The organism is Chryseobacterium gilvum, from assembly GCF_025628965.1.
Lineage (GTDB): Bacteria > Bacteroidota > Bacteroidia > Flavobacteriales > Weeksellaceae > Chryseobacterium > Chryseobacterium gilvum.
The window spans coordinates 1-115,343 of record NZ_JAOTEN010000004.1; the positions used below are offsets into that span (position 1 = coordinate 1).

Here is a 115,343-nt window from a genome sequence, read left to right on the forward strand (position 1 = left end):
AAATCCTTAAACCTTACAATCATTACCCACTCCTGCGCCCCGTTTTACCGGACTGCAAAGATACAAACCTTTTTATCAATACCAAATTTTTTAACCAAAAATTAAATATCTATTTTAAATCCGTATCCCATTATATCACTATAATAAAGCTCCCCTAATCCTTACAGCCCCGAAAGGCCTCTCCTTCGCTTCCTCCAAACTTCTCAGTTTTTCAGTGGGGCAAAGATACGGCAGGCCTCTACACAAAGCAAGGGTTTGGGAATCTAATATTTTGATTGTGGAAAATTATAAAGTTAAAACACTGATGGAATATTTGTTACCCGCTGCATTATAGTTATCCACAATGTACAATGATTGAACATCAACAGCAAATTCATCTCATATAGCTTATATATTCCGCTCATAAGTACATTATAATATATTGTAAATAGTTATTGATGTATATATTTCAATAATAAAATTAGCCATACTTATTTTAAAAATTCATGAGTATTGTTATTATCTAGCCCCGATAGAAACGGCATCCTTTTTTGCGGGGGACGGAGCGAAGCGCAGATCCCCCGCAAAAAAGATACAGTGGAAAGCGGGAAAAAGCTCCCGGAAAAATAGGATTATAAATAAAAAATGTCCCTGAAATCAGAAACATAATTTATATAAGATAAAATTGAATTAAAATTCCGCATTTTTCGGAGTCCTTGGGAAAGGAATCACGTCACGAATGTTGGTCATACCTGTTACAAAAAGGACTAATCTTTCCAGACCTAAACCAAAACCAGCATGAGGAACCGATCCGAATTTTCTCGTGTCAAGATACCACCAAAGCTCATGCTCGTCAACATGCATCTCCTTCATTTTATTTTTTAATACCTCTAATCTTGCTTCTCTTTCTGATCCGCCAATGATTTCGCCAATTCCCGGGAAAAGCACATCCATCGCGGCAACGGTTTTGTTGTCATCGTTCAGCTTCATGTAGAACGCTTTGATTTCTTTTGGATAATCAAAAAGAACGACCGGACATTCAAAATGTTTTTCAACTAAGAATCTTTCGTGCTCAGACTGAAGATCTGCTCCCCACTCTTCAATAGGATAAACAAACTTTCCTTTTTTATTTTCTTTTGAATTTAATAAAATCTCAATCGCTTCTGTATAGCTTACTCTTTTGAAACGTTTTGCAATTACATTTTCTAACTTTTCAATCAAGCCTTCTTTGGCTCTTTCTTTTTCCGGTTTTGTTTTCTGTTCTTCTTCAAAGCGTTTGTCTAAAAACTCGAGGTCATCTTTACAGTTATTTAAAACATACTGAATCACATATTTCAGAAAATCTTCTGCCAAATCAATATTATCTTCAAGATTATTGAAGGCAACTTCCGGCTCGATCATCCAGAATTCTGCCAAATGACGGGTTGTGTTGGAATTTTCTGCGCGGAAAGTTGGACCGAACGTGTAGATTCTTCCTAATCCCATTGCTGCGGTTTCGCCTTCCAACTGTCCCGAAACTGTCAAATTGGTTTTTTTTCCAAAGAAATCCTGAGCAAAATCGATATCACCCTGCTCATCTCTCGGAATATTGTTCAGATCAAAATTGGTAACGCCAAACATTTCTCCCGCCCCTTCTGCATCTGCACCTGTAACAATGGGTGTATTAATATAGAAAAACTGATTTTTATTAAAGAATGAATGAATAGCAAAGCTTACCGCATGACGTACTCTGAAGACTGCCCCAAATAGATTGGTTCTGAATCTTAAATGCGCCTGTTCTCTTAACACTTCCAATGAGTGTTTTTTTGGCTGAAGAATCGTTTTATCTCTTTCTTCGGTAAAGTTATCTCCTAAAATGATGATTTTTTTAGCAATAATCTCTACGGTTTGACCGGCTCCCTGGCTTTCTACCACCTCACCTGTTACTTTTAAGGAAGATGCAGTACTTATTTTACTGATTATATCTGCATCAAAATTTTCGAAATCAACAACAATCTGCAAATTATTAATCGTAGAACCATCATTAAGCGCAATAAAGCGATTTGAACGGAAGGCTCTCACCCAACCGTACACGGTAATGTCATGATGTAATACTTTTTTGTAATCCTGTAGAACTTCTTTAATCGTCTGCTTTTTCATTTGTTGATTGATAAATTTTATATAAAAAATTAATGTGTGCAAATTTACAAAAAACGTGGGAACTTTTAGTTTTATTTACACTGACAGATTTTGATTACGTTCATTTAATTAATAAATCTTTTTAGAATAAAATTTTTGTAAATTTGGTAATAAGTAAATTAAACTATGAATATTACATTAGAACAGGCTCTGCAAGCCATCAAAGCGGCCCTTGAAAAATCAAGTGAAATGAACGTGAAAATGAATATTGCTGTAATGGACAGCGGCGCTAATCTGGTCGCTTTCGCCAAAATGGATGATGCGTGGATCGGCTCCATAGATATTGCGCAGAAAAAAGCAAAAACAGCACGATACTTTAATATGAATACGGGTGAAATCGGAAAACTTTCACAGCCGGGTCAGCCTTTATATAATATTGAACATTCCAATAATGGGTTGATCTCATTTCCGGGAGGGGTTTTGATTAAAGATCCTTCAGGTAATATTATTGGCTCTATCGGTGTGAGCGGAAGTTCGGTTGAAGATGATCATGAAGTTGCTTTAGCGGGAGCTGCTGCCGTAATATAAAATCTGAATAGATTGTAAAAGTAAAAGTTGGTTTTCTTGAAGACCAGCTTTTTTTATTTTAATAAACTGTTATTCGTCTTTTTTGGAAGGAACCAAGAAAACGTCAATTAAACCTTCCGGAAGCTGCATCTTGATGAATCGTTCTTCACGGTCAACTTCAAGAATCCAGTCTTTAATGATGGGGATAACCACTTCTTTTCCGTCTAAATTGGTCACAAAATAATTCTGAGCAGTCTGATCATTAACAGAACGGATCACACCACAATTATTATTATCCTGATCAAGAATTTCGAAGCCGATAATTTCGTGGTAATAAAATTGTTTCCCTGAAAGTTTCGGTAAAGTAGTCAGCGGTAAATACACATTTTTACCCAGAGACTGATCTACCAATGCTTCAGAGGAGTTTCTAAAAGCAATATTAAGAGCATCCAGTTTGCTCCAAGATGATTTTTCAATAAAAAAAGGAACCAATAATCCGTTGATTTCAACGAATATTGATTCCAATTTATTATAAAGCTCGGGTTGGTCAGTATCCAGTTTCAGGATAACATTTCCCGCAAGTCCATGTCTGCGTGTGATTTTTCCTAAAAAATAGCAATCTTCTTTACGCATGCAGGGAGTTTTTTAAGCTTCAGTGTTTTCTTCTGTTTCAGCAGCAGGAGCTTCTCCTTCTGTAGCAGCTTCAGTTTCAGCAGCAACTTCTTCTTCAGCAGGTGCGTTTGCAGCTTCTTCAGCAGCTTTGGCATCTGCTTCTACTTGTGCAGCAGCAGCAATTCTTGCTTCGTTTACTTTAGTTTCAGCATCAAAAGCAGCTTTTTTAGCATCAGCCTGCGCTTTAGATAATCCTTCTACTTTACCTAATACTTTTTGTTCTTTAGATTCTAACCAAGCTGCAAATCTTTTTTCAGCTTCAGCCTCATCAAAAGCACCTTTAGCAACACCACCTTGTAAGTGTTTTTTGTAAAGTACTCCTTTATAAGAAAGAATAGCTCTTGCAGTATCAGTAGGCTGTGCACCGTTATTTAACCACTTTACAGCAGAATCTACATTAAGATCGATTGTTGCAGGGTTTGTAATTGGGTTGTAAGTACCTAGTTTCTCGATGAATCTACCATCTCTTCTTGCTCTAGCATCTGCAACCACGATGTGGAAAAAAGGCTTACCTTTTTTACCGTGTCTTTGTAATCTGATTTTTACTGACATAATGTTTGAATTTTAAGGGAGCTCGTCCCGATTAAATATTTAAGTCTGCAAAGATAATCAAAATATCGGAAGTTCAAAGCGTATAAATGATGTTTTATAAAAGAAACAGGATTAATCTTTATAATCGCTTAATCCTTTCTTATAGGTTTCCAGCGCACGGTTTCTGGCAAAGGTATGTTCTACCATTCTCTTTTCCGGGGTAGAATTTTCATACCCGGGATTCCATTTTTTAATGTATTTAAAATCTTTATCAAACTTTTTGGTCTGCTCATCCGGATTAAAAACCCTGAAATAAGGTGCGGCATCGCATCCACAACCTGCAGCCCACTGCCAGTTTCCATTGTTGGCAGAAAGATCATAATCCAGAAGTTTCTTCGCAAAGTATGCCTCTCCCCAACGCCAGTCGATCAAAAGGTGCTTAGTAAGAAAACTAGCCACTACCATCCTGATTCTGTTGTGCATTCTTCCTGTTTGATTCAGCTGTCTCATTCCTGCATCTACAATAGGATATCCTGTTTCGCCGATGCACCATTTTTTGAATTCTTCTTCATTATTCCGCCACGGAATATGTTCATATTTTTCTTTAAAACATTTTTTAACCACTTTTGGGAAGTGAAATAAAATCTGCATAAAAAATTCTCTCCAGATCAGCTCACTCAGCCAGGTTTGGTTGTGTTGTAAGGCAAATTTTACACATTTTCTTACAGAAATGGTTCCGAAACGAAGGGCAATTCCTAAATGAGTCGTGCCGTTCAGAGCCGGAAAATCCCTTGTTTTGTCGTAATGATCAATTATTTCTGATTCCAGTTCAGGTTTTTTAAATTCGATATCGGTTTTTTCAAACCCTATTTTTTGTAAGCTCAGAATATTTTTAAACGCAAGTTTCTGAAAATTTTTATGATTAATCTTTACGGATTTTACATGATCTTCATTAAGCTTTTGCTTCCATTTTTTAGAATAAGGCGTATAAACGGTATACGGTTCACCATTATCTTTTGTGATCTCATTTTTCTCAAAAATGACCTGATCTTTATAATCACAGAATTCAATATTGTCAGCATTGAGAAATTCTTTTATTTCAAGATCTCTTTTGATTGCAGCCGGCTCGTAATCTCTGTTGCAGAAAACCGACCGTATATTGAATTCTTGTTGTAATTTTTTAAAAACATCCAATGGTTTACCATGATAAATTTGAAGACAGCTTTCGAATTTTTTCAGTTCAGCATTGATATTTTCTAAAGCCTGGTGAATGTAATCTACTCTTCTGTCACTTTTATCTTCCAGCTGATTTAGAATTTCGGTATCAAAAATAAAAACCGGAACCACACTGTTTCCCGATTGTAATGCTTCAGACAAACCTACATTGTCTTCCAGGCGTAAGTCTCTGCGGAACCAGAAAATTGAAGTTTCTTCTTTCATACGTAAATATACTGTTACTCAATATTTCCCATGTAAAAAAGGCCGAGACATTTTTGGTTTTCTTCAATCTGCAATGTATTTTTAAGATGATCCACCAATTTTGGAGAACTCCAGTAACAGCCGATTTTATTTGCGGTACAGGTAAGATACATGTTCTGGACAGCCATTGAAACCGCCGCAATTTCTTCCCACTCAGGAACTAAGCTGCTAAAATTAACGACAATAGACATTATCGTATCGGCTTTATTGATCTTGAACCCGATATCCTGATATTTTTTCTCTAAAAAAACCTGCGGAGCCTGGGTTGATTGATAAATCTCCTGCATTTCCAAGGCGAGTTTTGCTTTTTCGTCGCCTCTGAAAATTTTAAAGCGCCATGGTTTTGTACGTTTATGATTGGGCGCAAAGGTTGCCGAATTTAAAATTTCATCAATAATCTCCTGTGAAATCCCGGTTTCGGTATAGTCTTTTGGAAAGATGCTTCTTCGCTGTTCTATAATTTCTTTTAAAACTTCTGCTGTATTCATAGATACAAAATTACGCAAAAAAGAGAAAAGTCAGGAGCCACAAATCCTATAAAACCTCAACAATCTGCTGATGGATTTTGTTGAGCGTAAATTCTTCGCCCGGTTTCATTCCCATCATTTTTTTTGCCATCGGGCTTTCAGGGGATATCGCATAAAACCGGTCACCCTCAAAAAAAAACTCACCCAGAGAAACAGAAATATAAAAACGTGCTTTATTAGTAATAACCAAAGATCCTAACTGTACCCTTGTCGTTGCAGCGGGAAGAACTTTTGCCATATTTTGTTTCAGCTCATTGAGCGCGGCAAACTGTTTCTGCATCTGGTAAATCTCTTCCTGCATTTCTTCGCGCATACTGTCATACTTCGGGGTCTTTTTGATATCGCGGCTTGCTTCTAATGTAAATTCTATAAAGTTTTTCAGTTTTTCAATTTTCTCTAAAATTACGGTCTTAACGTAATTTCTGATATTATTCTTTTCAAATACAGTCTTCTCCATACTTCGTTAACTTTACATAAAGATAATATTTTTAAAATAAATTTTACTTTTGCAGTTCAAAAAAATTAAACCATGTTTCAAAACGTATTTTCAAATTCAGGAAGAATCACAAGAACTGAATTTGCACTAACTTATGTAATTTATATCGCTGCTTTATTCTTTACTATTATTTTAGCAGCCATTACCCGATTTTCATTATTTTATCTGATCACTATGTTTGTATGGTTTGCAGGGCAAGTTTTTAGAATTATACAGGGTGCAAAAAGGTGCCATGATTTAGGCAATAGTGGCTGGTTTCAGTTTATTCCATTTTATATTATCATAATGGCTTTTGTAGACGGTGATCCTGGAAGAAACAGATACGGAGACAACCCCAAAGGCAATAAAAATTACTATACAATTGACGAAATCGGTAAAAGAGAATATTAATAAAAAGAGCCTTGAAAATTTCAAGGCTCTTTTTATTATTGCTCAATGAGTTTTTTAAGATTCTCAAGACCTTCTCCGTAAGATTTACCCATTTGGTAATCCATTACCGGCCGCATAATTTTCATCATCGCGTCCTGTTCGGTATCCATCGTCCAGATGACTTTTGTCCCATTTCCTTCGGAAGCAAGCCTGATATCTGATGTAGCATCCCCTGCAAAAGGTTTGAAAAAAGTCATTTGCGTTTTTTGCTTTTCATTCATGATCAGTTCTTTAATTTCCTGACATCCTTTCCCGGCTGAATCATTTTTGCTGTCCCAACAGTATTTATCTCCAACTTCCCCTGAAGTTCCTGTATAGGCAATTTTCATGTTTTTATCTAATTTCATCCAGGGATTCCACTGATTGAATGCTTTCATAGAACTTACCTGCTGCCACACTTTTTCTTTTGGAGCATTAATCACCATTGATTTTTCAAAATGATAATTTTTACTGAAAGCCAACATCGCAATAACTGCATATGCAATAAAGATCAGAATAATTATCCCCAGAAATTTTAAGATTTTTTTCATAGTTGTTGTTTACTAAGTTATAAAATTGATATTATTTATGTTAATTTTTTTCAAAAATAGTTAATCTATCTAAAAGTTTTCTTTCCATATGACAAGATTATCTGTAAAAAAGTATTTTTGTTATGCTCTATGCACAACATTGCTATTAAACACCAGATTGCTTAGGCAAAATTAATATAACACATCATGAATATTTTAACGGAAAATTTTACTCCTCCATATCAGTCAGCTCCTTTCAATGAAATTAATAATGAAGATTATTTCCCTGCGTTTGAAAAATTAATCCGGGAATCTGAAGATGAGATTGATTCTATTGTTAAAAATCCTTCAGAACCTGATTTTGAAAATGTGATTGAAGCTTTGGCGTATTCGGGTGAAAAACTGGATCGGGTATCCAACATATTTTTCAATTTAAATTCAGCTGAAACCAGTGATGAGCTGCAGCATATCGCTCAGGAAGTGTCGCCGATCCTAACTGAATATTCATCAAAAATTTCTCAAAACGAAGCTTTATTCCGTAAAATCAAAATTGTTTACGACCAAAAGGATCATTATAATCTGAATGAGGAACAGCAAATGCTTTTAAATGAAACCTACAAAGGTTTTGTGAGAAGTGGTGCCTTACTAAATGAGGTGGATAAAGAAAAGCTGAAGAAAATCAATATGGATTTATCTTTAAAATCACTTCAGTTCGGGCAAAATGTCCTGGCTTCTACCAATAATTATTTTAAACATATTACCCGCAAATCAGATTTAGCTGGAATTCCTGAAACCATCATCGAGCAATATGCCGAAGAGGCAAAAGAAAGAAACCTTGAAGGATGGGTGGTGACACTGCAATATCCAAGCTACATTCCGCTAATGACCTACGCCGAAAACCGTGGACTGAGAAAGGAACTTGCCTTGGCAAACGGTAAAAAATCATTCGATGGCGGTGAGTTTGACAATCAGGATTTAATTAAAGACCTTCTGCAGTTGAAACAGCAAAAAGCAGAATTGTTAGGATATGAAAATTATGCAGAATATGTTTTAGAAGAAAGGATGGCAAAATCTCCTGCAAAAGTTCTGGATTTTTTAAATGAACTGCTGACCAAGGCGAAGCCTTATGCTGAAAAAGAAATTGAAGAATTAAAATCTCTTGCAAAAACAGATGGAATTGATGAAATACAGGGATATGACCACGCGTACTACGCCGAAAAGCTCCGTAAAGCAAAATATGACCTGAATGATGAAGAATTAAGACCTTATTTTCCGTTAAATCACGTCCAGGACGCTGTTTTTGGCTTAGCAAATACTTTATTCGGTCTTACTTTCAAAGAAAGAAATGATATTCCTAAATATCATGACGATGTCAAAGTATATGAAGTAAAAGAAAACGACGAATATAAAGCGCTTCTTTATGTAGATTATTTTCCGAGAAAAGGAAAAAGAGCCGGAGCCTGGATGACGAGCTACAAAAATCAGTACAGAAAAAATGGCGAAAATTCACGTCCCCATATTTCTATCGTCTGCAATTTTACCAAACCTACAAAAGACACCCCGAGTTTACTGACGTTTCAGGAAGTGACCACATTATTCCATGAATTTGGCCACGCTCTTCACGGAATATTAGCCGATACACAATATCCTACCCTCTCCGGAACTTCTGTAAAATGGGATTTTGTGGAACTGCCTTCTCAGTTCCTGGAAAATTTTTGCTATGAACCCGAGTTTTTAAAAACTTTTGCAAAACATTATCAAACCGGTGAAGTTCTCCCGAATGAAAAAATTGAAAAGATCGAACAGTCTAAAAACTTTATGGAAGGATATCAAACCATGAGACAGCTCGGTTTCGGAATCTTAGATATGAATTATCATACGAAAGTGGGTGAATTGGCAACGATGAGTATAAAAGATTTTGAAGACAAATACACAAAAGCGATACAATTATACCCGTCAAATCCTGAAACTGCTATGAGCCCAAGTTTTTCACATATTTTCCAGGGCGGTTATTCTGCAGGATATTATTCTTATAAATGGGCAGAAGTTTTGGATGCCGATGCATTTCATTATTTTAAAGAAAACGGAATCTTCAACCCCAAAATTGCCGCAAAATATAAAATTCTTCTTTCATCCGGCGGTACAAAAGATCCTATGGAACTGTATAAAAACTTCAGAGGAAGCGAGCCGAAAGTAGAGAGTTTGCTAAAAAGAGCATTTGGTTAAAATGCCTGCAGATTAATTTAAAAAACAGTGGTGGTGGAATAGAAACTTAATTAAGAAGCGCTGTCGTCAGAAGATGAAAACCTTCCATCTATATTTCTTACAGTACTAAAAAGTAAAAATCTATTTACACAACCGGATTTTCAGCTACTTTCGTTCTTGCTTTTGCCAAAATAGGAATTGAAAGCAAACCGGTTATCAGCATGATTATAATCTGTAGTGGTAAAGAAATAAAGGAATAGGTAAGCCCGATCTCGCCGCCAAATTCTGCACTTTTACCCATCGAAAGAAACAGGGCCATAAAACCGAATTTCATGGCAAGATTAAATGCGCCGATTCCGCCACTTGCCGGAACAATCATGCCTAAAGTTCCTACTACAATAATGAAAAAACCGTCTGCGATGGTGAAATCTGATGTTTCAGGCAGTGCAAAACAAACGAGATAAGTTGCCATATAATAGCAAACCCAGATTCCGATGGTATAGAGAATGAATTTTCCCTTTTTTTGCAGTTTTGAAATTGAAGCAATTCCCTCCCAAATTCCTTTTCCGAAGTTAATAAGCTGAGCCTTTTTAAATTTAATTAAATAGAAAATTACACCTGCAATTAAAAGTAAAATACAGACCTTAACTATCAGATAAAAAGAATCAAAATCATTAATTCCTAATGACAGTAAAAATTTTTCAAAACCATTAGGAATATGCTTTTCTGTACTTATCTTCTTTTTTTCAGTGACGTAATCGTAAAATGAAACGATAGCATCAAATTTAAAAATAACCGTTAGTATAAGAAAACCCATCATACATACAAGATCAATCACTCGTTCTAAAATAATGGTACCAACCGATTTACTGACAGGCACTTTTTCTACACCATACAAAGCTGTAGCTCTGGCTACTTCCCCACTTCTCGGAATCGTTAAATTCATTAGATATCCGAAAGAGATGGTCCAAAATGCATTAGAGGTTGAAATATGGTATCCCATCGGTTCCAACAGAAGATTCCATCTAACCGCTCTGAACCAATAAGCGAGAACACCAAAAACGGCTGCGAATACAACCCAGAGATAATTCGCTTTTACTAAAGATTTCTGAATCTTGGGAAAATCAAAACCTCGTAATGCTAACCACAGAAAAAATCCTGCAAAAGCGAGAGAAATAATAATGGTAAGAACTGATTTTACAGGACTAGTCGATTTTTTTTCCATACATCAGGTAAGAAGGTTGGTTTTCTCATCCGGGAAAACAATTTTTGGCTGGAAATCTCTTGCCTCTTCCGGCGACATCTGTGCATACGCAATGATGATAATTATATCATCTCGCTGTACTTTTCTGGCAGCGGGGCCGTTTAAGCAAACTTCCCCCGATTTTCTTTTTCCTTTAATCACGTAGGTGTCAAAACGTTCACCGTTATTTACATTAACGATATATACTCTTTCGCCCACCACCAAACCTGCAGCATCGATAAGATCTTCATCAATGGTAATACTTCCTATATAATTGAGGTCTGAAGCGGTGACTCTGACCCGATGAATTTTAGATTTAAATACTTCTATAAACATAATGCAAATTTATTAATAATATTTAATAAAATCATTCTTAAAAACTATTCAGAAATACTATTAAAACAGAAGATGAATTCAATATAAAGTAAAGATTTTTAATATGATGTAATAAGTTGATAACAATAGGAGAAAAATCATTAATATTTAATATCGCATTTTGGAATCAATAAAAATAAAAATAAATTGTCCTTTTTTAATAAAGCCAATATACATAAGCAGTTGGCATGATTTTAGTTCCGTGAAACCTTGATTTTTGGTCAAGATATAAATTATCAAATTTTGATTGTTTTTTAGAAAAAATAAAAATATTTACAAGTTTTTAGAAAAAATTTGCACAATTTGAAAATTGTTTTATATTTGCTACAATAACTAACTTTTAATATAAAAATTATGAACAAGTCTGAATTAATCGACGCAATTGCTAAAGATGCCGGAATTACTAAAGTTGCAGCGAAAGCTGCATTAGAATCATTTATGTCTAATGTAACCAACACTTTAAAAACAAAAGAAGGTAAAGTATCTCTTGTAGGATTCGGTACTTTCTCAGTTTCTGAAAGAGCTGCAAGACAAGGGATCAATCCTGCAACTAAAAAGCCAATTAACATTGCTGCTAAAACCGTTGCTAAATTTAAAGCAGGTGCAGATTTATCAAATGCTGTTTCTACTGCGATGACACCGGCTGCAGGGGGAAAAAAGAAGAAATAAAATTTCTTAATAAAAAAACAAGGCTGATCTTTTTTAGGAACAGCCTTTTTTTATGTCAATTTATGGAGCAAGCCGGGAAATTTCCCAGTCAACATCTTTTAATGTATACAAAATCCTGTCATGCAATCGATTGGGCCTTCCCTGCCAGAATTCTATCTCATACGGTTTTGCAATATATCCTCCCCAGTTTTCAGGTCTGGGAACTTCAGCGTTTTCAAATTCAAGTTCCATTTTTTTCAGCTTTTCTTCTAAAAAAGCCCTGTCGGGAATGATCTGGCTTTGCGGCGAAACCGCTGCACCGAGCTGGCTTCCTTTGGGTCTGGAATGGAAATATCCGTCACTCATATTTTCAGCGATTTTTTCCAGATCTGCTTTGATAATAATTTGCCTCTCTAATCCCGGCCAGAAAAAATGAAGACATGCTTTATGGTTTTTCTCAATCGACCTTCCCTTCCTGCTTTCATAATTGGTATAAAAAACAAAACCCTCATACGTATATTCTTTAAGTAAAACCATTCTTGTGCGCGGACAGCCGTCTTCCTCAACCGTAGCAACAGACATCGCATTTGCTTCAGAAATCGACGGATTTTCTGACGCTTCTGAAAACCAGTCTCTGAACTGCTCAATAGGATTCTGTTTGATCTCACTTTCAATAAGTTGGGATTTTTCGTAAATTTTTCTTTTATCGTGAAGGTTTTCCATAAATAATTTTTATTAAATTTGAGTATGAATTACTCATACAAAGGTAAAATATTAATTTCCACACCGGATATCTCGGGTGATATTTTTTCCAGATCGGTAGTGCTCATTATTAACCATGACGAAAATGGTGCGTTCGGATTGATCCTCAATAAGAAAAATGCCAAAGTAAGTGATAAGTTTAATAATTTTTTTGACTTCAAGATAGAAGTATACGACGGCGGTCCGGTAGAAAATGATAAAGTCCTGATGCTGATCAAAGGAAAAAAAATTACAGAAGAGTTTACCGAAATTAACGATGAGTTTTATCTTACCGAAGATATCGAAAAAGTAATAACGGCTGTTTTAAATAGTGAGATCGCTATTGAAGATGTAAAAATATTTTCAGGCTATTCCGGTTGGTCTGCATCACAGCTTGAAAGTGAAGTTTTGCGCAAATTATGGACGGTTGTAGAAGTGTACAATTTGGATTATACACTTCCGAATGACCAGACTTTATGGAAGTCAATCATGCAGAACCTGGGTGGCGAATTTCTGTTATGGGCCAATGCTCCGGAGGATATTTCACTCAACTGATTTTTATTACAACAATATTAACATTCTTTTAGGATATATTAGACAATTTTACCTGACACCGCGCGTTGTTTAATAATAAGCATTTCACTATGAACCTTAAAAAACTACTTTTTGTACCGCTTTTTGCAGCTGCTTTTTTTTCCTTTAAGCCTGTTGACAAACCGGTTATTGTTATCGATGCAGGACATGGCGGAAATGATATGGGAGCTGTTTACGAAACGATATCTGAAAAGCAAATCACGTTAAAAGTGGCTTCTCTCATCAAAGAGATGAGTACTTCTCAGGATAAATACGAGATTATGCTTACAAGAGGCGATGATTCTGACGTAAGCCTTGCAGAAAGAATTGAAAAAATAAACCGCCTGAATCCTAAAATGGTCGTTTCTCTGCATCTCAACAGCAGTCCGGAAAAAGAATCGACAAAACAAGGACACGAAATTTATATTCAGAATTCCGATTCATCAAAAAAAATTGCTCAGAAAGTTTCTGAAAAGTTAGGTCAGTGCCCTGTTCAGACAAAAGATCTTAAAATCCTGAAAGAATCTAAATCTCCTGCTGTACTGGTAGAAATGGGATTTATAAACAGCACTAAAGACAGAGACTATCTGAACAGCGATCTGGGACAGAAAGAAACGGCACAAAAATTTATTGAAATTTTTAACGAACAGTAATCGTTTATAAATACAATATTCTGATCATTTCAGAATAAAACCCGATAAAGGACTTATCTTATAGGTTGTTTACCGGGTTTGTCAATTTTGGGAAGGTTTAAAAACTGTTTTTCCAGCTTTCTACCAGTTCTGAAAAACGGGATGTTTCAAAAACTTTATTCCTAATTTTTTTTACCGAAAATATCCCTTTTTCGTCGGAGATTAATAGAATTTCTTCTGCTTTCTGAGATTCAAAAGCAATCAATTCATGTTCCTGAATATCTGCAAGATTATTTTTATGAAGAAAAGTAACAAAATTTTCCATTAAAGGCGATATATACGCTCCTTCAGACTGTTTGGCAACTTTAATGATATTCCCTTCCATAAAAAGCAGATTCCCGGAAGCAGCACGTGCTATTCTTTTATTTGGATTCAGGAGAATGACATCATCAAGATCGTTTTCCTGTGCATAAATTCCTGCATAGATGTTTTCCGGAGAGTGTACTCTGATATTGCTCAGAAGGTTATTGTTAACATTAATTTCTTTTATTAAATCCAATTCTAAAGCTTTGGAATGAATTTCTAAGACATCATGCATCTCAGTCACTTCAAAATAATACGCCACCGAAGATTTCGCCAGTGAAGACCCATCTGAATTTCTGAATACCAGAAAATGAATGATCCCGTTTTTTATATTTCTCTGCTGAATAATATTCTCATTAAATAGAGCCTGAAAAAACTCTAATGTATAGGTGAGCGGAATATTCATACGCATTTTTCTCATGGAGGCCATCAGGAAAAAATAGCATTCTTCATCCATAATCAACATAGAATTTCTTATAAAAAAAGAAACCCGTACTGCATCTCCCGAAAGAAAAGCCCTGTTTTTCAATTCTATATCTTCCGAAGTAAAATATGTGTTTTCCAATGTATGATGATTTTATAAAAAAATAATGAACGATAAATCGTCCATCAGTTTTTGTGTTTATAATCCTGCAGCTTTATTAAGCAGCACCTAATTTTATTCTAAGATTTTCGATAAGATTTTCCCAATACAACGCATTTTCTTCCTCATCTCCTTCTTCACAGAAATCGGTAATATTCAGAGCCAGATCTTCAGTAATATCATCAATGGTGATGGTCATTTCAAAGAAATTTTTCGTCCCTTCATCTTCTTCCCATCTGAAACGCACGAAACCTTCGGGCTTATATCTTATTAAAGTTGCCTTTTCTTCAGAACCTCCACCCCAACTAAAATAGAAATCGTCACCTTTCTCTACTACATCATCTGCAAACCACTCCGATAAACCTTCCGCACTCGCAAGATATTCATACAATATCTCTGATAGACAGTGCATTGGAAATTCGTAATGGACTTTATGTTTCGCCATATAACTTATTTTTAACGTCACGCAATATATAAATTAATTTTTTTATTACACAAAAATGTATTTATTTTTTTATATAATAAGGATGATATTTATCAGAAGCTTTTGAGCTGAGGTTTTGGTGAGCAGATTATGATTTTTCTTAGAAATAATTCATCAGATTTCATTCAAAACATTTAGAATAATCTGACATCCTTCCGCAATTTCATTTTCAGAAATTGTCAAAGGCGGAGAAATTCTCAGATATTCATTTCTGTACAGCTGCCAGAAAACAATCAGCCCTTTATCCATGCATCTTTTTGCCACCTCTAAAGTAAATTCCGGCGAGCCTAAATTCACGGCAAGCATCAAACCTTTGCCGTTGATATTTTTAATTTTGGGATGTATCAGAAGTTTTCGGTAAAGCTGCTCTTTACGGTCGATATCATTCATCAGACCGCTGTCTAAAACCTCTTTTAATGTCGCATGAGAAGCCGCCGCAATTAACGGATTGCCGCCAAAAGTAGTGATATGACCCAACTTCGGAGAATGAGAAAGCGTTTCCATGATTTTTCTTGAACTCATAAATGCGCCTACCGGAACACCACCTCCCATTCCTTTTCCCATCACCAGAATATCCGGAACGATACCGAAGTGTTCAAATGAAAACAGTTTTCCTGTTCTTCCGAATCCGGGCTGGATCTCATCAAGAATCAACAAGGCCCCTACTTCTTCACATCTGGCTTTTAGTTTTATCAAATAATTACCATTAGGAACTAAAAAACCTGCCGCACCCTGAATGGTTTCTAAAATAACACAGGCTGTTTTTTCGGTAATTTGATCAAAATCATTTTCATTATTGAATTCAATAAAAGATACCATCGGAAGCAACGGCCGGAATTCTCTTTTGTGGTATTCATTTCCTGAAACACTTAAGGCTCCGTGTGTATTGCCATGATATGAGTTTTTGAAAGAAATGATTTCTTCTCTTCCGGTATATCTTTTGGCGAGTTTCAGGCTTCCGTCAATAGCTTCTGCACCACTATTGACCAAATAGGTAATTTCTAAAGGATCCGGAGTAGATTCTGCTAGCAACCTGCATAATTCAACAGGTTTTTCCTGTGCATATTCTCCATACACCATCACGTGGAGATATTGGTCTGCCTGTTTTTTGATGGCATCTATAATTTTAGGATGCGAATGCCCTAAAGTATTGGCAGAAACGCCCGCTACGAAATCAAGATATTTTTTTCCGTTTTTCCCGAAAATATAGCTTCCTTCTGCTTTTTCAACTTCAAAACCTGCTGCAAATGGCGTAGTCTGCGCCTGATACGTGAAAAAATCTTTTTTGATTTCCATGATATGAAAAATTTCAGCAAAGCTAAAAAACATTCATCAGATGCCGAAATGAATCGTCCATAAAAAAGACCAGCTTTACACTGATCTTTTTATTATTTTCTGACTCTTTTCGGCTTTTTGGCTTCTTCTGCCGCTTTTTGTTTATTAATGGCTTCCTGAGCCTGATCGTAGAGTGAATTTTCGGATTCGTATTTTATTTCCTCATAATTGGGCGTATCTACGAGAATATCCTGCCATTTCCTGATCCGGTCGCGGGTGTTCCAGTTGAAATCCGGGAATTTTTGTTTTTCAGGTTCTATTTTACTCATCGGAAATGTGGAGGATAAAGCGCCGATGCTGCATGAGATAATTTGCAATTTCTGCTCTTCAAACAAGGCACCGATAATTCCGCAGGATGAAAGAGTGACGCCGATCCTTTCGTTCTGTTTTGTTTTTTCATTAAAATCATCTGCATAGGTAATCGCCTGTGCATTTCCGATTACTCTTACATCTTTGATCTGTTTGCCTTCGTAATACACCGTCATGAGTTTTCCTTTCACCTGGTTAAACTCGTCTTTCATATTAAGCGAATCTGCTTTGCTGATCGCAAAACCGTTTCCGATCACTTTCAGGGAGTCTATATTTTCGGTTTCCGTATTAAAATAGGCTTCAACTTTATCTCCCGTCACTTGTTTTTGTCCACTCCACAAGATGGGTTTGGTATACATATGCATAATCCCGTCGGTTTCATTAAAAGCGATGGAGTCTGCTCTTCCCTGTGCATTTGATTTGTATATCCTGGCTTTTTTAAACGCTCTCAGATAGCTTTTTTTAACGTTTGCAGCATCCAGTTTTTGGTAGGAGAGAATTTTTTCGGCAGCAAAATAAATAGAGTCTTTCTCGAGAATTTTTACGGCATAAGGATTTTTAGTCATCATCGCAGAATCTTTCTTTTCAAAGATTTCTCCGTACCCACCTTTCAGGTATCTTTTTTCGTAAGGATCATCTAAAGTAACATTCCCTGTAGCGGTCCCGAAACCGGTGAGTTGATTGTAATACATCTCATCTCCGGTAAGGATTTTATCATTGTAATAAATCCGTGAATTTTTAGTAAGAAACGATTCTTTTGTATTGAGATTGTGAGTCCCTTTATCGGTAATAATCCTGTTCTTTGGATTTTTATTATTGGTAATAACCGTATATCCGTTGATGGTAACAATATTGGTATTCTGATTCTGAACCACATTATTTCCTTCCAGTGTATATTCCCGGTCTACAATTTTAACGGTTCCTGTAAGATCAACCGTTCTGGTCGTTAAAAAATAAGTCGCTGATTTTGAATAGGTAGTGCTTTTTCCGTCATTAATGGTTCCTCCTGTATTATAATACGCCTGGTTTGAAACCCGGTCATAATACATGATATCGGTTTTGATAATCGTACCTTTAGGATCAGTAAGAACTACATCTTTTCTGGCCACTCCTTTTTGAGTATCTGCATCATATTCCATTTCACCGGCAGTAATAACAGATCCATCAGAATTTTGCAGTTTTGTATTACCGATTGCTCTCACAAAGTTTTCTTTATCATACACAACCAGTTCATCAGCATATAATATTGAGCCCTGATGTTCTATCTGTACATTTCCCACAAAATATCTGTTCCCATCATACTTTGTATCTTTTTTAATTTCATCAGCATGAATTATCCTCACTTTATCTCCCGGTTTTGCCAACTGTGGTTTGGCAGTAGCGGGTTTTTGCAAATAAGGATCCCGCTGCGCAGGTTTTGGAGTGACCTGTGCAAATGTGATTGCAGATAAAAAAGTAAACAGAAAAAGAATCAGTCTCATTGATCAGTCATTCTTGGTGCCATAAAAATACAGCGAATGAGAATTAATTTTAACATTGAATGCTTCTTCAATAGCTTCTTTAATCCCCTGAATTCTGGGATCGCAAAATTCTATAATCTCCTGAATTTCTTTATCAGAATCTTTCTTATAAATCACCAGGTGATCGTGCTGCTTATCAAAATACGATTTTTCATATGATGATGAAGTCAGTGTTTTTTCACCAAACTGGTGTTTACGGATCAGCCCTGCATCCAGGAAAATTTCAATCGTATTGTAAATTGTCGCTTTAGAGACATGGTATTTTTTCTGCATCATTAAAAGATACAGATCATCTACATTAAAATGATGATCCATATTATAGATTTCTTCTAAAATAGTGTACCGTTCCGGAGTGTTTCGAAATCCTTTTTCTAAAAGATAATTTCTTAAAACGTCTTTTATTAAGGTTATATTTTTTTCTTTTTGTAAAGTATCCATTAAAAAATTTATACTACAAATTTATCGATTTTTATTTAAATAAAAACGGCCAGGATTTTATATCCCATTAACTGTTGTGACGCAAAAATTCTGCCTGTTCAATTTTTTTGTCATAGACGGTAAGTTCTGTGATAGGTGCAGATTCTACCACTACGTTGTGCGAAGTGACTCCCCAAGACTTAAAGTCATCACTTCCTATGTATTTTACGAAATTGTAAATGTTAAGCGTTATTTTTTGTTTTACAGTCAATAAAATATCATTAATATATGTATTATCAATCACAACGTATTTAAGATCCGGCGGAATATTATGGGCCCGTAAAGAAGGATGGCTGCTTCTGGAAGGAATTACTCCATCTGCCATTAAATCTTTTAAAACGATATTAAAATAATCATTGATTCTACGGTCTATTTTAAATCCTAAGAGGAAATTGATTTTATACACCGTTCCCGGTAGAATTTCATCAACCGTATATTTAAAAGTATACGGATCTTCCTGATTTACAATACTTAAAATAAAATAATGATCTGCTCTTTTAGGCTGCTTTTTAATGATGGAATAGATGATTTTTGATTCTACTTCATCATGTCTCTTCGCTCTGCTCAGATATGCAAGATTGGTAGCGTATTTAGGAATTGTTTCGTCTAATTTCATATCCTTAATAATGGATACATAACTGTCGATTTTTACAAAATTGATGAATTTGGTTTTGATAAGCCTTCCGTTGTACCATGCGTACATGCATACTCCGATAAATCCTCCTAAGATAACGGTAATCCAACCTCCTTCAAAGAATTTGATAATATTGGCACTGAAGAATCCTAATTCGATCGCCATATATACCAATGCAAAAACCAAAATCAACAGTTTATTTACTCTGCGCTTGAGAAGCCAGAACACAAGCAGCATCGTAGTCATCAACATGGTTACGGTAATGGAAAGTCCGTATGCGGCTTCCATTTTTCCTGATTCTTTAAAATGAAGCACCACAATAATACATAAAATCAAAAGCCCCCAGTTGATTCTCGGAATGTACATCTGGCCTTTTACCCCTGAAGGATAGTCGATTTTCTGGTTTGGCCATAAATTAAGAGACATTGCTTCTGAAAATATGGTGAAAGAACCTGTTATCAATGCCTGACTTGCAATAATTGCCGCTGCCGTTGCTAAAATAACGCCCGGTAAAATCATCCAGCTTTCCATAATACCAAAAAATGGATTGATGGTGGATAATCCCGCTTTTCCGTAATTGCTTAAAAGCCAGGAACCTTGCCCTAAGTAATTTAGAATCAGCATTAATTTCACAAATGCCCAACTTACTCTGATGTTTTTTGCCCCGCAATGTCCCAAATCTGAATATAATGCTTCAGCTCCTGTCGTACAAAGAAAAACCGCACCCAAAATAACAATGGCACTTGGTGAATGGGCAATTAGTTTATACGCGTAATAAGGATTGAATGATCTTAGAATTTCAAAATTTTCGCTTAAATGAGAGATTCCCAAACCTCCTAAAATAAGAAACCAAATCACCATAACAGGTCCGAAAAATTTACCGATAAAACTGGTTCCGAATTGCTGTACTACAAATATGACAATCAGTATCCCTATCGTAATCGGAACAACCGGGGTATGCGGATTATAAATTTCAAGACCTTCAATCGCAGACATTACCGTAAGAGACGGTGTAATAACTCCGTCAGCAATCAATGCAGCTGCACCCACAATAGCAATGAGATAAAGCCAGCGTTTCTTAAGGTTTTTAACCAGAGAAAACAATGCTAAAATACCACCTTCTCCTTTATTATCGGCTCTTAAGGCAATAATAACATACTTTATCGTCGTCTGGAGAGTCAGTGTCCAGATAATACAGGAAAGCGCCCCCTCAATATATTCATTAAAAGGCATCGTACTACCTGCCTCTCTTGCATTTACGATTGCTTTCATTACATAAAGGGGTGACGTACCAATATCTCCGAAAACGATTCCCAAAGAAACCAATACCCCTACTAATGAAAGTTTTTTAAGATCCAGGTGGTGACCTCCTTCCGTTACTTCTGCCATGTCAGCTAATTATTTTTGAAAGCGCAAATGTATACTAAATTTATGACGCGAAGCTCAATTAGTTATGCATAATATAAATGAAAAAGCTTCCTTTCGGAAGCTTTTTTCTATGATTTAATATACATTGCTTTTTTAATCTCCTCTTTCACCTTTTCAAGCTTCGGGAACCATTCTGCAAACAATGCTGCAGAATACGGTGCAGGAGCATCAGGAGTGGTAATTCTTTTGATTGGCGCATCTAAATAATCAAACGCTTTTTGCTGTACCATATATGTGATTTCTGAAGATACTGAACCAAAAGGCCATGCTTCTTCTAAAATCACCAATCTGTTTGTTTTCTTTACTGAAGTTAAAACCGTATCAAAATCTAAAGGACGAACCGTTCTCAGATCAATCACCTCGACAGAAATTCCCTCTTTAGCCATATCTTCAGCTGCCTGAATGGCTAATTTCATAATTTTTCCGAAAGAAACCAATGTTACATCAGTCCCTTCACTTTTGATCTCGGCTTTTCCGATCGGGATATAATATTCTTCTTCAGGAATTTCCATTTTATCTCCGTACATCTGTTCAGATTCCATGAAAATTACAGGATCATTATCCTGGATAGCCGTTTTTAAAAGGCCTTTTGCATCATAAGGATTGGAAGGAACGACTACTTTAAGACCCGGAACATTGGCAAACCAGTTTTCGAAAGCCTGTGAGTGCGTTGCTCCCAACTGTCCTGCAGAAGCAGTAGGACCACGGAACACAATCGGACAGCTCCACTGACCGCCGCTCATCTGGCGGATTTTTGCAGCATTATTGATGATCTGATCAATCCCTACAAGCGCAAAATTGAAGGTCATATATTCTACAATCGGTCTGTTTCCATTCATTGCAGCTCCTACGGCAATACCGGTAAAGCCAAGCTCTGCGATGGGAGTATCGATAATTCTTTTAGCACCAAACTCGTCCAGCATTCCTTTTGAAGCTTTGTATGCACCATTATATTCCGCTACTTCTTCTCCCATTAAAAAAATGGATTCGTCTTTACGCATTTCCTCGCTCATTGCCTGTGCAATTACCTCACGAAAAGTATATTCTGCCATATTTATTTGAAAAATTTAGACTACAAAAATAGTGATTTTATTACAACGCAACAAAAAAGACATCTCTGATGAGATGCCTTTTTTTAAATTATATAAGATTTTTTAATTTACTTTCTGCCAAACCTGTGTTCTTCCTAAGATAGAAACTCCCATATATCCTCTTACATTCAGCTTATCACCGATTCTTGTAATGGTACATTTGTATGTTTTACCGGTTTTAGGGTCAGTAATAGTACCGTCTGTAAATTCAGCGCCATCTTTTTCTAATCCTCTGATAATTTCCATTCCAAGGATTGGTTTTCCTTTACGGTCGTCTTTACAGCCTACACAATTAGGATTTGCGGGTTTAATCAGAAGCTGGGAAACTTTTCCGTAATATTTTCCATCCGATTTTTTAAAGATCTCTACGATCGATTTTGCCTGTTTTGTTTCGTCATCTATGGTTTTCCATTTTCCTTCGATCTGGGCAAAAGACATGACGCTGCAAAAAGAAAGCATCAGTACTGCTAGTAATTTTTTCATATTTCTTTAGTTTAATTTTAGATATAGATACAATATCTGTTCGATAGTTAAAAATATAAATAAATTTTAAACAAACCACTATTTTTTACTATCCAAAGCATATATCATAGAGTTTTCGGCAATTCAAAAATTAAACAGTATTAAAATCAGTTCAGTTTTCTGTTCATCACGCGGTCCATATAATCCTGATACCAGGCTTTTGCAACCTGCTTTCCTTTTTCTGCTTCAGAAGTTTTAAGCTGGTCATTCAGGTTTTTTTCAAATCCAAGATCGTTTTTATCATAAATTCCGATGATGCTTTTACCGTCAAAACGGTAGATATAATTCCCGATGATAAACTGTTCTGAAGTACCGTCTGAATTGACAATCAAAGAAGGATATTTTTTATCACTCACTAGACTTGTTCCCCAGCTTCTGATTTTCTTATTATATCCTATTAAATCTGCTAATGTCGGATAAATATCAATCTGCTGTGCCCATTGATTATTGATGCCCTTTAAATTATACTGAGAATTGGGTGAATAAAAAATCAGCGGAACTGCAAAACGGTTCATTGCTTTTTCATATTCCGGATAAAAAATTTCATTGGTATGGTCTCCCGTGAAAATAAAAATCGTATTGTTGAACCAGGGTTGTTTTTTAGCCGTTTCAAAGTATTTTTTAATGGCATAATCGGTGTATTGAATCGGTTCATGCATTTCAATTTTGCCTTTTTTGAATTTCCCGTTGTATTTTTCAGGAATCTTAAAAGGGTGATGTGATGAAGCGGTAAAAACTGTTGCCATAAAAGGCTGTTTCTTTCCTACATTTTTAGCGAAATACTGCAGAAACGGCTCGTCCCAAATCGCCCACATTCCGTCGAAATCTTGATCATTTTGATATTCATCTTTTCCGAAATAATGTTTAAACCCTAAAATATTTCCAAATCCTAAAAAACCCATCGAACCGTTGGGAGCGCCATGATAAAATGAAGTATCATATCCCATCTCGTTACATACCGAAACAATAGACTGTATTTTCTGATTGGAATATGGTGAACTGGTAAATGCATCTGTCAAGCTCGGAATTCCCGCCAAAATACTGCTCATCCCATGAATCGACTGTCTTCCGTTGGCAAACGTATTCGGGAAAATCAGGCTTTCGCTGGCCAAACTGTCAATAAAAGGAGTGTATGAAACATAATCTTTAATATTTTTATCTTTATTAAAAGCTCCGGAATATTCTCTTCCGAACGATTCTACAATAAAAATAACGATATTGGGTTTGCTCTGAACCTGCCGCTCATAGATTTTATATGGTTGAATATTATCCTCGATAAATTTTTCGTCCACGAAATGAACTTCCTTAAAATTGTTGGTTCCCAAAGTCCGGAAAAATGAAAATGTGCTGTTTAAAACCACATTTCCCTGCAAAGGCGTTTTTACAAACTTATTGGCATCGACCAGATTGATCGGTCTTGTACTATGCTTAAAATCCCCGCGAATACCGCCTACCGCCAAAACTGCGGTTATACAAAGAACTATGACAGACAAAACAAAATACGGCAACAGTTTTACCGGCTTTCTTTCCGTTACTTTTATTTTTTTATAAAGATACACCCAGAAAAACATTAGAACAACAAACCAAATAATGACAAAAGGATGTTCTTTGACAGAAACCATAAACACTTTGAAAATATTGGATTCATGCTGCGCTACCTGAAACGCGGCAGAAGTAAGTCTTGACTGCGAAAATCTGTAATAAATAAAATCACCGAAATTCATCGCATACGCAATTCCGTTGGTGATAAAATACAGCCAGAAAAGCATTTTCTGATATATTATTTTGGTATTGATTACAATAGGAATAAGACTGAGGAGAATAAATAAAGAATTGACATACAGAATCGCCGTTGTATCAAACGCAATCCCATGGTACGCGAGACTGGAATAATCTCCCAAACTGTCAATTTTTATAACATCTTTATTAAAAAACCAAAACAGGAATCTTGCTGCCTGATAAAAAACGAAAGCCAAAAAAATCCTGTAGCCTAAAACCAGGATTTCTTGTTTTCTCAATTCTTTAAAAAAAACCATGCGCAAATTTACGGCAAATTCGCAATAGGATGATTTTTAGTTCGGAAATTTTTGACATAAAATTGTGAAAAGCTGTACTTTTGTCTTATGAGTTTCATTAAAAATAATCTGGCCAATGCCATTACACTGGGGAATTTATTTTCAGGATGCATCGGGGCTATTCATCTTATCCTAGGAGATTACCAAACTACCGCGATCTGCATTATTTGTTCTCTGATATTAGATTTTTTTGACGGTTTCGTAGCAAGAGCCTTAAAATCCAATTCTAATTTAGGGACGCAGCTTGATTCTTTGGCAGATATGGTAAGCTTTGGTTTGATTCCGGGATTGGCCATATTTATGATGCTTGAGCCTTTCGGAAATGAAATTTCAGGACTGCATCTTCCTTTTCAGATCAAATATTTTGGATTACTCATCACTCTTTCCTCCTGTCTGAGACTGGCAATTTTTAACCTGGATGAAGACCAGAAGTATTATTTTAAAGGATTGAATACACCTTCCAATACCATTTTAATCTTTGGATTACTTTATGCTTTTAAGGAAACGCAAAGCTTTGGCTTTCTATTCAAAAATGAGGCTTTATTATTGGTTCTAACCATTACTTCTTCCTGGCTTCTAATCAGTCCGATCAAGATGATTGCAATGAAATTCAAATCGATGAAGCTGCAGGATAATTATCCGAAGCTGGCTTTAGTAATCGGTGCGATTCTGATTTTGATTATATTTCAATTTGTCGGAATTCCGCTTGTGATTCTCTATTATATCTTTATTTCACTTCTATTCCAGAAACAGCTTAAATAGGAAGATTTTGAGTTCAATTATAATTCATAATCTCTAATTTTCAATACACTTCTTACAATGAATTTAAAACTTTATAAACCACTCTGCATATTTGACCTTGAAACAACGGGAACCAATGTCGGAAGAGACAGAATCGTTGAAATCTGTATCTTAAAAGTTAACCCAGATTCTTCCAGAGAAAGTAAAACATGGCGCATCAATCCTGAGATTCCTATTCCCAAAGAATGCAGCGAAATTCACGGGATTTATGATCAGGATGTTAAAGATGCTCCTACATTCCGGGAAATTGCTCCAAAAGTAGTGGAAATGATTACCGGTGCAGATTTGGGAGGCTTCAATTCAAACAGATTTGACGTTCCTTTACTTGCGGAAGAATTGCTGCGTGCCGATTTCGATTTTGATCTGAATAAATTTAAACTTGTTGATGCACAGACAATTTATCACAAAATGGAACCCAGAAACCTGGGTGCGGCATACCAGTTTTACTGTGGCAAAACTCTGGAAAATGCCCATTCTGCGGAAGCGGATGTTTTGGCAACCTTTGAAGTTCTGGATGCACAGGTCGGAAAATATGAATCGGTTCCTAAGGAGATCAACGCATTAAGTGAATTTAGTTTTCACAATAAAAATGCAGATTTAGCAGGAATGATCCATTTTAATGATAAAAATGAGGAAATTTTTGCTTTCGGAAAATATAAAGGACAAGTAGTAAAAGAGATTTTTAAAAAAGATCTCGGCTATTACGGATGGCTTCAAAATGCTGATTTCCCGCTGTATACTAAAAAGATTTTTACAAAAATTCAACTTTCCAGTAAATTTTAGTCTATGAATGATTTAGTTAAATTTAAATTCTACGAAAACGCCATTGAAGCCAATCGCGATAAGCAGATCTTAGCCGAAAATAATATCCAGAGCTTTATTGCCAATGAACAGACGATACAGTCTGACTGGCTCCTGTCTCAGGCTTTAGGCGGAATTCAGCTGCAGGTTTTCGAAAACGATTTTGAAAATGCCGGAAAAATATTACAAGAGTATAATGAAAATGATAAAACCGCACTCGAAGTAGAACATACTGTTGAAGATCCGAAATTTGATTTTGTATGCCCGAAATGCGGTTCCAATCACATTTACAGGGACGACAGCGCAACGAGCTTCTTCGGTATCTCTCTGATTACCAGTCATAAATTTATCTGCTACTACTGTGAGAATGAGTTTATGCATAATTAATGTGCAATTATCTAAAAAATGTAGTAAGTAACCCTTAACATACAACCCTTCCAGCGTTCTAAACGCTGGAAGGGTTTAAAAATTTAAAATGATTAAAAAATAATACGGTATGAAAATAATCTGCATAGGAAGAAATTACAGCGAACACGCAAAGGAACTAGGAAATGCCGTTCCGGATAAACCGGTTATCTTTATGAAGCCTGATACGGCAGTTTTAAAAGGAAATGATTTTTATATTCCTGAGTTTTCAAACGATGTACATTATGAGCTTGAAGTGGTGGTGAAAATTTCTAAAGGCGGAAAATACATCCAAAAAGAAACCGCTCATAAACATTATGAAGAGATCGGTTTAGGAATTGATTTTACGGCAAGGGATCTTCAGAGTGACCTGAAATCTAAAGGTTTGCCGTGGGAACTGGCAAAAGGTTTTGACGGCTCTGCGGTAGTTGGAAATTTCTTTAAAAAAGAAGAATATAATCTGGAAAACCTTCAGTTCTCCCTGTTAAAAAATAAAGAGCAGGTACAGCTCGGAAATACCAAAGATATGATCTTTAAAATAGATGATATTATTGCATTTGTCTCCCAATATTTTACTTTGAGAGTGGGAGATCTTATCTTCACAGGTACTCCGGAAGGGGTGGGAAAAGTATCTGAAAATGACGTTCTGGAGGCTTATCTGGAGGAAGAAAAAACTTTGGATCTTAGAATATTCTAATTTTTACCTTCCTTTTCTTAATTTTTCTTATCTTTAAAAGACCAATAAAATGAAAGATATGATCAATATAATATTACCGGTAGATTTTGGCGAAAAAACAGATCGCCTTGTAGAAGCTGCTGTTCAGTTTGCCAAGCAGGTAAACGGAAAACTGAATCTGATACACGTTGCACCTACCGATATTGGCTTCGCCATAGGAGATATGGGATATCAGTATTTCCCGGAAGTGGAAGAAAACGAAATAAGACAAGAGCTTATTCTTCTTAATAAAATCAACCAGAATATTCTTGCGCAGGATATCGACTGTGAGCATCTTTTGAAACAGGGCAATGCGGTAGATGTTATTTTAGATTATGCCCAAACCAAAAATGCCGATTTCATTGTAATGGGTTCTCACGGGAGAAGCGGAATATATGATGTTTTTGTAGGAAGTCTTACGAAAGGCCTTACAAAAAAATCTACTATTCCTGTACTGGTAATTCCTATTCACGATTAAAAAATGTTAATTGTTAGATACCAAAAAAATCCGATCAAATTTAATTTTGATCGGATTTTCACTATATAACCAATTAATTAACCTTCTTTTTTATAGATCTTCGGATCGTAGTACGGGTTTTTACCTTCCGTAGGAGAAAAATATTCTTTGTCTTTGTCTCCGCCTAATTTTACTGCCAGTACATAGCACCAGTATGTAAAAAGTACGCAGCAAACTACAAATAGAATCCAGTTTAAAACATTTCCAAAAATTTCGTAAAAACCGAAAGACCATTTGAAAACTTTGCTTAAGAACAGAAAGAAAGACGTCATTTTTTCCTTTTTTAAATTAACTTTGCACAAATTTATAAAAAATGTTTAAATTACTTTCAAAAGAAAGCAATATTTTTTCAATTCCTGTTTATATTGGTTTTCTTCTTTTAGTAGTAATCATCTTTAATATACTGAATTTCAACACTTATGAAGCTGTTATCGCAGGCATTACATTTTTAGGAATTGCACTGGGATATTTCTGCTTTAATACAATTGCTCTGAATTACCATACTCATTTACCGTTATTCCTGTATACATTTTTTATTTTCGGGCTTTATCCGGGGAGATTAGACATCGGCATCGCCGTTGCACTGCTTACCAACTCCTTTCTTATTTTGCTCCTTACAAGTACCAACGAAGACATCCGGAAAAAATCTTACGTTCTTGTAGGATCTATTGTTGCACTCAACTTTATTTTTCTCCCTGCGACATGGCCGATGGCTTTTTTTGTGCTGATCCATTTAATCGCAACTTCAGAAAGAATAGGACTGAATATTTTCAGGTTTATTCTGGGCAATATCCTGATTGCTTTCAGTTATTTTTCAGTAATGCTTTTTTTGGGGTATAATTCCTGGGATACTTCCTATTTACCTTTCGGGAAAATGGAATGGGTTACCGATTATAAAGAACTGTATCCTCTCATTCCGATCTTTCTCATGCTTGTTTACGCCATTTATGACCACTTCCGCCATTATAATAAGAAAAGCTTAACAAGCAGATATAAGTATACTTTTTTGCTGGTTTTTTCGTTTGCACAGATGGTCACTATTATTCTTTACATGAATACCAGTTATGAGTATCTTTTACTTCTTGCTCTTCCTGCCACGATTATTATAAGCAGGATGCTGAAATTTTTACCCAAATTCTGGATGCGCGAAGTCAGTATGTGGCTTATTATTATCAGCTTAATCATGTTTAAAGCCGGTACTTTTTTAAATTTATTTTAAATTATGATTCAAATAGACGATAAATTAATTTCTGAAGATATTTTCTCCGAAGAATTTGTTTGCAACCTTACCAAATGTAAAGGCGCATGTTGTGTAGAAGGTGATGTAGGTGCTCCGTTAGATAAAGATGAGCTGATTATTTTAGACAATATTTTTGATAAAATAAAACCCTATCTTACCCAGGACGGCATCAAAGCATTGGAAGAGCAGGGAACCTGGACAACAGATCCTGTTGACGGTATGTATGTAACTCCCATGATTGAAGATGCAGAATGTGCATATGTCACTTTTGATGAGCGTGGAACCACAAAATGCGGAATTGAAAAAGCGTATGAAGATGGGGCAATCGACTGGCAAAAGCCAATTTCCTGTCACCTCTATCCTATCCGGATTACTGAATATTCCAGTTTTACTGCTTTAAATTATCATGAATGGCCTATTTGCAATGATGCCTGCGTTTTAGGAAAAGAATTGAAAGTTCCGGTATATAAATTTCTTAAAACACCTCTTACTAGAAAGTACGGTGAAGATTTTTACAATACACTCAGCAGTGTGGCGGAAGAGTGGAAAAAAGAATATGGAAGTTAAGATTTCAGAAGAAGCTGAACTACAATATAAAAAAAGACCGGAATGTGTATTCCGGTCTTCGTTATTTAGAGTGTATTTATTTATTGAAAATCGGCATCGCTCACACCGGAATTGATCACTACTTTGGTTGTTTTGATCACCACCTGCTGTCCGCCGCCTTCTGCAGCAATTTCTGCAGGGAATTTAATTCCATCTACCGTCATATAGCTTTTTACAACAGCTGTTCCTTCATTGGAAATTGATTTTGACAATAATCCTGTAGAAGCATCAAAATAGAATTTTCCTTTTTTGGAAGACAGAACATTGTAGTCTTTTCCGTCAATCTTTTCAACTTCTACGGTAGAGAAAGTGGCAGGATCATACGCAAGCGCATCAATTGGCCTTCCTTTTTTAAGATCTTCGATTTTATCTGCAGGAATATCGTTTTTCTTTCCCATCTGGTCAAAATATCCTTTTTCCCCGTCGAAAAGCTGGGTCATCTGTTGTCCCATCACGGTTTGTACAGATTTAAATTTATTTCCCATCTTTTTGGTAGACATGGTAATTTCCATCCCCTGTACAGCAATCGTGTTTTCTGTAACGGTCGATTTTACAGCTTCTAATTTTGCCTTACCGCCAAGTGCTGTAAGATAGTTATCAATCACCTGTTTTGGAGTGATTTGTGAGGTAGAAGCCGCCGTTTTTACAGTAGCCGTAGATGTTTTTTGAGCCATTGCAGGAGTAGAAAAAACCACTGCGCAGAAAAACGGAAGAATTATCTTTTTCATATTTAAAATTTTCTTTTTTGAAGCTGTAAATATAAGGATATTGTCTAAGATGGAATTATTTTGTTCTATATAATATAAAAAAGTTATTGTATTGTTATTCTTTAATAAATCTTGCAATACTCGTATTTCCGTTTTTATCAATCATCTGCAGTATATAATTACCTTTTGCTAAATTGGATACATTCAGCTGCGGTTTTTCTGAATTATTCTTTTGAGAATATATTTTCTGGCCTACCATATTAAATACATGAAATTCTGCAATATCTTTTGCTGATTTCACATACAGATTATCTTTTACAGGATTGGGGTATACCGATACGCTTTCATCGAGTTCTACAGATCTTACGCCCAGATTATTTACGGAATTGATTTTAACAAAAGAAAAATTCGCCTGCGTCACGCTTCCTGTACCTTTCCAGCATGCCGTAAATAAGCTTCCGTATCCGGATGCACTTGTAAGGGCAGAATGTGTGGAGACGCTTGATACATTATTTCCCGTATGTCGGATTTCGATCACAAGATTATTTCCTCCGGTATAGAGATAAGGCGTATTAAATGTAATATCATACGTAAACGCATTAGGATCAGAACCCGCTGTAAGTACACCGGCGGGAACCAGCATACTTCCGGATCTTACCTGAGTCTGGGTACCTACTACATTGGCGGCAAAATCAAGCTGTCTGTTTACCGGATCTACTCCGTTGCTAAGGAAAATTTCATAGCTCGGAAATGTAGCATCTGAAGCGGGCCATGCAGCAGTAGCACTACCCGGAAGTCTGAATGAAATTGAAGTAAGATATTTCCCGGCTAGCGTAGTGAGCTGAGAATCATCAATAATCATCTGATAGGTTCTGGCTGAATTTACAAAAGGTCCTAAAAAAGTTCCGCTCGTATTGTTTTCAGGGATTACTTTTGAAACTTGCGCTCTTAATGTATTAGTACTGAAATACATTAAAACCAAACCGAATAAAACAGCAAGTGCTCTGCTTTTATTTATTCTGGACCAGATGCTGATTTTCACATTCTCCGGTTTCATAAAAAATTGATTTGCTTTCATATAGTAAAATTTTGATTATCATAAAGATATAAAAATATTTAACTTCATAAAACTTCAATTCTACATCATTTGGAATACTATTGTATATAAAAAAAACCACCAGAATCTGGTGGTTTTTTTATCTATTGTAAACTTAATTACTTTTTAAGCTCCTCTAAAAACTCATCGTGAGAGATAGCCGTTTCTTTTTTGGTTGCTTTTTCAAGAATCACATCTTTCAGTTTTGCCATGGCTACTTCTGAAGATATTTGTCTTACCTGCTCCTGGTCTTTCAGCATTTCAACGGCATATTTCTGGATTTCTTCATCTCCTAAATGGTGAATTCCGTAGATTGCCAATTGATTTCTTACCAATTGCTCAGCCTGCGCCAAAACATCAGCATATTCTAACTGGATATTGTTATCATTCATCAATTTACCCTCGATGATCTGATATTTTAACTGGTTTTTTTCAGCTTCAAGAATTTCTTTTGCCTGCTCTTCCGTCTGAATGTTCTGATTAGAGAATACCAACCATTTTGTAAGGAAAGATTCGGGAAGCTTCACTTCTTCTTTCTCAGTGATCTGCTCCAATACTTTATTTACAAAATGTACATCTGCATTCTGCTGGAAATATTCGTCTAATTCAGTTTTTACCTTTGCTTTCAGCTCGTCCTCAGATTTTACATTTCCTTCACCGTATACTTTATTGAAAAGGTCTTCATTGAGCTCAGCCAGATTTAAGCTGTAGAAATCTTTTACCTTTACTTCTACTTCGTTGTGGTGCAGATGCTCTACTTCTTCTTTGGTAAATCCTAATTCTTTAGCCAGATTCTCATCAGAAGCAAGCGTTTCTTTAGAAACTTTTACAGAATCATCCATCTTCAAAGATTTTACCAATTTGAATGCTTCTTTATTTTCAGCAGTAATGGTCGCATTCTTTGGCTGATGGTGGTGCTCTCCTTCGGCATCGTCTTCCACTACCTGAGAAATTTCTACATTGATATAAGAATCTTTAGAGATTTTGTCTTGCGGAACCTGCTCTGCAAAACGCTTCTGCATATTCTCAATGCTTTTATTGATTTCTTTTTCAGAAGCTTCTACTTTGTAATGTGCCGCTTCATATTTAGCCAAATCTATCGTGAATTCTGGTTCGAAACCAACTTCAAAAGCAACTTCCAGCTGCTCTGCATTATGATTAAAATCATTCACTGGCTGCGGAACTGGCTGACCAACTAATCTTAGTTTGTTTTCGTTGATATAGTTATTCAAAGCATCAGAAACTTGTTTATTGATCTCTTCGAATGCAATCCCTGCTTCATATTGCTTTCTAACCATACTCAAAGGCACTTTTCCTTTTCTGAAGCCAGGAACCTGTGCGTTTTTAGCATAATTAATCAATTGCTTTTCTACTTTTTCCTTGTAGTCAGATTTCTCCAATGTTACTGTAAGCAATGCACTTACATCATCATGGTTTTTTGCGGTAACCTTCATTATTGATTAAAATTTTAGGTTGCAAAAATATGAATTTTTTATTAAAACAAACCATGAAAGATAAATTCTTCGTCATCAAATCTTTAGACGCAAAAGCCACTGAAAATTTCAATGGCATATTAATCGGAAAGTCTTTTATCAATTTGTAAGATAAAAAGTAGCTTCAGCATCGGTTTCTCCTCCTGTTACACTTCCCCATGCAGTTCCTGATTTTGCTTCGTTTACACTTTGAGGAGAATGGATCAGATCTAGTTTTAAAAATGGGGACGGAGAGTCTACTCCATTTACAACTTCCCATTTTGTTTTTAACCCTACTCTTTTCCCGTCATTTCTAAGATCGTTCCCGTCTAATCTGGTGATATTAATGGTAGATTTCGGGAAATCAAAAATAAGAAAGTGCTCATCTTTAGCATCAATAATTTCATTTGTAGCGTCCTCATTTCCGTTTCTGAATTTTGCGTCAACGATATAAGATTTCCCGTTGGTAAGAGTAATTGTAGGTATTCCGCCTGCGCCAATGCTGTAATTATACTCTATGGTAACTGCTCCCGGAACATCCTCTTTTACCAATAATATAATATTCGTGAGTTCTTCCTGCGGAAGATCATCTTCCTCTGCCGAGCCGTTTCTCTGGCAAGAGACCACAGCAATTGTAATGAGTAAAACCGTTAATAATCTGATAATATTTTTTGTATTGAATAATGTGTTCATTTTAGTAAATTTAAGATTGATAATTTTATTGAATAATTTTTAAAGCCTTAGAATCTGTATCTAAAGTTTAAAATAATATTTCTTCCTGCCTCATCTGCGAAGAATCTCAAACGATTCAGATAATCTCTGTACGAAGTATTAAATAGGTTATTTACGGTAAGACCCGCAGAAAGATTTTTACTGATATTAATCCCTGTCTGAATATTCCAGAGCGAATATCCATTGGGAGGTGTATTGAAATCGACTGTTTTGCTGACCAGTTCTCCGTTTTCATATATTTCTAATTCGGCATTTCTGACCGGAAACCTGGTTTGCTTTAAAAACGTTTGATTTTCTAGTGTAAAATAGAAATAATTCCATTTTTCTTTTTTAAACTGCAATGCATTTGAAAAATTCGGGGGCATCATTAAAATTAAGGGTTCATTGTTGGTTTCGTCCTGCCCGTAAACATAGCTTCCTTTTCCAACATAGGTAAGATCATTAGTGATTTTAAAATTAATATCCAGATCCAAACCATACATTTTGGCATCAATCTGTTGATATGCCCATTCGGGAAAAACCCCTCTTATTGTACCTTTGATCCCGACCGGAACTTCATTAATGAAATTTTTAGTCATAAAAAAATAAGGGTTTACAGAAAGATTCAACCCTTTCAAAATATTCAATTTTGAATCTGCCGTCAGATTAAACTGATGTCCCTGCTCGTTTTTCAACCGCATATCTCCGGTTTCAATAATTCCTGCGGAATGATGCAACCCGTCAGAAAACAGTTCTGCAACATTCGGAGACCTTCCTACTTTCGCATAATTGAATTTCAGATTAAAAACAGGACTCGGGTGATATTCCAGACCTGCATTGAAGGAAACATTATTATAATTGAATTTGGGACGTGTTAAAACCCTGTTTTGGTCAGTTTTTACATAAAATTCCGGAAAAACGTCTGCATATTTTCCTTCCCAATCACTTTTGTCATACCATTTGGTCACATCATACCGGGTAAAGTCGTATCTCGCTCCCGTTTCAAAATTAAAATCACCGGAAATTTTATATTTAAAAACCGAATAAAACCCTGCAGCATATTTATCATAATTCGGGATCAGACGTCTGGCTTTTGTCGCAGGATCAGAATAATTATTTTGAAAGCTCCCGTCAATACCGGTTTCCAGAGACCATTTTTCTCTTTCCAGCAAATCATTCAGGTTAAACTGATGCGTCATCAATTCCAGATCCAGAGACGGGATTTCCTTGAGCTCTCCCCTTCGGATGTCATATTCCTCTCTGTGATTGTATTGATAACTGTATGTTGCAGATATCTTTCCTATATTTTCGAATCTTTTAAAGGCAGAAACTTTGGCAATATGATGTGCAACTACCTGTCTCGGATTATCAATATCATAACTGAAACTGCCCGAATATATCGGTGAAACAGCTGTCATCGCTCTGTTATAATCACCTGTTGTAGAAACATGAGAATCTCTCAAAATCCCGATGTTCTGATTCGTAAGATAATAATCAAACGAAATTCCTTTATCATACGCATTATTCTGAACTGTAAAATTAAAGGCAGAAAAATCCATCCCTGTATTTTTAAGGTTATAATCCGGTGCGCTCTGATCACCTGATTTTTTTATACTTCCGCCAGATTTTACAGCCCAGCCGTTTTTCCAGATTTTGGCGACATCGGCGTCCAATCCCATACCTCTTCCGTTTGAGATGGCAGATAGATTCACAGAACCTTTTATCGTATCTTTTTTAGGAAAAATTTCAGGTTCCATAACGACAACCCCTCCGATCGCGTCGCTTCCGTATTTCAATGCAGAAGCTCCTTTGATCACGTCAATATGCTGAAAATTATTAATATCCACATTCGGTGCATGTTCTACTCCCCATTCCTGTTCGGCAAGTTTTACCCCGTTATTCAAAATAGAAATTCTGCTTCCGTACAACCCGTGAATAATTGGTTTTGAAATATTATTCCCCGTTTTCAAAGTAGAAACTCCCGAAATTTTTGACAATACATTTCCAAGATTTTCAGTAGAATTTCTCTCTATTTCCGATTTGTCGAGTGTTTTTACAATTAAAGAGCCATTGCTTTTGTGATTTCCGTGAATGGTCACCGTTTCAATATCCTGAATATGATGTTCCAACATGATCGACAGGTGAACATTTTGTGTAATATCAATATTTTTGATGTAATCATTACAGTCAGGATGTTTTGCGATGAGCATATAATTCCCGGGAGGAATTTTATTAAATAAAAAATTTCCTTTTTGATCTGTTTTTACGGTAAAATCTCCGATTTTTACGACTGCGTTTTCAAGCATGGTTTTGTCGTGAAAATCCTGAACGGTACCCTGAACCACAAATGTTTTTTGTGCACTTGTCATTGCCAATCCACAGAGGATGAGCAATATACTATATATCAGTTTCATTATAAATAGATTGAATTGACTTTATTAAGCTTGCAATAGGCAACCCCTGTAAAGTTTGTTTGTTTAAAAAAAATGATTGGATTTTAAATGTAAAATATCAGCCTTGATGATGAATTTTAATCATTAAGATTTGTTTTAAGAATTTAGAATCATAGTAAAATCTCCTTGATATTTTTAATGAAGCTTAATTCTAAATTCACCTTAATGGTTCATAACATCATGTTGATTGATTAAATTACCTCATGCATTTGAGTATATTTAAATTCTAAAAAATTTAAATAAAAATCCGTTAAATAAATCTATAAATTATGAAATTGTAGGAGGACCCCGAAGCTGAAATGTAAATTTTGTCTGGGACCAGATTTTTTCCTGAACAGCAAGAATTTGCTCTGCTTCATGAGTATGATTCTCAAAGTGAAAGCTGAATTCTTCAGGAACTAAGGTATTTCCGTTTGCCAAGAAATGACAGGCCAAACAATCGGCGGCTTTTTCTTTTGCTATATTTTTGCCGACTGTATTTTCTGATTTTTTGAAATTGAAATTTTTAAAAACTTCTTCAGAACTGTGATTGTGAAAATTTTGAGAAAACAGCGCAATGAAGTAGATCCCAAACAAAAGTTTGGAGATCAAGTTCTTCAGATTTCTGCTTTCTTTAAAAATCATCATTCAAAAATAAGAATAAAAATTGAAATCTTATACGGAATAATACGTGTTGTTTTTAGATGATGTTGGATTTTCGTTTATGAAAAACCCCTCCAGCGTTTAAAACGCTGGAAGGGTTAATGTATTGATAGATTACCTTCTTGTAATTTACTCCAATTGGGTACCCAAATATTCCCATTCTTGTAAGGCAACATCCAGTTCTTCTTTGGTTTTGTTGTATTTTTCCAGCGTTTCGTCAGAAGGATTTTCTGTGGTGAAAGAGGCTTCCATCTTTTCAATGGCGGTTTCCAGTTCGGAAATTTTTTCTTCCACTTTTTTTAATTTGTTCTGTATATTTTTCTGTTCTTTGCTTACGATCTGAGTCTGAGATTGTAGTTTCGGCTCTGGTTTTACTTCTACTTTTACTTCTTCATCATGAAGCTTTGCTTTTTCGGCGGAAATTTCTCTGATGGATTCTTTCTGTCTGAATTCCAGATATTCATTTACACTTCCCAAGAATTCTTTCATTCTTCCGTCCCGGAATTCATAGATTTTATCACACAGTCCCTGTAAAAATTCCCTGTCGTGGGAAATTACGATTAAAGTTCCTTCAAACTTCTGCAAAGCCAGCTTGATGATCTCTTTAGACTGAATATCAAGGTGATTGGTAGGCTCATCCATGATCAGGGTATTGAACGGACGAAGCAACAGCTTACACAGTGCCAAACGGTTTCGTTCTCCTCCGGAAAGTACTTTAGTCTTTTTATTGACCGCTTCACCCTGAAAGAGGAACGATCCTAATAAATCTCTTACTCTGGGTCTCGTTTCTTCGGTTGCAGAATCTTCAGCTTCTTCCAGAACGGTTTTATTGGGTGTTAAAACCTCTTCCTGATTCTGGGCAAAATATCCTATATTTACGTTATGGCCTAAATTCCATGTTCCTGAATAATCTTTGATATCGCCGGCAAGAATTTTGGCTAAAGTAGTCTTTCCCTGCCCGTTTTGTCCCAGAAGCGCAATTCTGTCTCCCCGCTGAACGATGAAATCTACATGATCGAAAATCTGTTTTTTGCCGTAGGCTTTTCCTAAATTTTCCGCTTCGAAAATAACTTTTCCCGGAACGACAGACTGTACAAAACGGATATTGAATTTAGAAACGTCTTCATTATCTACTTCAATACGGTCGATTTTGTCTAATTTTTTTATCAATGACTGTGCAAAAGATGCTTTGGTCGCACTTGCACGGAATTTATTGATATTGTCTTCCATCTGCTTGATCTCTGCATCCTGATTTTTTTTAGCCTGAATCAATTTTTCACGGCGCTCTTCACGCATCACGAGATATTTTGAATAATTGGCCTTATAATCATCTACTTTTCTGTTATTGACATCAAAAGTACGGTTGCAGACTGCTGTCATAAACTGTTTATCGTGACTTACCAATACGATCGCTCCGGGATAATCTTTTAAAAAGTCTTCCAGCCAGATAATAGATTCCATATCGAGGTGATTGGTGGGCTCATCCAGAAGCATCAGATCGTTTTTCTGGAGCAGCAGTTTTGCCAGTTCGATCCTCATTCTCCATCCTCCGGAAAACTCATCGGTAATTTTATGAAAATCATCTGCTTTAAAGCCTAACCCGAACAATACTTTCTCCACATCTCCTTCCAGATTATAAGCATCATGATGCATAAGAAGATCATTCAGCTCAGTCATTTTATTAATGATATCGGTGTAGGCATCACTTTCGTAGTCGGTTCTGGTGGTGAGCTGATTATTCACTTCTTCCAGTTCGTTTTTCCAGGCATTGATCTGCTCAAAAGCCTGCATGGTTTCGTTCCAGACTGTTCTTCCTTTTACAAAATCAAGATCCTGTTTCAGAAATCCGATGGTAATATTTCCTTCCGGAACCACCACCCCTTCAAAGAAAGTGATTTCTTTGGAAAGCATTTTGAGTAAAGTGGATTTTCCGGCACCGTTTTTACCTACCAATCCGATTTTATCATCTTTTTTGATGGTAAAATTGACATTCTGAAATAAATAAGTACCTGAATGATGTAATCCTAAACCTTGAACCGAAAGCATCTCTTAAATGAAATTAAAATGAATATTGAGTAGTGAATCTTTTTCGGGTGCAAAAATACATAAAAAGAAATGAATGCGCCATAAATAAAATGAGCCGGAAAAATGACCAATCCTGTTTTCAGTTAATATAATTTCTTCTACATTTATAATCCTTCCAACGGATAAATATGATTGATTATTGCATAAATAACAATTCCCACTGTATTTTTGGCACCTATCTTTTCTACAATTCTCTGACGGTGGCTTTCTACAGTTCTCGGGCTGATAAATAACTTTTCGGCAATTTCATTATTGGTGAATTCTTTGCAAATGAGCTTTACCACGTCTTTTTCCCGCTCCGAGAGATCATCATCCATATCAAATAGTGATTTTTTCTTTGTAGAACTGTTCATATACGAAAACAGCATTTTGTGATCTTCTGCAGTGAAGAACACGCCGTTTTTATCAACCATTGTAATGGCTTCGATAAAGGTTTTTTTATCAGAATTCTTCGGAAGAAAAGCTGAAACACCCAGTTTTACCATATAGCCCAGAATGGTCGTTTTATAATGGGAAGAAAGGATAATAATTTTAAGATCCGGGTATTTTTCTTTAAGAATTGCTACCACTTCAAAGCCGTTCATGGGTTTCATCTGCACATCGATAAGCGCAATGTGCGGGAAATCTTCCTGTGACAGTTTGCCGAGCGATTCGATAAAATCCGGGCCATTATTTGCCGTCAACATAACCGATAATTCTTTTTCACCTGACAACAATAGTTTTACGCCTTCAAGAATCAGCTGCTCATCATCCAGCAATGCGAGTTTAATTTTAGTTTCCATTTTCTTCAGGAATTATAATGATTAATCTGCTTCCTTTCTGGGTTGCACTTTTCCATTTATACTGGGCATTAATTGATTTTATGCGGGATTCTATATTTTTTATACCCATTCCTTTTTTTACGGTTTGATACTCAAAACCCTGTCCGTTATCTGAAATAATCAGCACAAGATGATGAGAATACTCTTTGATATAGATTCCTATTTTTGTAGCTTCAGAATGCTTGATAACATTGGTGGTGAATTCCTGGATAATCCTGTACAGCTGAACTTCCGTAAAAATATCTTTCTTTTTGTACTTTGGGCTTACCTGTAACGAAATCGCAATTCTCTGGGATAAATTGATCACCAGTTCTTCTATATACAAAACCAAACCTACCGATTCGAGATTGACGGGATATAATGAATGCGAAATATTTCTCGCAGAGTCGATCAAAGCCGACATCTGATCTGAGATGTTTTTCCTGATCGCTTCATCACCTTCAGTATTGAGATTATTCAGCCATAAAGAAAGGATATTAAGCCTGTTTCCGATGTCATCATGTACCAAAATAGCAATTTTTTTCCGTTCTTCTTCCTGCGCTTTTGTATTTTCCAGAGCCAATTGCTTCTGATGAAAAACTTCTGCTTCATGCTGCGCATTTTGCTCTTTTATTATTCTTGTAATAAATGTTTTATACGCTAAAAGAATAAAAAATACGATAATTGCTATGGTAACAATTATAAGGATAAGAAAACTGATATTTAGCGTTATTTCTTTAATGTGACGAAGGTATATAAAAATGAACCATATAAAATACTCGACAGGATATTATTGGTGCCTAAAATCATATAATAATTGTCTTCCGTAAGCGATGCAATCTGATGCTGAATGATGAAAATAAATACCGATACCGAATAATAAAAAAAAATACAGGCATCCGGAAATGTAAACCGGTTTACCGTTTTGCCGTTTTTAATCTGCTGTAATAATAAATACCCTGCAAAAGAAATAATAATGATATTGGAAATCACTTTGGCAATATCATTATTAAATGTATCAAAAACCTGATCCCCCCCTAAAAAAATTAAAGAAAGGACTAAAACAGGAAGCATCCAGTATTTTGAAAGATGAAGTTTTCTCATTAATAAAGTGGTTAGCAAGAAAAACTCTCCCGCGATATAAACCGGATATAAAAATGAAGTATTCTTGTAATGAAAAACGCTCGTTAAAACATTTGTTATTGCTTCAATAAGGAATAAAAAACCCAGATAATAAACATATTGCCTTTCTTCGCTTTTTAAAAACGGAAATTTTATACTTCCCGCCAAAGAAGCGATAAGCAGCAGAATGTTGGTAATTCCCCAGGTAATTATAAAATAGCTGTGCATTTCTTTTAAAGCTCACAAATAGGAGGACACGGTCTCGACCAGTCGTAGGTATTTGAAATAAATGAGTTGCTGGTAACATCATTTCCCAGATTATTGTAAAACGAAATAAAAATCATGCTTACCAACATCCTTTGATACACATCAGAATATTTCATCGCAAAAGTACATACAATTGCATTCAGGCCTTCCTGTGGAAAAGTAAGATCTTCTGCCGGAACATAAAACCTTTCAAAAATCCTGCTTCCGTTAAAAGGGGCATTGCATTCTACCAAAAACCAGTTTTTTCCTTCGCTTCTCCAGGATTCTATCGCAGTCAAAGCTTTATCCTGTTCCATTACAGGCTGATTGGCAAAAGGGAAAGCAATATCAGAATTGCTGTTTGTCTGCATTAATTCTTTAGAAAGTACCGACGTTTTCACAACTGTATATTGCTGTTTTTCAAAAAGCTGAAGGTCTTTATCAAGTACCGTGAGAATCACATAAGGATAGTCTTCCAAAACTATTTTCTGCCCGGATTTATCAAGCGGACAAAGGATCATAATCACCTGATTGTTATATACACCGATATCACTGCAAAATTCTTTGTATTCGTTTTTACTCTGAAGCCAGCTGATTTCATCAAAATTTAAAATGAAAACCTGATTGGGGGATATCATGCTTTTGATCGCAGAATAATCAGATAAAGAATCTTTCCAGGCATTCGTTGCGATTCTGCATTCTGCAATGTTTAATTTTCTCATAGTATATAAGGTTATTTAGTTTCTTAAAATTATACAAACTAAACATGCTACGCAAATATTTCGCAGGTATATAAACGCTTAATAATTTTTAACAGTCACATGATAGCAGCTTTGCTGTTTTTCTTTAATATAAAATATTCTCCCATTATCGGCATAGTATTTTAAAACTTTTTCAAGAGCAATTTCCAGCTTAGAATCAGGTCTTAAAATATCGTTAAATCTTACATAAGAGATATCGAAAGAATTGCCGTAATTATGAGAACTTATTCCAAGAGAAGCATTTGAGTTTACCTTTCTCAGTCTGCACTGGTCTTCCAATGTTCTGGTTATGGATGATATTGTCAGTGTACTTCCTTTAGTTTCTTTGCTGAATTTTGAACTTATTTTTTCTAGGGTTGATTTTGCCTTGGAAAGTAAATACGGCCTGCTGTAATCCAGTTTCTGAACACGGTAGCCTTTCCCTGATTTTTTGATTTTATGAAATTTTCCGTTGTTAATGTATTTCTGTACCGTAGAGGTTTTTTCAAGAAGTTTTAATCCGAAACCTTTTGACGCATCCAGATGCATTTTATAAAGCGGAGTGGGCTCTACTTTTAAGACTTCTGCAAGATCATAACAAGGCAATGTATTCTTTGCGGCCTGACTTATATAAAACTGGTAAAAAAACAGAGGAATTAAGTACAAAAACTTCTTCATTCAAGGCAATTTTAAAATTTTACTTTAAAAAAGTGATTAATGAACGTCAAAGATATTAATTTTAAGTATTGACATAATATTTTATGAATAAAAAATAACTCATAAAAAGCGTTAATATTATTATTAATATACAAATAAAATAATCAAAACTATTATAATCATCATATTTTTAGATATAATTATGAATAATTAATTTTTGTACATTCGCCGTTAAATTAAAAACATAACAAGATGATTACAAAAACTTCAAAATTTATAGCAGAAATGTTCGGTACTATGGTACTTATTCTTATGGGATGCGGAAGCGCGATTATTGCAGGAGCAGACGGAACTACAGGAGTCGGCCTTTTAGGAATCTCATTTGCTTTCGGCTTAAGCGTTGTGGCAATGGCGTACGCAATCGGGCATATTTCCGGATGTCACATCAATCCCGCGATTTCCATTGCAATGGTTGCCGCCGGAAGAATGAAAATGGATGAGGCGGTGCGGTATGTTATTGCACAGATTATCGGAGCGATTATCGGAGCCGGAATTCTCTATGTGATTTTTATGAATCATCCCGGCGCGGAGATGAAACCATGGGCTTTAGGTTCTAACGGTTGGGGAACGGGATATTTGGACGAGTACAATACCACTGCGGCTTTTGTAGCAGAATTTGTATTTACCTTTATCTTTCTGATGGTGATTTTAGGCGCTACTTCGACAAAAAACATCAACGGCGGATTTGCCGGTTTGGCGATCGGTTTTTCCCTGGTTTTGATCCATATTGTAGGAATTAAAATAACAGGAGTTTCTGTAAATCCCGCCAGAAGTATAGGCCCTGCTATTTTTGCAGGAGGTGAAGCGCTGTCTCAATTATGGCTATTTGCAGTAGCGCCCATTCTCGGAGGAGTTGCTGCTGCGCTTACTTATAATGTATTGATTGAGAGACCTGAACAGATAAAATAACATTAAAAAATAAATCCTGTCATTTGGCAGGATTTATTTTTTCTTTTTTATTTCAAACGGATTTTTGAAAATAAGCTCTTCGTGCCTTCCTTTGATTTCCATTTTACGCTGAAGAAGATTCAGGGCCATTTTTCTGATGAATATATCTTTATCATTGAGTTTCCAATATGAATCATTATGTACTTTTTTGGGTGGACGGATGACATAGAATTCGGTATTCCAGTTATCGGCATTGTGATAAAATTCTATAATTCCACAATGTTCCGGAATCACAGAATGATCGATCATTCCCATCGGAAGCAAAAAGCTGAACGCATTGCATACATAATCGCCACAGCAGATTTTATCGTGTTTCAGAAACTTTTCGCCTGTTTTGGAGTTGACATATGATTTTTTAAAATCATTTTTGAAATCACTTTTAGAAAGTTTAATTTCAATTTCGTGACTGAAGCCATCCCGGTCAATCAAAAGGATATCGGCTTCCCAATCGGAATGAAAATGATTGGAAAGAATAATTTCTTTTTCAAAATCGCAATGCGTGTGAATGAATGCGTGAACTAATTCTTCTATTTTAAGCACATTTTAAGTTTTTATTTAAACGCAAAGTTCGTTAAGATCTTTTTTATTATTGTGTATATTTTTTCGTTTGCAAAGGCGTTCCACTCAGCAAAGAACCCAAACCCTGAACTCTACAACTTTCAAACTAATTAACTAACCAACAGGCTGCATCCCCGAATATCCGAATGATCAATTCTGCCTAAAACCTCAAATTGTTTTTCATTTTCTGATGATATTCTGCCTAAATCCTGTGTTGCGATGAATGCGCACGAATGAATGTTGGCGAGATCTATGATATTAATTGCCCCGGTTCTTCCGGCTATTTCATAACTGAACGGATCTTCTGCATTTCTTACCAGAACCCTCATCCATTTCGGGCATTCATATATATTTTGACCTAAAGAATACGCTTGCGACAGCAATTCTGTCATTGAATATTCTGAGTATATTTTTTCTGTTTTAAAACCGTTCTGTAGAATTTTCAGCAGCTCGGCTTTTGTCATCTCTTCTTTTCTGCCTTTCATTCCGCCGGTTTCGATGACCATTAAATTTTGAGATCCTTCAACAGGAATATCAAGTGATTTACAGGCATCCAAAAAGTCCAGAAGCGCAAATGAAACTCCGAAAAGAACCACTTTCTTATCTTTTAAAATCTTTAAAAGGGCATGTAATTCCTGATGATTGTATAAATAATAGCCGTTTTCAGGTTTGTCTGATCTTTGCATCAGAAAATTGACCATATAAATCAGAGACGAATTTTGTTTCTCAAGATAACTCGGAAGCAGTCCTAAAAAGATAAATTCTTCGGGGTTCCCGATAAACTGTTGAAAACTCTTCTCAATGCTTTCCTGATAGATCTTTTCATCGGCAATATAATGGGTGGAAAGATTCATCTGCGTTGTTCCTGAACTTTGAAAAAAAAGCTTTGGCAAAGCGTTTCCCTCTACGACCTGATGATTTTTAAACATTTCGATCGGCAGAAAAGGGATCTTTTCCAGCGTTTTCACTTGATCAACATCAATATTCAGGAAATCTACAAATTTCCTGTAGACCTCAACATTTTTATATTGATACCGAAAAGTGGTTAATGCCACATCCAGAAATTCTTTTTCTGTCTGTATGTCAAATATATTTTTTAGCATTTTTTCTATTAATAGTAACAATTACAAGAATATTGTTTTCTTAGAAATTATTCGGTTTTTTCGAAAGCCTTCAACTCAAATTCTTCCTGAAAAACTCCGTAGGTATAATAAGAAATCCAGTCGCCCAGGTTGATATATTTTGCCTTCTCGCTAAGATTCAAAACCATTGGAAGGTGACGGTGCCCGTAAATAAAGTAATCGATGTCTTCCGTTTCAAGCTTCTTTTTAGAATAAATAATCAGAAATTCTTTATCTTCTCCTAAAAACGACTTGTCTTCTTCTCCTGAAATCATTTTGTTTTTTAGTGAAAAATATAATGCAACCTTCATTGCCAAATCCGGGTGCAGCCATTTAAAAGCCCATTTTGCAAGCGGATTGGTAAATAGCTTCTTCATTCTTTTGTAGCCTTTATCTCCGGGTCCTAAGCCATCACCATGCGCGAGTAAAAACTGCTTACCGGAAATTTCAAAGTATTGCTTTTTGTAGAAAACAGTACAGCCAATCTCTTCTTCCAGATAATTCTTCATCCACAGATCATGGTTTCCGACAAAAAAATAAAGATCAATACCGCGGTCTTTCAGCTCTGCAATCTTTCCTAAAACCCGAACATATCCTTTAGGGATTACGTATTGCCATTCGTGCCAGAAATCAAAAAGGTCACCCATCAGAAAAAGTACCTGCGCATCATCTTTTATTTCATCCATCCATCGGATGAATTTTTCTTCTCGTATTTTACTTTCCTTCGGATTGGGCGCACCAAAATGCTGATCTGAAGCAAAATATATTTTTTTTCCGGGTTGTAAATCAATGATTGTTTTTGACACTTTATTCTAATTTATATAACTCCCCTTAATTATCTTCTGCAAACCATTCTCCATAAGAGTTTTCGGTCTCGTGAAGCTTGAGGTAAGCGAGAGAAACTTCGGCCGGAAGCTTCGATTTTATTTTGGCAGCAATAGCGTAGAGCATATTTTCACAGGTAGGCTGAAAGGTGCAGTAGATCACTTTCTGCCCTCTTTTTTCAAGATCTTCCCCTAATTCTTTGTGGGGTGAAAGACCATTGATCAAGACCGCATGATCCCAAACATCAACAATTTCAGATTTTACAATGGTTTTAATATCTCCAAAATCCACCACCATACCATTTTTAGGATTTTCCAGATCATTGATGGGTTTCCCTTTCACTGTGACATACAATTTATAGGAATGGCCATGCATATTTTTACATTTTCCATCATAATTATACAGCACATGTGCCGTCTCGAATGTGAAAATTTTCGTAATCCGTATCATGGTGCAAAGATAGCGAAATTGGCTATAAAACAGGAATGTAAATCTTCTGTGTTTGCGGCAAAGATTTTTTTTACTAAATTCACAGGTAAACACGTATGATGATTTTAGATATCTTATTCCCGAACCGCTGTATCAGCTGTAACCGTATTACAGACGCCGATTTAATTATCTGCAATCTTTGCTTTGAACAGATTCATTTTACCCATTTCGAATACTGTGGTGAAAACATCCTTAAAGAAAAATGCAAATTACTTTTCCCTGTTGAAAACGCCTTCGCTTTAATGCAGTTTGAACAGGAAAATCTCAGCAGAAAAATCATTCACGAGCTGAAATACAGAGGCAGAGAAAAAACCGGAAAAGTAGTAGCAGACTGGGTGACAGAATCTTTAGACTTTAAGGAGGGTAAACCTGACTTATTGGTAACCGTGCCTTTACATCCTAAAAAGCAAAGGGAAAGAGGATACAATCAGCTTCATCTGTTTACCAATACCTTGTCTGAGTTTTATCAGATTCCGTATGATCATGGTTTACTGAAAAGAAATTCTTACTCTAAAGCACAGGCTTTAAAGGATAAAAAACACCGCCTGGAAAATCAAAATACATTTTCTCTGGATAAAAATATTTCAAACCAACATATCCTGCTTATTGATGATGTTTTTACAACCGGAAATACATTAGCTTCAATAACCTGGGAAATTTTGAAAGAGGAAAACAACACCGTCAGTGTTTTGGTCATGGCGATGGATGAATAATTAATTTTTAATTTTTAATTTTTTTAAGTATTTTTCTTACTTTTCCGTCAAACGATCACCCATGAAAAATCTGATTTTACTCCACGGCGCTTTAGGCCATACTGATGTTTTTCAACCTTATTTCGAGAAACTTTCCGGAAGGTTCAACATTCATACGCTGCTGTTTTCCGGACATGGAAGTGCAAAGATTCCCGAAAACGGAATTACGATAGAAAAATATACCCAAGAATTGACTGACTATATTGAAAAGAAAAATTTACAAGAAGTGCATGTTTTCGGACACAGCATGGGTGGTTACGTGGCGCTTTGTTATGCATTACGACATCCTGAAGCTGTACATTCAGTCATGACTTTGGGGACAAAATTTGACTGGACGGAACAACAGGCACTACAAGAAAGCAAAATGCTGAATCCCGATGTGATCGCAGAAAAAGTTCCGAAATATGCCGCACTATTAGAATCTCAACACGGGTTAAAATGGAAACAGCTGCTTCCTGCCATTGCTGAAATGATGATCTCCTTAGGAAAAAATCCGCCATTGAAAGATCATGTTTTGAACAGCATGCAAGTTCCCGTTCAGATCATGGTCGGAGATCAGGATCAAATGGTAACGCTTGAGGAAAGCATTGCCGTGTACAGGAATATTCCCAATGCGCGGTTTGCCGTACTTCCCGACACCAAACATCCTATGGAAAAAGTACGTCCTGATTTATTATTAAATATAATGAAAGATTTCTGGGATTTTAATTGATTATCGCTGAAGCTTTTCACCATAGCTCAGATCTCCTGCGTCTCCCAATCCGGGTGTAATATATCCTTTGGTCGTTAAATTTTCATCCAGTGCTCCGATCCAGATCTTTGCTTCCGGATATGCATTTGCGATGGTTTCAACGCCCTGTTTCGAGGCTATTGCCGCAACAATATGCAGCTGAGAAGGATTTCCGTTGGTTAAAAGATCTTTTAAAGCTTCAATTAAAGAAGCTCCCGTCGCCAACATCGGGTCTGCAACAATTAAAGGCCTGGCTTCAATATTCGGACAGGTCAAATAATCCTGCTTGATGGAAAAATAATCGTTGGCATCATGTTTTCTGTACGCTGCGACGAAACCGCAGTCTGCTTTATCAAAATAATTTAAAATGCCTTCAAACAGAGGAACTCCGGCTCTGAGAATCGTTGTTATCACCGGCTGAACTGCAATTTCCTGAACTTTTATCGTGTCTAAAGGTGTCTGTATTTCAGTTTCTTAGGTTTCAAGGTCTTTACTGATTTCAAAAGCAGCGATCTCGCCGATTCTTTCCATATTTCTACGGAATCTCATTCGGTCCTGCTGAATATCTATATTTCTAAGCTCATTGATCCATGAATTGACAAGTGAAAAATTGTCTGATAAAACGGTTACCATCTATTGATACATTATTTTTGTAAAGTTCGTAAATTTCATTTTAATAAAAAACCCTTTCAGAATGAAATCCAAAAGGGCTGTTATTTTATTTTTGTCTGAAGTATACTTCAATAGGAACTCCGGTAAACCCGAATTCTTTTCTCAGCTGGTTCTCCGTAAACCTTTTGTAAGCTTCTTTTACATACTGTGGCAGATTACAGAAGAAAACAAACTGCGGTGACGGGGTTGGAAGCTGTACGCAATATTTGATTTTAATATATTTCCCTTTATTGGCAGGAGGCGGAGTACGTTCAAAAATAGGAAGCATCACTTCATTTAATTTTGATGTTTTTATTTTTTTCTTACGGTCTTCATACACGAGCATTGCCATTTCTACCGCCTTTAAAATTCTCTGTTTCGTTAAGGCAGAAATAAATAAAATAGGAATATCACTGAACTGGCCGATCTTATCTTTAATTGATTTTTCAAAATCCCTGATCGTATTGGTATGTTTATCTTCCACCAAATCCCATTTATTGACAACGATCACAATCCCTTTTCTGTTTTTCTGCGCCAATCCGAAAATATTCATATCCTGAGATTCCCAGCCAAGTGTGGCATCTACCATGATGATAACCACATCAGAATATTCGATGGAACGAATGGATCTCATTACCGAATAAAATTCCAGGTCTTCATTCACTTTAGCCTTACGACGCATTCCTGCAGTATCTACCAACACAAACTCATACCCGAATTTATTATATAAGGTCTGAATACTGTCTCGTGTAGTTCCTGCAACATCGGTCACAATATTTCTTTCAGCATCAAGCAAAGCATTGGTAAGTGTAGATTTTCCTACATTCGGGCGTCCTGCAATGGTAATTTTCGGCAAACCTTCGAAAGGATCTTTATAATCTGTCGTAGGGAAATCCCTCACGATATCATCTAAGATCTCTCCTGTTCCCGAACCTGTAGCAGAAGACAGAGTATAGTATTTTTCAATACCTAACTGGTAAAATTCTGTTGCCGCTACTTCTTCTTTGGCAGAATCTACTTTATTGATAACAATATATACCGGCTTATTTGATCTTCTTAACATCTCATGAATCTCGTAATCGGTATCGGTAAGGCCCTCTTCTACATTCAGCATAAAAATAATTGAAGTCGCTTCATCAATGGCCAACTGTACCTGTTTTGAAATTTCTTCCTGGAAAACATCATCATTATTTACTTCGTAACCACCGGTATCAATTACGGTGAAGTCTACCCCATTCCAGTCAGATTTTCCGTAATGGCGGTCTCTTGTAACTCCGGCTGTAGAATCTACAATAGCTTCTCTTCTTTCCAGAAAACGATTAAAAAGGGTGGATTTTCCTACGTTGGGACGCCCAACGATTGCAACAATATTTGACATAAAAAATGTTTAATAATCCTTGAGCTCTACTCAGGATCAGATTATCAATGGGTTACTCCAACGATTGGAGCCCAATTTTTTGCAAAGATACTGTTTTATTATTTAGAAACAATAAGCCTCTCATTACAAGCTGTTTAATTACCTGATAGAAGAAATATTTTCCGTATCTTTATACTATCTGCCGATCTATTTTTCTTGGAACAATATTTGTGAAATAATTTTTAATTCAATTTAAATTAATGAAAAAAGTACTGGTTATTCTGTTAGTTGCATTTATTATTATTCAGTTTTTTCCGATTGATAAAACCAATCCTGCCGTTAATCCTGGAATGGATTTTTTAAAAATTAAAAATATTCCCCCGCAAACTGCAAAAATGATCAGCACTTCCTGCTATGACTGCCATTCTAATGAAACAAAATATCCTTGGTATTCGAACTTTGCACCATTCTCCTGGATTTTGAAACATCATATTGATGATGGAAGAAAGCACCTTAATTTTTCTATTTTCGCTACTTATGAACCCGAAAGACAGATTCATAAAATGGAAGAATGTGTAGAAATGCTCGAGAAAGGAGAAATGCCTTTAGAATCGTACTTTGTGGGACATCAGAATGCAAAACTAACTGATGTGCAAAGAAAACAGCTTATTCAATATTTCAAAAGAGAAATTGAAGAAACCAAAATTAAAATGCAATAATTATAAAGTAGAATCATGCAGGAAAACTGGAAAAATAAACATATTGTATTTTTTGACGGCGAATGCGGCGTCTGCAATTTCTGGGTACAGTGGATTTTGAAACGAGATAAAAATGACCAATTCATGTTTGCCTCACTTCAATCTGATTTCGGACAAAAATTTTTATCCGAAAGAAATCTGGAAACCAAACAGTTTAACACGATGTATCTCTGGAAACCTGAAGAATATTATTTGATCAAATCACGTGCAGTTTTAAAAATTGCACGTTTATTAGGCGGAATTTACCAGGTTTCTGCGATCGGAAGTATTATTCCCGCTTTTCTGAGTGATCAAGTTTATGATATCATTTCAAAAAACAGAATGAAAATGGCTAACCAGAAATGCTATCTTCCAACCCCTCATCAAAGAAAAAAATTTATTGAAGTTTAATAAAAAAATAAAGAGTGTTCCGATTTGAAACACTCTTTTTTTCAATTTTATTGATTTAATGACCAAACAGAGTAGCTTTTTGGGGCACACTGTATTTTCACCCATTTGTCACCTTGGGTTGTAGGATGCCATGATGAACTGCCTGTAAAATCTTTAATCTGCTGATTGCTCCAGTTGGTCTGGATCCATCTCTCCTGCCAGTTTGAGGAACTGTTAATATAAACGACCAATCCCGGATTTCCGTTGTACCCGTTTCTTCTGGCAATATATTCATCGTTATCGGTGTACAGAATGGAAGTGGTCCCGGTTGCTTTATTGTTGTGAATCCAGATCAGATTATTTAACCTTTCTTTATTGAGCCATTCTTCATAATCTCTGTAGAAGATAGTAGGATATCCTTCATGCGTCAAAATATAAGCATAAGCCGGCATTTTATTATAAATCACATCAGTATCATGGTTTGCAACAAAGGTTACTGCTTTGTACGGGTTCCTTTTCCACATCATGTCATCATTCAAAGCATTTAAGTTTCCGTTGTCAAAAGCCTCATCCATTTTGTAATAGGCTGCAAAATCAAAGACCGAACTGTTGGCGTTATTGGCCCACCATTCAAGCGTATTTACATTAGAATCCCATAATTCACCCACAGAAAACCCACCGATATTTGAATTCCAAGTATTGACCACCCACGGTCCGAAGCCTTTCACATAATCAAATCTCCATCCGTCAAATTTCATGACGTTTTTATAGTATTTTCCTACAGAATCTTCACGCTCCCAAAGCCAGCTTTTCACGTATGGATTGGCATGGCAAAGATCCGGAAAACCGCCGAAGGCCCCTTCATCATTGTTTCCGTAAGAATTTTTGTAAAAATCGTTGTATGTTCTCTGAAACTTGCCAGAAGCCACTCCGGAAAAATCTGTCCAGGTATTTGTGCCCGTAAAAGGATTTGCCTGTGACTGCCCTCCACTGTTATGATTAATGACAATATCGGCATAAACCTGCATATTTTCAGCATGCGCTTTGGTAATTAATGCTTCTAGTTCGGCTTTTGATCCGAAACGGGTTTCTACACTGCCATTTTGATTGTAATTTCCAAAATCATAATAATCTGTAGGATCATATCCCATTGAATAGGCACCATTCTGTGCTTTAGAAGCCGGAGGGAGCCATACTGCGCTTATTCCTGCATTGGACCAATCGGTTAATTTACTATTCACGGTATTCCACCAGTTTCCGCCTGCCGGAACATCCCAGTAAAAGCCCTGCATCATCACGCCACCACCCGGTCCTGAAACAAATTTTCCGTTCACAGAAGTGCTGTTTCCGGTACTGAACGGTCTGCCGTCGTGGGTAACATTTACAATTTTATCATGCACTTCCAATTGTTTTGCGGAAGCATCCATGATTTCGTCATTATTCTGACAGGAACCTACAAACGCTAAAGCCAAAAGAGAAGCCCATAAACGTGTTTTTTTCATATAAAATGTTTTTAATTATTAAACCAGCAACTAAATTACATATTTTACGGAATAAATTTCATCTTTTTAAAAAATATTTTATCAAATGATTTGAAAATGGTCTGAAAATTGACAATATTAATTTTTATAATAAAAAATTATAAAGTTTTAAGATTTTCGGAGCAATTTTTCTATTAATCCATATATTTGCATACTATGGAATATAATACCCAAAAAACCCAGCTTAATATGCCGGAATACGGCAGAATCATCCAACAGCTGGTTGAGCGTTGCAAAGAGCTTTCCACCAAGGAGGAAAGAAACGAAATGGCTGTGGCAATCATCGATTTTATGGGACAGAGAAACCCGCAGCTCCGTGATGAAGAAAATTATAAACATAAACTTTGGGACCACTTATATATATTAGCGAATCATGATCTGGATATAGATCCGGTATATCCTTTCCCTACCAAAGAAGAGCTTGAAGAAAAACCGAAAAGAATGGAATACCCGAAACTTCAGGGGGAATTTAAGTTTTACGGAAAAAGTATCCTTCAACTCATTGAAAAAGCAATAGAGCTGGAACCCGGAGATGAAAAAGAGGCACTGATAGAGGTTATCGCCAATAATATGAAAAAATCTTACAATGTTTATAATAAAGAACATGTAACCGATGATGTCATCTTCCGCCATTTAAAGGAATTATCCGAAAACAGACTGGATCTGACCGGAATTGAATCTCTGGAAAAAAGCAAAATCTATTATGCTACTGCCAACCGAAATAATAACAGTAGTAACCGTAATGTAAACAACAAAAACCAAACGAACAAAAGAAGATTCAACAATAACAACAATAATAAGAACAGAAGATAATGAGTGGGACATTTCAAATAAGAGGAGGGAAAAGACTGCAAGGTGAAATTACTCCACAAGGAGCAAAGAATGAAGCTCTTCAAATTTTGTGTGCTGTTTTGCTGACCGATGAGGAAGTAAGAATCAATAATATTCCAGACATTCATGATGTCAACAGACTGATTGAGATCTTGGGTGATTTTGGTGTACAAGTGACCAAAAACGGACATGGTGACTTTACCTTCAAAGCCAATAATGTCAACTTCGATTATATCAAATCCAACGAATTTAAAAAAGACGGTGCAAAGCTGAGAGGATCCATCATGTTGATGGGCCCCATGTTGGCGCGTTACGGGGAAGCTTATATGCCGACTCCGGGTGGTGACAAAATCGGAAGAAGAAGATTAGATACTCATTTCCAGGGATTGGTAGAGCTTGGTGCAGAATTTCATTATGATGAAGAAGAATGTTTTTATTCATTAAAAGCAAAAGAACTGAACGGAAAATTTATCCTTTTGGAAGAAGCTTCCGTAACGGGAACAGCCAATATCGTCATGGCAGCTGCTCTGGCCAAAGGAAAAACAAGAATTTACAATGCCGCCTGCGAACCTTATCTTCAGCAGCTCTGCAAAATGCTGAACAGAATGGGTGCCAATATTTCAGGAATCGGCTCTAATTTACTGACCATTGACGGAGTTTCTTCTTTAAATGGAACAACGCACACGATGCTTCCCGATATGGTGGAAATCGGCTCCTGGATTGGTCTTGCCGCAATGACCAAATCTGAAATTACCATTAAAAATGTCAACTGGAACCATCTTGGTGTTATCCCCAATACCTTCAGAAAATTAGGCATTCAGCTTGAGCAAAGTGGTGACGATATTTATATCCCTTCCCAGGAACATTATAAAATCCAGAAATTTATTGACGGATCTATCCTTACGGTTTCAGATGCACCGTGGCCGGGCTTTACACCCGATTTGCTTTCTATTATTCTGGTGGTGGCTACACAGGCAAAAGGAAGCCTTCTGATTCATCAGAAAATGTTTGAATCCCGATTGTTTTTTGTCGATAAACTGATTGACATGGGTGCACAGATTATTTTGTGTGATCCGCACAGAGCAACCGTGATCGGAATGAACCAGGAAACGCCGCTTCGCGGGACCACTATGATTTCACCCGATATCAGAGCCGGAAATGCGCTCTTAATCGCCGCACTTTCCGCCGAAGGAAAATCAATTATTCATAATATTGAGCAGATTGACCGGGGTTATGAAAATATTGACGGCAGATTAAAAGCGATTGGCGCAGACATAGAAAGAATTTAACCTATTTAAAAATAAAAAAAGCGTTCAGAAATTACTCTGAACGCTTTTTAATTATGGGTTTTCTGAGTACGGGTTACCAACCGCCGCCACCACCGCCACCGCCGCCACCGCCGGAGAATCCGCCGCCGCCGGAACCACTGCTTGAGCTTGAAGGTTGTGTAGCTGCAGATTTAATAGAATTGGTAAGACTTGAGTTTAGTGTATTTCCAAAACTTAATTGATTGATAGAGCTTCCCATATACCATGAATGGACATACGGTGTTCTGTCTGCCATATTTTTCATCATCGTTTCAAATTTCTCTCCCCAAATCTGATCGACTCCTAAAACCATTGCATAAGGTAGCAGAGTTTCGAAAACCTGTGGCGTCATCTGAGGAGGATTGTGAAATTTCAACTGCTCGTTTTCAGCAGCACCCATGTACATCCTGAAGCCTTCGATTAGAGATTTTTTCCTTAATTTTTCTTCTGACGGTCTTCTGATTAAATATTGATACATCATTAAAGAAGTAAATGCTAAAATGATAAAGAAATAACAAACACTAAAATTAATGAGCTCACCTCCACTATTTCCGACCTTGATGAATCCTATCAATCCAATAATAACAAAAATAGGAACAGGAATTAAAAATTTCCATGAAACCCGGTTTGACAAAAATGATATTACAAAAAATAATACTAAAGAAATCACATATATCGCAATTCCGCCAATCATTTTTTCCGGTTCTGGATCTATTTTATAGCCTATAAATAAGCCTAAAGCATATATAACCGTTATGATTAAAATCGGCACAACAACTTTTGAGAAATTATTTCCTTCATTTAAAAATTTATCATGCTGAAATTGCAGTGCTCCTTTAAAACTACTGACTACCGTTTCGATTTTTGAATTATATTTCCCATCGAATTTTATACTGTCATTATCTGTAAAAAGCGTATTCATTACATTGATCTCCTCCTTTGGTAAAGACTCATCCGGATCTTTCAATTTATGTAACGTAAATGTTTTTGTATTGAAAAAACCTAAAATCCCGGAATCTTCGCCTTCAATTATTTTTAAAAAACCTTTTACCGCAAGATTAACAATAGCAGCCGTTAGAAATTTATTTTTAAAATTTTCATTCTGCAAATATCCTAATGAAGCCGGCGAAAGATTTTCAGGAACGTTGAATTGAGGATAAACTGTCGGCTTTTCTGGATCTACACCATATTTTCTCCAGGTTAAATAATAGTAAAGGATTAACCCTAAAAATATAAAAATCGCCGTGATAAGAATTCCAAATTTTTCAAGAAAACCGGGTGGCGGTGGCGGAATCATGATCCCCTTCTGAAATCCTGCGGCAATGGTTAATCCTTCTCCTGCAGCTAAATCTTTAGCGCTCCACTCCATCGAATTATCAGACAAGATTTTAACATTGCATTTTTGAGAATTATTTCCATAAGAACCTGTATAACAGGAATTTTGCAGAATTTTTGTTCCTTGAGGAAGCATAACTTTCGCTGAGATACTATCTATCGCAAAATCCCAGACTGTTCCATTGACATTCCAATAGATTTCATCATATCTATTAAAGAATCCAATTTGATTTTCCGTTTTATATGTTATTTCATACTGATAATTACCCGGACTTAAGATGATATCTTTGTTTCCCACATATATTTTCAGATAGCCTTCTTCATTTTCTTCATGGTAATCTTCTTCTACACCGTCTTTTTTTACGGAGATGATATCATATTTTACTTTCTGGGTTTTATTATTTAAATTTCTTGATAAAGGAAGGGCGCGATAAATCCCTCTTTTAATATTGATACCGAGGCTATGAACATTGATGTGTTCCGTAACAGTCAGCGCAGATTTATTATCAACATTCATATCAGAATGAAAAGACGTTATCCGTTCAACTCCCGCTTTAGGATCTTCTATACTATCATTCTCCTGTGAAAAAATCAATGTAAAAAAGAGCAGATAAAAAAGCAATAAAAATCTTTTCATTCCTTAAAATTTTACAGTGGGAACCTCTCTTTCTGCCATATTTTCAAGCTCAAAGAATGTAGATTTTTCAAATTTGAACATATTGGCGACTATATTGCTTGGGAAAGATTCCACCAGCGTATTATTTTCACGAACGGTGCCGTTATAATATCTTCTTGACTTTTCGATATCTCCTTCAATTGAAGTCAATTCAGACTGCAGCTGCTGAAAATTGGTATTTGCTTTAAGATCAGGATATTGCTCTGCAACAGCAAATAAATTGACCATTGCCTGATTCAGATTTTTTTCTGCCGTTTCTTTTGCTTCCAGAGAATCTGCTCCTACCGCAAGATTCCGTGCTCTGGTAACATTTTCCAACGTTTCACGCTCATGGGTTGCATATCCTTTTACAGTTTCTACCAGATTCGGGATCAGATCATGGCGTTTTTTGAGCATCACATCAATACTGCTCCACGCTTCCTGTACGAGGTTTTTGAGTTTTACAAGGCGGTTATATATTGAAACTGCGAAGAGAATCGCCAATACCAGAATTCCGAGAATAATAAGTGCAATCATAATTTTGTAATTTAATTTTGCTTAAAAATAATCTTTTTAAGGCAGATATTACACAAAAAGCGCTCATTAAATGAGCGCTCTTCAACTATATGGACAAATAACTATGAATATTTTCTGCAGACATATTCTACAGTGGTATTCAACAGTTTATGGGTATTCAGAAAAAACTCAAGCTCTTGAGATTCTTCGTGAGTGGCATTGATGTACAATTGAAATGATCCGAAATTGTTCCCGTTTACATACTCCACATTTGCGCTTAACACTCTGTAACAGATTCCCATCTGCTGATAGATGACATGTAGAAGATGATCAAATTTCACTTTTCCATTCAATTCTACTTCTAAGATCAGTTCTTTTTTAATAGGGTTTCCGCTTTTGGGTACAACCTGCAAATTTGGCGTCGTCATCATAACAATTTTTTGATTAAACAATTACATATTTGAAATGTTTGATAATTAATTCCTGACAAAAGTATAAAAAAATATTAGTCTACCAAATTAGTAGGATAATAATTTAGATGTAGAGATAAAAAAAAGAGAAGCATATGACTTCCCTTTTTTTATTTTAAAGTTCTTTTATACGATCCAGTTTTTCTGAAGCAGCCAATCCATTGGGATTACAGCCTGGCTCTCCTTCCGGAACCTTGAGATTTTTCTTTTGGTAAAACGCTGCCCAAAATTCATTGGTTTTCCCGGTTTCGGGATCAATAAAAGTCATAGGCTGTAAAGTAAAAATATGATCTTTTCTGAATGCTCTTTCGACAAAATCTGAGCAATAATAAGAATTTTCGTCTAAGATATAGTTAAAATTATACGGTTTACCCAACATGGCATTGGCCTTTTCAACAGCGTAAGGTATTGATGCCCGGAAAGGAGCTTTCAATCTGTAAACAACTACTTTTTGACCGTCATTTGACTGATCTTTCAAAAAATCCTGGAGATCCTGTTTCTGAGAACCGCCTTTTGGCGCTGCATGCAGAACAAAAGTCCCGTTTGTATCTTTCTGCAGAATTCCGATATGGTCAAAAGAAGCGTTTTTCTGTTTTTGGGTTACGTTGTTGATAGCTCCCGAAAGCCCTGTTTCTTTTGCGGTTACAAAGAGTAAATCTCCGTTTTTCAATCCGGATATTGCTGAGTTTTTACAGCTTAGCATAAGAATAAAAGCCAAAAAATAAGCGATAAGTCTGAGAGAAAAATTATTTTTTAAAATTGCTTTCATAGGTGGTAATCCATTCTTGTACAGTCATTTTTTTACTCAGTTCGGCAATCAGGTCAAAAGGGATGTCATCTGCTTTTTTGAAGCGGACGCAGGATTTTCCCATATCCAGCTTTCTTTTAGAGTGCTTTGGATATTCTGCCACAAACCACTCAAGAAGTTCTGGACTAGCGTACATTCCCATATGATATAAGGCAATAAAATTTTTCTGTGAAGCTATAGACATGAAAGGAAGCGGTGATCCCGGTGTACAATGATATCCTGCAGGATATGTTTTCAGCGGAACTCCCCAACCTACCATTCCGTAGCTTACGTTTCCTGTAAAACCTTCAGGCAAATTATCATTCACAGTATCAAACAGCTTTTTAAAAGCTTCCTGTCTTTCTTCAGGGATTTTTGAGATATAATCTTCAATGGATATTGCCGGAATCTGCATAAGAATTGTTTAAAGTTTCAAAAATAACAAATTTAAATATAAAAAATCGGCTATACCAAAAAGGTATAGCCGCAAAAAAATAATTCAAATAAAATAGTTTATTTCTTAATTGCTTTGGTAACAGATTCTGAACCGTCTTTAAAGCTTACTTTAATCATGTACATTCCTTGTTTCAATTCACTGAGATGAATTTCTTTAGAAGCATTCTCAATCGTTTTTACGACACGTCCTGCTACATCATATACGGTAACAGATTTGATATCTTTCGATTCTGAGATATAAATAACATCACTGAAAGGATTCGGATATATTTTGATTTCTTTGTTCTTTGCAGATTGTTCTGAAGTTCCCAAAATATCGGTAACCTGGAAATTAAAATCAAGATATTCACCTCTAGTCGTCGGTCCGCATGGGTTACTAGGCGCAGAATTATTAAAATCACACATCGCTCTCATTCTGTAAGTTCCAGCCGGTGTACCTGCCGGAATTGCAATGCTTGCCGTAGAAGGCGTAGTGGTTACATAACCGGTTGTAGCATACACTCTTTCGGTTGTACTGAAAACCAAATCATTGTTCCAGTCAACCCAGATGCCAATACCGCAAGTAGGGCCACCTGCTGTTAAAGAAATTGAAAATGAAGTTCCTGCAGGATTAGAAATTGTATTGGCGCTTGCCGTTAAGTTCTGATAACCTCCGGTTCCGGAAACAGCTGCTGCTGAAGCATATGCCATATTGGTAACCGCACCTGTTGAGCTGAATGCAGAAATCCAAGAGCTCTGATTGGTAGATGATGGTTTGCAATATCCTGTATATCCACTTACTGAACCTAACCAAATACTCTGATCTGTAGCAGTACAATGCGATCTTACCCAAAAATAATAGGTAGTTTCCGGCATCAAACCGCCCACTGTTGCAGTGCCAGAAGAAGAGGTAACAGAATTCGAAGCATTGAGTACTGTAGTTGAAATAGGCGGAATATTGACAGTGCTGTAATATATATCATAATTATTAACAGGAACGGTTGCATTATCTGTCCACGATAAGCTTACTGAAGTCATCGTTTGTCCTGTCATCATCAGCGAAATAGGCTCTACACAAGAAGGAATTGCTTCTACTGTTATATTGTCTAAATAAATCCCTCTGTTGGTACCTCCTAAATTATGTCTGAATGCCAAATAAGCACCTCCACCGGATGGAATATTCACGGTATATGGGCTTTGCGTAGTCGTTAAAGTAGTGGTATTGAATGAAACAAAAGTAGAGGGGTCTGCAGGGTTGGTTAAAGTCCCCACTTGTACCGTGTATCCTGCCGTTGAACTTTTTGCGTAAAATTTAACTCTTTTTGTGCCGTCTGATAAAGCCGTAGTTTGTGGAGAAACCAACAACTGATTTCCAGACGTTGCTGAAGAGTTGTATAAATAATAGCTGTTTGCAGCAGAAAATGCATTACTGTTGGTAATATAACCATATCCTGTAAAACCTGTAGCTTCAAGATAAGACCAGCAAAGCGGTGCATTTGTATTGGTTGTAGAACCAGTAGGAGTCGAATCAAAATTTTCAGAATAAGGAACAGGGAAGGTAGAGCATGGTGTTATGAAACTTGTTCCGTACGCCCATTCTCCTGGTACTCCTCCACATTTTGATCTTATCCAGACATGGTATCTTGTCGTTGCCAATAATCCACTCATAGCTGCCGTATTGCCGGTAACACCCGTCATAGAAGGTGTAGTACTGCTATTGGGAGCATATGTAGATGAGGTATAATAGATATCATAGCTTCCCGGAACAGTTGCAGGTGGAGTCCAGCTTAAAGTTCCCGAATTTACTGTAATGGCAGAAGCCGTTACAGCAGTTGGCGCTAAACAGATGGTATATTTATCTGCAGAAACCGCAAAAATATTAATAAATCCTGTTCCCGAAGTTTTAGTAAACGCAACGTTCTGAATGGTTTTAGATTGATTGGAAGCCGTTATTGCTAATGGTATCTGATAAATTCTCGGGTTGATCCCTCCACCGTCTTCAAATGCATTTGTGGTAATCTTGATTCTTCCGATACCCTGGATTGCAAAATTCGGCTGATCATACCAATCTCCCACATTTAAACCAGTAAATGACTGTGAAGTTCCATCTGTAAAATTTACAACCGCGCTTAATACTCCCGAACCGCTTCCGCCGGTTGCTAAAAAATATAAATTATAGGCAGCGGTAGGCGTACCGAAAGCAAGCGTTCCTGTGTCTGCAGCAGCACTTAGTTTTAATGCATTGCTGCCACTGTAAGAAGCTAACTGATACGTAAGACCCGCCGTAGTAGTAACAGCTGTCATAAACTGGCCCGTTACGGGAAGTCCGTAGGGAAGCGCGGGATTTCCCGCAACTGCCTGAAAATCTTTGGATACATATGCATAATCTACAGCATCTACGGAAGTCGTAGTACTTGCACTTGCATTTCCTACGCCATTGGCAATAACATCCTGTGTAAAACCGCTCACCGTAACCGGATAATAATACTGTGCGGTGACCGCCTGAGCGCAGAAAACAGCAAACAAATTAATAATTCCAAAAAATAGTTTATTTTTCATATATCTTATTTTAACGGCTCTAATTTAAATAAAAAACAATATAAAACAATTTAAATTACATAATCAATGTTAAATTAATTGTAATTAACAGATTTAGCATAATTAAAAAAAGTTTATAATATTTACACATATATTACCTAAACTAAATTACAATAGAATAAACATATCGATATTGTTAAATTTTTAAATAAAATTAAATAATTTACAAAATACCACATTACACCTGAAGTATTTCACCGATTGAGAATTTAATCCTATTTTTGTCATACAAATTTTTAGAATAATGCCCAATATATCAAACAGAGCACAACAGATGCCCCCATCGCCGGTAAGAAAGCTGGTTCCTTTTGCCCTCAAAGCAAAACAGAACGGACTGAAAGTATATCACCTCAACATCGGGCAACCCGACATTGAAACTCCGGAAACAGCATTGAATGCTTTAAAGAACATTGATTTAAAAGTATTGGAATATGCTCTTTCTGAAGGAAATATCGAATACAGAAAAGCACTTACAGATTATTATCATTCTTTAGATTTTACAGATCTCACCCCTGACCATTTTATTGTTACCAACGGAGGTTCGGAAGCATTGAATTTTGCAATTTCCACTCTTTGCGATGACGGAGACGAAGTCATCATCCCGGAACCTTATTACGCAAACTACAATGGTTTTACAAGCACATTCAACGTTAATGTAGTGGCAATTCCATCAACCATTGATACAGGGTTTGCACTTCCTCCGATTGAAGAATTTGAGAAAAAGATTACTGCAAAAACCAGAGCCATTATTATCTGCAACCCCGGAAATCCTACCGGATATCTTTACACGCGTGAAGAATTGAAACAGCTTGCAGATATTGCCTTGAAATATGACATCGTGATTATTTCTGACGAAGTATACCGTGAATATGTATATGACGGGAAACAGCAGGTTTCTATGCTGGCTTTTCCGGAACTGGGCGAAAACTGCATCATCATTGATTCAGAATCGAAGCGTTATTCAATGTGCGGCGTAAGAATAGGATGTTTGATCACGCGCTCAAAAAAAATCCGGGATGCCGCGATGCTTTTTGCACAGGCAAGATTGAGCCCGGTTCTTCTGGGACAGATTGCAGCAACGGCAGCACATCAAAATGACGGCGCCTACATCAGGGCCGTAAGAGAAGAATATACCCACAGAAGAAATATTCTCGTAGATTTATTAAACGCTATTCCCGGAGTAATCTGCCCAAAACCTAAAGGCGCTTTCTACTGCGTAGCCGAGCTTCCTGTAGACGATACCGAAAAATTTGCACAATGGCTTCTTGAAAAGTATTCTTTCAATAACGAAACCATTATGGTTGCTCCTGCAGGAGGATTTTACAGCAATCCGGAATTAGGAAAAAAACAGGTAAGAATAGCCTATGTTCTGAAAGAAGCAGATCTTATCAAAAGTGCCGAAATACTAAAGAACGCCCTCGAAAAATATAAATTAGAATTTAATCTCTAATCCCTTATGATATCAGCAATAAAAAGGTACGGTCAGAAATTATCTTTTCCGGTATTTTTATTGCTGATGTTTTTTTCCTGCAGCCCGTCAGAAAAAGAAAAAAAAGTTCTCGAAACCGGCAACAGCATTACACAGGTCAATTTATCTTATATCGGCGGAAGCGCAGGTGATTATAAGATCATTAAAATCACTAAAGATTCCATTCATTCTGAGAAAGGCACTACCCTAAATAAAACGCATAAAGAATGGCATGCTGCAATCAGCAAAGAAACCTGGAAAAAGCTTATCGCTCTTATTGATATCAAAACACTTGACGATATTAAAAGCTCACCGAGCGCCCAGTTTGTAGACGGAGTGGATGAAACCTTTCAGATTAAAACACCTAAAAAATCACACGTGTATGTAAATGCCTATAAAGATACGGCCAACTACAGACCGCTGTACCATTTTAAAACCCAACTCAAAAAAATCCTTCCTAAAGAATATAAATAAACCGATGCAAGAACATTTTTCCCTAAAACCTTACAATACATTCGGTGTAGAAGCAAAATCCCGATATTTTACAGAAGTCTATGATCTGGAAGCACTGAAAGACGCTATTAGTTTTTCAAAATCCCGACATCTTAACATGCTCTTTCTGGGAGGCGGAAGCAACATCTTATTAACTCAGGATTTTGACGGATTGGCTATTAAGCTTAACCTGAAAGGCATTTCGGAAGAAATTTTAAATGAGAATGAAATTTTGGTTACCGCAAAAGCGGGGGAAAACTGGCACGAATTGGTTTTGCACTGTTTAGGAAAAAATTACGGCGGGCTAGAAAACCTTTCACTAATACCGGGTAACGTAGGAACCTCACCTATGCAGAATATCGGAGCGTACGGAACAGAAATTAAAGATATTTTTGTAGAATGTAAAGTTCTCAATCTCGAAACCCTGGATATTGAAACCTTTGATCTTGAAAAATGCAGATTCGGGTACAGAGATTCTATTTTTAAGCAGGAAGGAAAAAGAAAATACATTATCTTGGAAGTGACTTTCAGGCTTACCAGAAAAGATCACCTCATCAAAACAGAATATGGCGCCATTAAAAACGAGCTTGAACAGCTGGGAATACAACATCCCACCATTCAGGATATTTCCAAAGCGGTGATCAACATCCGTAAAAGCAAATTGCCCGATCCGAAAATTATTGGAAACGCCGGAAGCTTTTTTAAAAACCCTACCATTCCTTTGATACAGTTTGAAAGGTTACAGCAGAAATTTGAAAACATTCAGGGATATCCGAACGGAAATTCTGTAAAAGTTCCTGCAGGCTGGCTGATTGAGCAATGCGGCTGGAAAGGAAAACAGATCGGAAATGCAGCTTCCCACCAGTTACAGGCTCTCGTTATCGTCAACGCCACCGGAAATGCCACCGGAAAAGAGATTTTTGATTTTTCTGCGATGATCATTGATTCTGTGAAAGAAAAATTCGGGATTGAACTGGAAAGGGAGGTGAATGTGGTGTAATCAGTTTAATTATATTGTTAGCTAAAAAAGCCTCCGAAGAGGCTTTATATTATCACTTTGTCAAAATTATAAATGAAAAATGGTTTTGAAAAAGGATGAATTCTATACTTCAAATTGTTGTTTTATTTGATAACGGTAATATCAAGTCCTGCAGAATTTGTGATCAATTCACAGACATGATAAAAACTACTTTTATAATCTTTATCAATAACTTGGGAATAATGTTTTATAATCACACTTCCTTTTCTATATTCAATTATATTAGAACCTCCGTCTGTATAAACCATTGTTGAATCTTTATCTTTTTCTTTGATTTTTAAAACTAAATTGATAATATTTTGATATTCCTCTTCGCTAATAGGTTTTCTCATATATGATTTACCATGATATGTCAATCTACAATTCTTTGTTGCGTTTTTTCTGAGAAGGAAGAATTCTAACTAAGATTTTATCGCTTATTTTTCTTATTGAACATTCATGCTCAAACTCTACATATTCGATTTCATTTTTTTGAGATGCACAAGAAGATACTATAAATAAAATGGATAAGCAAAAAAGTCGAATATTCATATCATTGTTTTACCAGAGTCATTTTCTGAATAGGCAGTAACGGAACAAACGTACTATAGTTAGGACATTTAGCAGGATTTAACAATCCATCCCTGTCCTGATAATAAGATAACAGCATCTCATTAGGATTATTGGGTTTTATTTCTACTGATACATTTCCAGATTCTAAACAATCATAGTTGCCTACGAAATGCATTTGGTATACTCTTCCTCGAAAATTATAACCCCAAAAATGGGTATCATTATCGGACTTGTTCATAGAATTATAAATAATATTTCCCGAACTATTTTTTATCAATATTCTTCCTCGTATCATATCCCATGCAAGCTCATCTGAAGGTTTATCTTTATAATTGACTTTTTTTTCTAGTCTTATTTCGTATTGTTTTCCTCCGTAATTTCCTTTCCAAATCCCCACAAACTGATCAAGCCTGTTATTGGTATCTTTTACATAGGTGATGTTTTCCAGATCAGGGCAGCCTTCTGCATTATGATTAGGACGCATAGAACATTCCTCAAACTGTTCTAAAGTGCCTATGACCTGAGCTTTACACGATAACATTGTAAAAAGTAAGGTGGTGATTAAAATTATATTTTTCATCACTGTTAGTAAATAGAATATCTTCTTTAGGGAAATTAATAGGTAAGCTTCCACCATTCTTGATGAGGTTAGCATATTGACAGTCTTCTTTTAACAAACTTGGTTCAAAACGAAACTTCATGAGCATTTGGGTTTTTTTGCAGTTAAACTATATCATATACGTTTACACTATTCGGAAAATAAAAGATAACAATTATCAATATCTTTTTTACCGGAAACTATTTTTGCATTGCTATAAGAAAGGTTAAAGTAAGTATAATTGGAGTCTTGTTTTCTTAACTTATTAAATTTCCTTTTACTTATGCTTTTTCCATTAAAATAATAATAATCCGGATAAACTGGTATCAGTGGCTCACCATAAAATTTAAGATCAATAATATATTCTTTATTAATAACAGCTTCTTTATTAGAAAATATTACGTAACGATATCCATACTCATCTGCAAATAATGGTCTATCTAATTCTAATACTCTCTTCTGAGGCTGCTTTGGCATATTATTTACTTTGTCAAAATTAAAATACAGAAGGTTATAATTTTTTATATATTGTTGCGGAACCTCCAATTCAAAATATCCGTTTTCGTCAGTTACTGTTTTTATGTATTTTTCTTTACTTATAAAAAAGATATCTGCATTTGCTATAAATATTTTATTGTATTTTGAAAAAAGCTTGCCTGATATTTTGACGGGTACTATATTGTTTTGAACCTGTGCTATTACAGATATCGTAAAAAATAAAAATAATATTAAAAATATGTTTTTCATCACTGTTTTATAAATATAATATCCTCTTTCGGCCAATTAATAGGTAAGCTTCCACCACTTTTAATAAGATTAGCATATTGACAGTCTTCTTTTAACAAACTTGGTTCAAAACGAAACTTCATGAGCATTTGGGTTTTCTGCACATTGAGAAATTTTACATCCAGATTTGCGTATTTATTGCAAAAATTTTTAGGAAAGAAAGTAATAGTTTCATATTCTGGCGATAATAAGCTTTTAGAGATTCCCCAAAATTCTGCATTAATGTTATCAAAATTCGTTATTCTGTCTATTTCTACTACTCCATTGGCATTGATAATTTTCCGCTCTCCCAAAATTCTATCACTGTAATAATAAAAAGAACTCATTAAGGAAGTTGACTTTCTCTTTATTTTTCTAAAATCTAAGTAGACCGTTTTTCCGTTCCAGTTGGCTTTCCATAAACCAATATATGGGTTGAGTTCGTTATTAATGTCTTTTATATAAGACCCGCTGGGAACATCTCCCGGAGAAGTATCAAGAGGATAAATTTGTGCTTTACAAGACATTGTAAACATTAAAATTGCTATTAGTATTATATTTTTCATAATCTTTTTTAAATTGATTAAGGACAAGGATATTCTTTTCTTATGTTGTTTTCAAGCCGTAACTCGGTACGTTCATTATCATTGATTCTGAAAACTTTTAATCCATTCATTTTAAGATTTTTATTGATGAACTTTAAAAATTCTCCTTCTACTTTTACTGTATTATAGGTATAATTACCGTTTGAATCTGTACCTGTTACTCCTTTATTTATAAATTCAATATAGTCCTTGATTAAATCATCAATTTGAGTTTGTGTAATAGCCGGGAATATATTAAAATCTGTAGCCCCGTCAAAGGTAAGCATATAACTTCCCTGCGAAGTGACTACTGTATAAGAAATGTTAGTTGCATTTGGTAATGGGATATTGTCCGGATTCGGAACTGCATTGTTACTATTGACCCAATTCACCCATTCGTTAAAACGAATCACATCTTCAGGTGAAAAAATAGGATACATCTTATCAATATGAGAATGTATAAAAGTTTGTGAAGTGATATAAGCATTAAAATTAATAAAAACATCATTCGGATATAAATCTAATGTTCTATATTCTCCTCCAATTCCACCATAAGGAAGCTCATAGCTAAAACCATATTCATGATCTTCATGAGTTTTTGTGGCTAATGTATCTTTTTTAACCTTAAATTTTAAATTATTTGTTGTGGCTTTTACCTTTTCACAGGTAGTAATATCTTCATTTGATATAATAATCACTCCTGCTCCTTCTCCGTTACAATCAGGCGACAAGTTAGGGATCTCTCCTGTTGTCGTTGTTTTATGAACATTAGGATTGGGATAATAGTTATTGTTACAGTGGTCATACCAACCTTGTGTATTGCCGTGGCTGTCCAGGATAATGTCAGTACAGTCTCCGGGAACATTACTGAAAGGGACGGTGTTATTGTTACTTCCGCCTTCTTCCCAGTTATACCATCCTCCGTTTGGTGGAGGAAGATCAATAGGATTAATTCCGCCTCCTTCTGAAGTATTGTTCCCACCGGGAACTCCTGTTGCAGGAGAACAATTTCCTAAACCGTCATTATAATTCACCGTAGAAATTGCTTTTCCGTCTAAACCGTATGAACTGATGCTTCCCGTAAAATGCTGGAAATCTACGGTAGTTCCGTCCTGTGGATCGTATTCAATAATTTCCGCTGTTACCGGGATTCCGTCCGCTTGCTTTACTTCCAGATTGTACACCGCGTCTCCGGAATTCAGGTTCTCTATTTTGAAGACGTAATATGTTTCACCTTCATTCACTGTTTCTACAATAGTGGAAATCTCTATAACACCTACGGTAAGATCTTTCCCGGTAAGGGAAGCTTCACTCAGAGGCACCTGAAGATCTGCTCTTCCGGATTGCTGATGGATGAATTGTTCAACATTCGGGATGTCTTTCAGCTTGACCATCCTGAATCTGGAAGCGTTGGGATTTTGCAGATTGTTATTTTCAGGAAGAAGGTCGTTCCTGCAGGAAAATAGTGACAGCATCACTGCCATCATCAGGCAAAGCCTGAGTATTAATTTTTTGATCATTTGTGTTGTTTAAAAAGTTAAAGATATTATTTTTTCAACAATATCTGTTACATGGGTTAATATTTTTCAAAACTAAAACCTATTTATGAGTCTACCAACAACCAACAGTTATAAAACCAACAACCTTTGGTTGTCAATTTTAAAAACAGTACTTTAGCTGTAAAAATTCGGTATTGTATGAGTTTATCAGAGAAAATTTTAAAATTAAGAACCCAGAAAGGATGGTCTCAGATGGATGTAGCCCATCAGCTGGATATTTCACAATCTGCCTATAACAAATGGGAAGCGGGACAGGCAAAACCTACCCTCCCTAATCTTCAGAAATTAGCTGAGATATATGAGATTGATTTTTTAGACTTGGTACAAGCACAAATTCCTAATGTAGATTTGTCTAATGCAAAATTTGAAAATTCTTCTTGTCTGGCTTTTGACTCTACAATTAATTTTCAATCTCAGGCACTCATCGATAAGATTTTAGACAATCAGCAGCAAATGGCAAAGCTCATAGAAAACCAAAGCAAGCTGATCGAGAGCCTATTAAAAAAATAGCCTGCCTGAAATACTTGGGCTAAAGTAAACCTAACGGGTTTTAAAAACCCGTTAGGTTTCACAATCTACTATAAAAAACACAACATAAATGAAAATTGCCATCATCGGAGCCGGAAACATGGGCTTATCTTTCTCAAAATCTTTTCTGAAATACGAATTGATACAGCCGGAAAACCTGCATCTTATTACCAGAAACCAGTCTAAGATTTCTAAAATTTCAGAAGCGTTTCCAAAATCCAGAATTTCAGTCTTTGAAGAGCTGAATGAACTGGAAGCAGATCTCATCATCATCGCCGTCAAGCCTCAGGATTTTAATAAAGTGGCCGAAAATATTCATTTTAAGCTCAAAGAAAACCAGATGGTTTTATCCATTATGGCAGGAATCAAGATCGGAAAGATTCAAACCATGCTCAATCATCCATTAATTGTACGTGCGATGCCCAATTCCCCTACTCTTTTAGGCATGGGAATTACCGGATATACTGCCGCCGAAGGAATTTCTTTCAGCCAGTTAATGAATATAGAACGTCTTCTCAACAGCACCGGAAGATCTGTCTATCTGGAAAATGAAGATTTGCTGGATGGTGTTACTGCCCTTTCCGGAAGCGGGCCGGCCTATTTTTATTACATCGTAGATGCGATGATCAAAGCAGGAACAGAGATGGGAATTGATGAAAATTTATCCAAATTATTTGTAAAGCAAACCATGTTAGGAGCGTATCATCTGATTAATAATTCCGAGAAAAACCTTGAAGAATTGATCAAAGACGTCGCTTCAAAAGGGGGAACTACGGAAGCCGCGTTAAAAACATTTGAAGACAGCAATCTTAAAGAAATTATACAGAAAGGCATTTTAAGCGCCGAGAAACGGGCTAAAGAGCTGAACGGCTGATCCGTTTTTCGATACCGCGGCAGAGCAGCCATCCCAGATAGACTCCCAAAGTATTCAGTAAAATATCATCCACTTCAAAGATTCCCATTCTGGTAAAATACTGCAGCCCTTCCACAATGGTAATAGCTGAAACAAAGGTGTACATCAGATTTTTAAGGTCTTTCAGCGAAGGAAAACACCACCCCAAAAACCCGAAAGGCATAAACATGATGATATTTCCTATGACAATTTTCACAATATCTGTCCACAGGATGGTTTCCTCTATAAACCATAAGGTGGAAAGGATCGGTTTTAATCTCACTGCATTATCTTCCATCATGGATCTGCCCATTCCTAAAAACATAAGGTAAAGCAGAAATAACGTATACGGAAGAATTAAAATTTTGTATAATTTCTTTATCATGATTTGCAAAGTTATTCATTTCAAAAACATTAAATTTGTATGTCAAATTAATGTAATGAAATACATCCTGCTTACGCTTATTTCGGCAATGCTGCTTTCGGTTTCCTGGCCGACTTACGGTATCCCGTTTTTTATATTTATCGCCCTTGTTCCTCTACTGATGATGGAGCACAGCGTATCCAAATTTTCAAAATTCAAAAGAAAAAGCTGGGTGGTTTTCGGGCTCTCCTATCTCTGCTTTATCATCTGGAATATCGTTACCACAGGCTGGCTCTACGGTTCAAAAAACCCGGACGGAAGCCATTCTCTGCTTGCTGTTGTGTTTCCGGTCCTGGTGAATTCTTTTTTGTATTCTCTGGTTTTTCAATGCTATCACTGGTATAAAAATGCACAGGGAAGCTATTGGGGATTGGCATTTTTAGTCGCTATATGGATGAGTTTTGAGAAGTTTCACATGAATTGGGAGCTGACCTGGCCCTGGCTGAATTTGGGAAATGTATTCTCAGAATATCCTAAACTGATTCAGTGGTATGACACATTAGGCGCAACTGGGGGAAGTTTCTGGATTTTACTGATCAATGTCCTGATATTTTATACGATAAGAACGTGGGAAGCCGGACGAAAGAGAAAAGATCTTATCAGAAATGTATCTATCGTCTCGGTACTCGTTATTGTTCCGATGGTGATATCCATGGTAAAATACCATACTTTTGATGAAAAACCGACAGGACAGGTAAATGTGCTGCTGCTTCAGCCTGCACTTGATCCTTACGCTGAAAAATATTCTAAAGACAGTATTACGATTGTAAACGACCTTTTGACACTCGCCGAGCAAAATTCAAATGTAAAAATCGATTATTATATTGCTCCGGAAACGGCAATTCCCGGGAGAGGTTCTATCTCGGAAACCGCATTTGAGAAGAACGGATTATTAAATCATGTCAAAGGTTTTTTAACACAGCATCCCGGATCGGTATTTGCGACAGGAATTTCGTCACACCGATATTATTACAGCAAAGAAAATCTTCCGAAAGAGGCTTATCAGCTGAATCCGGGACTTTGGGTAGAAAGTTACAATTCTGCGATACAGCTCGTTTCCAACCAGAAAGTTGAGGTGTACCATAAAGGAAAACTCGTTCCCGGTGTTGAAATTTTTCCGTATATGAGTGTTTTAAAACCGCTTTTAGGGGACGCCATGCTTAATATGGGCGGAACGATCGCTTCTTTGGGAACAGATCAGGAAAGAGTCGCTTTTTCAAATCCTTACAATAAAGGGAAAATTGCTCCTATTATCTGTTATGAAAGTATTTACGGGGAATTTGTAACGGATTATGTAAAAAAAGGGGCAAATTTTCTGGCCATCATGACCAATGATTCCTGGTGGGGAGTTACAGAGGGTCACAAACAGCTTTTATCCTATGCAAAATTAAGAGCTATCGAAACCCGAAGAGAAATCGCACGTTCTGCCAACAGCGGGATTTCTGCGCACATTGATGCCAAAGGCGAAATTGCAGAAGATACTTTTTATGGGGATAAAACAGCATTATTTGCCAAGATCAATCTGTATGAAAAAGAAACGTTTTATGTAAAATCGGGTGATTTGCTTACGCGGTTTTCTATATTTTCTTTAGGCTTCCTGCTTTTCTATTATTTGATTAATTGGTTTCAAAATAAAATACAGAAAAAGAAGGCCTAAATAAAAAAACTATGATTTTACAAGCTGTATCAGAGTTAAAAGATTTTTAAATTCAAATTAACCCATGGTTTTTATAAAATATTTTAAAGAAAATATAATTAAAAACTTGTCTGTCTAAAAAATTATCCGTTATTTTGCAACCTCAAATATTATACAAATAAGAACATCGAGATATGTCAAGAATTTGCCAGATAACAGGAAAGCGTGCAATGGTTGGTAACAACGTTTCTCACGCTAATAACAAAACGAAGCGTCGTTTTGAAATTAACTTATTGGAGAAGAAATTTTACCTTCCAGAGCAGGATAAGCACGTTACGTTAAAAGTTTCAGCTCATGGATTGAGAGTAATTAACAAGATTGGAATCGAAGAAGCTATCGAAAGAGCGACTAGAAACGGATTGATTAAAAAGAACTAAATCATGGCAAAAAAAGGAAACAGAGTTCAAGTAATTCTTGAATGTACAGAGCACAAAGAAAGCGGTATGCCGGGAATGTCGAGATACATTTCTACCAAAAACAAAAAGAACACGACAGAAAGATTGGAATTGAAAAAATACAATCCTGTTCTTAAGAGATCTACCCTTCACAAAGAAATCAAGTAATTTATAAATATAATTTACCATGGCAAAGAAAGTAGTAGCAACCCTACAAAGCGGACAGTCAAAAAAAATGACTAAAGTTGTGAAAATGGTGAAGTCATCTAAATCAGATGCTTACGTTTTCGAAGAAAAAGTAATGAATGCAGACGAAGTGGATGCTTATTTGAAAAAATAATCTTTTACTTTATTTACAATATAAAAAACTACTCATATTTTGGGTAGTTTTTTTGTTATCTTTGCTTTAATAAGCTGATTACGAATTAGGAATTACCAATTACATACAAGATACTTGAATGTTTTTTAGTCCTATTCGTAATGTATAATTTGTAATTCATAAAAATGAGTTGGTTTAAAAATATTTTCAAAAAAGAAGAAAAGGAAACCTTAGACAAGGGATTAGAAAAATCAAGCCAGGGTTTCTTTGAAAAAATGACAAAAGCCGTAGTCGGCAAAAGCAAAGTAGATGATGAAGTACTTGATAATTTAGAGGAAATTCTTATTGCTTCTGATGTAGGTGCCTCTACGACCATCAAAATTATTGAAAGAATTGAAGAACGGGTTGCAAGGGACAAATATGTAAGCGTAAGCGAGCTGGATGGCATTCTGCGTGAAGAGATTTCAGGCTTATTATTAGAAAACCCTCATGCGTCTACCGGAAATATCGATACTTCAAAAAAGCCATACGTGATTATGGTTGTCGGTGTCAACGGAGTAGGAAAAACCACGACTATCGGAAAACTGGCCCATCAGTTTAAATCCGAAGGTAAAAGTGTTGTTTTGGGAGCAGGAGATACTTTCAGAGCTGCAGCAGTAGATCAGCTTACGATCTGGAGCGAAAGAGTGGGCGTTCCTATTGTAAAACAGGAAATGGGATCTGATCCCGCTTCGGTTGCTTTTGATACGGTACAAAGTGCGGTTGCGCAAAATGCTGATGTCGTAATTATCGATACAGCAGGAAGGCTTCACAATAAAATCAATCTGATGAATGAACTTTCTAAAATCAAAAGAGTGATGCAGAAAGTAATTCCTGACGCCCCCCATGAAATTTTATTAGTTTTAGACGGATCTACCGGTCAAAATGCATTTGAACAGGCAAAACAGTTTACAGCGGCTACCGAAGTTAATGCTTTGGCTGTCACAAAATTAGACGGAACTGCAAAAGGAGGTGTAGTGATCGGAATCTCAGATCAGTTTCAGGTTCCCGTAAAATATATCGGTGTTGGTGAAAAAATGCAGGACCTGCAATTATTTAATGGTACAGAATTTGTAGATTCTTTTTTCAAGAAGAGATAATATCAGTTATTGATTCTTGATTAAACCAATTCAGTAATATTAAAAAATGTAAAACTATGGGAATTTTAGCTTGGATCCTTTTCGGATTAATTGTAGGAGCAATCGCGAAATTTTTAATGCCTGGAACTCAGGGTGGCGGTTGGATTGTAACAATCATTTTAGGAATTGTAGGTGCATTAGTGGGTGGCTTTATTGCCGGAGCATTAGGCATTGGTGACGATGGAAATCCTTGGGATTTGGGTACGATCGGTATCTCAGTTTTAGGGGCTGTGCTGGTTCTGTTTATTTATGGTGCTTTAACCAGACAGAGGTAGTTAGAATACAAAAAAAAATAAAATCCGGATCTGAAATTTCAGATCCGGATTTTTTTATGACTTTGTTATTAGTTTATTTTTACCTGGTAAGGCATTTCCATTTTCACTTCAGATTTCAGTTTTTTATCGGTCATCTGCTGTAAAATTTCATAATTGGATTTTCCAATTTTATTTTTAATCACTTTTGCAGAGATATCATCTTCATTAAGGTCTTCAAAAATCTTTTCAAATGCGGTCATCTTTTTAGGATAAGAAGCGACTTCATAAGATTTTAATCCTGCTTTCTCAGCAGCAAACTTTACCGCGTCGTGCAGACTTCCCAATTCATCCACCAATCCTATTTCTTTAGCACGGGTACCGCTCCATACTCTTCCCCCACCAATGTTGTCGATCTGCTCAAAAGTTTTCTTTCGGTTTTGTGTTACAAAATATACAAATCTTTTGTAAGTGCCTTCTACACTTCTGGTCATTAAGCTTACTCCATAAGGCGTAACTCCGTTCAAAGAAGAATAAAATGCAGAATTTGCATTAGTGGAAACGATATCTGATCGTACTCCGTTTTTATTGGCAAGATCTTTAAAATAAGGTAAAACGCCGAAAACACCGATAGAACCTGTAAGCGTATTAGGTTCAGAATAGATTTTATCTGCAGCCATCGCAATATAATATCCTCCTGATGCGGCATAATCGCCAAATGAAATAATCAGCGGTTTTTTCTTTTTAAGCTGTTGAAGTTCAAATAAAATTTCATCGGATGCATTCGCACTTCCTCCCGGAGAATTAATTCTCAATACAACGGCTTTTATTTTTTTATCATCCTGAAGCTCTTTAATATAGTCTATATATTTTTGAGAATAAATATCGTTATATTCATCACCGTTATTAATAGATCCTGAAGCATATAAAACCGCTACTTTTTCATCTGACCGGTCTTTGTCTTTAAAAGAATCCATATATTTAGATAAAGAAATCTTTGTTAGTTTATCCTCTTCTTTTAAGTTAAGTTTTGCTTTGATGAGTTGGTCGTATTCTGATTTTTGAATCAGTTTATCTGCTAATTTATATTTTAAACTTTGATCCGGGATCATCCCGTACAAACTGTCTACAATGGTTTTAAACTGACTGGTATTCATTTTTCTTGAAGCCGCGATTTTCGAAGAAGTATTTTCCCAGATGTCATTTAAAAGGGTGCTTAACTGTTCTTTATTTTCCGGAGATATGTCATTTCTTAAAAAAGGTTCAACCGCAGATTTGAATTTTCCATGGCGGATTACTTCAATTCCGATCCCATATTTTTCAGCAAAATCTTTAAAGAAAGTAACTTCAGTAGAAAGCCCTTTCAGTTCAATACCACCGGATGGATTCAGATAATACTGATCCGCAACCGATCCCAGATAATAAGAAGACTGGGAAACCACGTTACCATACGCATACACAAATTTTCCACTTTTTTTGAAATCTTCAATAGCACTTCGAAGATCATCAATCTGAGTGATTCCTGCGTTTAAATTATCAATTTCAATACTGATGCCTTTAATATTATCATCAGTTTTGGCTTTTTTAACAGCTTCTATAACGTCATAAATTAAAACATTCGTATTTTTATTATTAATACCAAAAATATTCTGTTGGTCTTCAGTAGGGCTGTCTATAATGGTGGTTTTAAGATTAATCGTTAAAACAGAATTCTTTTTTACCGTCACCGATTTTTCGTTACTCATGGATCCAAACGCAATCATCATAATAAAAAAGAAGAAAAATACAGCACACAATATCACAATTGCAACTATATTTGCCAATACATTTTTAAAGAAACTCTTCATAAATAATCATTTTTTCAATATGTCGCAACATAAGGTCGTTTTGTTACTAGGAAGTAATATCGGGGACACAAAAAGTAATATAGATACAGCGATTAACAGGATTAAAGAGGTGAATTTTATTCTTAAAAAGAGTGAATATTTAACATCTCTTCCCGTAGAATTTGTCAGTTCCAATATTTTTTGTAATATTGCAGCAATAATATTTACACATTTTTCACCAGTCCAATTATTAAATTTTATAAAAAAAATAGAATTAGATATGGGAAGAGCTAATGATTCAAAAATATTCGGAGTTTACACTGATAGAATTATTGATATTGATATCGTTAGCTACAATGATTTAAATTTTATTTCAGAAAGATTAGAAATCCCTCATAAAAAACATCTTTTTGAAAGAGAATTTTCGAAAATATTATTAAAAGATTTTATCAACACATAAAAACATAATGTATGAAATTAGGTTTATTATTAATGGCCATATTGCCTATAGCAACTTATGCTCAGGACAGTATTGCTGTAATTTCTTCAGACCAGTACCCAAACACATTCTCTTCGGGCTCGGCAAACATTCACAAATTTGACAACAAAGCAAGAAGGTTCAACGACTGGGCGGTTTCAGTAGGAGGCGGCGGCGCTTTCATGACGAATGCAGATCTTACTTCATTTTATGACAGAAAAATAAATTGGGGATACAATGCATACATCAGCCTTGATAAGCAGATCAGCCATACTTTCGGTCTTAATCTACAATATCAGATGGGAAAAACCAATCAGCAGGCCCATCTTGATACCAATCCTTTAGCGGGAGTAGGAGTTGCATATACTAAGTATCATCAGATATCCTTGCTCGGAGATATCAATTTCTCAAATCTTCTTAGAAGAGTTGACAATCATTCTCCTTTCAGATGGGCACTTCACGGATATGCAGGAATAGGATTTCAAGGATATAAAACATTATTGACAGATGATGATTTATTAAGATTTGCTCCCAACAGACTTCCTGTTATGATTGATCAAAAATTAGGCATCGCCTCTTTTTTCTACCAAGGTGGTGTAGGCTTAAAATATAATGTTTCAAAACTAATAGATGTTGAAGCGAGAGTAATGTATATCATCAGTGGTGATGAAGAATTTGATGGCGGCGGAGAAGGTAGAGCATTAGAAAATTCTTTAGGCGACAGAATCAATTATAACTTAATCAATGATTCTTACACTGATAATATGATGACCGTTAATTTAGGCTTATCATTCAAATTAGGAAAACACATGACCCATTTAGCATGGCATGATCCTTTACAGGAAGTATATTACAGAACCAATATACTGGATAATGCAACTACTGAGCTTGTCGTATGTGAAAAAGGAGACAATGATAACGATGGTGTTTGTGACGACTGGGACAGACAACTGGATACTCCTGCAGGCGCAAGAGTTGACGGTTCCGGGGTAGCTTTGGATATGGATCTTGACGGCACTATTGATCTTTATGATAAATGTGTAACAGATCCAGGACCTCCTGATAATAATGGATGTCCTATAGCTCCAGAACCCTCACATTTATTAGACCCGAGCAATGAAGTCGTAGAAAATATCAATAAGGATTTTGAAGGAATTGAATTTGAACTTAACAGTGATAAAATCAGGCCTCAGTCATTCGATAAATTAAATCATGCTGCAGACATTATAAAAGGTTTGAATTCCAGCGATCAGTTTTTAGTAATCGGTGCTACTGACACAAGAGGTTCTGCTGCATTAAACCAGACCTTATCACAGAAAAGAGCCAATGCTGTTGTAAAATATCTTACCGGCAAAGGTGTTTCTTCCGGTATGCTTACTGCTGAAGGAAGAGGAAAAACAGATTTAAAATATCCGGAATGTGATCCTGCTACCAAATGTCCTGAATGGAAGAATGAAGCCAACAGAAGAGTATATTTCAAATCAAAATAAATATTAAAATAACTAAATAAAAAATACACTATGAAATTAAGTTTAGCAATTGTCGCATTAGCATTAGCTGTACCTACAGCTGGTTTTGCACAAGACTCAACAGCAGTTTCAAATGAAAAATATCCAAACACTTTTTCATCAGGATCTGCGAATGTATCGCCATTTACACAACAATCCAAAAGATTCAACGACTGGGCGATTTCATTCGGAGCCGGGGTTCCTTTGGTACAGTCTGCAGATTTAACGTCTATTAAAAATGGAAATGGAAATGGTAAGGATCTAGTAGGATACTCTGCTTATGTAAGTATTGATAAAGCGATTACCCATGCTTTCGGAATCAATCTTCAGTATGACAGAGGGGAAACAAGACAGGGATGGTTTAATACCAAAGATTCTGCACCTACTAATGCTTCTGTAAATCAGCAGGTAGGAGCCAGAACGCAATACGATGCAATTTCCATTTTAGGGGACATCAATTTCTCAAACTTATTGAGAAGAGTAGACAATAAATCTCCTTTCAGATGGGCATTACACGGATATGCAGGGATTGGTACATTATCATATAGAGCTTATCAGGAAGATCTTGCCGGACAAAGACTGATGACAGAAGTTAAACCTTTTAAATTAGGTTCAATGTTCGGACAGGCAGGAGCAGGTCTGAAATATAAAATCAACAGAAGATTAGACCTCGAAGGTAGAGTAATGTATATTGTAACCGGTGATGACCAGTTTGATGGTGGCGGAGCTCAATACAGCGATATCAACAAGAGAGAAGACCAGGTTTCTGACAACTTCTTCAACGCTACTTTAGGATTATCATTAAAACTAGGAAAACACGAATCTCACCTGATGTGGCATGACCCATTGCAGGAAATCTATTATAAATTAGATGTTTTGGCTAATAAAAATCAGGATATCGAAGTTTGTAAAAAAGGTGATGCAGATAATGACGGTGTTTGTGACGATTGGGACAGACAACTTGATACTCCTGCAGGAGCAAGAGTTGATGGAGCAGGTGTTGCATTGGATGCAGATTTAGATGGTGTTATCGATCTTTACGATAAATGTGTAACGGTTCCCGGACCTGTAGAAAACAACGGATGCCCTACAACAACCGCTGCTGTAACACCTACAGGACCTGTTAATGAAACAGTAACCAATATGGAAGGAATTGAATTTGATTTAAATTCTGACAGAATTTTACCTTCAAACACGCCTATTCTGAACAATGCGGTAAATTACATCAATTCTTCTAACGGATCTTATAAAGTAATCGGAGCGACCGATACAAGAGCAACCGATGAATATAACCAAAAGTTATCTGAAAGAAGAGCAAACAGCGTAAAAAACTATCTGATCAAAAGCGGAGTAGATTCTTCAAAACTTTCAGCAGAAGGAAGAGGTGAAAAAGACCTTAAATATCCTGAATGTGAGCCGGCTACAAAATGTCCTGAATGGAAAAACAGAGCCAACAGAAGAGTATTCTTTGAAGCAAAATAAATTGATTTTTACATATGTAAAGTCACGCCATGCGTGACTTTTTTTGTTCTCTTACTTTCCTTATTTTTACAGTATGATTTCTCACCAAGATCTTCAAAAATTAAAACATAAAACCCTTAAACATTTTTGGGGGCACGATAGTTTCAGAGATCCTCAGGAACAGGTGATTGATTCTGTTTTAAATCAGAAAGACACTTTAATCTTACTCCCGACAGGAGCAGGAAAATCATTATGTTATCAGCTTCCCGCACTGCTAAGAGAGGGAGTTTGTCTCGTTATTTCTCCTTTATTGGCATTAATGAAAGATCAGGTAAATCAACTAAAATTCCGGGGAATTGAAGCCGAATATTTATCATCGGAGCTCGATGATTTTGATGCAGAAGTCATTTATAACCGATGTAAAGACGGTCTTACAAAATTACTGTATGTGTCGCCCGAAAGATTGACCAATATACAATTTTTACGAAATATTGAAGAGATACAGCTTTCTTTTATTGCAGTTGATGAGGCACATTGTATTTCCGAATGGGGGCAAGACTTCAGGCCAAGTTATCAGAACATTAAAGATTTCAGAAAAAATCATCCCGGAATTTCATGTCTTGCGCTTACGGCAACGGCAACCCCGAAAGTTTTAGATGAAATAAAAAATAAATTAGAGCTGAAAAATCCTACTATTTTTCAGAAAAGCTTTAAAAGAGAAAATATAAAAATTTTCTGTGAAGAAATTTCAGATAAATATCAGCGGATTTTTAACATCCTGAAATTTGCAAAAGAATCTGGAATTATCTATGTAAGAACCCGAAAAGAGGCAGAGCAACTCACAGAATATCTTCATAAAAAACAAATACAACATGTTGATTTTTTCCATGCAGGATTGACAACAAGTGAAAAAAACAGCAGGCAAAACCTGTGGAATAACAGCAGTAATCATATATTAATTTCTACCAATGCTTTTGGGATGGGTATTGATAAAGACAATGTGCGTTTTGTGATCCATTTTTCGCCTTCACCGTCCATCGAAAATTACTATCAGGAAATCGGAAGAGCAGGAAGAGATGGAAATGCGAGTTATGCATTTTTACTTTGGGATCAGCAGGAAATTTCAAATTTTGACCAGATTTTAAAAAACCAGATTCCGAATAAAACTGAATTTGAAAAAATAATTACTTACCTCTACTCTATTTTTCAGGTGGCAGAATTTGAAATGCCCGAAAAAGTATTTCAGCTCAATACAGCGGGAATTCAAAACTTCACCAAGCTTTCAGCTGCGAAAATCAAAAATGTACTGAATTTTCTTCATACTCAGGAAATTATCTACTACAACAGCAATAAAAGCCTGTCATCTCTGGAATTAAAAATAAAAGCAGACGAAATAGATCAGCTCCCGAAAAAAGATGCTTATTTTATTGAGCTCCTCTTACGTACTATTTCAGGAATTACCACTCATAAAGTTATGTTCAGTGAGCAGAAAGTAAGCGCTAAACTCGGAGTAAGTCAACATTTGATTAAAGAAAGATTAAAAGAATTACAGCAAAAAAATTATCTTGAATATATTGACGGTGCCCTGTCTAGTGTAAAATTTCTCAAGCCACGCGATGAAAGATCCAATGGCGGAATCTATTGGAAGATTTTTGAGCATATTCAAAAAAATAAAATTCAGAAATGGGAAGAAATGAAATTTTATGTAGAAGATAAAACCTACTGCAAGATGAAACTGATTCTTTCTTATTTCGGTGAAAAAAATGCAAAAAACTGCGGTACATGTTCTGTCTGCGAAAAAAACAGGCAAACTATTTTCGGAAAAAACATCTCTCAGGAAATCCTTAACGTCTTATCCAAAAACTCTTCAACCATAGAAGAGCTTTCTGCGCAGCTTCAATATCATCAAAAAGAAAGCATTTTACAACATCTGATTTTCCTTTTGGATTCAGGAAAGATAAAAATGCTCAATTTCCGTACTTACGCACTCGTATAAATTGGTTGATCATTCATCACTATAATGTAAAGAATTTTATCTTTGCACTATGAAATCATTGAAAGTCGTTTTCTTCGGCACTCCCGAGTTTGCAAAAACTTCTCTGGAAGCCATTCATCATTCTCATCATGAAGTTGCAGGTGTGGTAACCGTTGCTGATAAAGCAAGCGGACGCGGACAAAAAATCAATCAGTCGCCGGTAAAAGTTTTTGCCGTAGAGAATAGCATTCCTGTTTTTCAGCCCGAAAAACTGAGAAATCCTGAATTTCTTGCTCAGATAAAAAATTTAGATGCAGATATTTTTGTGGTGGTTGCCTTCAGAATGATGCCAAAAATCCTTTTTGAAATGCCAAAAATAGGAACCTTTAACCTTCATGCTTCCTTATTGCCTGATTATAGAGGTGCGGCTCCTATCAATTATGCCGTCATCAACGGAGAAGAAAAAACCGGGGCCACTACTTTTTTTATCAATGAAAAAATAGATGAAGGAAATATTTTGCTGCAGGAAGAAATAGAAATTTTACCCGATGAAAACGCAGGAAGCTTACATGACAGATTAATGGAAATGGGAGCGAAATTAGTTGTAAAAACGTTAGACGGCCTGTCTGAAAACGCGATTAAAGAAAAACCGCAGCCGCACGTTGAACATCCAAAAAATGCGTTCAAAATATTTAAGGAAAATACAAAAATAGACTGGGCAAAAACTTCGAGAGAAGTTCATCAGTTTGTTTTAGGAATGTCACCCTATCCTACCGCTTTTACCACTTTAAAAATTGGGGAAGAAGAAAAAGGATTAAAAATCTACCATGGAAAGTTTGAAATTTCAAATCATGGAAAAACTCCCGGAAGCCTTGAAATTTCAAAAAACGAATTTAAAATTTTTTCAGGTGATGGCATCTACTTTCCTTCAGAACTTCAGCTGGAAGGAAAAAAAAGAATGAACATCAAAGATTTCCTGAACGGTTTCAGAAATTTTGAAGAAATAAAAATGGCTTGATATTTTATCAAGCCATTTATTATTTAAAAAGCTACAGTTATTTATAGTTGAACCATTTCTGTCACCTCCACATCATATCCTCCAACCTGTGGTTTTACACTTGGATTCTGCGTAATTACTTTAAATTTATTGATTCCCAGATTCTTTAAAATCTGAGTTCCGATCCCGTAATCTCTATAATTGAAAGCGGCGGTAGGATGTTTTTGCTGACCGTCCTGATAATTCAAAAACTGCTGCAATTTTCTGAGTGTATTTTCAGAATTAGATACATTATTAATAAAAATAATGGCTCCTTTCCCAGCCTCATGAATCATATTGGTCACCTTCTCCAATTGAGGCTTTTCACCGTTATTTAATCTTGTTAAAACATCAAAATAAGAATCTGAAGACTGTACTCGTACTAAAACCGGCTCATCTACCGTCCAAGATCCTTTAGTTAACGCAAAGTGGATCTGGTCATTAGATGTTTCCCTGAAAGCAAGAAAATCAAACTCGCCAAAAGCGGTATTTACTTTTCTTTCTTCTATTCTTTCAATAAGATTTCCTTTTTTGAGCTGATAATGAATCAAATCTTCAATGGAAACAATTTTCATATTATGTTTCTGGGCAAAAGCATATAATTCCGGCAAACGCGACATGCTCCCGTCTTCATTCATAATTTCACAGATGACCCCTCCTTCTTTTAAACCTGCAAGACAAGTAAGATCAATGGCTGCTTCCGTATGTCCTGCTCTTTTTAAAACGCCTCCTTTTTTGGCACGAAGCGGGAAAATATGGCCAGGTCTCATAAAATCTGTAGGCTTAGATTTTTCGTTCATTAATGCTAAAATGGTTTTAGCTCTGTCACTTGCAGAAATTCCTGTAGAAGTTCCATCGCCCAAAAGATCCACAGATACGGTAAATGCAGTTTCTTTAGGATCGCTGCTTCTGCTTACCATAATATCGAGACCAAGCTCGTCACATCTTTTCTCAGGAAGCGGCATACAGATAAGGCCTCTTCCGTGAACCGCCATAAAATTGATCAGCTCGGGAGTTGTCAATTCGGCAGCACATAGAAAATCCCCTTCATTTTCTCTATCTTCATCGTCTACCACTATGATTATTTTACCATTTTTAAGGTCTTCAATAGCCTCTGGAATAGTATTTAATTTAATATCAGACATTTTACTTTAAATTTTTGCAAAGATACTATAAATATAAGCATCCTCAATTAATATGATCGTTTGTTACGCCTCAGATAATGACTTTACCGCTCTTTGAATGATCGCGTAAGAATCTAATCTTTTTTGATGGTCATAAATATGAGAATTGATCATTAATTCATCTACCCGGTATCTTTCCTGAAAGCTATTAAGCTGCGCTGCTATTTCTGGCTCGCTTCCGATAAAGCTGAATTTCAGTTTTTGTAAAACCATCGATTTTTCCATCGGAGACCAGATCTCATCCATCTCTTTTACCGGTGCCGGAAAAGGCTTTCGGTCGTTCCTGATAATATTGATAAATGCCTGAAACAATGTAGTGGAAAGAAAATGCGCTTCTTCTGAGGTCTCTGCCGCAATTCCGTTTACACAGGCAATGATATAAGGTTTCTCTAAATATTTTGAGGGCTCAAAATGTTCTCTGTAAATGTTGAAAGCCAGTTCCATCTGTTCCGGTGCAAAATGTCCTGCGAAAGCATACGGAAGTCCCAATTCTGCAGCTAACCAGGCGCTGTCTGTACTTGATCCTAGAATATACAGCGGAATATTCAACCCTTCACCTGGAATTGCACGCACTAAAGCATTGGCATTTTCTTTAGAAAAATACGTCTGAAGTTCTAGAATCTGCCTTGGAAACTGCTCATTAATAGTCATCGGATTTCTTCCTAAAGCTTTCGCCGTCAAACCGTCCGTTCCGGGAGCTCTTCCCAATCCCAGATCAATTCTTCCGGGAAAAAGGGATTCTAAGGTTCCGAACTGCTCTGCAATAACCAGCGAGCTGTGATTGGGTAACATGATTCCGCCCGATCCTAATCGTATTTTTTGGGTTCCGTTAGCAATAAAGCCAATCAGAACTGAGGTTGCAGAACTGGCAATGCTTTCCATGTTGTGATGTTCGGCAAGCCAGAATCTTTTATAGTCTAAACTTTCAGCAAAATTAGCCAAAGACAGGCTGTCCTGGAAGGTATCGTAAATGCTTTTCCCCTGCTTTACGGGAGCAAGATCTAGAACAGATATTTCGAAGTTTTTCATTGTATACTATTTTCTGGTAAGAAATAGGTACAAAGTTAAAGCTAATAGATTGCATTGGTTACTTTTTGTAATTGATAGGAATAATGATGATTGTATGAAAAAGCTATTGAATCTATTACGTTTGATTTCTTGATTTTACAAATATAAAAAGGACTACATATCGTATATTTGATTTAAAATTCTTAAAAATTTAATCTTTACTCAAATGAATATTTTCAAATCAATCTTAAATAATTTAAAAGTAATTTCTATTAATGCAAATTTGGAAAAGAATTTAGAAAAATTCATTGCTAAACAAATAACGATCAATGATTTATGTCACCAACTAATCTTATTAAATGAAAATAAAACAGAATTTGGATTTATTGGAATTAATTCAAATAAAAACGATTGTATTTATTTTACGAAAGAAAGTAATAATAATTTCAACATAGAATTTGAAGCTGTGGAAAAAAGTCAGATTCCTTATTTTGAAAAAGTAAAAAACTTTGCTGAAAAAAATAATTACAGCTATAAAGAAAAAGCTAATAATATTCCATATATACAAATTATGACCGAAACTGATATTGAGCAGACAATAGAACTTGCTAAGCAAATTCAAAGTGAGATATTCGGAAATAATGAAAATACTAGATATAATGTAGTTCCTTAATCTATTATTTCCCCCTATTCTTCAAATAATTATAATGATTAATTAAAATCCTGATTTCATTAAACTCAAAATCATTGGGAAGTGCTGTTTTCCATTCGTTTAATGTTTCTTTTGGATCGTTTTTAAATGCTTTTTCGAAAATTTTTATTTTATCCGACGTAATGACCCTGGAAATATCCAGCAAACCCTGTTCGGCAAATTTTGCCAGATGACCGATTACCGTTTCTTTTACCAAACCTCTTTCTTTGGCAATTTCAGAAATCGTTTTTCCTTCTTCAAACAGTTGAAATGTCAAAACCTGAGAAGGCACTTTTGCAATTTTCATGCTGACTTCCTTGTTGTTTTTTTCATCTAAAAGTTGAGTTTCCAGAAGATGGGCAGATTTCAAGCTATTCAGATATTCTTCAATATCTTCAAGCCAGTTTTTAAAATCTTCATTATATTGCTTTAAGCCTTTTACGCCTTTGATTTCAGAGTAAAACTCTTTTAGCGGACTGAAAATTTTGTCTTTTACCTCATTAAAAAAGAAATTCACCGCGCCTTTGGTTTTATTTTCAATCTCACTCCATTCTTCTTTCTGATCAATAAAAAGCTGAACTTTTTGGAACAGAATTTTTTCCAGCTTTTCAAAAATCTTTCCGAGCTGGGTAATTTCATGTTTGAGCTGTATATAAAGTTGATTGGTTTTTACCCTGTCAATACTTTTAGTGGTCAAAGACTGTTTATTCCACTCTTCGATTTCATTCAAAAACCAGCGTGAATCTAATGTACGGAGTACTTTTTTGATGCTGTAATCGTATTTTTCCTGATTCAGGATCTGCTCCACCGAATCATTGGCAAACGTATCACCCTGAAACTGCAGGATTCGGTTGTCTTTAAAAATAACTTCAGGCGTGATTTTAGATTTCAGTACAATTCCCTCTAAAGTCCTGCACCGTGACAGAGCCACGTAAACCTGACCGGCTGTAAAACTTTTTCCGGCATCAATGATGACTTTATCAAATGTTAACCCCTGGCTTTTATGAATGGTTACCGCCCAGGCTAATTTAATCGGGAACTGCTCAAAACTCCCTAAAACTTCTTCTTTAATATTTTTTTCCTGGTCTAAAGAATATTTTTTCTGCTCCCAGACTTCTCTTTTTACGGTAATTTCTCTTTCGCTTCCTTCGAGAATGACTTTAATTTCGTTTTCGTCCAAAGCGGAAATTTCACCCAGTTTTCCGTTAAAATATTTTTTCTCTCCGGAAATGTCATTTCTGATAAACATTACCTGAGCGCCGATTTTTAACTCTAAAAACTGCTCGTTCGGATATTGATTTTCTTTAAAATCTCCAAAAAGTTTGGCTTCAAAAGTAGCGGGATTTACCTTAATCTCGGCCAGTTTCTGCTGATTGATATCGTCGGCTAATTTATTATGTGAGCACAGGTAAATGTAAGACTCTTCACCGGAATCAAAATCAGGATTGAATCTTTCATTCAGCTGTTCAAAATCAATATTGGCGACATCACCGTCACGAATTGCATTTAAAATTTCGAGAAAATTTTCGTCAGACTGGCGGTACACTTTGGTCAGCTCAATCGTCAACAGAGGAATTTCTTTAATCGCAAGACTGTCGAAAAAGAAAGGAGAATTGTAAAACATTTTTAAAATATGCTCATCCCTTACCACCGGCGGAAGCTGATACAAATCTCCGATAAACAGCATCTGAACCCCGCCAAAACGCTGATTGTTTCTTCTGACAAACCGCAGTGAAAAATCCATCATATCCAGAACATCGGCTCTGAGCATAGAAACCTCATCAATAATCAGCACTTCAATCTCACGCAAAAGCTTAAGCTTATCTTTGCGGTATTTAAAATGAGACATCAGATCTGCAATATTATTTCCCAGACTGCCGTCAATTCTTTCGGTAGTCGGTAAAAAGGTACGCAAAGGCAGGCCAAACATCGAATGAATGGTTACTCCGCCTGCATTGATGGCAGCAATTCCCGTAGGTGCTACAACGATATGTTTTTTTTTGGTTTTCTGTACAAATTCGTTCAGAAATGTGGTTTTTCCCGTTCCGGCTTTACCGGTAAGAAAAACGCTTCTGTTGGTGTGCTCTATTAAGTCAAAAAAATGATTGTTCATCGGACGTCAAAATTACGGAAAATGTGAATAAGGCATAAACTTTGATGCCTTTAAAAAAAAATTTATGAAAAACCGGTTCGTTATACTTCCTACAGCTGCTCTAATTGCAACACTTACAATCATTTCATGTAAAACTGCAAACAATGATACTTCTACGCTCCCAAAAGATATTGCTGAAAGACCTGTAGATGAAAGCAGCCAGAAATACGACGAAGCAGCGCTTGATAAAATAAAAAGCGGGATCGAATCTGAAATAGCCAAGGAAAAATGCACAAATGCAGCAGATTGGGCATTTGCGCCAATAGGATCTAAAGCGTGCGGCGGACCAATGAGTTACATTGCTTATCCTAAAAAACATGAGACTTCTATTCTTTCAAAAATAGAAAATTATACCCAAAAGATGTCTGAATATAATAAAAAATACAGCATCACTTCTGACTGTATGATGGCTGCTGAACCCACATCTATTAAATGTGATAACGGAAAAGCGGTTTTGGTATATGCAGGAATGTAACTGAATATAAAAAAGCTCTGTAAATGATTATGGAGCTTTTTACTTAATCTTTATACCACGAAGAATATTTCACATAATTATCTGCAATCCTGTTGACTTCGCCTTCCAGAAGCGCAGAAGAAATATCTTTGATTTTTCTCGCAGGAACACCGCCCCAGACTTCGCCGGATTTGATATGAGTTCCCTGTGTAACCACAGAACCTGCTCCAACAATTGAGTTTTCTTCAACCAGGCAATCATCCATTACGATAGAACCCATCCCGATCAAAACATTATCTTTAATTCTACATCCGTGAACGATCGCGTTGTGGCCGATAGACACATTATTTCCAATTTCTAAAGGAAACTTTTCGTACGTACAATGCAGCATCGCATTATCCTGCACATTCACTTTATTTCCCATTCTGATGTAATTTACATCACCTCTGATCACCGCATTGTACCAGATACTGCAGTCATTTCCCATGACCACATCTCCAATCACAGTTGCTGTTTCCGCTAAAAAGGTATGATCTCCGATTTGAGGTGTTTTTCCTAAAAGTTCTTTTATAAGTGCCATACTGTATTTCAAAAATTATTATAATTCGCATCAGAAAATGAAACTGAAATATTTTATCATTCCTATCTTTTAAATCACAGCGATAGCAAAAATCTAACTTCATATCTCCTGCTTCTAACTTCTAAATGCGTATTTTTGTATCTCAAATTTAAATAAAAAATGCATACTATTCTCATAGAACCAACAGAAAACCCGAAAGTGATCAAATTTGTGGCAGATTATAATTTGATTCCCGGATCTTTAGAGTTGGACCGAAATTCAGATATATCAGAAATTCCTTTGGCACAGGAACTTTTTAACTATCCTTTTGTAGACCGGATTTTTATTACCGCCAACTTTGTAGCCGTTGCAAAACAGGACACTGTAGAATGGGAACATGTTGCCGAAAGCCTGAAAAACGTAGTTGAAGACGAACTTTTGGCCAACCCGAGAATTTATCTTCAGAAGAAAAAAGAAATGTACCAGATTTATGCAGAAATGACGCCTAATCCGAATGTGATGAAATTTGTTTCCAGCAAAATGCTGATGGATGGTTTTGTGGAAGTTAAATCAAGAGAAACTTCAGACGGTGTTCCTTTGGCTCAGGCAATTTTTAACGAATTCGATTTTGCCAAAGAGGTTTTTATTTCAGATAATTTTGTGGCCGTTACAAGGGATAATTCTGTAGAATGGCATCAGATCATGATGGCGGTGCGTGGTTTTATCGCAGAATATCTTCAGAATGGCGGTGAGATTTCTACGATTACAGCCCAAAAACATGAAAGCCCGGTTGAGAATATCATTAACAGGGATTATACTGATAACGAACAGAAGATTTCTGATATCTTAAACGAATACGTGGCTCCTGCCGTAGAAAATGACGGTGGAAAAATTTCTTTAATAGAATATGACGAAGTAAACAAAACGGCAAAAATGCTTTTACAAGGCGCTTGTTCAGGCTGTCCAAGCTCTACCGCGACTCTGAAAGGTGGAATTGAAAGTATTTTAAAACAGTTTGTTCCGGATTTGGTAGAAAAAGTGGAAGCCGTAAACGGATAATCATTTACATGAAAATAGTTCTTTTTCTACTCTGTTTAAGTGCAAGTCTTTTTTCATGCAAAAAAGAACCACAGCTGAACGACGGTATTCATGATGATTTGGTGGAAATGGGCATTGCAAAAGACAGCCTCCAGAAAATGGACCTTATTCTGGAAAAATTAAATAAGAAAAACACAACCTTCCTTGATTATTATTTTCACAATTATTATATTCTTGATCAAGAATCTCATGATGAAATAAAGCAATTAAAAGGAGAAGAATTCGTTTATGATGCAGATGAAGAGTACCAAAAGATGTTTACAAAAACAATTACTCAAAAAAGTGATCAATACGTACAATCTTTCGGAATTACCGATGAAGAAAAGCATTTAGCACTTGAAATCTATGTCTTACGCCTAAAAAAGAAATACGGTCCTACAATAGACTCACAACTGGAAAATCTAAATAAGCAATGAAGGGAATTTTATTAGTCAATCTCGGCTCGCCGAAATCTACCGCTGTACCGGATGTAAAAGAATATCTGGACGAATTCCTGATGGATGAAAAAGTGATTGATTACCGCTGGTTTTTCCGTGCATTGCTGGTTCGCGGGATTATTTTAAACACAAGACCTGCAAAATCTGCCGCCGCATACAAAACGGTCTGGACAGATGAAGGTTCACCATTAATTGTAATTACTCAAAAGATCCGTGAAAAACTGCAGAAAGTAGTAGATGTACCGGTAGAAATAGGAATGAGATACGCTCAACCTAGTATTGAAGCAGGAATTCAAAAACTTGTGGATCAGGGTGTTTCTGAAATTGTACTGTTTCCGCTGTATCCTCAATATGCAATGAGCACTACAGAAACGGTGATTGACAAAGCGGAAGAGGTCAGAAAAAAGAAATTTCCGGGTATTAAGATCAATTATATCCAGCCTTTTTACAACAGAGAAATCTACATCAATTGTCTTGCAGAAAGCATTCGGGAGAAGCTTCCTGAAAATTTTGATGCGTTGCAGTTTTCTTATCACGGAGTTCCGGAAAGGCATATTTATAAAACCGATCCCACTAAAACCTGTAATTTAAATGACTGCTGTACCCGAGAAAACAACCCGAGTCATCAGTTCTGCTATCGTCACCAGTGTTTTAAGACAACGGAAACCGTAATTGAAAAATTGGGACTGCCGAAAGAAAAAGTAATTGTTTCTTTTCAGTCGAGATTAGGAAAAGATAAATGGATTGAACCGTACACCGATGAAACTCTGGAAACCATTCCTAAAAAAGGAGTTAAAAACCTTGCGGTAGTGTGTCCGGCTTTTGTATCAGACTGTCTGGAAACCCTGGAAGAAATTTCTATGGAAGGAAAAGAACAGTTTTTACACGGCGGCGGAGAAAATTTCCATTATATTCCCTGCCTGAATGATGAAGACCGATGGATTGAAGTGGTAAAAACGCTTTGCGAAGAAAAGCTTCACGAATTTTATCTGGTTTAAATATAACTTGAAATAAAAAGACATTTGATATCACAAATGTCTTTTTTTATTAATTATAATAATTTTTATTCAAAAAATTATTTCACTGGCGTTCTGAATTCCCCATATCCAAGCAAGCCATCATAGTTTCTTCCGAAAGGTTTGTAATATAAAAATGCCTGATACAGATTTTCGGTCTGCCAGAAATTTCCGTTAATTTCTCCAAAATTCAATGTCCCGTCATTTTCTTTGGTAGCAAGAATGTAATTATAGAAACCCTGTTTCAGATATATTTTAGCAATATATTTTTTTTCAGCGGCATCGTATTGCATCTGATATTCTTTGGTGGGCTTAAAATCATTAAATCCTCCCAAAACATACAGTTCTTTATCCATTGGTTCAGAATCAAGAGAAAAATACACCCACGAATAATCTGCTTCTCTTTCCGCATTTCTTTCGATTCCTATATCGTTTCTGCGATAATACCAAGCGCCATTTACGTCCGGCTGATACTGATAATTAAGCGGATATGCCCAAACCGGATGAAGATACGTCTGATTAACCCCATCTTTTACTTCTGTTGCCCTTACCATATCTGCAGCCAAATTCATATTTTTATTATCGAAATAATAAAACTCATTGTTTCCGGGAAACGTGAGATTCATCTGCTGAAACAAAATCTGGCTTCCCAATGTGGAACTGGGTTTCAGATTAGTCACCGTCATATTGGGATTGTTGTTCTGAACGACATTAAGAGTCATCGAGTTTACGTTCGACGCTAAATCTCCGCCTTTTGAAACGGCCTGTACTTCAACTCTCTGATTAATATTGGGATTTTTGGCATCTGCAATTCTGGAGACATTTAAGCCTACATTGACCTGGTCTTCAACAATGCTGAATTTTCTGATAAAAAGTGGTTTATCGGCAGAATCTTTATACACGATAATCGCGAAATTGCCTGAAATCTTAGGTCTTATTTTTTCATTAGGGAATTGTAACCGGTAATGCGTATACGATTGCAAAGTATTAAAAGAATATTGAAACTGATCCAAAAGCGCATTCATACTTCCGTCTGCAATTTCTGTAAAAAAAAGATTGTCATCCTGCCAGTTTCTGTCGTAATGTTTAAGCGTATACCGATATACTTCACTTGAATTGGTAAGATCATCAAAACTTAAAACCAATTGCTGATTAAATCCGATAACCGGAGTTTCATCATTGGTTTTCGGGTTGAATAACTGAATGCCCTGGATGTTTTGTCCGAAAGCTAAAGAACTTAAACTGATTAATAATATTTGCAACGTTTTCATTATGACGAAGATAACGAAAAATCATTTTCAAATCGTAAAAGATCTGAAGTTTATTAAATCCTGCCTCAATATTTCTCTCTAAATTTGCATTATCTAATATTCAGAAATATGTTTCAGATACAGGCTTTTGTATTCAATTTTGCGAGTGAAAATACCTATGTGCTTTTTAATGAAGATAAAAACGCATGGCTGATTGATCCCGGAAATATGAATGATCAGGAAACCAATCTTCTGTACAGCTTTATCAATGAAAAAGGCTTAAAAATTCAGAAGATACTTCTGACTCATGCGCACATCGATCATGTTTTGGGATTGCAATGGGCATTTAACATGTTTAAAGTCCCCGTATTGATGCATCAGGAAGACAAAGAAGTTCTGGATATGTTTCAGATCAGCGGCATGAGATTTGGGATGCAGCTGGAGCATATCAATGTTGACCTTGAATATATTAAAGAGGGAGACGAACTTGATTTTGACGGTGAGAAATTCAATATTTATCATGTTCCGGGACATTCTCCGGGAAGCGTTGTGTATCATAATATGAATCAAAAATTTATGATTTCCGGCGATGTTCTTTTTGAAGGAAGCATTGGAAGAACAGACCTGTACAAAGGAAATTACGACCAGCTTATTGACGGAATTAAAAACAAGCTGTTTATTTTAGATGAAGAAACACAGGTTTTTTCAGGACACGGAAATCCTACGAAAATCTGTTTTGAGAAGAAATATAACCCGTTTTTCAAGTCATAAAAAATCATTTGAAATAATATCATAAAAAAAACCGCCAGAATTTCTAGCGGTTTCTATTTATAACGAATTTTATTTCCATTTGATATTACAGCCCATGCTCGGACGTTGAATCTCTTCCTGCGGTTCTCCGATCAGAAGGTTTTCAAAAGCAATAATCAGATCTTCGCCGGTAACTTCTTTGTGATTTCCCGGCCTTGAATCATCCAGCTGACCGCGGTAAATGAGGTCTAATTTATCATCGAAAAAGAAAAAATCCGGGGTACATGCCGCATCATACGCTTTTGCTACAGCCTGGCTTTCATCATATAAATAAGGGAAATCAAATTTTCTTTCAATCTGGAATTCGATCATTTTTTCCGGTGAGTCTGCAGGATATTTTTCTACATCATTAGAATTGATCGCAATAAATTCAATTCCTTCTTCATTATAATCTTCATACAGTTCTGTAAGCTTATCAATTACATGAAGCACAAAAGGACAGTGATTACACATAAAAATGACCAGAGTTCCTTTCTCTCCCTTTAAATCTTCCAGAGATTGTATTTCATTGGCTTTAGAAGGATTGGGAAGTTCGAAAAAAGGAGCTTTCGTTCCCAATGCTAACATATTTGAAGGCGTATTCATATCATTTTATTTGTATGACCAAAGATAAAACAAGTTTTAGGATTTGCCAATTCCACCTTTTATAAACTTGCGTTAAATGTTAAATATAAAATATTATTTGGTTCGTATGGTAAAAAGTTTGTAGTTTTGCTAACACTGTTAGTAAACAAAAAATAATGGGCTTACACGAACGCCGTCAAAGAGAAAAAGAATCTATTCGCGCCAATATACTGGATGCGGCATTTTCTTTAGCTAAAACGGAAGGATGGGCCTCACTTTCAATCCGTAAAATTGCAGACGCTATTGAATACAGTGCCCCTGTAGTTTACGATTATTTTGAGAATAAGGAAGCCATATTGTATGAAATTTCTTTAAACGGGTTTCACTGTTTACATATAGAATTGTTAAAAGCGCAGAAAAAGCATGATACTCCAGAAGACCAATTAACCGCTATCGTAGATGCTTACTGGAAGTTTGCCTTTAATAATAAAGAGTATTATCAGCTGATGTTTGGTTTAGGAATGCAGTGCAGCGGCAAAGGGATGATGAAGGAAGAGTTTTCATCTTTTCAGGATATGATTTATGATTGCACATATGAAATCATTAAGAAAAAAGGTTCTAATGCAGATAATGCCTGTCACTCTTCACACGCTCTTTTTTCAGCAGTGCACGGCTTAATTTCTATTATGATGATGCGGAACGATGATATTCCTTCAACTATGAATAAAACAACTTTAGACGAAACGGTAACTGCCTTTGTTAAATCTTTGTAAATTTTTTTTGAACCAAAAATTAACACCGTTAGGAAAAGTAACATATAATATTCAAAACTACATTAAAAAAAATTAAAATGAAATTTAACTTCATCACTCTAATCCTCGCTATTCTTTTTCCTTATCATTAACGCCGTTAGGAAAAATAACATCTTTTTTTTAAACTAACAACCTCAAAAATTATTGCCATGTAAAAGAATATTTCTCAACAAAACTGATAGCTCTTACATAAAATATTAACACTGTTAGGAAATATCAGAATGTAAATTAAACAACATTTATTGCATTACATTAAAAAATTAAACTCACAATGAAAATACCTGCTAAAACAAGGATCATTATACTGATATCAAGTATTATCCTTTTACAGAATTGTACAAAAGCCGCAGAAAATACCAACGCGGCTCCCCCTCCGCCAGAACTTCCCGTTTATACCGTTATCACTTCTCCTGCTACGGTTTACCAGGAATTCCCTACTGCTTTGGAAGGAAAAAATAACGTTGAGATCAGATCTCAGGTTGATGGTTATTTAGATAAAATTTATGTGGAAGAAGGCGCTTATGTAAGAGCCGGACAGCCTTTATTCAAAATAGATTCAAGAGCGTATGGTGAGCAGATGAATATGGCACAAGCCAATTTACAGGTTGCCAATGCCAATATTCAGAAAGCAAAAGTGGAAGTTGACAGACTTCGGCCCTTGGTTGATGCAAAAGTAATCTCTGATGTACAGATGAAAACGGCAAAAGCCAATTACGCCGCCGCTGTTGCAGCCGCATCACAGGCAAAGGCGTCTGTTGGAGGAGCGAGAATTAATGTCGGTTTTACAACCATTACTGCTCCGGTAAGCGGATACATCGGAAGAATCCCGTACAAAAAAGGAAGTCTCATTTCAAGAACAGACCCAAACCCGTTGACTTTATTATCAGACATCAGCGAAATCTATGCGTATTTCTCTCTGAGCGAGCTAGATTTTATCGCCTTCCAAAATAAATATGAAGGGGCAACTTTACAGGAAAAACTGAAAAATATGCCGATGGTAGATTTGGTGATTGCAGACAACAGCACCTACTCCGAAAAAGGAAGAATGAGCATTGTTGATGGGCAGTTTGACAAAAGCACAGGAGCAATAAGCGTTCGCGCGGTTTTCCCAAATGCCAACGGAACCCTGAGAACAGGAAATACCGGTAGAGTGCGTATGCCGCAGCTCTTCACCAACACGCTGGTTATTCCACAAGAAGCAACCTTTGAAATACAGGATAAAACCTATGTGTATGTCGTTGGAAAAGACAAAAAAGTGACCGGAAAACCGATAACCATTTCAGGCAAAACCGATAATTACTATTTTGTTTCTGATGGGCTTTCAAAAGGTGACAAAATTGTTTTTACTGGAATCGGAACTTTGAAAGACGGGGTGTCTATTCAGCCGAAAATGATTTCTTCAGACAGTCTTCTCAGAGCCAGACCTTTGTAGAAACCTATATAATAACGAAGACTTAAAAAAAATAAACTTCTTATGTTAAAACAATTTATAGATAGACCCGTACTCTCAACGGTAATCTCCATCATCCTTTTACTTTTGGGTGTGCTGTCGGTCTTCAATCTTCCCATTACTTTGTTTCCGGATATCGCTCCACCAAGTGTACAGGTGACTGCATTTTATCCCGGTGCAAATGCGGAGGTTGTAGCACGTTCCGTAGCCGTTCCTATTGAGGAAGCCGTGAACGGTGTAGAAAACATGACCTACATGACTTCAAACTCAAGTAATGACGGTACCATGACGTTGAGCGTGTTTTTCAAACAAGGTTCAGATGCAGATAATGCAGCGGTAAACGTTCAGAACCGGGTTTCAAAAGCGATGAGCCAGCTTCCGCAGGAGGTGGTACAGGCGGGAATTTCCACTCAGAAAGTTCAGAACAGTATGATCATGTTTATGGGACTTTCCAGTGATGACCCTAAACAATATGATGAATTATTCTTACAGAATTATTTAAAAATCAATATCATTCCGCAAATACAGCGTATTCCGGGTGTTGCGCAGGCTCAGGTTTTCGGAACGAGAGATTATTCAATGAGAATATGGTTAAAACCAGATCGTTTAGCCGCCAATAATCTCTCTCCACAGGAAGTGATGGCAGCAATTAAGGACCACAATCTTGAAGCTGCTCCGGGACGTTTGGGACAGGGAAGTAAGGAAACCTACGAATACATCCTTAAATATAAAGGTAAATTAAATAAAAACGAAGACTACGAAAATATTGCGATCAAAGCCAATAATGACGGTTCTTTTTTAAGATTAAAAGACGTAGCAAGAGTAGAATTCGGTTCATATACCTATACCGCAGCAAACAGAGTGGATGGTAAACCTGTTGCAGGTTTTGCGATCCTTCAAACTGCAGGGTCCAATGCGAATGAGATTTTAACTGAAATTGAAAAACAGGTTGACCAGTTTTCAACCACACTTCCAAAAGGGGTAAAGCCGATTATCATGTATAATTCCAAAGACTTTTTGGATGCATCGATTCATCAGGTGGTGGAGACTTTAGTGATTGCATTTGTTTTGGTATTCATTGTGGTATTTATTTTCCTTCAGGATTTCAGATCTACATTAATTCCGGCGATTGCGGTTCCGGTTGCGATTATCGGTACGTTTTTCTTCCTTCAGCTGTTTGGCTTCAGCATTAATATGTTGACATTGTTTGCATTGGTTCTGGCGATCGGGATTGTGGTAGATGACGCGATTGTCGTCGTCGAAGCCGTCCATTCCAAAATGGAACAGACCGGAATGCCGGTTGAGCAAGCAACTACCAATTCTATGAGCGAAATTTCGGGAGCTATTATTTCCATTACGTTGGTGATGTGTGCTGTATTTATTCCGGTTGGCTTTATGCAGGGTCCTGCAGGAGTTTTCTACAGACAGTTTGCTTTTACCTTGGTTATTGCAATTTTGATTTCGGCGGTAAATGCGTTGACCTTAAGCCCGGCTTTATGTGCTTTAATTCTGAACGATCCTCAAGGTGAACATGGAGATCACGGCCATAAAAAAGGATTTGGAGCGAAATTTTTCCACGCTTTCAATGTGGCCTTCAATAACATGACCAGAAAATACATTCACAGCCTTAAATTTTTAATTAAAAATAAATGGGTTGCCATCGGAGGTCTGGTTTTACTGATTGCAGGAAGCGTTTTCTTGATTAATAAAGCTCCTACAGGATTTATCCCGACAGAAGATCAGGGCTTTGTTTTGTACGCTGTGAATACGCCTCCGGGAAGTTCATTGGACAGAACGCACAAAGCAACCGAGCAAATTGATAAAATTGTAAACGGAGAAAAAGCTACCAATCACCTTTGGGTCGCAGACGGTCTTAACTTTATCAGTAATGCCAATGCATCGCCCTATTCTGCAGGTTTTATTAAACTTAAAGATTATGAAGATCGTGGTGATGTGAAAGATCCTGATCAGATTGCAGCAGGATTGACAGGAAAAGTGGCACAGGTAAAAGATGCGAGTGCATTCTTTTTCAATTTCCCTACCATTCAGGGTTTTGGTAACGTTTCCGGGTTTGAATTTATGCTTCAGGATAAAACGAATGGCTCTTTTGAACAGTTAGGAACAACGACACAGGCGTTTATCGGAGAATTGATGAAACGTCCTGAAATTGCATTTGCTTTCACTACGTATGCTGCCGGAAATCCACAGTACACAATTGAAGTTGATTCTGATAAAGCCAATCAGCTGGGAGTTTCTGTAACAGAATTAATGCAGACCATGCAGATTTATTATGGTAGTAGTTTCGTCTCAGATTTTAACAGATTCGGAAAATATTATAGAGTGATGGCACAGGCGGATGTTCCTTATCGTACGGATGCCAATTCTATGGAAGGAATTTATGTTAAAAATAATACCGGCGAAATGGTTCCTGTAAAGACTTTAGTGACTTTAAAAAGAACTTTCGGCCCTGAAACCGTTACCAGAAACAACCTGTTTAATGCCGTTACCATTAACGGAACGCCAAAACCTGGTTACAGTACCGGAGACGCGATTAAAGCGGTGGAAGAAACTGCTCAAAAATCACTTCCAAGAGGGTACGGATACGAATGGACCGGTATTACCCGTGAAGAGATTAAAACCGGTGGGCAAACCGCTTTTGTGTTCATGTTAAGTATTTTATTCGTTTATTTCTTACTGGCAGCTCAGTATGAAAGCTATATTCTCCCGTTTGCTGTTATTTTAACGGTTCCTACAGGGATTTTCGGAGTTTTCTTTTTCACGGGATTAGCAGGAATTGATAATAATATTTACGTTCAGGTAGGATTGATCATGCTTGTCGGGTTATTAGCGAAAAACGCGATTCTGATTGTAGAATTTGCGGTACAGAGAAGAAAAGCAGGAAAAACACTGATTGAATCTGCGCTTCAGGCATCCAAACTACGTTTAAGACCTATTTTGATGACTTCATTTGCCTTTATCATCGGGATGCTTCCGCTGGTTTGGTCGCAAGGTGCAGCAGCAAAAGGGAATCATTCTATCGGGATCAGTACCGTTGGAGGAATGTTGACCGGTGTTGTATTCGGAGTTTTTATCATTCCGGTGATGTATGTGATCTTCCAGTATCTGCATGAGAAAATGCCAAGCAGAAAAAAGAAAAGACTGCTAAAACAAAAACAACAGGAAGAGCTTTTAGCATCTGCTCATTAATAAAATGATTTACAAAACTTTGAGAGATGGAAATCACACCAATTTTTCTTCAATTTAATTTGTGATTTTCTAAACAAGCAGAGTATTTTCTCCTACTAAAGACCACTTTGCCTGCACCTCAAAGTTTTGTATTCAACTAAAAGTTTATATAAACTATGAAAAGAATAAAATATATTATAATCGCATCTTCGCTCGCGCTGGGTTTGGTTTCCTGTGTGTCAAAAACGGCATACGCAAAACCGGAACTTGAGCTTCCGGAAAAATTTCAGTACACGGCAACTGCAGATACCGCAAGTGTTGCCAATCTGGAATGGAAAGAATTTTTCAGCGACCCGATTTTACAGGGTTTGATTGAAAAAGGAATTAAAAACAATTACGATTTACAGATTGCTTTGAAACAGGTTGCTTCTTCACAGGAAAAACTGAAACAGGCAAAATATCTTCAATATCCTGATGTAGGTTTCGGCGTTTCCGCGCAGATTTCAAAACCTTCAAAAAACAGCATGAACGGACAGAGCTTAAATTTATTTTTAGGTCAGAACCACGTTGAAGATTACAATGCAGCATTCAATTTATCCTGGGAAGCCGATATTTGGGGTAAAATAAAAAATCAGCAGGAAGTTTCAAGAATGCAGTATCTGCAAACTTATGAAGCGACAAAAGCGATTCAGACACAGGTGGTTGCGGCGATTGCACAAGGATATTATAATTTATTGATGCTCGATAAACAATTGCAGATTGCAAAATCAAATTTGGAGCTCAGCACCAATACGCTTTCTCTTACCGAAAAATTGTGGCAGAGTGGCGATACGACATCTTTAGGCGTTCAGCAGGCAACCTCTCAAAAACAATCGACAGAACTCCTGATTACCGAATTGGAACAAAATATCGCAATTCAGGAAAATGCATTGAGTATTCTGGTGGGTGAAAATCCACAAAAAATCGAAAGAACGATTGAAATGACCGACTCTTCTTTGCCACAGGAAATTTCCGCAGGCCTTCCTGCAGCGATGGTAAGCCGCCGTCCTGATGTTCGTCAGCAGGAATTGGCTTTACTGGAATCTAATTCACAGGTGGGAATTGCTCAGGCAAATATGTATCCCGCATTAAGAATTACGGCAAACGGAGGGGTCAATTCATTTAAAATTGACAACTGGTTTCAGATTCCGGCATCATTGTTCGGTTCTGTTTTAGGAGGATTGACGCAGCCTATTTTCCAGAAAAGACAGTTAAAAACAGATTTGAATGTTGCTAAAATCCAAAGAGAGAAAAATGTTTTGGCGTTTCGCCAATCTGTTTTGAATGCAGTAGGTGAAGTTTCTGATGCGTTGGTTTCCAATGAAAGCCTAAAAGTTCAGGAACAGAAAGCAACCGAACAGGTAGCCACCCTGAAAAATGGAATTAAAAGTGCCGAAATGCTCTACAAAGGCGGTTTGGCCAATTACTTGGAAGTGCTTACCGCCCAGGGAAATTCTTTGCAGGCTGAATTGAATCTTGCGTCTGTAAAAAGACAAAGATTAAGCAGTATTGTAGATCTGTACCGGGCTTTAGGAGGTGGATGGAAGTAGTAAATTAATTATATTGTTTGATATGCGGTCTTTCGGGATCGCATTTTTTTTGCTTAAAATTAAATCTGAATTAATAATGATTCTTATGGAAACAAGATTCTTCCTGCGTCAGAATGACAATGTATTAAACCATTAAGGGTATTGAAGGAGTTAAGTTTAATTAAGAAAAAATCAAATAGATTTTTAAATCTTAAACTGAGCAAAACCTAATAATCTTACCTCTTAATAAAATCTTAATGGTTAACTCATATTTATTTTTGAAGATTAATATATTCAATCAAATCCTCAAAATCTTTCTGAGCATATCCCAACTGCAGATAATAAATATCATCCGCTTTCCGATACCAAGTCAGTTGACGTTTTGCGTATCTCCGGCTATTTTTTTTAATTTCTGAAACCGCAAAATCCAGTTCCCATTCACCTTCAAAATATCTGAACAATTCTGAATAGCCAACGGTATTCAAAGCAGGCAAATGTTTGAATTTTTCCAGGCTTTTTGCTTCATCCAGTAAACCACTCTTCATCATAAGATCTACTCTCCTGTTGATTCTGTCGTACAATTCTTCTCTCGGAGCTTCAATCCCGATTCTGATCACCTTAAAATCTCTGGAATCCTGTGCAACCGCAATTAAATCTGAATATTTTGTATGGGTTTGCCAAATCACATCAATCGCCCGTAAAAGCCTTCTGTGATTATGAAAATCAACGACCGCGAAATATTCCGGATCGAGTTCTTTCAGCATTTCCTGCAGTTTTTCAACCCCTTCTATTTCGAGAATTTCCTGTAATTTTTTCTGATGGCTCTCATTTGCTTCAGGAAGATCATTTAACCCCTCTATAACCGCTTTTTCATACATCATGCTTCCGCCCACTAAAATGACGGTTTCATGATTTACAAAAAGTTCGTTGAGCTTTTTCAAAGCATCTTCTTCGTATTGCCCGATCGAATAATATTCTTCAACAGAAAGATTGCCTATAAAATGATGAGATGCTTCCGCAAGTTCTTCTTCAGACGGTGAAGCGGTTCCTATTTTCATTTCTTTAAAAAACTGGCGCGAGTCGCAGGAAACAATTTCTGTGTCGAAATGTTTTGCCAGATCAATTGCCAGTCTCGTCTTTCCGATTCCGGTGGGGCCTACAACAGAAATTAAATTTTTCATCTGTAGAATATTAGGATTTTAAAATGTAAAGAAAACTGTTGTGTAAACATGTATTGCAAGAAGTGAAGTAGATTTTACAGTGCTAAATTAAATGTTTATCTTTGTATGACAATAGAAAAGTATGATTTTATCAATGACAGGCTTTGGTAGAGCCGAAGACGTTTTTGAAGGAAAAAAGATTTCAGTAGATATTAAATCATTAAACAGCAAGAGCTTTGATTTGAATATTAAGGTTCCTTTACGATATAAAGAAAAAGAATTTGAGATCCGGAAAATTCTTAACGACCGTATCATCAGAGGAAAAGTAGACTGTTATATCAATTTAGAAAATCTCGAAGAGTCTAATGATGTAAAAATTAATAAAGGGCTCATCGATTCCTATATGAGAGAACTGCGGTCTATCGCTACAGACGGTCCTGACTATGAGTATCTTAAGATGGCGGTACGTCTTCCCGATGCCATTACTTCCAGACCGGATGAGCTGAATGATGGTGAGTGGGAAGCCTTGGCGAAAATCGTCAATGCCGCTGTTGATAAATTTGACGACTTCAGGACTACCGAAGGAAAAATTCTTCATGATGAGCTTGAAAGAAATATCAAAAATATAGACCAATATCTTTCAGAGGTTATTCCGTACGAGGAGGTGAGAATCAATTCCGTAAAAGAGCGGTATCAAAAAACGCTGAAAGAATTTGAAAATGTAGACGAAACCCGTTTTTATCAGGAAATGGCCTATTTCACAGAAAAGCTGGATATTTCTGAAGAAAAAGTAAGACTTTCCCAACATTTGAAATATTACAGCGAGGTGATGGAGAACGAGAAATTTAATGGAAAAAAACTAGGATTTATCTCACAGGAAATCGGACGGGAAATCAATACTTTAGGTTCAAAAGCCAATCATGCAGAAATTCAGAAATTGGTAGTGATGATGAAAGATGACCTGGAAAAAATTAAAGAACAGACCCTAAATGTACTATAATTAGTTGCTAGTTAGTTGACGGTTGCTAGATAAACCTGCATCCAGAAACAAAAACCAACAACCATATGAATAAAGTTATTATATTTTCGGCACCGTCGGGAAGCGGGAAAACCACCTTGGTGAGACATTGTCTTAAAGTTTTCCCCGAGCTTGAATTTTCAATTTCCTGTACCACAAGACAGCCGCGGGGAACAGAAGTGCATGCTGCAGACTATCATTTTATTTCACCTGAAGAATTCAGACAGAAAATTGCTGAAGATGCTTTTGTGGAATACGAGGAAGTATATACCGATAAATATTACGGAACGCTAAAATCTGAGGTTGAAAAAATATGGAATCAGGGGAAAGTCGTTATTTTTGACGTCGATGTAAAAGGAGGAATTTCCCTGAAAAAATACTTTGGTGAACAGGCATTGTCTATGTTTATAGAACCCCCTTCTATTGAAGAATTGGAAAGAAGATTAACCTCAAGAGGAACTGATGATGCAGATACCATCAAAACCCGTATAGAAAAAGCAGAGGAAGAGCTAACCTATGCACGAGAATTTGATACAATTGTCATTAATTCTGACCTGGATATTGCCAAAAAAGAAACAGAAAGTTTAATAAAAAAATTCATAGGGATATAAACAGGAGAACAATTGCTGTTTAAACAAAACTCCTGATTTAAATTCCAAAATAACAAAAACATAAAGGCTGAAATGAGCACAGAAAATATAGAAAAAGCCAAATCTACTATCCCTGTAAGAGGGTATTTGCAGATTAAAGACCTTATTATTCCTGAAGGTGAAGAATTGGTGAAAGCCATTCTAAAACTGAAAGAAGAAAAAAATGCCGTTATTCTCGCGCATTATTATCAACCGGGAGAAATTCAGGATATTGCAGATTTCCTGGGAGATTCTCTGCAATTGGCAAGACAGGCAAAAGATACCAATGCCGATATGATCGTATTCTGTGGAGTCCATTTCATGGCGGAAGCAGCAAAAATCCTTAATCCTACTAAAAAAGTAGTTCTTCCTGATACATTGGCCGGATGCTCTTTAGCAGACGGATGCAGCGGTGAAGGCCTTAGAAAAATGCGTGAGCAATATCCCAATGCGCTGATTGCGACATACATCAACTGTAACGCAGAAACAAAAGCCGAAAGCGATATTATTGTTACCAGCTCAAACGCTGAAACCGTGATTGAAGCGCTGCCGAAAGACCGCCCGATTATTTTTGCCCCGGATAAAAACCTGGGAAGATATTTATCTCAGAAAACCGGTCGCGATATGATCCTGTGGGACGGAAGCTGCATCGTACACGAAGCATTTTCTATGGAAAGAATCGCGCAGCAGATGGCAGAAAATCCAGATGCGAAACTGATTGCCCACCCGGAAAGCGAAGAAGCGGTATTACAACTGGCTCATTTTATAGGTTCCACTTCTGCCCTTCTGAATTTTGTGGAACAAGATGACTGTCAAAAATTTGTCATCGCAACAGAAGAAGGAATTCTGCATGAGATGAGAAAGCGTGCTCCGCATAAAGAACTGATTCCTGCTTTGGTTTTTGATGAAAGCTGCAACTGCTCAGAATGTTTTTACATGAAACGAAATACCATGGAAAAACTGTATCTGTGCATGAAATATGAACTTCCTGAGATCATTATCGATGAAGAGCTCAGGTTAAGAGCCTTAAAGCCGATTGAAGCTATGCTCGATCTGTCAAAAAGCATTAAATAAAATAATAAAGCGGGTGTTTAACTCGCTTTTTAAGTATAATAATATGAGCAAAATATTTTTAGAAGACGTCAAAATCTATGCTTATCACGGTGTGCTTCCTGAAGAAAATATCATCGGTACCTATTACATCATCAATGCAGAAATCCATACTGATTTGTGGGATGCTGCCGATTCTGATGATGTAAACGATACCGTAAGTTATGCAGACATCAATGAGATCATTCATATAGAAATGAATATTAATTCTAAATTGATGGAACATGTCGCAGGAAGAATTATTTCAAAAATTCATGAAAAATTTGCCCAGGTTTCTTATGTTAAATTAAGAATAACGAAAACAAGCCCGCCTATGAAAGGTGAAATGAAGGGCGCAAGTATCGAGCTGGAAAAAAGCTTTCTTCTGGGTGGAATTACAGAAAATCAGTAATTTCAGCATCAAAATCAAACACAGTGAGAATATTCAGCTTTATATTTTTATTAGTTTCGTTCAGCTTTTTCGCACAGAATGGCGCTTCCGGAAATGCTGTTTACAGTTTTCCGAAAATAAAATCCAGCATCACGATGCCGGTTACGATTCCGTTGTCAGAAGTTACCAATATGATCAATGCCTCCGTAAAGGATCTGGTTTTCCAGGATGATTCATACACCGATAATAATAATGATCAATTTAAAGTAAAAGTCTGGAAAACGCGTCCGATCAGAATCGTAGGAGACACCCACGAAAATATTTTAATTGAAGTTCCCCTGAAAATCTGGGCAGAAAAAGGCATCGGAACGTTGGGCGTTTATACCTATCAGGAAACCACTTTTGAAACGGTGATGTATTTCAAAACGGGAATAAGTTTTAAAAACAACTGGTCTGTAAGCACTTTTACTCAGCCAATGGGTTTCAAATGGGTAAAAAAACCTGTATTGGATTTTGGAAAAATACAGATTCCTATCACTTCTCTGGTTGAGAAAAGTCTCAAAGAACAGCAATATAATTTCTGTAAAACCATAGATCAGCAAATGGCTGCACAATTGAATTTTCAGCAATACGCCGTTTTGGCCTGGAATGCTTTTTCGCAACCTTTTCAAATTTCCGAAGAATACAATACATGGCTGAAAATCACACCCATCAATGTTAATATTACGCCTTTAAAATTTTACGGGAACCAGATCGACACCAATATCGGGATTGATATTTTTTCAGAAACATATACCGGTACAAAGCCTGAAGCTTCCCAGCCGGTAAAGACAGTGATGAACTTTAATTTTATCCCACTTCTCGCCGATCAGTTTGTATTGCAGACCACTGCAAATATTCCATTTTCCGAAGCGACAAATATAGCCAGGAAAACTTTTTTGAATAAGGAATATGATATCCGGGATTCAAAAGTGAAAATTACCGATATTAAAGTATATGGCGAAGAAAACCGGATCATGATAGAAGCAGAAACAGTAGGCTATGTGAAAGGAAAGGCTTTTATTTCAGGAATTCCGGTGTATGATGAAATGAAAAAGAAAATCGTCTTATCGGACACAAAGTTTAAGCTTAAAACCTTAAACATCATCCAGAAAACTGCTACGCTTTTATTTAAGGGAAAGATCGTAAAAATGATCGAAGATGAATACGGCATTCCGACAGAAGAGCTGGAGAATACTTCAAAAAAAAGTATTGAAGAAGCATTTAATAAAGAATATTATAAAGGCCTGAAACTGAGCGGCAAGGTCTTTAAACTCAAACCCAATCAGATTCTTCTCAATTCATCCGGAATTACGGCCGTTATTGACACCAATGCAACATTAAGATTTACCCTAAAAGGCTTTTAAAAATAAAACAACCACCATGAAAAAATATTTACAGATTGTCGACCGGCATAAGGCGTCATTAGGAACCAGATTTGTTAATAATTTTATTGACACAATAATATTATTGATTATCAACTTCATTTTATCATTTATTTCTGCAGTTATCTACAATGTTACATTTATCCATTTCTTTTATTTCTACAATAATGGTGGATTTTTATGGAATGTGTTTATGGGAAGTGTATTTGGATTTGTCTATTTTTTCTTTTGGGAAAATTTTACGGATGGCCGAACTCCGGGGAAATATATTACAGGAACGAAAGTAATCAGTACCGATGGTAAGAAACCAACTACAAGACAGATTGTTTCGCGAAGCCTTTACCGGTTAATTCCTTTCGAAGCCTTTACATTTTTTGGCACAGACGGATGGCACGACAGTATGACAGATACGCGTGTGATTAATTATAAGAATTACGAATCTGAAAGACAGTTAAAAGATGAAATCAACAGCATTGGAGTAAAAGAAACTGCTTAAAAAATTTGTTTGAATAATAAAAATATTTATATTTGCACACCCTTAAAAATGGTACTTTGGCCGAGCGGCTAGGCAGTGGTCTGCAACACCATCTACAGCGGTTCGAATCCGCTAGGTACCTCAAAATCTCCAGTCAACATGATTGGAGATTTTTCTTTTACTAATTTCATCACTCGAAACGCCTATGGTTATTGACTTCACGGGTTTTAACATTTCATTAACTAAATTTTGGCTTCATAATTGAAATATTAGGGTTAACGAGTTTAATGCTTTTTTAATTTTAAAAATCTGAGTTATGAAAAATATAGTGTTAGCAGGTTTAGTTTCAGTTTTTGTACTGACTGCCTGTAAGAAGGATGATCAAGTTGCAGAAAAATCATTAGAACAACAGAAGATTGAATTTCAGTCAAGACAGCTTGAGATAGAAAGACAAAAATTAGCAATTGAAAGAGAGCGTTTCGCATATGATGCCCAGAAAAAATCTGACAGTATAGCGGAAGCACAGAAAGCCAAAACAGCTGCTGCAAACGCTCGTCCGCAAGTAATTAGAGAAACGAGAACGGTATATCGTGACAGATCTACAAGTTCAGGAAACGGAACATACGCCAATACCGGAAGCAGCTCTTCTCAAGGAACCACTGCCAAGAAAAAAGGAATCAGTGAGGCCGCGAAAGGTACCGCAATCGGAGTAGTAAGTGGAGCCGCTTTAGGAGCGATTGTTAATAAGAAAAACCGTGGTGCGGGTGCCGTAATTGGTGGTGTAGTCGGTGGTGCAACAGGATATACATTGGGTAGAGCACAGGACAGAAAAAGTGGAAGAGTGCAGCCAAGATAATATAATTTATTACAATACTATAAAAGATTGCTTATTTTTAAGCAATCTTTTTTTATGCTGATACTTTTATTTTTAACAATAGTAATGATTCCCACTCTTTCCGGATGGGGAAAATTCTTTGAGTCTGTTTTCAAAACTCAGCTTTTCGACGGAATTTCAGGAAAATCTTTAACCGGTATCTTTGTAATAACGGTAATCTGGACCATACTTGCATTTTTTATCCCGTTAAATATATATGTAGAAGTTCCCACAATTCTCGTAGGGTTATTTTATTTTTTTAAAGAAAAACTTTTTAAAGAATTTTATACTTTCACACAAAAGGAAACAGTATTATTAGTAACTATATCTTGTGTTATCCTCTTCTGCGGTTCTTATTATCCATTTATTTTGGATCATTACGGATATTATGTGCCGACAATTAACTGGCTAAAAGAATATGGACTGGTAAAAGGAATTTCAAATCTTGATCTCACGTTGGGACAGATGTCTTTATGGCATATTTTTCAAGCAGGATTTTCTAATTTTTCCGATCCTTTTTTAAGAATAAATGCCATACTGCTCATTATTTATACCTTTTACATTATAGAAAAGAAAAGCTGGGTTCAATTGTGCTTTATCCCCTTTTTCTTATTTTTCTGTCAATCGCCGAGTCCGGATCTTCCGGTTCTTATATTTTCATTGATTATTTTGCGTGAAATCTTATCCGGAAACACAAATGCCACTTTTATATTTGCCTTTTCAGTATTTGTATTTGCCATAAAACCAACGATGATCTGGCTGCCTTTTTTAAGCTTTTTTTATTGTGCTTACATTACAAAAGCACATTTTAAGGTATTTTTTTTCGGAATTCTTATTGCCCTGCTTTTTTTTATTAAAAACATCTGGACTTTCGGATACCCTATATTTCCGGTAACCTTTTTTGATCTCGGAATCTCATGGAAACCCAATCCTGTACTTTTACAGTCATCTTCTCAATATGCTATCCTTAAAACCTACGATGCGCAATATTCTTATAAACAAATTCAGCATTTTTCAGCATTTGACCTTATTAAAAACTGGCTTTTCCTTACCGGGATTAAATCATATATCCATATATTTTTTATTATAAGCTTAATCATTTTTACGCTTTATGCGGCAATAAAAAAGAATAAAATCATCACATTTATCTGGGTTTCATTAATCATAAAAAGCATAATGGTTTTAGCATTTTCAGCGCAATACCGTTTTTTTATGGATGTTTTTTTTGTGATCTTTTTTGTTATGCTTTTTGATTTTTTCACCCCAAAAAAATCACTCGCAGTTTTCTCCGTACTCTGTTTAATTTCTGTAGTTTTTCTATCATTTCCGGGGTTGCTTCAGACCTATATTCCGAGTTTTAAAGTCGGTGGTTTTATGGGTAAATTTGAAATCAAACAGCTATACAGACCTTCCATTTATCATTACAAAAAATATAATTCTTTTAAAATTGGGAATTTAAAATACCATGTTTCTGAGCAATACCCTTTTAATTTTGACACTCCCCTTCCTTCAATTTCAGAAAGCTTTATTTTTGACGATCACAATGCGGGAATTTTCCCTCAATGCATCGATTCCAAAAACATACGAAAAGGATTTATCTGGAAAAAAATGACACCCGAAGAAAAAAAGGAAAGTCAAACAGTGATCGATAAAATCAAAAATACGTATTCACACTAACCTTTCACAGACTTTATTATCTGGATAAAAAACGGTAATTTTGTATCATGTTCAATACTCTAGGTCATCTTTTAAGTCTTACCACATTCGGAGAAAGTCATGGTGCGGCATATGGAGGAATTATCAATAATTTTCCGGCCGGTTTAGCGCTTGATTTTGATAAAGTACAATATGAGCTGGATCGCAGAAAACCCGGGCAGTCTTCTATCGTTACCCAAAGAAAAGAAAGCGATACCGTTACATTCCTTTCAGGGATTTTTGAAGGAAAAACAACGGGAACCCCTATTGGTTTTATGATCGAGAATGAAGATCAGAAGTCAAAAGATTACGATCATATTGCGCAGTCTTACCGGCCGAGTCATGCTGATTTTACTTATGATCAAAAATTCGGGATCAGAGATTATCGCGGCGGCGGAAAATCTTCTGCGCGGGAAACCATCAATTGGGTAGTTGCAGGTGCTTTGGCAAAACAGCTTTTATCCGATATTGAAATCAACGCGTATGTCTCTTCCGTCGGCGAAATTTTTTGTGAAAAGCCGTATCAGGCTTTAGATTTTTCTAAAACGGAGAGCAATGAAGTACGGTGTCCTGATGCAGAAACCGCTGAAAAAATGATTTCAAAAATCAAAGAAATCAAAAAAGAAGGGAATACGATCGGAGGAACGATTACATGCGTTATCAAAAATGTACCTGCCGGAATTGGCGAACCGGTATTTTCAAAACTACAGGCAGAACTGGCAAAAGCAATGCTTAATATTAATGCCTGCAAAGGTTTTGAATACGGAAGCGGTTTTTGTGGGGCAAAAATGACCGGCAGTGAACACAATGATGCCTTTAATACAGATTTTAGTACGAAATCTAATCTTTCAGGAGGAATTCAGGGAGGGATTTCAAACGGAATGGATATTTATTTCCGGGTAGCTTTCAAACCTGTTGCGACCATTTTAAGACCGCAGGAAAGTGTAGACCAATATGGCAATGCAGTAATTTTGGAAGGAAAAGGAAGACATGATCCCTGTGTCGTTCCGCGTGCTGTACCCATCGTAGAAAATCTGGCTGCATTTGTACTGGCTGATTTATTTTTAATAAACAAAACAAGAAATTTAAATACTTTTTAGTGATGAAAAACTACTGGGATAAAGCAATTACTTTCGAAGAATATCTTCAGATCGCCCATAACAGGCTGGAATATCCTGTGAGCGAACACGATCTGGAGTACAAACCTTACTATGAGCTCGGAATCCAGAGAATGGACAGAACCCTGAAAAAAATGGTTATTGATGAAGCGCAGAAAGATCAGCTTAAATCAAAAAATTTCAACGGTAAAATTCTGATTATTTCTGAAGCGTGGTGTGGCGATGCAAGTGCGACCGTTCCGGCATTGGTAAAGTTTTTTGAAGGGCATAATGAGGTAAAAATATTTTTACGTGACAGTGATAAAAGCCTTATCAGTCAATTTCAGACCAACGGAACAGAATCTATCCCAAAAGTGATCATTCTGGATCAGGATTTTAATGTAAAAAATTCGTGGGGACCACGTCCTAAATTCGGGCATGATTTACTTGTAAAATATAAAACAAACCCGGAAGCATATCCTAAAGATCTTTTTTACAATGATTTACAGGTATATTATTCCCGAAACAGAGGGAAGGATTCTATTCAGGAAATTTTAGAATTATTATGAAAAAAGTAGTTACGTATCTTGTTATTCTTATTGTTTTAGGCGCTGTTTTTCTTGTTCCTGATATAAGAAATTTTCTTAAAAACCAGTTTTTTCCTGTAGCCGCTATTGAAGATGCAGTACACATTGCTCCGGAAGATTATGATATCGATTTACAAGGCATTAATACAGCAAGTACCAATCTTAAAAATTTCAGAAACAAACCCGTTTTTTTAAATTTTTGGGGAACATGGTGCCCTCCTTGCAGAAAAGAGTGGCCTTCGATCCAGAAACTATATGAAAGCAGAAAAGGAAATGTAGATTTTGTACTGATTGCCATGAAAGATGAAGAACCTGCCATCAGAAAATTTTTACAGGAAAATAAATATACTGTCCCCGTTTATATAGCCCAAAGTCCGATCTCAGAAAAATTGCTTCCAAAAGTATTTCCCACTACTTTTCTTCTGGATCAGAACGGCAGAATCATTATCAAAGAAGATTCTTCAACAGACTGGAACACAGAATCTGTTCACCGTTTTATTGATAATATGATCAAATAATTTTTTTAACTCAATTTTATAAGTTCTTGGTACAGAATTTGCGAAATATACTGGGTCGAATTATTTTAAAAAAAAACACACAAAAATGAAATACTCAAAAATTAATTTAGCTAAAGAGGCTATCAGTCATAAAGGATTTGTCAAGAAAATACCCGATATTTTCAGAATGGTCAATATGTGGAGAAAAGGGACTTATCCTACAAGATCTCTTGATATCATATTACCGCTATTAGGACTTTTGTATGTGATTTCTCCGATCGATCTTTTACCGGAGATTGCAGTTCCTGTGATCGGTGTTCTGGATGATCTGGCGATTTTATCATTAACGATTCCTAAGCTGATCAGGGAAGTTGATAAGTTTCTACTTTGGGAAGCAGAACGGCAATACCGTACAGATGATTCCAAGGTTATCAACGCAGAAGTTGTAAAATAAAAGATAAAACATTCCTTCACCGGAGTGTTTTTTTGAATTATTATTAATAGACTTCGAGTATTTACCTGATATCAGTTTCCCATTTTCCTTTCAAATTCCTAAATTTGCAATATTCTAATAAAAAATAATGGAAAGTAAAAAAGAATTCTTTTTAGAGTGCTATAAGCTCGGCATCATCAAATTCGGAAGATTTACCTTAAAAAGCGGAATTGAAAGCCCGTTTTATGTAGACTTAAGACCTTTAGCCTCAGATCCTAAGATTCTAAAAAATCTTGCAAATTATCTATTGGATATGCTTCCTTTAGACAATTTTGATCTCATCTGCGGAGTTCCTTATGCTGCTCTTCCGATGGCTACGGCGATGTCGCTGGAAAGTTACATTCCATTAATCATAAAAAGAAAAGAAGCCAAAGAATACGGAACCAAAAAAATGATCGAAGGTATTTATCAGAAAGGGCAAAACTGTCTTCTGGTAGAAGACGTGATCACGTCCGGGAAATCTTTAGTAGAAACCATTGCCGAAATTGAGCAGGAAGATTTAAAAGTTGCTGATATTGTAGTGGTTCTCGATAGAGAACAGGGCGGAAAACAGCTTCTGGAAAGCAGAGGTTACCGGGTTCATACTCTGTTCAACATTTCAGAAGTATGCACCATTCTTCAGGAAAATGGCGAGCTTTCGGATGATGAGGTAAAAAGAATTCAGGATTTTCTATTGGGAAACCATATTCAGTTTGAAGAAAAAACAAGATCATCTTATCAGCAGAAATTTGAAAACGCACAGCACTCTGTTTCCAAAAAGTTATTAGAAATTGCACTGGCAAAAGAGTCTAACCTTATTGCATCCGCAGACGTTACCACAACAGCGGCATTATTAGATTTAGCCGAAAAAGTAGGCCCGCATATTATTGCTTTAAAAACTCATATCGATATTATTTCAGATTTTGAATATGAAAAAACCATCCTTCCTTTAAAGCAAATTGCCTTAAAACATCAATTTTTACTCATGGAAGACCGGAAGTTTGCAGACATTGGAAATACTCAGGAGCTGCAATTTACGAGCGGAGTTTTCAGAATCACAGACTGGGCAGATTTTGTGACTTCTCAGGTGATTGGTGGTTTTGAATCTTTAGATTGTTTTAAAAATGTGGGAGTTGTAGCCATCGTCGGAATGTCTTCAAAAGGGACGCTTACTTCCAACAGTTACCGCGAAGAAGCATTGAAGGTTGCTTTATCCCATCCCAATGTGATCGGCGGAGTTTCACAAAACCCAATTCCGGAAGAAATCCTGCTGTTCACTCCAGGCGTAAACTTGGCAGATTCCGGAGACGGAAAAGGACAGCAATATAATACACCCGAACATATTTTTAAAACCCTTCACACGGATTTTATGATCGTAGGACGTGGCATTTATCAATCTGAAAATCCTGAACAAGCTGCTCTGATATACAAAAATGAAGGATGGAAATCTTATTTAAATTCATTGGAAAAAAATCCGGTAGAGCATTAATCTGCCGAAATGTATTCTAAATAAGTTATATTTGGCACTTTATCATTATCATTGAAAAACGTTAGCATTTGTTTTATTCTGTTTTGGGGCATTGTACAGGTTTCTGCACAAAGAGACAGTATTGCAGTGACCGCAAAGTTATCTCCCGACAAAAAAATACTTGATGTCACCCAGATTATCACGTATTACAATCATTCCGGAAAAATGTTAGACAGCATCAAACTTCTGAATTGGGTTGCTGCTTATCAAAAAAGAGGAACTTCACTGGTTTACCGAAAACTGGAAGACCGCAACAACAGTATGCATTTTGCAAAACCTGAAGAGCTGGGTAAAGTTCTTTCTCTAAGCATTAAAAATTCAGAAAATCAGGCATTTGTTATTCGTCAAATTTCTGAAGAAAATTTATTTTTAGCGTTAGAAAATCCACTTGAAGACGGTAAAAGCACACAATTACAATTGCAGTATCAATTGCAGCTGCCTGATAAAAAATTTACCGGCTACGGAACATCAGATCAAACCATTGCATTAAAATATTTATTTATTGTTCCGGATCATTTTGATCCCGAGAATAATACTAAGCGCAGTTATCACGATATTGAAGAATCGGTAAACTTTAATACATATTGGACATTTAATTTTGATCTCCCCGAAAATCAATTTATTGAAAGTAATCTTCCTGAGAGACAAAACCATCTTTTTGAAGGGTATTCAAATACGGATCCTGAATTTGTCATTGCCCAACGTCAGTTTCCTGTTATAAAAATAAACACCGAGGATATCCGGACCGAAATACAGTTTGGATACGAAATCAGTCCGCAGGAAATACAGAATTTAGAATTTTTCCTTCCTCTGCATCTGAAATTTATTAAAGAAAAAGTAGGTGATATTCCTGAAAGATTATTTATCTCGGAAAAGTTCAGAGCTAAAGAAGATTTTTTCGGAAATAACGATATCAGCTTCTGGAAATTCAGATTTAAGCTTTTCACAGATGCAGAAAAAACAGATCTTGACTATTTCGGAATCATTACAAAAAAGATTCTTGATGAAAATATAATTACAGATAAGGAGGATAATCACTGGTTTAAGAACGGGTTAAAATCTTATCTTGAAATTCAGTATCTCAAAAAGTTTTACCGGGATACCAAACTTTTAGGAAATCTTCCTGAAAACAGGATCATCGGAATCAAACCTTTAAAGATTTTCAATGCTTCAAAAGTGAAATTAATTGACCGTTATGGTTTGGCATATCAATATATCATGTCTCAGAATCTTGACCAGAAAATTGATGAGCCTTTTTCGGTTTTAAGTAATTTTAATGATATGGCAATTAGCAGCTTTGAGACGGGAAGCCTTTTCAATTTTTCTGCAGATAAAATGGGAGAAGAAAATTTTAATAAAATAGTAAAAGAATATATTTCAAAAAACAAAGACAGACAGACAGATCCTGAAGATTTTCTACAAAAGATTGCCCAAGAAGATCATTCCGCGTCTTACCTTACCGATTTCCTGAAGCAGAAAAACAGAGTTAATTTTAAATTAAAAAATGTAAAAGCGAAAGATGGTTCGCTACATATCAAAATAACAAAAAATACAGATAAGGCAATTCCTCTAAAACTGGAAACCCAGACTAAAGAAGGTGAGAAAACCTCGTATTGGTTTGAGACGGAAGAAAATGTGAAAGAAAAAATAATTACACTGCCCGCTGAAGATATTTACAAGATAACCCTGA

General features: G+C 36.3%; 118 protein-coding genes, 1 tRNA gene and 1 pseudogene (1 of these 120 running past the window's edge). 61 read left to right on the top strand and 59 right to left on the bottom strand.

The features are described 5' to 3' along the window. Positions 1-669: 669 nt before the first annotated feature. Entirely contained in the window at positions 670-2,118 is a 1,449-nt protein-coding gene (asnS, locus tag N0B16_RS11865) for an asparagine--tRNA ligase (protein WP_262991162.1), read from the bottom strand. Positions 2,119-2,283: 165 nt separating this feature from the next. Between asnS and N0B16_RS11870 the strand changes: the two genes are divergently transcribed. Continuing rightward, the gene (locus N0B16_RS11870) at positions 2,284-2,685 is read left to right on the top strand and encodes a GlcG/HbpS family heme-binding protein (RefSeq protein WP_262991163.1); all 402 of its coding nucleotides are present in this window, start codon (positions 2,284-2,286) and stop codon (positions 2,683-2,685) included. 69 nt (positions 2,686-2,754) lie between these two features. Here N0B16_RS11870 and rimM read toward each other — a convergent pair whose 3' ends face one another. The 5 genes from rimM to N0B16_RS11895 form a co-directional block, all read right to left on the bottom strand. Further along, entirely contained in the window at positions 2,755-3,297 is a 543-nt protein-coding gene (gene rimM, locus N0B16_RS11875; RefSeq protein ID WP_262991164.1) for a ribosome maturation factor RimM, read from the bottom strand. A 12-nt stretch (positions 3,298-3,309) separates the two neighbouring features. Next, the gene (locus N0B16_RS11880) at positions 3,310-3,888 is read right to left on the bottom strand and encodes a 30S ribosomal protein S16 (RefSeq protein ID WP_262991165.1); all 579 of its coding nucleotides are present in this window, start codon (positions 3,886-3,888) and stop codon (positions 3,310-3,312) included. Positions 3,889-3,999: 111 nt separating this feature from the next. Continuing rightward, positions 4,000-5,307: a cryptochrome/photolyase family protein gene (locus tag N0B16_RS11885; RefSeq protein ID WP_262991166.1), complete on the bottom strand. Its 1,308-nt coding sequence runs from the start codon at positions 5,305-5,307 to the stop codon at positions 4,000-4,002. Positions 5,308-5,321: 14 nt separating this feature from the next. Beyond that, positions 5,322-5,834: a nitroreductase family protein gene (locus tag N0B16_RS11890; protein ID WP_262991167.1), complete on the bottom strand. Its 513-nt coding sequence runs from the start codon at positions 5,832-5,834 to the stop codon at positions 5,322-5,324. A gap of 46 nt (positions 5,835-5,880) precedes the next feature. Next, complete coding sequence (locus N0B16_RS11895) at positions 5,881-6,330, bottom strand: GreA/GreB family elongation factor (RefSeq protein ID WP_262991168.1); 450 nt, start codon at positions 6,328-6,330, stop codon at positions 5,881-5,883. A gap of 72 nt (positions 6,331-6,402) precedes the next feature. Here N0B16_RS11895 and N0B16_RS11900 point away from each other — a divergent pair, with 72 nt between their 5' ends. Continuing rightward, entirely contained in the window at positions 6,403-6,759 is a 357-nt protein-coding gene (locus N0B16_RS11900) for a DUF805 domain-containing protein (protein WP_262991169.1), read from the top strand. Between the two features lie 35 nt (positions 6,760-6,794). Here the strand turns inward: N0B16_RS11900 and N0B16_RS11905 are convergent, their stop codons facing one another. After that, positions 6,795-7,328 (bottom strand): SRPBCC family protein, encoded by a 534-nt coding sequence (locus N0B16_RS11905; protein WP_262991170.1) that lies wholly within the window; start codon positions 7,326-7,328, stop codon positions 6,795-6,797. Positions 7,329-7,514: 186 nt separating this feature from the next. Here N0B16_RS11905 and N0B16_RS11910 point away from each other — a divergent pair, with 186 nt between their 5' ends. Next, positions 7,515-9,533, top strand: a complete 2,019-nt coding sequence (locus N0B16_RS11910) for a M3 family metallopeptidase (protein ID WP_262991171.1) — start codon at positions 7,515-7,517, stop codon at positions 9,531-9,533. A gap of 124 nt (positions 9,534-9,657) precedes the next feature. Here the strand turns inward: N0B16_RS11910 and N0B16_RS11915 are convergent, their stop codons facing one another. Together N0B16_RS11915 and panD are read right to left on the bottom strand one after the other, a co-directional pair. Next, on the bottom strand, positions 9,658-10,737 hold the full coding sequence (locus tag N0B16_RS11915; protein WP_262991172.1) for a lysylphosphatidylglycerol synthase transmembrane domain-containing protein: 1,080 nt from the start codon (positions 10,735-10,737) through the stop codon (positions 9,658-9,660). Between the two features lie 3 nt (positions 10,738-10,740). Continuing rightward, positions 10,741-11,091 carry an aspartate 1-decarboxylase gene (gene panD, locus N0B16_RS11920; protein WP_056033595.1) on the bottom strand — a complete coding sequence of 117 codons (351 nt, stop codon included), beginning with the start codon at positions 11,089-11,091 and terminating at the stop codon, positions 10,741-10,743. 393 nt (positions 11,092-11,484) lie between these two features. Here panD and N0B16_RS11925 point away from each other — a divergent pair, with 393 nt between their 5' ends. Then, positions 11,485-11,799 carry an HU family DNA-binding protein gene (locus N0B16_RS11925; RefSeq protein ID WP_262991173.1) on the top strand — a complete coding sequence of 105 codons (315 nt, stop codon included), beginning with the start codon at positions 11,485-11,487 and terminating at the stop codon, positions 11,797-11,799. Between the two features lie 60 nt (positions 11,800-11,859). Here the strand turns inward: N0B16_RS11925 and pdxH are convergent, their stop codons facing one another. Next, the gene (gene pdxH, locus N0B16_RS11930; protein WP_262991174.1) at positions 11,860-12,501 is read right to left on the bottom strand and encodes a pyridoxamine 5'-phosphate oxidase; all 642 of its coding nucleotides are present in this window, start codon (positions 12,499-12,501) and stop codon (positions 11,860-11,862) included. Between the two features lie 24 nt (positions 12,502-12,525). On the opposite strand from pdxH, the gene N0B16_RS11935 reads away from it, so the two are divergent. Together N0B16_RS11935 and N0B16_RS11940 are read left to right on the top strand one after the other, a co-directional pair. Further along, entirely contained in the window at positions 12,526-13,074 is a 549-nt protein-coding gene (locus tag N0B16_RS11935; RefSeq protein WP_262991175.1) for a YqgE/AlgH family protein, read from the top strand. A gap of 89 nt (positions 13,075-13,163) precedes the next feature. Then, positions 13,164-13,745, top strand: a complete 582-nt coding sequence (locus N0B16_RS11940) for an N-acetylmuramoyl-L-alanine amidase family protein (protein WP_262991176.1) — start codon at positions 13,164-13,166, stop codon at positions 13,743-13,745. A 97-nt stretch (positions 13,746-13,842) separates the two neighbouring features. Here the strand turns inward: N0B16_RS11940 and N0B16_RS11945 are convergent, their stop codons facing one another. The 9 genes from N0B16_RS11945 to N0B16_RS11985 all read right to left on the bottom strand — a co-directional run bounded on the left by N0B16_RS11945 (position 13,843) and on the right by N0B16_RS11985 (position 24,506). After that, positions 13,843-14,652 carry an aminotransferase class IV gene (locus tag N0B16_RS11945; RefSeq protein WP_262991177.1) on the bottom strand — a complete coding sequence of 270 codons (810 nt, stop codon included), beginning with the start codon at positions 14,650-14,652 and terminating at the stop codon, positions 13,843-13,845. A 76-nt stretch (positions 14,653-14,728) separates the two neighbouring features. After that, entirely contained in the window at positions 14,729-15,115 is a 387-nt protein-coding gene (locus N0B16_RS11950) for an START-like domain-containing protein (RefSeq protein WP_262991178.1), read from the bottom strand. A 153-nt stretch (positions 15,116-15,268) separates the two neighbouring features. Then, positions 15,269-16,444: an aspartate aminotransferase family protein gene (locus N0B16_RS11955; protein ID WP_262991361.1), complete on the bottom strand. Its 1,176-nt coding sequence runs from the start codon at positions 16,442-16,444 to the stop codon at positions 15,269-15,271. A 98-nt stretch (positions 16,445-16,542) separates the two neighbouring features. Further along, on the bottom strand, positions 16,543-18,279 hold the full coding sequence (locus N0B16_RS11960; protein ID WP_262991179.1) for an OstA-like protein: 1,737 nt from the start codon (positions 18,277-18,279) through the stop codon (positions 16,543-16,545). 3 nt (positions 18,280-18,282) lie between these two features. Then, positions 18,283-18,756, bottom strand: coding sequence for a Fur family transcriptional regulator (locus tag N0B16_RS11965; RefSeq protein ID WP_262991180.1), 474 nt, complete (start codon positions 18,754-18,756; stop codon positions 18,283-18,285). Between the two features lie 67 nt (positions 18,757-18,823). Beyond that, positions 18,824-20,818, bottom strand: coding sequence for a KUP/HAK/KT family potassium transporter (locus N0B16_RS11970; protein WP_262991181.1), 1,995 nt, complete (start codon positions 20,816-20,818; stop codon positions 18,824-18,826). 107 nt (positions 20,819-20,925) lie between these two features. Continuing rightward, on the bottom strand, positions 20,926-21,909 hold the full coding sequence (locus N0B16_RS11975) for a pyruvate dehydrogenase complex E1 component subunit beta (RefSeq protein WP_262991182.1): 984 nt from the start codon (positions 21,907-21,909) through the stop codon (positions 20,926-20,928). Positions 21,910-22,011: 102 nt separating this feature from the next. Continuing rightward, on the bottom strand, positions 22,012-22,431 hold the full coding sequence (locus tag N0B16_RS11980; RefSeq protein ID WP_262991183.1) for a DUF2147 domain-containing protein: 420 nt from the start codon (positions 22,429-22,431) through the stop codon (positions 22,012-22,014). A 146-nt stretch (positions 22,432-22,577) separates the two neighbouring features. Beyond that, positions 22,578-24,506: an LTA synthase family protein gene (locus N0B16_RS11985; protein WP_262991184.1), complete on the bottom strand. Its 1,929-nt coding sequence runs from the start codon at positions 24,504-24,506 to the stop codon at positions 22,578-22,580. Between the two features lie 87 nt (positions 24,507-24,593). Here N0B16_RS11985 and N0B16_RS11990 point away from each other — a divergent pair, with 87 nt between their 5' ends. From N0B16_RS11990 to N0B16_RS12010, 5 genes are all read left to right on the top strand, one after another. Continuing rightward, positions 24,594-25,307 (top strand): CDP-alcohol phosphatidyltransferase family protein, encoded by a 714-nt coding sequence (locus tag N0B16_RS11990; RefSeq protein ID WP_262991185.1) that lies wholly within the window; start codon positions 24,594-24,596, stop codon positions 25,305-25,307. 57 nt (positions 25,308-25,364) lie between these two features. Continuing rightward, complete coding sequence (locus tag N0B16_RS11995) at positions 25,365-26,129, top strand: 3'-5' exonuclease (protein WP_262991186.1); 765 nt, start codon at positions 25,365-25,367, stop codon at positions 26,127-26,129. A gap of 3 nt (positions 26,130-26,132) precedes the next feature. Next, on the top strand, positions 26,133-26,534 hold the full coding sequence (locus N0B16_RS12000; RefSeq protein ID WP_262991187.1) for a putative signal transducing protein: 402 nt from the start codon (positions 26,133-26,135) through the stop codon (positions 26,532-26,534). A gap of 109 nt (positions 26,535-26,643) precedes the next feature. Beyond that, a complete protein-coding gene (locus N0B16_RS12005) occupies positions 26,644-27,249 on the top strand; it encodes a fumarylacetoacetate hydrolase family protein (protein ID WP_262991188.1) in 606 nt (201 codons plus the stop codon). A gap of 58 nt (positions 27,250-27,307) precedes the next feature. Next, a complete protein-coding gene (locus N0B16_RS12010) occupies positions 27,308-27,745 on the top strand; it encodes a universal stress protein (protein WP_262991189.1) in 438 nt (145 codons plus the stop codon). A gap of 77 nt (positions 27,746-27,822) precedes the next feature. Here the strand turns inward: N0B16_RS12010 and N0B16_RS12015 are convergent, their stop codons facing one another. Then, positions 27,823-28,056 (bottom strand): DUF6341 family protein, encoded by a 234-nt coding sequence (locus N0B16_RS12015; RefSeq protein ID WP_262991190.1) that lies wholly within the window; start codon positions 28,054-28,056, stop codon positions 27,823-27,825. A gap of 41 nt (positions 28,057-28,097) precedes the next feature. Here N0B16_RS12015 and N0B16_RS12020 point away from each other — a divergent pair, with 41 nt between their 5' ends. Together N0B16_RS12020 and N0B16_RS12025 are read left to right on the top strand one after the other, a co-directional pair. Beyond that, positions 28,098-29,003 carry a DUF6427 family protein gene (locus N0B16_RS12020; protein WP_262991191.1) on the top strand — a complete coding sequence of 302 codons (906 nt, stop codon included), beginning with the start codon at positions 28,098-28,100 and terminating at the stop codon, positions 29,001-29,003. A 3-nt stretch (positions 29,004-29,006) separates the two neighbouring features. After that, positions 29,007-29,591 (top strand): DUF3109 family protein, encoded by a 585-nt coding sequence (locus N0B16_RS12025; RefSeq protein ID WP_262991192.1) that lies wholly within the window; start codon positions 29,007-29,009, stop codon positions 29,589-29,591. Positions 29,592-29,671: 80 nt separating this feature from the next. Here the strand turns inward: N0B16_RS12025 and N0B16_RS12030 are convergent, their stop codons facing one another. The 12 genes from N0B16_RS12030 to N0B16_RS12085 form a co-directional block, all read right to left on the bottom strand. Further along, a complete protein-coding gene (locus tag N0B16_RS12030) occupies positions 29,672-30,358 on the bottom strand; it encodes a hypothetical protein (protein WP_262991193.1) in 687 nt (228 codons plus the stop codon). A gap of 94 nt (positions 30,359-30,452) precedes the next feature. Further along, positions 30,453-31,415: a T9SS type A sorting domain-containing protein gene (locus N0B16_RS12035; protein WP_262991194.1), complete on the bottom strand. Its 963-nt coding sequence runs from the start codon at positions 31,413-31,415 to the stop codon at positions 30,453-30,455. A 137-nt stretch (positions 31,416-31,552) separates the two neighbouring features. Beyond that, on the bottom strand, positions 31,553-32,887 hold the full coding sequence (locus N0B16_RS12040; protein ID WP_262991195.1) for a trigger factor: 1,335 nt from the start codon (positions 32,885-32,887) through the stop codon (positions 31,553-31,555). Positions 32,888-33,025: 138 nt separating this feature from the next. Further along, positions 33,026-33,598, bottom strand: a complete 573-nt coding sequence (locus N0B16_RS12045; protein ID WP_262991196.1) for a hypothetical protein — start codon at positions 33,596-33,598, stop codon at positions 33,026-33,028. A 47-nt stretch (positions 33,599-33,645) separates the two neighbouring features. Continuing rightward, complete coding sequence (locus N0B16_RS12050) at positions 33,646-36,030, bottom strand: TonB-dependent receptor (RefSeq protein WP_262991197.1); 2,385 nt, start codon at positions 36,028-36,030, stop codon at positions 33,646-33,648. 306 nt (positions 36,031-36,336) lie between these two features. After that, entirely contained in the window at positions 36,337-36,660 is a 324-nt protein-coding gene (locus N0B16_RS12055) for a hypothetical protein (protein WP_262991198.1), read from the bottom strand. Positions 36,661-36,840: 180 nt separating this feature from the next. Next, positions 36,841-38,757 carry an ABC-F family ATP-binding cassette domain-containing protein gene (locus N0B16_RS12060; protein WP_262991199.1) on the bottom strand — a complete coding sequence of 639 codons (1,917 nt, stop codon included), beginning with the start codon at positions 38,755-38,757 and terminating at the stop codon, positions 36,841-36,843. A gap of 143 nt (positions 38,758-38,900) precedes the next feature. Then, positions 38,901-39,578 carry a response regulator transcription factor gene (locus N0B16_RS12065; RefSeq protein ID WP_262991200.1) on the bottom strand — a complete coding sequence of 226 codons (678 nt, stop codon included), beginning with the start codon at positions 39,576-39,578 and terminating at the stop codon, positions 38,901-38,903. After that, on the bottom strand, positions 39,568-40,179 hold the full coding sequence (locus tag N0B16_RS12070; protein WP_262991201.1) for a sensor histidine kinase: 612 nt from the start codon (positions 40,177-40,179) through the stop codon (positions 39,568-39,570). The genes N0B16_RS12065 and N0B16_RS12070 overlap by 11 nt, the downstream gene beginning before the upstream one ends. Positions 40,180-40,325: 146 nt before the next feature. Beyond that, entirely contained in the window at positions 40,326-40,946 is a 621-nt protein-coding gene (locus N0B16_RS12075) for a hypothetical protein (RefSeq protein ID WP_262991202.1), read from the bottom strand. A 5-nt stretch (positions 40,947-40,951) separates the two neighbouring features. Next, positions 40,952-41,686 (bottom strand): hypothetical protein, encoded by a 735-nt coding sequence (locus N0B16_RS12080; protein ID WP_262991203.1) that lies wholly within the window; start codon positions 41,684-41,686, stop codon positions 40,952-40,954. Between the two features lie 78 nt (positions 41,687-41,764). Beyond that, positions 41,765-42,382: a DUF5715 family protein gene (locus N0B16_RS12085; RefSeq protein ID WP_262991204.1), complete on the bottom strand. Its 618-nt coding sequence runs from the start codon at positions 42,380-42,382 to the stop codon at positions 41,765-41,767. A gap of 231 nt (positions 42,383-42,613) precedes the next feature. On the opposite strand from N0B16_RS12085, the gene aqpZ reads away from it, so the two are divergent. Next, positions 42,614-43,330, top strand: coding sequence for an aquaporin Z (gene aqpZ / locus N0B16_RS12090; protein ID WP_262991205.1), 717 nt, complete (start codon positions 42,614-42,616; stop codon positions 43,328-43,330). A 33-nt stretch (positions 43,331-43,363) separates the two neighbouring features. Here the strand turns inward: aqpZ and N0B16_RS12095 are convergent, their stop codons facing one another. The 4 genes from N0B16_RS12095 to queD all read right to left on the bottom strand — a co-directional run bounded on the left by N0B16_RS12095 (position 43,364) and on the right by queD (position 46,323). After that, positions 43,364-43,909, bottom strand: a complete 546-nt coding sequence (locus tag N0B16_RS12095; protein ID WP_262991206.1) for a hypothetical protein — start codon at positions 43,907-43,909, stop codon at positions 43,364-43,366. A gap of 128 nt (positions 43,910-44,037) precedes the next feature. Then, complete coding sequence (locus N0B16_RS12100; protein WP_262991207.1) at positions 44,038-45,030, bottom strand: LuxE/PaaK family acyltransferase; 993 nt, start codon at positions 45,028-45,030, stop codon at positions 44,038-44,040. A 47-nt stretch (positions 45,031-45,077) separates the two neighbouring features. Continuing rightward, entirely contained in the window at positions 45,078-45,854 is a 777-nt protein-coding gene (locus tag N0B16_RS12105) for a UDP-2,3-diacylglucosamine diphosphatase (protein WP_262991208.1), read from the bottom strand. Between the two features lie 25 nt (positions 45,855-45,879). Further along, a complete protein-coding gene (gene queD, locus N0B16_RS12110; RefSeq protein WP_262991209.1) occupies positions 45,880-46,323 on the bottom strand; it encodes a 6-carboxytetrahydropterin synthase QueD in 444 nt (147 codons plus the stop codon). 98 nt (positions 46,324-46,421) lie between these two features. On the opposite strand from queD, the gene N0B16_RS12115 reads away from it, so the two are divergent. After that, positions 46,422-47,075: a ComF family protein gene (locus tag N0B16_RS12115; protein ID WP_262991362.1), complete on the top strand. Its 654-nt coding sequence runs from the start codon at positions 46,422-46,424 to the stop codon at positions 47,073-47,075. A gap of 61 nt (positions 47,076-47,136) precedes the next feature. Beyond that, positions 47,137-47,826, top strand: a complete 690-nt coding sequence (locus tag N0B16_RS12120) for an alpha/beta fold hydrolase (RefSeq protein ID WP_262991210.1) — start codon at positions 47,137-47,139, stop codon at positions 47,824-47,826. Here the strand turns inward: N0B16_RS12120 and upp are convergent. Together upp and der are read right to left on the bottom strand one after the other, a co-directional pair. Then, a pseudogene (upp, locus tag N0B16_RS12125) lies at positions 47,827-48,477 on the bottom strand (uracil phosphoribosyltransferase). Between the two features lie 85 nt (positions 48,478-48,562). Beyond that, positions 48,563-49,873 (bottom strand): ribosome biogenesis GTPase Der, encoded by a 1,311-nt coding sequence (gene der, locus N0B16_RS12130; protein ID WP_262991211.1) that lies wholly within the window; start codon positions 49,871-49,873, stop codon positions 48,563-48,565. A 239-nt stretch (positions 49,874-50,112) separates the two neighbouring features. Between der and N0B16_RS12135 the strand changes: the two genes are divergently transcribed. Both N0B16_RS12135 and N0B16_RS12140 read left to right on the top strand, forming a co-directional pair. Further along, on the top strand, positions 50,113-50,571 hold the full coding sequence (locus tag N0B16_RS12135) for a heme-binding domain-containing protein (RefSeq protein WP_262991212.1): 459 nt from the start codon (positions 50,113-50,115) through the stop codon (positions 50,569-50,571). 15 nt (positions 50,572-50,586) lie between these two features. Continuing rightward, positions 50,587-51,000, top strand: a complete 414-nt coding sequence (locus tag N0B16_RS12140) for a thiol-disulfide oxidoreductase DCC family protein (protein WP_262991213.1) — start codon at positions 50,587-50,589, stop codon at positions 50,998-51,000. Positions 51,001-51,047: 47 nt separating this feature from the next. Here N0B16_RS12140 and N0B16_RS12145 read toward each other — a convergent pair whose 3' ends face one another. Next, complete coding sequence (locus N0B16_RS12145; RefSeq protein WP_262991214.1) at positions 51,048-52,481, bottom strand: alpha-amylase; 1,434 nt, start codon at positions 52,479-52,481, stop codon at positions 51,048-51,050. A 195-nt stretch (positions 52,482-52,676) separates the two neighbouring features. Here N0B16_RS12145 and N0B16_RS12150 point away from each other — a divergent pair, with 195 nt between their 5' ends. After that, positions 52,677-53,333 carry a DUF4290 domain-containing protein gene (locus tag N0B16_RS12150; RefSeq protein WP_262991215.1) on the top strand — a complete coding sequence of 219 codons (657 nt, stop codon included), beginning with the start codon at positions 52,677-52,679 and terminating at the stop codon, positions 53,331-53,333. Further along, on the top strand, positions 53,333-54,640 hold the full coding sequence (gene murA / locus N0B16_RS12155; protein WP_262991216.1) for a UDP-N-acetylglucosamine 1-carboxyvinyltransferase: 1,308 nt from the start codon (positions 53,333-53,335) through the stop codon (positions 54,638-54,640). Before N0B16_RS12150 ends, murA begins: the two co-directional genes overlap by 1 nt. A gap of 73 nt (positions 54,641-54,713) precedes the next feature. On the opposite strand, the gene N0B16_RS12160 is transcribed toward murA, so the two are convergent. From N0B16_RS12160 to N0B16_RS12185, 6 genes are all read right to left on the bottom strand, one after another. Next, a complete protein-coding gene (locus N0B16_RS12160) occupies positions 54,714-56,630 on the bottom strand; it encodes a DUF2207 domain-containing protein (RefSeq protein ID WP_262991217.1) in 1,917 nt (638 codons plus the stop codon). A gap of 3 nt (positions 56,631-56,633) precedes the next feature. Beyond that, complete coding sequence (locus N0B16_RS12165; RefSeq protein WP_262991218.1) at positions 56,634-57,185, bottom strand: LemA family protein; 552 nt, start codon at positions 57,183-57,185, stop codon at positions 56,634-56,636. Between the two features lie 101 nt (positions 57,186-57,286). Next, positions 57,287-57,595 (bottom strand): NIL domain-containing protein, encoded by a 309-nt coding sequence (locus N0B16_RS12170; RefSeq protein ID WP_262991219.1) that lies wholly within the window; start codon positions 57,593-57,595, stop codon positions 57,287-57,289. 154 nt (positions 57,596-57,749) lie between these two features. Further along, positions 57,750-58,403, bottom strand: a complete 654-nt coding sequence (locus N0B16_RS12175) for a YiiX/YebB-like N1pC/P60 family cysteine hydrolase (protein WP_262991220.1) — start codon at positions 58,401-58,403, stop codon at positions 57,750-57,752. Then, complete coding sequence (locus N0B16_RS12180) at positions 58,381-58,836, bottom strand: DUF1801 domain-containing protein (protein ID WP_262991221.1); 456 nt, start codon at positions 58,834-58,836, stop codon at positions 58,381-58,383. Before N0B16_RS12180 ends, N0B16_RS12175 begins: the two co-directional genes overlap by 23 nt. Positions 58,837-58,934: 98 nt before the next feature. Beyond that, positions 58,935-61,415 (bottom strand): GEVED domain-containing protein, encoded by a 2,481-nt coding sequence (locus N0B16_RS12185; RefSeq protein ID WP_262991222.1) that lies wholly within the window; start codon positions 61,413-61,415, stop codon positions 58,935-58,937. A gap of 283 nt (positions 61,416-61,698) precedes the next feature. Between N0B16_RS12185 and N0B16_RS12190 the strand changes: the two genes are divergently transcribed. Genes N0B16_RS12190 through murB form a run of 3 tightly spaced genes read left to right on the top strand, consistent with a single transcriptional unit; the run spans position 61,699 to position 64,414 of the window. Continuing rightward, positions 61,699-62,904 carry a pyridoxal phosphate-dependent aminotransferase gene (locus N0B16_RS12190; RefSeq protein WP_262991223.1) on the top strand — a complete coding sequence of 402 codons (1,206 nt, stop codon included), beginning with the start codon at positions 61,699-61,701 and terminating at the stop codon, positions 62,902-62,904. Positions 62,905-62,910: 6 nt separating this feature from the next. Continuing rightward, positions 62,911-63,396, top strand: a complete 486-nt coding sequence (locus N0B16_RS12195) for a hypothetical protein (protein ID WP_262991224.1) — start codon at positions 62,911-62,913, stop codon at positions 63,394-63,396. 4 nt (positions 63,397-63,400) lie between these two features. Continuing rightward, entirely contained in the window at positions 63,401-64,414 is a 1,014-nt protein-coding gene (murB, locus tag N0B16_RS12200; RefSeq protein WP_262991225.1) for a UDP-N-acetylmuramate dehydrogenase, read from the top strand. Between the two features lie 122 nt (positions 64,415-64,536). Here the strand turns inward: murB and N0B16_RS12205 are convergent, their stop codons facing one another. The 5 genes from N0B16_RS12205 to N0B16_RS12225 all read right to left on the bottom strand — a co-directional run bounded on the left by N0B16_RS12205 (position 64,537) and on the right by N0B16_RS12225 (position 68,472). Next, positions 64,537-64,785, bottom strand: coding sequence for a hypothetical protein (locus N0B16_RS12205; protein ID WP_262991226.1), 249 nt, complete (start codon positions 64,783-64,785; stop codon positions 64,537-64,539). Positions 64,786-64,985: 200 nt separating this feature from the next. Next, positions 64,986-65,585 carry a DUF6705 family protein gene (locus tag N0B16_RS12210; RefSeq protein ID WP_262991227.1) on the bottom strand — a complete coding sequence of 200 codons (600 nt, stop codon included), beginning with the start codon at positions 65,583-65,585 and terminating at the stop codon, positions 64,986-64,988. A gap of 168 nt (positions 65,586-65,753) precedes the next feature. Continuing rightward, positions 65,754-66,350 carry a hypothetical protein gene (locus tag N0B16_RS12215; protein WP_262991228.1) on the bottom strand — a complete coding sequence of 199 codons (597 nt, stop codon included), beginning with the start codon at positions 66,348-66,350 and terminating at the stop codon, positions 65,754-65,756. Next, complete coding sequence (locus N0B16_RS12220) at positions 66,350-66,934, bottom strand: DUF6705 family protein (protein ID WP_368407554.1); 585 nt, start codon at positions 66,932-66,934, stop codon at positions 66,350-66,352. The genes N0B16_RS12215 and N0B16_RS12220 overlap by 1 nt, the downstream gene beginning before the upstream one ends. 17 nt (positions 66,935-66,951) lie before the next feature. After that, positions 66,952-68,472 carry a hypothetical protein gene (locus tag N0B16_RS12225; protein WP_262991230.1) on the bottom strand — a complete coding sequence of 507 codons (1,521 nt, stop codon included), beginning with the start codon at positions 68,470-68,472 and terminating at the stop codon, positions 66,952-66,954. A 177-nt stretch (positions 68,473-68,649) separates the two neighbouring features. On the opposite strand from N0B16_RS12225, the gene N0B16_RS12230 reads away from it, so the two are divergent. Both N0B16_RS12230 and proC read left to right on the top strand, forming a co-directional pair. Next, complete coding sequence (locus N0B16_RS12230) at positions 68,650-69,021, top strand: helix-turn-helix domain-containing protein (RefSeq protein WP_262991231.1); 372 nt, start codon at positions 68,650-68,652, stop codon at positions 69,019-69,021. 88 nt (positions 69,022-69,109) lie between these two features. Further along, entirely contained in the window at positions 69,110-69,913 is an 804-nt protein-coding gene (gene proC / locus N0B16_RS12235; RefSeq protein WP_262991232.1) for a pyrroline-5-carboxylate reductase, read from the top strand. Here the strand turns inward: proC and N0B16_RS12240 are convergent. After that, on the bottom strand, positions 69,894-70,316 hold the full coding sequence (locus N0B16_RS12240) for a VanZ family protein (RefSeq protein WP_262991233.1): 423 nt from the start codon (positions 70,314-70,316) through the stop codon (positions 69,894-69,896). The two genes, proC and N0B16_RS12240, sit on opposite strands and share 20 nt — an antisense overlap. A gap of 55 nt (positions 70,317-70,371) precedes the next feature. Here N0B16_RS12240 and lnt point away from each other — a divergent pair, with 55 nt between their 5' ends. The 6 genes from lnt (at position 70,372) to N0B16_RS12270 (ending at position 74,218) form a co-directional block, all read left to right on the top strand. Continuing rightward, entirely contained in the window at positions 70,372-72,012 is a 1,641-nt protein-coding gene (gene lnt / locus N0B16_RS12245) for an apolipoprotein N-acyltransferase (RefSeq protein ID WP_262991234.1), read from the top strand. Between the two features lie 173 nt (positions 72,013-72,185). Then, positions 72,186-72,428 (top strand): 50S ribosomal protein L28, encoded by a 243-nt coding sequence (rpmB, locus tag N0B16_RS12250; RefSeq protein WP_002976757.1) that lies wholly within the window; start codon positions 72,186-72,188, stop codon positions 72,426-72,428. A gap of 3 nt (positions 72,429-72,431) precedes the next feature. Beyond that, positions 72,432-72,614: a 50S ribosomal protein L33 gene (rpmG, locus tag N0B16_RS12255; protein ID WP_027373683.1), complete on the top strand. Its 183-nt coding sequence runs from the start codon at positions 72,432-72,434 to the stop codon at positions 72,612-72,614. A gap of 19 nt (positions 72,615-72,633) precedes the next feature. After that, positions 72,634-72,786: a DUF4295 family protein gene (locus N0B16_RS12260; RefSeq protein WP_066755245.1), complete on the top strand. Its 153-nt coding sequence runs from the start codon at positions 72,634-72,636 to the stop codon at positions 72,784-72,786. 164 nt (positions 72,787-72,950) lie between these two features. After that, the gene (gene ftsY / locus N0B16_RS12265) at positions 72,951-73,904 is read left to right on the top strand and encodes a signal recognition particle-docking protein FtsY (RefSeq protein ID WP_262991235.1); all 954 of its coding nucleotides are present in this window, start codon (positions 72,951-72,953) and stop codon (positions 73,902-73,904) included. 56 nt (positions 73,905-73,960) lie between these two features. Then, positions 73,961-74,218 carry a GlsB/YeaQ/YmgE family stress response membrane protein gene (locus tag N0B16_RS12270; RefSeq protein WP_262991236.1) on the top strand — a complete coding sequence of 86 codons (258 nt, stop codon included), beginning with the start codon at positions 73,961-73,963 and terminating at the stop codon, positions 74,216-74,218. 68 nt (positions 74,219-74,286) lie between these two features. Here the strand turns inward: N0B16_RS12270 and sppA are convergent, their stop codons facing one another. Beyond that, a complete protein-coding gene (sppA, locus tag N0B16_RS12275; RefSeq protein WP_262991237.1) occupies positions 74,287-76,041 on the bottom strand; it encodes a signal peptide peptidase SppA in 1,755 nt (584 codons plus the stop codon). Here sppA and folK point away from each other — a divergent pair. The 5 genes from folK to fmt all read left to right on the top strand — a co-directional run bounded on the left by folK (position 75,938) and on the right by fmt (position 82,460). Then, a complete protein-coding gene (folK, locus tag N0B16_RS12280) occupies positions 75,938-76,480 on the top strand; it encodes a 2-amino-4-hydroxy-6-hydroxymethyldihydropteridine diphosphokinase (protein ID WP_368407555.1) in 543 nt (180 codons plus the stop codon). The two genes, sppA and folK, sit on opposite strands and share 104 nt — an antisense overlap. Positions 76,481-76,491: 11 nt before the next feature. Beyond that, positions 76,492-77,988, top strand: a complete 1,497-nt coding sequence (locus tag N0B16_RS12285; RefSeq protein ID WP_262991239.1) for an OmpA family protein — start codon at positions 76,492-76,494, stop codon at positions 77,986-77,988. 30 nt (positions 77,989-78,018) lie between these two features. Then, positions 78,019-79,488, top strand: coding sequence for an OmpA family protein (locus tag N0B16_RS12290; protein WP_262991240.1), 1,470 nt, complete (start codon positions 78,019-78,021; stop codon positions 79,486-79,488). A gap of 73 nt (positions 79,489-79,561) precedes the next feature. Further along, positions 79,562-81,463, top strand: a complete 1,902-nt coding sequence (locus N0B16_RS12295; RefSeq protein ID WP_262991242.1) for a RecQ family ATP-dependent DNA helicase — start codon at positions 79,562-79,564, stop codon at positions 81,461-81,463. A 49-nt stretch (positions 81,464-81,512) separates the two neighbouring features. After that, on the top strand, positions 81,513-82,460 hold the full coding sequence (fmt, locus tag N0B16_RS12300; protein WP_262991243.1) for a methionyl-tRNA formyltransferase: 948 nt from the start codon (positions 81,513-81,515) through the stop codon (positions 82,458-82,460). A 41-nt stretch (positions 82,461-82,501) separates the two neighbouring features. Here fmt and ribB read toward each other — a convergent pair whose 3' ends face one another. Both ribB and N0B16_RS12310 read right to left on the bottom strand, forming a co-directional pair. Further along, positions 82,502-83,623: a 3,4-dihydroxy-2-butanone-4-phosphate synthase gene (gene ribB, locus N0B16_RS12305; protein WP_262991244.1), complete on the bottom strand. Its 1,122-nt coding sequence runs from the start codon at positions 83,621-83,623 to the stop codon at positions 82,502-82,504. Positions 83,624-83,686: 63 nt separating this feature from the next. Beyond that, positions 83,687-84,691 (bottom strand): LLM class flavin-dependent oxidoreductase, encoded by a 1,005-nt coding sequence (locus N0B16_RS12310; protein ID WP_262991245.1) that lies wholly within the window; start codon positions 84,689-84,691, stop codon positions 83,687-83,689. A gap of 205 nt (positions 84,692-84,896) precedes the next feature. On the opposite strand from N0B16_RS12310, the gene N0B16_RS12315 reads away from it, so the two are divergent. Further along, positions 84,897-85,343, top strand: coding sequence for a hypothetical protein (locus tag N0B16_RS12315; protein WP_262991246.1), 447 nt, complete (start codon positions 84,897-84,899; stop codon positions 85,341-85,343). Between the two features lie 4 nt (positions 85,344-85,347). Here N0B16_RS12315 and N0B16_RS12320 read toward each other — a convergent pair whose 3' ends face one another. Continuing rightward, the gene (locus N0B16_RS12320) at positions 85,348-87,474 is read right to left on the bottom strand and encodes a helix-turn-helix domain-containing protein (RefSeq protein WP_262991247.1); all 2,127 of its coding nucleotides are present in this window, start codon (positions 87,472-87,474) and stop codon (positions 85,348-85,350) included. A 64-nt stretch (positions 87,475-87,538) separates the two neighbouring features. On the opposite strand from N0B16_RS12320, the gene N0B16_RS12325 reads away from it, so the two are divergent. After that, on the top strand, positions 87,539-87,988 hold the full coding sequence (locus N0B16_RS12325; RefSeq protein WP_262991248.1) for a hypothetical protein: 450 nt from the start codon (positions 87,539-87,541) through the stop codon (positions 87,986-87,988). Positions 87,989-88,031: 43 nt separating this feature from the next. Here N0B16_RS12325 and N0B16_RS12330 read toward each other — a convergent pair whose 3' ends face one another. Beyond that, entirely contained in the window at positions 88,032-88,547 is a 516-nt protein-coding gene (locus N0B16_RS12330; protein ID WP_262991249.1) for a gamma carbonic anhydrase family protein, read from the bottom strand. Between the two features lie 159 nt (positions 88,548-88,706). Here N0B16_RS12330 and N0B16_RS12335 point away from each other — a divergent pair, with 159 nt between their 5' ends. The 3 genes from N0B16_RS12335 to hemH are packed head-to-tail and all read left to right on the top strand — an operon-like array spanning position 88,707 to position 91,059. Then, entirely contained in the window at positions 88,707-89,585 is an 879-nt protein-coding gene (locus tag N0B16_RS12335) for a NifU family protein (RefSeq protein ID WP_262991250.1), read from the top strand. A gap of 8 nt (positions 89,586-89,593) precedes the next feature. Next, complete coding sequence (locus N0B16_RS12340; protein ID WP_262991251.1) at positions 89,594-90,040, top strand: hypothetical protein; 447 nt, start codon at positions 89,594-89,596, stop codon at positions 90,038-90,040. After that, a complete protein-coding gene (gene hemH / locus N0B16_RS12345) occupies positions 90,037-91,059 on the top strand; it encodes a ferrochelatase (protein WP_262991252.1) in 1,023 nt (340 codons plus the stop codon). Before N0B16_RS12340 ends, hemH begins: the two co-directional genes overlap by 4 nt. A 77-nt stretch (positions 91,060-91,136) precedes the next feature. Here hemH and N0B16_RS12350 read toward each other — a convergent pair whose 3' ends face one another. Further along, positions 91,137-92,348: a type IX secretion system plug protein gene (locus N0B16_RS12350; RefSeq protein ID WP_262991253.1), complete on the bottom strand. Its 1,212-nt coding sequence runs from the start codon at positions 92,346-92,348 to the stop codon at positions 91,137-91,139. Positions 92,349-92,456: 108 nt separating this feature from the next. Here N0B16_RS12350 and N0B16_RS12355 point away from each other — a divergent pair, with 108 nt between their 5' ends. Next, positions 92,457-93,098: an MBL fold metallo-hydrolase gene (locus N0B16_RS12355; RefSeq protein WP_262991254.1), complete on the top strand. Its 642-nt coding sequence runs from the start codon at positions 92,457-92,459 to the stop codon at positions 93,096-93,098. A gap of 69 nt (positions 93,099-93,167) precedes the next feature. On the opposite strand, the gene N0B16_RS12360 is transcribed toward N0B16_RS12355, so the two are convergent. Further along, entirely contained in the window at positions 93,168-93,722 is a 555-nt protein-coding gene (locus N0B16_RS12360; RefSeq protein ID WP_262991255.1) for a thioredoxin family protein, read from the bottom strand. 155 nt (positions 93,723-93,877) lie between these two features. Between N0B16_RS12360 and N0B16_RS12365 the strand changes: the two genes are divergently transcribed. The 4 genes from N0B16_RS12365 (at position 93,878) to N0B16_RS12380 (ending at position 100,738) form a co-directional block, all read left to right on the top strand. Further along, positions 93,878-94,474, top strand: coding sequence for a TetR/AcrR family transcriptional regulator (locus N0B16_RS12365; protein ID WP_262991256.1), 597 nt, complete (start codon positions 93,878-93,880; stop codon positions 94,472-94,474). A 310-nt stretch (positions 94,475-94,784) separates the two neighbouring features. Further along, positions 94,785-95,945 (top strand): efflux RND transporter periplasmic adaptor subunit, encoded by a 1,161-nt coding sequence (locus tag N0B16_RS12370; RefSeq protein ID WP_262991257.1) that lies wholly within the window; start codon positions 94,785-94,787, stop codon positions 95,943-95,945. A 42-nt stretch (positions 95,946-95,987) separates the two neighbouring features. Further along, complete coding sequence (locus tag N0B16_RS12375; protein WP_262991258.1) at positions 95,988-99,170, top strand: efflux RND transporter permease subunit; 3,183 nt, start codon at positions 95,988-95,990, stop codon at positions 99,168-99,170. A gap of 155 nt (positions 99,171-99,325) precedes the next feature. Next, positions 99,326-100,738, top strand: a complete 1,413-nt coding sequence (locus tag N0B16_RS12380; RefSeq protein ID WP_262991259.1) for an efflux transporter outer membrane subunit — start codon at positions 99,326-99,328, stop codon at positions 100,736-100,738. Between the two features lie 251 nt (positions 100,739-100,989). Here the strand turns inward: N0B16_RS12380 and miaA are convergent, their stop codons facing one another. Continuing rightward, on the bottom strand, positions 100,990-101,898 hold the full coding sequence (gene miaA / locus N0B16_RS12385) for a tRNA (adenosine(37)-N6)-dimethylallyltransferase MiaA (protein WP_262991260.1): 909 nt from the start codon (positions 101,896-101,898) through the stop codon (positions 100,990-100,992). A gap of 121 nt (positions 101,899-102,019) precedes the next feature. Here miaA and N0B16_RS12390 point away from each other — a divergent pair, with 121 nt between their 5' ends. The 15 genes from N0B16_RS12390 to N0B16_RS12460 all read left to right on the top strand — a co-directional run. Further along, positions 102,020-102,877: a YicC family protein gene (locus N0B16_RS12390; RefSeq protein WP_262991261.1), complete on the top strand. Its 858-nt coding sequence runs from the start codon at positions 102,020-102,022 to the stop codon at positions 102,875-102,877. Positions 102,878-102,942: 65 nt separating this feature from the next. After that, the gene (gene gmk / locus N0B16_RS12395; protein WP_262991262.1) at positions 102,943-103,506 is read left to right on the top strand and encodes a guanylate kinase; all 564 of its coding nucleotides are present in this window, start codon (positions 102,943-102,945) and stop codon (positions 103,504-103,506) included. A gap of 72 nt (positions 103,507-103,578) precedes the next feature. Further along, entirely contained in the window at positions 103,579-104,598 is a 1,020-nt protein-coding gene (gene nadA, locus N0B16_RS12400; RefSeq protein ID WP_262991263.1) for a quinolinate synthase NadA, read from the top strand. Between the two features lie 43 nt (positions 104,599-104,641). Next, complete coding sequence (folB, locus tag N0B16_RS12405) at positions 104,642-105,025, top strand: dihydroneopterin aldolase (protein ID WP_262991264.1); 384 nt, start codon at positions 104,642-104,644, stop codon at positions 105,023-105,025. A gap of 23 nt (positions 105,026-105,048) precedes the next feature. Next, entirely contained in the window at positions 105,049-106,410 is a 1,362-nt protein-coding gene (locus N0B16_RS12410; RefSeq protein ID WP_262991265.1) for a DUF4403 family protein, read from the top strand. A 16-nt stretch (positions 106,411-106,426) separates the two neighbouring features. Beyond that, positions 106,427-106,924, top strand: coding sequence for an RDD family protein (locus N0B16_RS12415; protein ID WP_262991266.1), 498 nt, complete (start codon positions 106,427-106,429; stop codon positions 106,922-106,924). A gap of 50 nt (positions 106,925-106,974) precedes the next feature. Next, positions 106,975-107,045 (top strand) — tRNA-Cys (locus tag N0B16_RS12420). 174 nt (positions 107,046-107,219) lie between these two features. Continuing rightward, the gene (locus N0B16_RS12425) at positions 107,220-107,759 is read left to right on the top strand and encodes a glycine zipper domain-containing protein (RefSeq protein WP_262991267.1); all 540 of its coding nucleotides are present in this window, start codon (positions 107,220-107,222) and stop codon (positions 107,757-107,759) included. 54 nt (positions 107,760-107,813) lie between these two features. Then, entirely contained in the window at positions 107,814-109,454 is a 1,641-nt protein-coding gene (locus N0B16_RS12430; RefSeq protein ID WP_262991268.1) for an LIC_10190 family membrane protein, read from the top strand. A 47-nt stretch (positions 109,455-109,501) separates the two neighbouring features. Further along, complete coding sequence (gene aroC, locus N0B16_RS12435; protein WP_262991269.1) at positions 109,502-110,572, top strand: chorismate synthase; 1,071 nt, start codon at positions 109,502-109,504, stop codon at positions 110,570-110,572. Positions 110,573-110,574: 2 nt separating this feature from the next. After that, the gene (locus N0B16_RS12440) at positions 110,575-111,138 is read left to right on the top strand and encodes a thioredoxin family protein (protein WP_262991270.1); all 564 of its coding nucleotides are present in this window, start codon (positions 110,575-110,577) and stop codon (positions 111,136-111,138) included. Further along, entirely contained in the window at positions 111,135-111,674 is a 540-nt protein-coding gene (locus N0B16_RS12445) for a TlpA family protein disulfide reductase (protein ID WP_262991271.1), read from the top strand. Before N0B16_RS12440 ends, N0B16_RS12445 begins: the two co-directional genes overlap by 4 nt. Positions 111,675-111,759: 85 nt before the next feature. Then, positions 111,760-112,107 (top strand): YkvA family protein, encoded by a 348-nt coding sequence (locus tag N0B16_RS12450; RefSeq protein ID WP_262991272.1) that lies wholly within the window; start codon positions 111,760-111,762, stop codon positions 112,105-112,107. 127 nt (positions 112,108-112,234) lie between these two features. Next, a complete protein-coding gene (gene pyrF, locus N0B16_RS12455) occupies positions 112,235-113,614 on the top strand; it encodes an orotidine-5'-phosphate decarboxylase (protein ID WP_262991273.1) in 1,380 nt (459 codons plus the stop codon). Positions 113,615-113,665: 51 nt separating this feature from the next. Further along, positions 113,666-115,343, top strand: partial view of a gluzincin family metallopeptidase gene (locus tag N0B16_RS12460; RefSeq protein ID WP_262991274.1) — the 5' portion only. It continues 1,142 nt past the right edge of the window; 1,678 of the gene's 2,820 nt are visible here — the first part of the coding sequence; it begins with the start codon at positions 113,666-113,668; its stop codon lies off the right edge, out of view.

What these genes read in the sequence shown, in the direction of transcription:
- N0B16_RS12215 (WP_262991228.1), bottom strand. Translation starts at nt 66,350, where the DNA reads ATGAAAAACATATTTTTAATATTATTTTTATTTTTTACGATATCTGTA.
- N0B16_RS11910 (WP_262991171.1), top strand. Translation starts at nt 7,515, where the DNA reads ATGAATATTTTAACGGAAAATTTTACTCCTCCATATCAGTCAGCTCCT.
- N0B16_RS12010 (WP_262991189.1), top strand. Translation starts at nt 27,308, where the DNA reads ATGATCAATATAATATTACCGGTAGATTTTGGCGAAAAAACAGATCGC.
- sppA (WP_262991237.1), bottom strand. Translation starts at nt 76,041, where the DNA reads ATGAAGAGTTTCTTTAAAAATGTATTGGCAAATATAGTTGCAATTGTG.
- N0B16_RS12225 (WP_262991230.1), bottom strand. Translation starts at nt 68,472, where the DNA reads ATGATCAAAAAATTAATACTCAGGCTTTGCCTGATGATGGCAGTGATG.
- fmt (WP_262991243.1), top strand. Translation starts at nt 81,513, where the DNA reads ATGAAATCATTGAAAGTCGTTTTCTTCGGCACTCCCGAGTTTGCAAAA.
- N0B16_RS12170 (WP_262991219.1), bottom strand. Translation starts at nt 57,595, where the DNA reads ATGATGACGACGCCAAATTTGCAGGTTGTACCCAAAAGCGGAAACCCT.
- N0B16_RS12005 (WP_262991188.1), top strand. Translation starts at nt 26,644, where the DNA reads ATGAAAATAATCTGCATAGGAAGAAATTACAGCGAACACGCAAAGGAA.
- N0B16_RS12040 (WP_262991195.1), bottom strand. Translation starts at nt 32,887, where the DNA reads ATGAAGGTTACCGCAAAAAACCATGATGATGTAAGTGCATTGCTTACA.
- N0B16_RS11925 (WP_262991173.1), top strand. Translation starts at nt 11,485, where the DNA reads ATGAACAAGTCTGAATTAATCGACGCAATTGCTAAAGATGCCGGAATT.
- N0B16_RS11980 (WP_262991183.1), bottom strand. Translation starts at nt 22,431, where the DNA reads ATGAAAAAATTACTAGCAGTACTGATGCTTTCTTTTTGCAGCGTCATG.
- N0B16_RS12335 (WP_262991250.1), top strand. Translation starts at nt 88,707, where the DNA reads ATGCATACTATTCTCATAGAACCAACAGAAAACCCGAAAGTGATCAAA.
- asnS (WP_262991162.1), bottom strand. Translation starts at nt 2,118, where the DNA reads ATGAAAAAGCAGACGATTAAAGAAGTTCTACAGGATTACAAAAAAGTA.
- N0B16_RS12450 (WP_262991272.1), top strand. Translation starts at nt 111,760, where the DNA reads ATGAAATACTCAAAAATTAATTTAGCTAAAGAGGCTATCAGTCATAAA.
- N0B16_RS12350 (WP_262991253.1), bottom strand. Translation starts at nt 92,348, where the DNA reads ATGAAAACGTTGCAAATATTATTAATCAGTTTAAGTTCTTTAGCTTTC.
- N0B16_RS12050 (WP_262991197.1), bottom strand. Translation starts at nt 36,030, where the DNA reads ATGAAACTGATATATAGTATATTGCTCATCCTCTGTGGATTGGCAATG.
- N0B16_RS12030 (WP_262991193.1), bottom strand. Translation starts at nt 30,358, where the DNA reads ATGAAAAAGATAATTCTTCCGTTTTTCTGCGCAGTGGTTTTTTCTACT.
- N0B16_RS12415 (WP_262991266.1), top strand. Translation starts at nt 106,427, where the DNA reads ATGAAAAAATATTTACAGATTGTCGACCGGCATAAGGCGTCATTAGGA.
- N0B16_RS12390 (WP_262991261.1), top strand. Translation starts at nt 102,020, where the DNA reads ATGATTTTATCAATGACAGGCTTTGGTAGAGCCGAAGACGTTTTTGAA.
- N0B16_RS12445 (WP_262991271.1), top strand. Translation starts at nt 111,135, where the DNA reads ATGAAAAAAGTAGTTACGTATCTTGTTATTCTTATTGTTTTAGGCGCT.
- N0B16_RS12035 (WP_262991194.1), bottom strand. Translation starts at nt 31,415, where the DNA reads ATGAAAGCAAATCAATTTTTTATGAAACCGGAGAATGTGAAAATCAGC.
- N0B16_RS12115 (WP_262991362.1), top strand. Translation starts at nt 46,422, where the DNA reads ATGATTTTAGATATCTTATTCCCGAACCGCTGTATCAGCTGTAACCGT.
- N0B16_RS12380 (WP_262991259.1), top strand. Translation starts at nt 99,326, where the DNA reads ATGAAAAGAATAAAATATATTATAATCGCATCTTCGCTCGCGCTGGGT.
- N0B16_RS11940 (WP_262991176.1), top strand. Translation starts at nt 13,164, where the DNA reads ATGAACCTTAAAAAACTACTTTTTGTACCGCTTTTTGCAGCTGCTTTT.
- pyrF (WP_262991273.1), top strand. Translation starts at nt 112,235, where the DNA reads ATGGAAAGTAAAAAAGAATTCTTTTTAGAGTGCTATAAGCTCGGCATC.
- N0B16_RS12065 (WP_262991200.1), bottom strand. Translation starts at nt 39,578, where the DNA reads ATGGAAACTAAAATTAAACTCGCATTGCTGGATGATGAGCAGCTGATT.
- N0B16_RS11960 (WP_262991179.1), bottom strand. Translation starts at nt 18,279, where the DNA reads ATGAGACTGATTCTTTTTCTGTTTACTTTTTTATCTGCAATCACATTT.
- N0B16_RS11975 (WP_262991182.1), bottom strand. Translation starts at nt 21,909, where the DNA reads ATGGCAGAATATACTTTTCGTGAGGTAATTGCACAGGCAATGAGCGAG.
- N0B16_RS11885 (WP_262991166.1), bottom strand. Translation starts at nt 5,307, where the DNA reads ATGAAAGAAGAAACTTCAATTTTCTGGTTCCGCAGAGACTTACGCCTG.
- N0B16_RS12175 (WP_262991220.1), bottom strand. Translation starts at nt 58,403, where the DNA reads ATGAAAGCAATTTTAAAAAATAATTTTTCTCTCAGACTTATCGCTTAT.
- N0B16_RS12190 (WP_262991223.1), top strand. Translation starts at nt 61,699, where the DNA reads ATGCCCAATATATCAAACAGAGCACAACAGATGCCCCCATCGCCGGTA.
- N0B16_RS12075 (WP_262991202.1), bottom strand. Translation starts at nt 40,946, where the DNA reads ATGCACAGCTATTTTATAATTACCTGGGGAATTACCAACATTCTGCTG.
- aqpZ (WP_262991205.1), top strand. Translation starts at nt 42,614, where the DNA reads ATGATTACAAAAACTTCAAAATTTATAGCAGAAATGTTCGGTACTATG.
- N0B16_RS12360 (WP_262991255.1), bottom strand. Translation starts at nt 93,722, where the DNA reads ATGAATACGCCTTCAAATATGTTAGCATTGGGAACGAAAGCTCCTTTT.
- N0B16_RS12425 (WP_262991267.1), top strand. Translation starts at nt 107,220, where the DNA reads ATGAAAAATATAGTGTTAGCAGGTTTAGTTTCAGTTTTTGTACTGACT.
- N0B16_RS12240 (WP_262991233.1), bottom strand. Translation starts at nt 70,316, where the DNA reads ATGATAAAGAAATTATACAAAATTTTAATTCTTCCGTATACGTTATTT.
- N0B16_RS12340 (WP_262991251.1), top strand. Translation starts at nt 89,594, where the DNA reads ATGAAAATAGTTCTTTTTCTACTCTGTTTAAGTGCAAGTCTTTTTTCA.
- N0B16_RS12295 (WP_262991242.1), top strand. Translation starts at nt 79,562, where the DNA reads ATGATTTCTCACCAAGATCTTCAAAAATTAAAACATAAAACCCTTAAA.
- hemH (WP_262991252.1), top strand. Translation starts at nt 90,037, where the DNA reads ATGAAGGGAATTTTATTAGTCAATCTCGGCTCGCCGAAATCTACCGCT.
- N0B16_RS12220 (WP_368407554.1), bottom strand. Translation starts at nt 66,934, where the DNA reads ATGAAAAATATAATACTAATAGCAATTTTAATGTTTACAATGTCTTGT.
- N0B16_RS11880 (WP_262991165.1), bottom strand. Translation starts at nt 3,888, where the DNA reads ATGTCAGTAAAAATCAGATTACAAAGACACGGTAAAAAAGGTAAGCCT.
- N0B16_RS11870 (WP_262991163.1), top strand. Translation starts at nt 2,284, where the DNA reads ATGAATATTACATTAGAACAGGCTCTGCAAGCCATCAAAGCGGCCCTT.
- N0B16_RS12375 (WP_262991258.1), top strand. Translation starts at nt 95,988, where the DNA reads ATGTTAAAACAATTTATAGATAGACCCGTACTCTCAACGGTAATCTCC.
- N0B16_RS11890 (WP_262991167.1), bottom strand. Translation starts at nt 5,834, where the DNA reads ATGAATACAGCAGAAGTTTTAAAAGAAATTATAGAACAGCGAAGAAGC.
- N0B16_RS12140 (WP_262991213.1), top strand. Translation starts at nt 50,587, where the DNA reads ATGCAGGAAAACTGGAAAAATAAACATATTGTATTTTTTGACGGCGAA.
- N0B16_RS12270 (WP_262991236.1), top strand. Translation starts at nt 73,961, where the DNA reads ATGGGAATTTTAGCTTGGATCCTTTTCGGATTAATTGTAGGAGCAATC.
- panD (WP_056033595.1), bottom strand. Translation starts at nt 11,091, where the DNA reads ATGTTTATAGAAGTATTTAAATCTAAAATTCATCGGGTCAGAGTCACC.
- N0B16_RS12285 (WP_262991239.1), top strand. Translation starts at nt 76,492, where the DNA reads ATGAAATTAGGTTTATTATTAATGGCCATATTGCCTATAGCAACTTAT.
- N0B16_RS11895 (WP_262991168.1), bottom strand. Translation starts at nt 6,330, where the DNA reads ATGGAGAAGACTGTATTTGAAAAGAATAATATCAGAAATTACGTTAAG.
- folK (WP_368407555.1), top strand. Translation starts at nt 75,938, where the DNA reads ATGGATCCAAACGCAATCATCATAATAAAAAAGAAGAAAAATACAGCA.
- N0B16_RS12100 (WP_262991207.1), bottom strand. Translation starts at nt 45,030, where the DNA reads ATGCTAAAAAATATATTTGACATACAGACAGAAAAAGAATTTCTGGAT.
- N0B16_RS12080 (WP_262991203.1), bottom strand. Translation starts at nt 41,686, where the DNA reads ATGAGAAAATTAAACATTGCAGAATGCAGAATCGCAACGAATGCCTGG.
- N0B16_RS11970 (WP_262991181.1), bottom strand. Translation starts at nt 20,818, where the DNA reads ATGGCAGAAGTAACGGAAGGAGGTCACCACCTGGATCTTAAAAAACTT.
- N0B16_RS12015 (WP_262991190.1), bottom strand. Translation starts at nt 28,056, where the DNA reads ATGACGTCTTTCTTTCTGTTCTTAAGCAAAGTTTTCAAATGGTCTTTC.
- N0B16_RS12260 (WP_066755245.1), top strand. Translation starts at nt 72,634, where the DNA reads ATGGCAAAGAAAGTAGTAGCAACCCTACAAAGCGGACAGTCAAAAAAA.
- rimM (WP_262991164.1), bottom strand. Translation starts at nt 3,297, where the DNA reads ATGCGTAAAGAAGATTGCTATTTTTTAGGAAAAATCACACGCAGACAT.
- N0B16_RS12290 (WP_262991240.1), top strand. Translation starts at nt 78,019, where the DNA reads ATGAAATTAAGTTTAGCAATTGTCGCATTAGCATTAGCTGTACCTACA.
- N0B16_RS12160 (WP_262991217.1), bottom strand. Translation starts at nt 56,630, where the DNA reads ATGAAAAGATTTTTATTGCTTTTTTATCTGCTCTTTTTTACATTGATT.
- der (WP_262991211.1), bottom strand. Translation starts at nt 49,873, where the DNA reads ATGTCAAATATTGTTGCAATCGTTGGGCGTCCCAACGTAGGAAAATCC.
- N0B16_RS12430 (WP_262991268.1), top strand. Translation starts at nt 107,814, where the DNA reads ATGCTGATACTTTTATTTTTAACAATAGTAATGATTCCCACTCTTTCC.
- N0B16_RS11935 (WP_262991175.1), top strand. Translation starts at nt 12,526, where the DNA reads ATGAATTACTCATACAAAGGTAAAATATTAATTTCCACACCGGATATC.
- ftsY (WP_262991235.1), top strand. Translation starts at nt 72,951, where the DNA reads ATGAGTTGGTTTAAAAATATTTTCAAAAAAGAAGAAAAGGAAACCTTA.
- murB (WP_262991225.1), top strand. Translation starts at nt 63,401, where the DNA reads ATGCAAGAACATTTTTCCCTAAAACCTTACAATACATTCGGTGTAGAA.
- gmk (WP_262991262.1), top strand. Translation starts at nt 102,943, where the DNA reads ATGAATAAAGTTATTATATTTTCGGCACCGTCGGGAAGCGGGAAAACC.
- N0B16_RS12230 (WP_262991231.1), top strand. Translation starts at nt 68,650, where the DNA reads ATGAGTTTATCAGAGAAAATTTTAAAATTAAGAACCCAGAAAGGATGG.
- nadA (WP_262991263.1), top strand. Translation starts at nt 103,579, where the DNA reads ATGAGCACAGAAAATATAGAAAAAGCCAAATCTACTATCCCTGTAAGA.
- N0B16_RS12310 (WP_262991245.1), bottom strand. Translation starts at nt 84,691, where the DNA reads ATGAAAAACTTCGAAATATCTGTTCTAGATCTTGCTCCCGTAAAGCAG.
- N0B16_RS12195 (WP_262991224.1), top strand. Translation starts at nt 62,911, where the DNA reads ATGATATCAGCAATAAAAAGGTACGGTCAGAAATTATCTTTTCCGGTA.
- murA (WP_262991216.1), top strand. Translation starts at nt 53,333, where the DNA reads ATGAGTGGGACATTTCAAATAAGAGGAGGGAAAAGACTGCAAGGTGAA.
- N0B16_RS12020 (WP_262991191.1), top strand. Translation starts at nt 28,098, where the DNA reads ATGTTTAAATTACTTTCAAAAGAAAGCAATATTTTTTCAATTCCTGTT.
- N0B16_RS12000 (WP_262991187.1), top strand. Translation starts at nt 26,133, where the DNA reads ATGAATGATTTAGTTAAATTTAAATTCTACGAAAACGCCATTGAAGCC.
- N0B16_RS11905 (WP_262991170.1), bottom strand. Translation starts at nt 7,328, where the DNA reads ATGAAAAAAATCTTAAAATTTCTGGGGATAATTATTCTGATCTTTATT.
- N0B16_RS12355 (WP_262991254.1), top strand. Translation starts at nt 92,457, where the DNA reads ATGTTTCAGATACAGGCTTTTGTATTCAATTTTGCGAGTGAAAATACC.
- N0B16_RS11950 (WP_262991178.1), bottom strand. Translation starts at nt 15,115, where the DNA reads ATGGCGAAACATAAAGTCCATTACGAATTTCCAATGCACTGTCTATCA.
- N0B16_RS12325 (WP_262991248.1), top strand. Translation starts at nt 87,539, where the DNA reads ATGAAAAACCGGTTCGTTATACTTCCTACAGCTGCTCTAATTGCAACA.
- N0B16_RS12180 (WP_262991221.1), bottom strand. Translation starts at nt 58,836, where the DNA reads ATGCAGATTCCGGCAATATCCATTGAAGATTATATCTCAAAAATCCCT.
- N0B16_RS12205 (WP_262991226.1), bottom strand. Translation starts at nt 64,785, where the DNA reads ATGAGAAAACCTATTAGCGAAGAGGAATATCAAAATATTATCAATTTA.
- N0B16_RS12185 (WP_262991222.1), bottom strand. Translation starts at nt 61,415, where the DNA reads ATGAAAAATAAACTATTTTTTGGAATTATTAATTTGTTTGCTGTTTTC.
- aroC (WP_262991269.1), top strand. Translation starts at nt 109,502, where the DNA reads ATGTTCAATACTCTAGGTCATCTTTTAAGTCTTACCACATTCGGAGAA.
- N0B16_RS12085 (WP_262991204.1), bottom strand. Translation starts at nt 42,382, where the DNA reads ATGAAGAAGTTTTTGTACTTAATTCCTCTGTTTTTTTACCAGTTTTAT.
- proC (WP_262991232.1), top strand. Translation starts at nt 69,110, where the DNA reads ATGAAAATTGCCATCATCGGAGCCGGAAACATGGGCTTATCTTTCTCA.
- folB (WP_262991264.1), top strand. Translation starts at nt 104,642, where the DNA reads ATGAGCAAAATATTTTTAGAAGACGTCAAAATCTATGCTTATCACGGT.
- N0B16_RS11985 (WP_262991184.1), bottom strand. Translation starts at nt 24,506, where the DNA reads ATGGTTTTTTTTAAAGAATTGAGAAAACAAGAAATCCTGGTTTTAGGC.
- N0B16_RS12060 (WP_262991199.1), bottom strand. Translation starts at nt 38,757, where the DNA reads ATGCTTTCGGTTCAAGGTTTAGGATTACATCATTCAGGTACTTATTTA.
- N0B16_RS12120 (WP_262991210.1), top strand. Translation starts at nt 47,137, where the DNA reads ATGAAAAATCTGATTTTACTCCACGGCGCTTTAGGCCATACTGATGTT.
- N0B16_RS11990 (WP_262991185.1), top strand. Translation starts at nt 24,594, where the DNA reads ATGAGTTTCATTAAAAATAATCTGGCCAATGCCATTACACTGGGGAAT.
- N0B16_RS12135 (WP_262991212.1), top strand. Translation starts at nt 50,113, where the DNA reads ATGAAAAAAGTACTGGTTATTCTGTTAGTTGCATTTATTATTATTCAG.
- N0B16_RS12320 (WP_262991247.1), bottom strand. Translation starts at nt 87,474, where the DNA reads ATGAACAATCATTTTTTTGACTTAATAGAGCACACCAACAGAAGCGTT.
- queD (WP_262991209.1), bottom strand. Translation starts at nt 46,323, where the DNA reads ATGATACGGATTACGAAAATTTTCACATTCGAGACGGCACATGTGCTG.
- N0B16_RS12025 (WP_262991192.1), top strand. Translation starts at nt 29,007, where the DNA reads ATGATTCAAATAGACGATAAATTAATTTCTGAAGATATTTTCTCCGAA.
- N0B16_RS12150 (WP_262991215.1), top strand. Translation starts at nt 52,677, where the DNA reads ATGGAATATAATACCCAAAAAACCCAGCTTAATATGCCGGAATACGGC.
- rpmG (WP_027373683.1), top strand. Translation starts at nt 72,432, where the DNA reads ATGGCAAAAAAAGGAAACAGAGTTCAAGTAATTCTTGAATGTACAGAG.
- pdxH (WP_262991174.1), bottom strand. Translation starts at nt 12,501, where the DNA reads ATGGAAAACCTTCACGATAAAAGAAAAATTTACGAAAAATCCCAACTT.
- lnt (WP_262991234.1), top strand. Translation starts at nt 70,372, where the DNA reads ATGAAATACATCCTGCTTACGCTTATTTCGGCAATGCTGCTTTCGGTT.
- N0B16_RS12370 (WP_262991257.1), top strand. Translation starts at nt 94,785, where the DNA reads ATGAAAATACCTGCTAAAACAAGGATCATTATACTGATATCAAGTATT.
- miaA (WP_262991260.1), bottom strand. Translation starts at nt 101,898, where the DNA reads ATGAAAAATTTAATTTCTGTTGTAGGCCCCACCGGAATCGGAAAGACG.
- N0B16_RS12315 (WP_262991246.1), top strand. Translation starts at nt 84,897, where the DNA reads ATGAATATTTTCAAATCAATCTTAAATAATTTAAAAGTAATTTCTATT.
- N0B16_RS11900 (WP_262991169.1), top strand. Translation starts at nt 6,403, where the DNA reads ATGTTTCAAAACGTATTTTCAAATTCAGGAAGAATCACAAGAACTGAA.
- N0B16_RS12165 (WP_262991218.1), bottom strand. Translation starts at nt 57,185, where the DNA reads ATGATTGCACTTATTATTCTCGGAATTCTGGTATTGGCGATTCTCTTC.
- N0B16_RS12330 (WP_262991249.1), bottom strand. Translation starts at nt 88,547, where the DNA reads ATGGCACTTATAAAAGAACTTTTAGGAAAAACACCTCAAATCGGAGAT.
- N0B16_RS11915 (WP_262991172.1), bottom strand. Translation starts at nt 10,737, where the DNA reads ATGGAAAAAAAATCGACTAGTCCTGTAAAATCAGTTCTTACCATTATT.
- N0B16_RS12365 (WP_262991256.1), top strand. Translation starts at nt 93,878, where the DNA reads ATGGGCTTACACGAACGCCGTCAAAGAGAAAAAGAATCTATTCGCGCC.
- N0B16_RS11995 (WP_262991186.1), top strand. Translation starts at nt 25,365, where the DNA reads ATGAATTTAAAACTTTATAAACCACTCTGCATATTTGACCTTGAAACA.
- N0B16_RS12045 (WP_262991196.1), bottom strand. Translation starts at nt 33,598, where the DNA reads ATGAACACATTATTCAATACAAAAAATATTATCAGATTATTAACGGTT.
- ribB (WP_262991244.1), bottom strand. Translation starts at nt 83,623, where the DNA reads ATGTCTGATATTAAATTAAATACTATTCCAGAGGCTATTGAAGACCTT.
- N0B16_RS12145 (WP_262991214.1), bottom strand. Translation starts at nt 52,481, where the DNA reads ATGAAAAAAACACGTTTATGGGCTTCTCTTTTGGCTTTAGCGTTTGTA.
- N0B16_RS12210 (WP_262991227.1), bottom strand. Translation starts at nt 65,585, where the DNA reads ATGAAAAATATAATTTTAATCACCACCTTACTTTTTACAATGTTATCG.
- N0B16_RS11965 (WP_262991180.1), bottom strand. Translation starts at nt 18,756, where the DNA reads ATGGATACTTTACAAAAAGAAAAAAATATAACCTTAATAAAAGACGTT.
- rpmB (WP_002976757.1), top strand. Translation starts at nt 72,186, where the DNA reads ATGTCAAGAATTTGCCAGATAACAGGAAAGCGTGCAATGGTTGGTAAC.
- N0B16_RS12440 (WP_262991270.1), top strand. Translation starts at nt 110,575, where the DNA reads ATGAAAAACTACTGGGATAAAGCAATTACTTTCGAAGAATATCTTCAG.